The 115,343-nt window shown below is 68.2% G+C and carries 84 protein-coding genes and 3 tRNA genes (2 of these 87 cut by a window edge); 46 read left to right on the top strand and 41 right to left on the bottom strand.

What is annotated here, in order from left to right; all coding sequences use genetic code 11:
• On the bottom strand, positions 1-264 hold the 5' end (the start) of the coding sequence (locus tag AB0M22_RS14980) for a TM0106 family RecB-like putative nuclease (protein ID WP_364725850.1). Its footprint begins 1,473 nt before the window's first position; the window shows 264 of its 1,737 coding nt (coding positions 1-264); it begins with the start codon at positions 262-264; the stop codon falls past the left edge of the window.
• A 229-nt stretch (positions 265-493) separates the two neighbouring features.
• On the opposite strand from AB0M22_RS14980, the gene AB0M22_RS14975 reads away from it, so the two are divergent.
• From AB0M22_RS14975 to rraA, 9 genes are all read left to right on the top strand, one after another.
• Entirely contained in the window at positions 494-1,138 is a 645-nt protein-coding gene (locus AB0M22_RS14975; RefSeq protein ID WP_364725847.1) for a DUF6474 family protein, read from the top strand.
• A gap of 11 nt (positions 1,139-1,149) precedes the next feature.
• Positions 1,150-1,668, top strand: coding sequence for a hypothetical protein (locus AB0M22_RS14970; protein ID WP_364725844.1), 519 nt, complete (start codon positions 1,150-1,152; stop codon positions 1,666-1,668).
• A gap of 41 nt (positions 1,669-1,709) precedes the next feature.
• On the top strand, positions 1,710-2,363 hold the full coding sequence (locus AB0M22_RS14965; RefSeq protein ID WP_364725841.1) for a YcnI family protein: 654 nt from the start codon (positions 1,710-1,712) through the stop codon (positions 2,361-2,363).
• 32 nt (positions 2,364-2,395) lie between these two features.
• Complete coding sequence (locus tag AB0M22_RS14960; RefSeq protein ID WP_364726939.1) at positions 2,396-2,905, top strand: copper resistance CopC family protein; 510 nt, start codon at positions 2,396-2,398, stop codon at positions 2,903-2,905.
• Complete coding sequence (locus AB0M22_RS14955; protein WP_364725838.1) at positions 2,902-3,861, top strand: CopD family protein; 960 nt, start codon at positions 2,902-2,904, stop codon at positions 3,859-3,861. Before AB0M22_RS14960 ends, AB0M22_RS14955 begins: the two co-directional genes overlap by 4 nt.
• 51 nt (positions 3,862-3,912) lie before the next feature.
• Positions 3,913-4,392, top strand: a complete 480-nt coding sequence (locus AB0M22_RS14950; protein WP_364725835.1) for an SRPBCC family protein — start codon at positions 3,913-3,915, stop codon at positions 4,390-4,392.
• Positions 4,393-4,417: 25 nt separating this feature from the next.
• Positions 4,418-4,792 (top strand): DUF5313 family protein, encoded by a 375-nt coding sequence (locus AB0M22_RS14945; protein WP_364725832.1) that lies wholly within the window; start codon positions 4,418-4,420, stop codon positions 4,790-4,792.
• A 50-nt stretch (positions 4,793-4,842) separates the two neighbouring features.
• Positions 4,843-5,208 (top strand): DUF5313 family protein, encoded by a 366-nt coding sequence (locus tag AB0M22_RS14940; protein ID WP_364725829.1) that lies wholly within the window; start codon positions 4,843-4,845, stop codon positions 5,206-5,208.
• An 86-nt stretch (positions 5,209-5,294) separates the two neighbouring features.
• Complete coding sequence (rraA, locus tag AB0M22_RS14935; protein WP_364725826.1) at positions 5,295-5,786, top strand: ribonuclease E activity regulator RraA; 492 nt, start codon at positions 5,295-5,297, stop codon at positions 5,784-5,786.
• A gap of 10 nt (positions 5,787-5,796) precedes the next feature.
• On the opposite strand, the gene AB0M22_RS14930 is transcribed toward rraA, so the two are convergent.
• Positions 5,797-6,015: an RNA-binding S4 domain-containing protein gene (locus AB0M22_RS14930; protein ID WP_040729260.1), complete on the bottom strand. Its 219-nt coding sequence runs from the start codon at positions 6,013-6,015 to the stop codon at positions 5,797-5,799.
• A 143-nt stretch (positions 6,016-6,158) separates the two neighbouring features.
• On the opposite strand from AB0M22_RS14930, the gene lysX reads away from it, so the two are divergent.
• The 4 genes from lysX (at position 6,159) to AB0M22_RS14910 (ending at position 10,944) form a co-directional block, all read left to right on the top strand.
• A complete protein-coding gene (lysX, locus tag AB0M22_RS14925) occupies positions 6,159-9,479 on the top strand; it encodes a bifunctional lysylphosphatidylglycerol synthetase/lysine--tRNA ligase LysX (RefSeq protein ID WP_364725821.1) in 3,321 nt (1,106 codons plus the stop codon).
• Positions 9,480-9,636: 157 nt separating this feature from the next.
• Positions 9,637-9,810 carry a hypothetical protein gene (locus AB0M22_RS14920; RefSeq protein ID WP_364725818.1) on the top strand — a complete coding sequence of 58 codons (174 nt, stop codon included), beginning with the start codon at positions 9,637-9,639 and terminating at the stop codon, positions 9,808-9,810.
• 99 nt (positions 9,811-9,909) lie between these two features.
• Positions 9,910-10,521, top strand: coding sequence for a histidine phosphatase family protein (locus tag AB0M22_RS14915; RefSeq protein WP_364725815.1), 612 nt, complete (start codon positions 9,910-9,912; stop codon positions 10,519-10,521).
• A 147-nt stretch (positions 10,522-10,668) separates the two neighbouring features.
• Positions 10,669-10,944, top strand: coding sequence for a hypothetical protein (locus AB0M22_RS14910; protein WP_364725812.1), 276 nt, complete (start codon positions 10,669-10,671; stop codon positions 10,942-10,944).
• 74 nt (positions 10,945-11,018) lie between these two features.
• Here the strand turns inward: AB0M22_RS14910 and AB0M22_RS14905 are convergent, their stop codons facing one another.
• The 4 genes from AB0M22_RS14905 to aroQ all read right to left on the bottom strand — a co-directional run bounded on the left by AB0M22_RS14905 (position 11,019) and on the right by aroQ (position 20,258).
• Entirely contained in the window at positions 11,019-11,918 is a 900-nt protein-coding gene (locus AB0M22_RS14905; protein ID WP_364725809.1) for a cutinase family protein, read from the bottom strand.
• Between the two features lie 703 nt (positions 11,919-12,621).
• The gene (locus AB0M22_RS14900; RefSeq protein ID WP_364725806.1) at positions 12,622-14,091 is read right to left on the bottom strand and encodes a glutamate synthase subunit beta; all 1,470 of its coding nucleotides are present in this window, start codon (positions 14,089-14,091) and stop codon (positions 12,622-12,624) included.
• A gap of 59 nt (positions 14,092-14,150) precedes the next feature.
• The gene (gene gltB / locus AB0M22_RS14895; RefSeq protein WP_364725803.1) at positions 14,151-18,800 is read right to left on the bottom strand and encodes a glutamate synthase large subunit; all 4,650 of its coding nucleotides are present in this window, start codon (positions 18,798-18,800) and stop codon (positions 14,151-14,153) included.
• 873 nt (positions 18,801-19,673) lie between these two features.
• The gene (gene aroQ / locus AB0M22_RS14890; protein WP_364725800.1) at positions 19,674-20,258 is read right to left on the bottom strand and encodes a gamma subclass chorismate mutase AroQ; all 585 of its coding nucleotides are present in this window, start codon (positions 20,256-20,258) and stop codon (positions 19,674-19,676) included.
• A gap of 274 nt (positions 20,259-20,532) precedes the next feature.
• Here aroQ and AB0M22_RS14885 point away from each other — a divergent pair, with 274 nt between their 5' ends.
• Positions 20,533-22,245 carry a DUF4407 domain-containing protein gene (locus tag AB0M22_RS14885; protein WP_364725796.1) on the top strand — a complete coding sequence of 571 codons (1,713 nt, stop codon included), beginning with the start codon at positions 20,533-20,535 and terminating at the stop codon, positions 22,243-22,245.
• Positions 22,246-22,518: 273 nt separating this feature from the next.
• On the top strand, positions 22,519-24,129 hold the full coding sequence (locus tag AB0M22_RS14880; RefSeq protein ID WP_364726936.1) for an adenylate/guanylate cyclase domain-containing protein: 1,611 nt from the start codon (positions 22,519-22,521) through the stop codon (positions 24,127-24,129).
• Between the two features lie 51 nt (positions 24,130-24,180).
• Here the strand turns inward: AB0M22_RS14880 and AB0M22_RS14875 are convergent, their stop codons facing one another.
• Positions 24,181-25,728 (bottom strand): MFS transporter, encoded by a 1,548-nt coding sequence (locus tag AB0M22_RS14875; protein WP_364725793.1) that lies wholly within the window; start codon positions 25,726-25,728, stop codon positions 24,181-24,183.
• 89 nt (positions 25,729-25,817) lie between these two features.
• Between AB0M22_RS14875 and AB0M22_RS14870 the strand changes: the two genes are divergently transcribed.
• The 6 genes from AB0M22_RS14870 (at position 25,818) to add (ending at position 31,679) form a co-directional block, all read left to right on the top strand.
• The gene (locus AB0M22_RS14870; protein WP_364725790.1) at positions 25,818-26,360 is read left to right on the top strand and encodes a TetR/AcrR family transcriptional regulator; all 543 of its coding nucleotides are present in this window, start codon (positions 25,818-25,820) and stop codon (positions 26,358-26,360) included.
• Positions 26,361-26,444: 84 nt separating this feature from the next.
• The gene (locus tag AB0M22_RS14865; protein WP_364725787.1) at positions 26,445-27,242 is read left to right on the top strand and encodes a hypothetical protein; all 798 of its coding nucleotides are present in this window, start codon (positions 26,445-26,447) and stop codon (positions 27,240-27,242) included.
• Positions 27,239-28,288: a DUF4129 domain-containing protein gene (locus AB0M22_RS14860; RefSeq protein ID WP_364725784.1), complete on the top strand. Its 1,050-nt coding sequence runs from the start codon at positions 27,239-27,241 to the stop codon at positions 28,286-28,288. Before AB0M22_RS14865 ends, AB0M22_RS14860 begins: the two co-directional genes overlap by 4 nt.
• A gap of 67 nt (positions 28,289-28,355) precedes the next feature.
• Positions 28,356-29,345 (top strand): MoxR family ATPase, encoded by a 990-nt coding sequence (locus tag AB0M22_RS14855; protein ID WP_364725781.1) that lies wholly within the window; start codon positions 28,356-28,358, stop codon positions 29,343-29,345.
• A 3-nt stretch (positions 29,346-29,348) separates the two neighbouring features.
• A complete protein-coding gene (locus AB0M22_RS14850; protein WP_364725778.1) occupies positions 29,349-30,644 on the top strand; it encodes a DUF58 domain-containing protein in 1,296 nt (431 codons plus the stop codon).
• Between the two features lie 18 nt (positions 30,645-30,662).
• The gene (add, locus tag AB0M22_RS14845) at positions 30,663-31,679 is read left to right on the top strand and encodes an adenosine deaminase (protein ID WP_364725775.1); all 1,017 of its coding nucleotides are present in this window, start codon (positions 30,663-30,665) and stop codon (positions 31,677-31,679) included.
• Here the strand turns inward: add and AB0M22_RS14840 are convergent, their stop codons facing one another.
• The gene (locus AB0M22_RS14840; protein WP_364725772.1) at positions 31,680-32,474 is read right to left on the bottom strand and encodes an RDD family protein; all 795 of its coding nucleotides are present in this window, start codon (positions 32,472-32,474) and stop codon (positions 31,680-31,682) included.
• Between the two features lie 43 nt (positions 32,475-32,517).
• On the opposite strand from AB0M22_RS14840, the gene AB0M22_RS14835 reads away from it, so the two are divergent.
• Entirely contained in the window at positions 32,518-33,522 is a 1,005-nt protein-coding gene (locus tag AB0M22_RS14835; RefSeq protein WP_364725769.1) for a stage II sporulation protein M, read from the top strand.
• A gap of 1,285 nt (positions 33,523-34,807) precedes the next feature.
• Here the strand turns inward: AB0M22_RS14835 and AB0M22_RS14830 are convergent.
• Positions 34,808-36,220: a hypothetical protein gene (locus tag AB0M22_RS14830; protein ID WP_364725766.1), complete on the bottom strand. Its 1,413-nt coding sequence runs from the start codon at positions 36,218-36,220 to the stop codon at positions 34,808-34,810.
• Between the two features lie 44 nt (positions 36,221-36,264).
• Positions 36,265-37,032, bottom strand: coding sequence for an SDR family NAD(P)-dependent oxidoreductase (locus tag AB0M22_RS14825; RefSeq protein ID WP_150400503.1), 768 nt, complete (start codon positions 37,030-37,032; stop codon positions 36,265-36,267).
• Between the two features lie 94 nt (positions 37,033-37,126).
• Here AB0M22_RS14825 and AB0M22_RS14820 point away from each other — a divergent pair, with 94 nt between their 5' ends.
• Complete coding sequence (locus AB0M22_RS14820) at positions 37,127-38,296, top strand: NADH:flavin oxidoreductase (RefSeq protein ID WP_364725761.1); 1,170 nt, start codon at positions 37,127-37,129, stop codon at positions 38,294-38,296.
• 106 nt (positions 38,297-38,402) lie between these two features.
• Here AB0M22_RS14820 and AB0M22_RS14815 read toward each other — a convergent pair whose 3' ends face one another.
• From AB0M22_RS14815 to AB0M22_RS14780, 8 genes are all read right to left on the bottom strand, one after another.
• Positions 38,403-39,812: a lipase family protein gene (locus AB0M22_RS14815; RefSeq protein ID WP_364725758.1), complete on the bottom strand. Its 1,410-nt coding sequence runs from the start codon at positions 39,810-39,812 to the stop codon at positions 38,403-38,405.
• A 355-nt stretch (positions 39,813-40,167) separates the two neighbouring features.
• Complete coding sequence (locus AB0M22_RS14810; protein WP_364725755.1) at positions 40,168-42,369, bottom strand: MMPL family transporter; 2,202 nt, start codon at positions 42,367-42,369, stop codon at positions 40,168-40,170.
• 61 nt (positions 42,370-42,430) lie between these two features.
• Positions 42,431-43,327 carry a hypothetical protein gene (locus tag AB0M22_RS14805; RefSeq protein ID WP_364725752.1) on the bottom strand — a complete coding sequence of 299 codons (897 nt, stop codon included), beginning with the start codon at positions 43,325-43,327 and terminating at the stop codon, positions 42,431-42,433.
• A gap of 4 nt (positions 43,328-43,331) precedes the next feature.
• Positions 43,332-44,381, bottom strand: coding sequence for a 3-oxoacyl-[acyl-carrier-protein] synthase III C-terminal domain-containing protein (locus AB0M22_RS14800; protein ID WP_364725749.1), 1,050 nt, complete (start codon positions 44,379-44,381; stop codon positions 43,332-43,334).
• A 17-nt stretch (positions 44,382-44,398) separates the two neighbouring features.
• Positions 44,399-51,880, bottom strand: coding sequence for a beta-ketoacyl synthase N-terminal-like domain-containing protein (locus AB0M22_RS14795; RefSeq protein ID WP_364725746.1), 7,482 nt, complete (start codon positions 51,878-51,880; stop codon positions 44,399-44,401).
• Positions 51,881-51,893: 13 nt separating this feature from the next.
• Positions 51,894-57,809 carry an SDR family oxidoreductase gene (locus tag AB0M22_RS14790; RefSeq protein WP_364725743.1) on the bottom strand — a complete coding sequence of 1,972 codons (5,916 nt, stop codon included), beginning with the start codon at positions 57,807-57,809 and terminating at the stop codon, positions 51,894-51,896.
• Positions 57,810-57,831: 22 nt separating this feature from the next.
• The gene (locus AB0M22_RS14785) at positions 57,832-59,412 is read right to left on the bottom strand and encodes a PfaD family polyunsaturated fatty acid/polyketide biosynthesis protein (protein WP_364725740.1); all 1,581 of its coding nucleotides are present in this window, start codon (positions 59,410-59,412) and stop codon (positions 57,832-57,834) included.
• 626 nt (positions 59,413-60,038) lie between these two features.
• Positions 60,039-60,121, bottom strand: a tRNA-Leu gene (locus AB0M22_RS14780).
• A 227-nt stretch (positions 60,122-60,348) separates the two neighbouring features.
• Here AB0M22_RS14780 and AB0M22_RS14775 point away from each other — a divergent pair.
• From AB0M22_RS14775 to AB0M22_RS14740, 8 genes are all read left to right on the top strand, one after another.
• The gene (locus AB0M22_RS14775; protein ID WP_364725737.1) at positions 60,349-61,761 is read left to right on the top strand and encodes an FhaA domain-containing protein; all 1,413 of its coding nucleotides are present in this window, start codon (positions 60,349-60,351) and stop codon (positions 61,759-61,761) included.
• 204 nt (positions 61,762-61,965) lie between these two features.
• On the top strand, positions 61,966-62,433 hold the full coding sequence (locus tag AB0M22_RS14770; protein ID WP_014980860.1) for an FHA domain-containing protein: 468 nt from the start codon (positions 61,966-61,968) through the stop codon (positions 62,431-62,433).
• On the top strand, positions 62,430-63,941 hold the full coding sequence (locus tag AB0M22_RS14765) for a PP2C family serine/threonine-protein phosphatase (RefSeq protein WP_364725734.1): 1,512 nt from the start codon (positions 62,430-62,432) through the stop codon (positions 63,939-63,941). Before AB0M22_RS14770 ends, AB0M22_RS14765 begins: the two co-directional genes overlap by 4 nt.
• Positions 63,941-65,431, top strand: a complete 1,491-nt coding sequence (locus AB0M22_RS14760; protein ID WP_364725731.1) for an FtsW/RodA/SpoVE family cell cycle protein — start codon at positions 63,941-63,943, stop codon at positions 65,429-65,431. Before AB0M22_RS14765 ends, AB0M22_RS14760 begins: the two co-directional genes overlap by 1 nt.
• On the top strand, positions 65,428-66,897 hold the full coding sequence (locus AB0M22_RS14755) for a penicillin-binding protein 2 (protein WP_364725728.1): 1,470 nt from the start codon (positions 65,428-65,430) through the stop codon (positions 66,895-66,897). Before AB0M22_RS14760 ends, AB0M22_RS14755 begins: the two co-directional genes overlap by 4 nt.
• Before the next feature lie 31 nt (positions 66,898-66,928).
• The gene (locus tag AB0M22_RS14750; RefSeq protein WP_364725725.1) at positions 66,929-68,458 is read left to right on the top strand and encodes a serine/threonine-protein kinase; all 1,530 of its coding nucleotides are present in this window, start codon (positions 66,929-66,931) and stop codon (positions 68,456-68,458) included.
• A complete protein-coding gene (pknB, locus tag AB0M22_RS14745; RefSeq protein WP_364725722.1) occupies positions 68,455-70,359 on the top strand; it encodes a Stk1 family PASTA domain-containing Ser/Thr kinase in 1,905 nt (634 codons plus the stop codon). The genes AB0M22_RS14750 and pknB overlap by 4 nt, the downstream gene beginning before the upstream one ends.
• 169 nt (positions 70,360-70,528) lie before the next feature.
• A complete protein-coding gene (locus tag AB0M22_RS14740; RefSeq protein ID WP_364725719.1) occupies positions 70,529-70,948 on the top strand; it encodes a CBS domain-containing protein in 420 nt (139 codons plus the stop codon).
• Here the strand turns inward: AB0M22_RS14740 and AB0M22_RS14735 are convergent.
• Positions 70,945-72,057, bottom strand: a complete 1,113-nt coding sequence (locus tag AB0M22_RS14735) for a dihydrofolate reductase family protein (protein ID WP_364725716.1) — start codon at positions 72,055-72,057, stop codon at positions 70,945-70,947. The genes AB0M22_RS14740 and AB0M22_RS14735 overlap by 4 nt on opposite strands.
• 97 nt (positions 72,058-72,154) lie before the next feature.
• Complete coding sequence (locus AB0M22_RS14730; RefSeq protein WP_364725713.1) at positions 72,155-72,799, bottom strand: aminodeoxychorismate/anthranilate synthase component II; 645 nt, start codon at positions 72,797-72,799, stop codon at positions 72,155-72,157.
• A gap of 173 nt (positions 72,800-72,972) precedes the next feature.
• Here AB0M22_RS14730 and crgA point away from each other — a divergent pair, with 173 nt between their 5' ends.
• Both crgA and AB0M22_RS14720 read left to right on the top strand, forming a co-directional pair.
• Positions 72,973-73,236 carry a cell division protein CrgA gene (crgA, locus tag AB0M22_RS14725; RefSeq protein WP_150400480.1) on the top strand — a complete coding sequence of 88 codons (264 nt, stop codon included), beginning with the start codon at positions 72,973-72,975 and terminating at the stop codon, positions 73,234-73,236.
• A 120-nt stretch (positions 73,237-73,356) separates the two neighbouring features.
• Positions 73,357-73,854, top strand: coding sequence for a PH domain-containing protein (locus AB0M22_RS14720; protein WP_364725708.1), 498 nt, complete (start codon positions 73,357-73,359; stop codon positions 73,852-73,854).
• Positions 73,855-73,940: 86 nt separating this feature from the next.
• On the opposite strand, the gene AB0M22_RS14715 is transcribed toward AB0M22_RS14720, so the two are convergent.
• Positions 73,941-74,807, bottom strand: coding sequence for a rhomboid family intramembrane serine protease (locus AB0M22_RS14715; protein WP_364725705.1), 867 nt, complete (start codon positions 74,805-74,807; stop codon positions 73,941-73,943).
• A 4-nt stretch (positions 74,808-74,811) separates the two neighbouring features.
• Positions 74,812-75,339, bottom strand: coding sequence for a peptidylprolyl isomerase (locus AB0M22_RS14710; protein ID WP_364725702.1), 528 nt, complete (start codon positions 75,337-75,339; stop codon positions 74,812-74,814).
• A 153-nt stretch (positions 75,340-75,492) separates the two neighbouring features.
• Here AB0M22_RS14710 and AB0M22_RS14705 point away from each other — a divergent pair, with 153 nt between their 5' ends.
• On the top strand, positions 75,493-75,705 hold the full coding sequence (locus tag AB0M22_RS14705) for a hypothetical protein (RefSeq protein WP_364725698.1): 213 nt from the start codon (positions 75,493-75,495) through the stop codon (positions 75,703-75,705).
• 3 nt (positions 75,706-75,708) lie between these two features.
• Here the strand turns inward: AB0M22_RS14705 and AB0M22_RS14700 are convergent, their stop codons facing one another.
• The 4 genes from AB0M22_RS14700 to AB0M22_RS14685 form a co-directional block, all read right to left on the bottom strand.
• Positions 75,709-76,557: an ABC transporter permease gene (locus tag AB0M22_RS14700; protein WP_364725695.1), complete on the bottom strand. Its 849-nt coding sequence runs from the start codon at positions 76,555-76,557 to the stop codon at positions 75,709-75,711.
• Positions 76,554-77,558 carry an ATP-binding cassette domain-containing protein gene (locus AB0M22_RS14695; RefSeq protein WP_364725692.1) on the bottom strand — a complete coding sequence of 335 codons (1,005 nt, stop codon included), beginning with the start codon at positions 77,556-77,558 and terminating at the stop codon, positions 76,554-76,556. Before AB0M22_RS14695 ends, AB0M22_RS14700 begins: the two co-directional genes overlap by 4 nt.
• A gap of 953 nt (positions 77,559-78,511) precedes the next feature.
• Positions 78,512-79,441, bottom strand: coding sequence for an acyl-CoA dehydrogenase family protein (locus tag AB0M22_RS14690; protein ID WP_364725689.1), 930 nt, complete (start codon positions 79,439-79,441; stop codon positions 78,512-78,514).
• Positions 79,442-79,480: 39 nt separating this feature from the next.
• The gene (locus tag AB0M22_RS14685; protein WP_364725686.1) at positions 79,481-79,981 is read right to left on the bottom strand and encodes a pyridoxamine 5'-phosphate oxidase family protein; all 501 of its coding nucleotides are present in this window, start codon (positions 79,979-79,981) and stop codon (positions 79,481-79,483) included.
• A 327-nt stretch (positions 79,982-80,308) separates the two neighbouring features.
• Between AB0M22_RS14685 and AB0M22_RS14680 the strand changes: the two genes are divergently transcribed.
• Together AB0M22_RS14680 and AB0M22_RS14675 are read left to right on the top strand one after the other, a co-directional pair.
• Positions 80,309-81,019, top strand: a complete 711-nt coding sequence (locus AB0M22_RS14680; protein WP_364725683.1) for a YoaK family protein — start codon at positions 80,309-80,311, stop codon at positions 81,017-81,019.
• A 40-nt stretch (positions 81,020-81,059) separates the two neighbouring features.
• Positions 81,060-82,250: a hypothetical protein gene (locus AB0M22_RS14675; RefSeq protein WP_364725680.1), complete on the top strand. Its 1,191-nt coding sequence runs from the start codon at positions 81,060-81,062 to the stop codon at positions 82,248-82,250.
• Between the two features lie 367 nt (positions 82,251-82,617).
• Here the strand turns inward: AB0M22_RS14675 and AB0M22_RS14670 are convergent.
• From AB0M22_RS14670 to dnaA, 9 genes are all read right to left on the bottom strand, one after another.
• Positions 82,618-82,690 (bottom strand) — tRNA-Ala (locus tag AB0M22_RS14670).
• Positions 82,691-82,830: 140 nt separating this feature from the next.
• Positions 82,831-82,904 (bottom strand) — tRNA-Ile (locus tag AB0M22_RS14665).
• Between the two features lie 156 nt (positions 82,905-83,060).
• Positions 83,061-84,242, bottom strand: a complete 1,182-nt coding sequence (locus AB0M22_RS14660) for a DUF3566 domain-containing protein (RefSeq protein ID WP_364725677.1) — start codon at positions 84,240-84,242, stop codon at positions 83,061-83,063.
• Positions 84,243-84,282: 40 nt separating this feature from the next.
• On the bottom strand, positions 84,283-86,805 hold the full coding sequence (gene gyrA / locus AB0M22_RS14655; RefSeq protein ID WP_150400469.1) for a DNA gyrase subunit A: 2,523 nt from the start codon (positions 86,803-86,805) through the stop codon (positions 84,283-84,285).
• A 55-nt stretch (positions 86,806-86,860) separates the two neighbouring features.
• On the bottom strand, positions 86,861-88,915 hold the full coding sequence (gene gyrB / locus AB0M22_RS14650; RefSeq protein WP_150400468.1) for a DNA topoisomerase (ATP-hydrolyzing) subunit B: 2,055 nt from the start codon (positions 88,913-88,915) through the stop codon (positions 86,861-86,863).
• Positions 88,916-89,325: 410 nt separating this feature from the next.
• A complete protein-coding gene (locus AB0M22_RS14645) occupies positions 89,326-89,883 on the bottom strand; it encodes a DUF721 family protein (RefSeq protein ID WP_364725672.1) in 558 nt (185 codons plus the stop codon).
• 149 nt (positions 89,884-90,032) lie between these two features.
• Positions 90,033-91,214 carry a DNA replication/repair protein RecF gene (gene recF, locus AB0M22_RS14640; protein ID WP_364725669.1) on the bottom strand — a complete coding sequence of 394 codons (1,182 nt, stop codon included), beginning with the start codon at positions 91,212-91,214 and terminating at the stop codon, positions 90,033-90,035.
• 222 nt (positions 91,215-91,436) lie between these two features.
• Complete coding sequence (gene dnaN / locus AB0M22_RS14635) at positions 91,437-92,612, bottom strand: DNA polymerase III subunit beta (protein WP_364725666.1); 1,176 nt, start codon at positions 92,610-92,612, stop codon at positions 91,437-91,439.
• Positions 92,613-93,490: 878 nt separating this feature from the next.
• Positions 93,491-95,572, bottom strand: a complete 2,082-nt coding sequence (gene dnaA / locus AB0M22_RS14630) for a chromosomal replication initiator protein DnaA (RefSeq protein ID WP_364725663.1) — start codon at positions 95,570-95,572, stop codon at positions 93,491-93,493.
• A 665-nt stretch (positions 95,573-96,237) separates the two neighbouring features.
• On the opposite strand from dnaA, the gene rpmH reads away from it, so the two are divergent.
• The 10 genes from rpmH (at position 96,238) to AB0M22_RS14580 (ending at position 106,983) form a co-directional block, all read left to right on the top strand.
• A complete protein-coding gene (gene rpmH / locus AB0M22_RS14625) occupies positions 96,238-96,381 on the top strand; it encodes a 50S ribosomal protein L34 (RefSeq protein ID WP_005516618.1) in 144 nt (47 codons plus the stop codon).
• Positions 96,382-96,399: 18 nt separating this feature from the next.
• Positions 96,400-96,834 (top strand): ribonuclease P protein component, encoded by a 435-nt coding sequence (gene rnpA / locus AB0M22_RS14620; RefSeq protein WP_364725660.1) that lies wholly within the window; start codon positions 96,400-96,402, stop codon positions 96,832-96,834.
• On the top strand, positions 96,831-97,229 hold the full coding sequence (gene yidD, locus AB0M22_RS14615) for a membrane protein insertion efficiency factor YidD (RefSeq protein ID WP_150400462.1): 399 nt from the start codon (positions 96,831-96,833) through the stop codon (positions 97,227-97,229). The genes rnpA and yidD overlap by 4 nt, the downstream gene beginning before the upstream one ends.
• 4 nt (positions 97,230-97,233) lie before the next feature.
• Positions 97,234-98,337 carry a membrane protein insertase YidC gene (gene yidC / locus AB0M22_RS14610; RefSeq protein ID WP_364725655.1) on the top strand — a complete coding sequence of 368 codons (1,104 nt, stop codon included), beginning with the start codon at positions 97,234-97,236 and terminating at the stop codon, positions 98,335-98,337.
• Positions 98,338-98,488: 151 nt separating this feature from the next.
• The gene (locus AB0M22_RS14605; RefSeq protein ID WP_357380377.1) at positions 98,489-98,995 is read left to right on the top strand and encodes a protein jag; all 507 of its coding nucleotides are present in this window, start codon (positions 98,489-98,491) and stop codon (positions 98,993-98,995) included.
• 155 nt (positions 98,996-99,150) lie between these two features.
• Positions 99,151-99,939 (top strand): 16S rRNA (guanine(527)-N(7))-methyltransferase RsmG, encoded by a 789-nt coding sequence (rsmG, locus tag AB0M22_RS14600; RefSeq protein ID WP_364725652.1) that lies wholly within the window; start codon positions 99,151-99,153, stop codon positions 99,937-99,939.
• 2,590 nt (positions 99,940-102,529) lie between these two features.
• Positions 102,530-102,961 (top strand): hypothetical protein, encoded by a 432-nt coding sequence (locus AB0M22_RS14595; RefSeq protein ID WP_364725649.1) that lies wholly within the window; start codon positions 102,530-102,532, stop codon positions 102,959-102,961.
• Between the two features lie 863 nt (positions 102,962-103,824).
• Positions 103,825-104,838 carry a ParA family protein gene (locus AB0M22_RS14590; RefSeq protein WP_364725646.1) on the top strand — a complete coding sequence of 338 codons (1,014 nt, stop codon included), beginning with the start codon at positions 103,825-103,827 and terminating at the stop codon, positions 104,836-104,838.
• Between the two features lie 70 nt (positions 104,839-104,908).
• On the top strand, positions 104,909-105,928 hold the full coding sequence (locus tag AB0M22_RS14585) for a ParB/RepB/Spo0J family partition protein (protein ID WP_364725643.1): 1,020 nt from the start codon (positions 104,909-104,911) through the stop codon (positions 105,926-105,928).
• Between the two features lie 323 nt (positions 105,929-106,251).
• On the top strand, positions 106,252-106,983 hold the full coding sequence (locus tag AB0M22_RS14580; RefSeq protein WP_364726932.1) for a GNAT family N-acetyltransferase: 732 nt from the start codon (positions 106,252-106,254) through the stop codon (positions 106,981-106,983).
• Positions 106,984-107,047: 64 nt separating this feature from the next.
• Here the strand turns inward: AB0M22_RS14580 and AB0M22_RS14575 are convergent, their stop codons facing one another.
• The 6 genes from AB0M22_RS14575 to AB0M22_RS14550 form a co-directional block, all read right to left on the bottom strand.
• Positions 107,048-108,241: an N-acetylmuramoyl-L-alanine amidase gene (locus tag AB0M22_RS14575; protein ID WP_364725640.1), complete on the bottom strand. Its 1,194-nt coding sequence runs from the start codon at positions 108,239-108,241 to the stop codon at positions 107,048-107,050.
• A 189-nt stretch (positions 108,242-108,430) separates the two neighbouring features.
• Positions 108,431-108,769: a thioredoxin gene (gene trxA, locus AB0M22_RS14570; protein WP_364725637.1), complete on the bottom strand. Its 339-nt coding sequence runs from the start codon at positions 108,767-108,769 to the stop codon at positions 108,431-108,433.
• 74 nt (positions 108,770-108,843) lie between these two features.
• Positions 108,844-109,830: a thioredoxin-disulfide reductase gene (gene trxB, locus AB0M22_RS14565; protein ID WP_364725634.1), complete on the bottom strand. Its 987-nt coding sequence runs from the start codon at positions 109,828-109,830 to the stop codon at positions 108,844-108,846.
• Between the two features lie 153 nt (positions 109,831-109,983).
• Positions 109,984-111,030, bottom strand: coding sequence for a hypothetical protein (locus AB0M22_RS14560; protein ID WP_364725631.1), 1,047 nt, complete (start codon positions 111,028-111,030; stop codon positions 109,984-109,986).
• 102 nt (positions 111,031-111,132) lie between these two features.
• Positions 111,133-111,693 carry an RNA polymerase sigma factor SigM gene (sigM, locus tag AB0M22_RS14555; RefSeq protein ID WP_364725628.1) on the bottom strand — a complete coding sequence of 187 codons (561 nt, stop codon included), beginning with the start codon at positions 111,691-111,693 and terminating at the stop codon, positions 111,133-111,135.
• Between the two features lie 333 nt (positions 111,694-112,026).
• Positions 112,027-115,343, bottom strand: partial view of a lipid II flippase MurJ gene (locus AB0M22_RS14550; RefSeq protein ID WP_364725625.1) — the 3' portion only. The gene runs 1,126 nt beyond the window's last position; 3,317 of the gene's 4,443 nt are visible here — the last part of the coding sequence; its start codon lies beyond the right edge, outside the window — the gene reads right to left on this strand; its stop codon occupies positions 112,027-112,029.

The following is a 115,343-nucleotide window of genomic DNA, read 5'->3' as shown; positions in this document are numbered from 1 at the left end:
ATGCGCCGTCGCCGCCTCCCGGCGCTGCCGCACCCCGGGATCCTCGGTGACCCCTTGCAACGCTCCGGGATGTACCGCGTCCAGATGCAGCCGATGCCGGCAACCGATCAGCGCCCTGGCATCGATGAACGGGGTCGGCGCGCCCGCACCGCCGGTCGGCCCTTCGACGGCCGTGCCGTTGTGCTTGCGACCTTCTCGGTCACCGATGCCCGATTCCACGCTATGCAGTATGGTCCCTACCCCCGACAAACCCACGAACCCCATGGGCACAGCCGTGGTTCGAACCGACGGCACCACCCTCGTAACGACCACAGTGCGAGTTCGGCGAGCACGTTCGTGGCCCGTCTCGCGTCCGAGGGGCCACGAACACGCCGCGGCCACGCGGCCGAGGACAGGGACCCGTTAGGGTAAAAGGCAAACCGTGTGACATGGGCGGAGGGGCTTTCCCCGGCGTCGTACTGCCATGGCAAACCAGCATGACGGAGGGCCTTCGATGGGGTTGTTCACGAAGCGCAAGCGGCGCCCGAGCCGCAGGGCCGAGGCGAAAGCTCTCAAGCACAAGGCCGGTTTGGAAGCCAAGCTGGTCGCGAAGAACGACCGCAAGGCCCGCCGCGCGGAGGCCCGTACCCAGCGCAAGGTGGCCAAGGCGCAGATCTCGGCGTTGCAGGCGGAGGAGAAGGCCTCGCTCAAGCTGGCCGCCAAGGCCGAGCGCGAGCTGTTCAGCGCGAGTCAGATGAAGAAGTACCTCGGCGTCGCCCGGGTGCTGATTCCGGTGCTCGCGCCGCTGGCCTATCGCGCCGCGACGTTCGTGCGCGCGCAGCTGGATACCCGCAAGGCCCAGCAGCTCGGCATCGGCATCGAGCAGCTCGGCGACTTCGGCGGGCACGGCGCGAAGTTGCAGGCCCGGATCGTGAATACCGAAGCGGCGCTGAACAAGGTCGGTGCGCAGGGCGGCAAGGACAAGGGCGACACGCAGAAGTTCATCGCGGCCACCCAGGCCCGGCTGGACAGCCTGGCCGCCGCGGTGCAGACCGCCGAGCAGATGCCCGCGCCGCGCCGCCGGGCCGTGCACGCCTCGATCGCCGAGGAACTGTCCGGAGTCGAAGCGGACGTGCTCGCCCAGCTCGGCGTGCGCTGACCTTCCGCGCGATGCCCCCGTCACCGCATACCGGCTACCTGCGTGGTGGTCTGGTCGGCGTGCTGGTGGGGGTGCTCGCGGTCGCCGCGCACGGCAGCGCGGGCGGCGGTTTCCCCGGTTCGGCGGAGCTGACGCTGGTGCTGCTGGTCGCCGCGCTGGCCGGTTGCGCGGCGAATGTGCTTGCCGGTGGGCGTGGTTCGGTACTCGGGCTGCTGATGCTCGGGCAGGTGGCGAGTCACGTCGTGCTGTCCGGCCTGCTCGGGCACGAACATCCCGCTGCCGCAACGAATCCGCTGCCCACCGGCTGGATGCTGGTCGCGCACGCGCTCGCCACGCTCGGCTGCGCCGCGGTCATCGCGGTCACCGAGCGGCTCTACGCGGTGGTCTCCGGCGCGGTCCGCGCGGTGCTGGCCAAGCCGGATCTCCCGCGGATCGCCGGACCGGCGCACTGGTCCGATCCCGGTCTCCCGCACTACCGCTGCCCGCCGAAGGGTGCGATCGGCCCGCGCGCGCCGCCGGTGCCGGCCTGACCCGCCGCACCACTCCCCTTCGGACAGAAAGTCTTTCCTTCATGCACCGTTCGATTTCGCGCGCCACCGGCACGGCCGTGGCCGCCGCCACCCTCATGTTCCTCGCCGCGGGCACCGCCGCCGCGCACGTCACCGTCGACGCGCCAGGCGCCCAGCAGGGCAAGTACGGGGTGATCACCCTGCGGGTGCCCACCGAATCCGACACGGCGAGCACCACCGCGCTCACCGTCACCCTGCCCAACCTGAAAAGCGCACGCACCGAACCGATCCCCGGCTGGTCGGCCAAGATCGAGAAGAACGACAAGGCGGAGATCACCGCGATCACCTGGACCGCCGAGCCGGGCAACGCCGGCGTCGGCCCCGGCCAGTTCCAGCGCTTCGCCATCGCGCTCGGCCCGCTGCCCAGCCAGGAGTCGGTCAGCTTCCCGGCCAAGCAGACCTACAGCGACGGCAAGGTGGTCGACTGGAATCAGCCCGCGGGTAAGGACGGCGCGGAGCCCGAGCATCCGGCTCCGTCGCTGACCCTGGCCAAGGGCAAGGCCGGCGACGACCACGGGGCCACCGCCGCGGCCGCGAGTTCGTCCAGCGACGACACCGACAACACCGCCCGCTGGCTCGGCGGCATCGGCCTGGCCCTCGGCCTGCTCGGCGTCGCGCTGGGCCTCGGCAACGTGATCCGGGCGCGGCAGTCGTGATCCGGCGACTACTCACCGCGCTCGTCGCGGGGGTGTTCCTGCTCGGATTCGGTTTCGCCGCAACGGGAACCGCCGCCGCGCATTCCGCGCCGACGGCCAGCGTGCCGGACGACGGCGCGACGGTCGACGCGGGACCGGCCAGGGCCAGCATCACCTTCAACGAGGCGTTGCAGCCCAGCTTCCCGGCGCTCACCGTGGTCGGGCCGGACGGCAACCTGTGGTCGAAGGGCTCCCCGACGGTGGACGGCAACACGGTCAGCGTCGAGGTGGGCGAGCTCGGCCCGGTCGGCGAGTACACGGTGGCCTACCGGGTGACCTCGGCGGACGGCCATCCGGTCAGCGGCAAGCGGCATTTCACGCTCAGCAAGGCGGGCAACGGCGTGCCCGGCGAGAAGCCGAACGCCAACGGCGCCGGCTCGGACAAGGACGGCTCCGACGGAATTCCGCTGTGGGTCTTCATCGTCGGCGCCGTGGTGCTGTTCGGCGGCGGCCTGGCGTTCGCGCTGTTCGGCGGCAGGAACCGGAAACCGAAGCAGCAGTGACGGGTAGGACGATCGGCGGCCGGGGCGGTGCGCGGCGTGGTACCGCGCGCGCACCGTGGCCGGTGCTGCTGATCGTCCCGGCCGGGCTGCTCGGCGTCGTCATCGCTTGGGCGCTGACGCTTCCCGCGGGTTTCGCGGCCGAGGCGACCGTCCGGGTGCTGGCCGACGGGGTCGGTGCGACGGTGCTCGGGCTGGCCGCGCTGCCCCGGGTGCACGCGCGGTTGACGCCGCCGTGGCGGTTGCTCGCGGTGCTGGCCGGATTCTGGTGCGGCACCGAGTTCGCGGTGCTGGTGTTCGAGGCGGCCGAGGTGGTGGGCGTGCCGGTCGGCAAGCTCGCGGCCGGGGAGTTCGGCACCTTTCTGGTGAAGCTCAGCGGCGGGCAGATCGGCATCGCCATTCTGGTCGGCGTCGGCGCGGTCGCGGTCTATTCGGCGGTGGCCTTCCGGCGCGCGGAGATCGCGTCCGCCGATCTGGTGCTGGTGTTCGCGGCGGTGGCGCTGGCCTTGCGGCCGATCACCGGGCACATGTCCCAGCAGACGTTCGGGTCGGTGCTCGCCGCGGTGCACGCGCTGGCCGCGGCGGCCTGGTTCGGGCTGCTCGTCGCGCTCGCGCTGGTGGTGCGGACCCGCGGCGAGTGGGCGGTGGTGCTGCCGCGGTATTCGGCGATGGCGTTGCCGCTGGTCGCGGCGGTGGGGGTGACCGGACTGCTGAACGGGCTGGTGCGGGTCGGCGGGATCACGCCGTTCGTCACGACCGGGTACGGACGCGTCCTGCTCGCGAAAACCGTTGTGCTGCTCGGGCTGCTGGCGCTGGGCTGGTGGTGGCGGCGCAGCTGGGTGCATCGAGCCGCCGACCACCGGATGACCGCCGCGGCCTCGCTGCGCCGGGCGACCATCGAAGTCGTGGTGATGGCACTGGCCTTCGGCCTGGCCGCCACCCTCGCGGTCACCGCCTGACCCGGCGCACGGGCCCAGGCGACCCGGATCGAAACCAGTTACTGTTTTCCCATGACCGAAGTGAAGATCGTCGAGGACTGTGCCGCGTCGGCGGAGTCCGCGTTCGCCTACGTGAACGACTACCAGAACCTGCCGCGCTTCCTCTACGGCATCCAGTCCTTCACCCCGGTCGGCGCGCAGACGGTCGGCGTGGGCGCCGCGTTCGACGGGCACATCAAGCTGGGGCCCGCCTCGCTCAAGTCGCGGATCGAGGTCGTGCGCTGGGAGGAGAACGCCGTCATCGCGGTGAAGTCGATCAAGGGCTTCGAGGTCGAGTCGACCTTCCTGTTCCACCCCAAGGGCGACGCGCAGTGCACCGTCGACGCGATCGTCGACTTCCGGGTCGGCGGCGGGCTGGCCGGGCGCGCGCTCGGCAAGACCATCGAGCCGTTCGTGAAGATCGCGGTGCAGCACACCACGCACAACCTGATCACGCAGATCACGGCGTTCCACCGGAACCGGGCGACCGAGTCGGACGGGTCCGTGCACTGACCGGTCCATAGGGGATGCTTGACCGATGAGCGCCACACCGTCCTTCTTCCAGCGGATCGGGTACGCCGCCGGGCGCACCCTGCCCACGTCGATGACCGACTGGGTGCGCGCGGACCTGGTCGGCCCGGGCGCGACGCGGCGTTATCTGTTGCGCATCCTGGTGCCGCTGATCCCGGTGCTCATGCTGTTCCTGCTGCTGCCGGGCCCGCTGTGGATGGGCCTGGCGATGATGGCGCTGCTGTATCTGCCGCTGATCTATTTCACCGTGGCGTTGATGTACGTCTACCGACGGCACCGGCTGATCAAGCACGGTCTCGATCCCGCGCTGGCCGACGCGGACGCGCGCCGCCGGGCCGAGCCGGAACGCCTCGCCTACGAGCGCAGGCACGGGCGAGGGTGACCCGCCCAGCAACCTAGCGGTGACCGATACCACAGGCATAGCCTTCAGGTATGAACAATCCCACAATCAGGCAGCGGATCGCCTACGATCTGGGCCGCGAGCTCCCCGCGGAGCTGCACGAGTGGGTCATCCGCGACCTCGTCGGACACGGGGCCATGGAACGCTATCTCGTCCGGTTTCTCGGGCCCGTCATCCCGTTCTTCGCGCTGGTACTGCTCTTTCCGGGGCCGATGCCGCTCAAGATCGGCTTGATCGTGATGATGATCGTCCCGATGGTCATCTTCACCGTGGCGCTCAGCTATGTCTGGCGCCGCTACCGTCTCGTCCAGCACGGGTTGAATCCCGATCTGGTCGACCGCGCCAAGTTCTCCGAGCACGATCGGGAGATGTACGAACTGCACTACGGGCACCGTTAGCGGCCCTCGGCATACCTATAGCGATCGATGTCACAGCGGGAGCGGCCCTTCCGAAATTGCCGCTCGGCCACCCCTAAGCTGGGCTGGTGACCGAATCGCAGAATGAAGTTGTCGCCACTGCCGACCTGGCCGACGAGATCGGCCCCGAGATCCGCAGCTGCGACACGCAGTTCATCCAGTTCGGCGGCCGCGCGGCCTTTTCCGGCCGGATCACCACCATCCGCTGCTTCCAGGACAACCTGCTGGTCAAGCAGACGCTCGGCGAACCGGGCCAGGGCAAGGTGCTGGTCGTGGACGGCGACGCGAGCGTGCACACCGCGCTGGTCGGCGACATCATCGCCGGGCGCGGCGTGGACAACGGCTGGGCCGGCGTGATCATCAACGGCGCGGTGCGCGACTCGGCGATCCTGCGCACCCTCGACATCGGCATCAAGGCGCTGGGCACCAACCCGCGCAAGAGCACCCAGACCGGCAGCGGCGACCGCGACGTCCCGGTCGAGTTCGGCGGCGTCACCTTCGTGCCCGGCGACGTGCTCTACAGCGACCACGACGGTGTCGTGGTCCGCGCCGAAGACTAGAACAGGCAGGTCAGACCGACACCCTCGCCTGATGGCCGGCGAGGGTGACGACGTCGCCAATCTGCAACTGCCGCCCGCGCCGCAGTTCCACCTCGTCGTTCACCCGCACCAGACCGGAGGCGATCACCGTCTTCGCCTCCGAGCCGGATTCGATCAGATTGGCCAATTTCAGGAACTGACCGAGCCGAATGCCTTCGTCATCGATCGGTACGTCGACTGGTTCTGCCATGCGTTACATCCTTACCTGGCCTCGGGAATCGGTAAACGCCAGCCCCCGCGCGGGTCGCTGACACGCGTGTGCGACGCGCCGAGAACCGACATGCCCGGGAGGTCTTCGAGCACCGCGACGGCGGCACCGTACACACTGGTTCAGTGACCACCACGCAAGCCCGGCAACACCTGATCGAACCGCCCGCGGACAGACCGACCCCACCGGTCCCCCATCGGGGGCACGGACGGCTGGCAGAGGTCCCGCATATCGCGGGTCTGGTGCTCGGGGTTTTCGCGGTGGCGTGTTTCCTCTGGAGCCTCTCGCCCGGCTTACGTTTCCTGACCCAGGTACCACGCCGCTACATCGACAACTATTACTTCGACGCGCCCGACACCAACCTGATGTGGGCGCTGATCATCGGCCTGCTCGCGGGCGCGCTGGCCAGCCGCAAGCGCATCGCCTGGTGGCTGCTGCTGGGTTATGTGTCGCTGTACGCGCTGGCCGACGGCCTGGATTTCGCCGACACCGGCAATATCGACGCGCTGGTCGCGATGATCGTGCACCTCGCGGTGATGGGCGTGCTGATCGCGGCCTGGCGCGAGTTCTACACGAAGGTGCGCCGCGGGGCGGGCTGGAAGGCGCTCGGCGTGCTGATCGGCGGCCTGACGGTCGGCTGCATGCTCGGCTGGGGTCTGGTCGAGTTGTTCCCCGGATCGCTGCCGCGCGGCGCGCAGCGGCCCGGCTGGGCCATCTATCGGGTAACCGCAGCGGTGCTGGTGGACAACGAACACTTCGACGGGCACCCGCGCCCGTTCGTCAACTTCCTGCTCGGCCTGTTCGGCGCCATCGCGCTGCTCGCCGCGGTGATCATCCTGCTGCGCTCGCAGCGCGCGGCCAACGCGATGACCGGACGGGACGAATCCGCGATCCGCGGCCTGCTGGAGCGCTCCGATCTGGAGGACTCGCTCGGCTACTTCGCCACCCGCCGGGACAAGGCGGTGGTGTTCGCGCCGAGTGGTAAGGCGGCGGTCACCTATCGGGTGGAGCTGGGCGTCTGCCTGGCCAGCGGTGACCCGATCGGCATCCGCGAGGCGTGGCCGCAGGCGATCGACGCGTGGTTGCGGCTGGCCGACCAATTCGGCTGGGCCCCAGCGGTCATGGGCGCCAGCGAGCTGGGCGCGACGTCCTACCGGCGGGCCGGCCTGTCCGCGATCCGGCTCGGCGACGAGGCGATCCTGGACACCAGGACGTTCTCCCTGGCCGGCCCCGAGATGAAGCCGGTCCGTCAGGCCGCGAACCGGTTGCGCAAACACGGCATCACGGTCCGGATCCGCAGGCACCGCGACATTCCGGCCGACGAGTTCAAGCAGGTGATCGCCCGCGCGGACGCCTGGCGCGACACCGAGACCGAGCGCGGCTTCTCGATGGCGCTCGGCCGGCTCGGCGATCCGCTGGACGCGGACTGCCTGCTGGTCGAGGCGGTGAACGGGCAAGATCGGGTGCTCGGCATGCTGTCGCTGGTCCCGTGGGGCCGCACCGGCGTCTCGCTGGAGCTGATGCGGCGCGACCCGCACGGCCCGAACGGCGTGATGGAGCTGATGATCTCGCAGCTCGCGCTCAACTCCGAGCAGCAGGGAATCACCAAGGTCTCGCTGAACTTCGCGGTGTTCCGCTCGGTGTTCGAGGAGGGCGGGCGGATCGGCGCCGGTCCGGTGCTGCGGCTGTGGCGCGGTGTGCTGCTGTTCTTTTCCCGGTGGTGGCAGCTGGAGGCGCTGTACCGCTCCAACGTGAAGTACCAACCGCACTGGGTGCCAAGGTTTTTCCTGTTCGAGGAGCGCAGGCAGCTGCCTCGGGTCGCGGTGGCCAGCGCGCTCGCCGAGGGCTTCCTGCCGCGCTTCGGCAAGGAACCCGACACCATCACCCACACCGGCATGCACAGCGCGGTGCCCGCGACCATGACCGGGCTGCACGCCGACGGCAGCCCGCCGGAGCCCGGCCCGGTCGAGGGCACCGAGCAGCTGCCGCGCCGCCCCGAGCAGGTGCGGGTGCGGATGGACAAGCTGGACCGGCTCACCACGTCCGGCGTCGAGGCGTACCCGGTCGCCTACCCGCCGACGCACACCGTCGCCGGGGCCAGGCAGTCGCCGCGCGGCACCACGGTCCGGGTCTGCGGCAGGCTGCTGCGCATCCGCGACTACGGCGGCGTGATCTTCGCGGTGGTGCGGGACTGGACCGACGACATCCAGCTGGTGATCGACCGGGATCGGGTCGGCGCCGAGCGCAGCGCGGAGTTCACCGAGTTCTTCGACCTGGGCGACCTGATCGAGGTCAGCGGTCAGATCGGCAGCAGTCGCCGCGGCGAGCTGTCGCTGCTCGCGGCGGACTGGCGGATGCTCGGCAAGTGCCTGCATCCGTTGCCGGACAAGTGGAAAGGCCTGTCCGACCCCGAGGCGAAGGTGCGCCAGCGCTACGTCGACATGGCGATCAACCCGGAGACCAGGGAGGTGCTCGCCAAGCGCAGCGCGGTGGTGCGCTCGCTGCGCGACTCGTTGAACGCCTGGGGTTATCTGGAGGTGGAGACGCCGATCCTGCAGCAGGTGCACGGCGGCGCCAACGCCACCCCGTTCCTCACCCACATCAACGCCTACGACCTGGATCTGTATCTGCGGATCGCGCCCGAGCTGTACCTGAAGCGGCTCTGCGTCGGCGGCATGGAGAAGGTGTTCGAGATCGGCCGGACCTTCCGCAACGAGGGCGTCGACTTCAGCCACAACCCCGAGTTCACCATTCTCGAGGCGTACGAGGCGCACAGCGACTACGAGCGGATGATGCACGTCTGCCGCCAGCTCATCCAGGACGCCGCGCTCGCGGCGAACGGGGCGATGGTCGCGTTGCGGCCGCAGAGCGACGGAACCTATGCGCCGGTGGACATCTCCGGCGAGTGGGCGGTGAAGACGGTGCACGGCGCGGTGTCCGAGGCGATCGGCGCGGAGGTCACCCCGCAGACCGGCCTGGAGCAGCTGCGCGAACTGTGCGACAAGGCCGAGGTGCCCTATCAGCACGGCTGGGACGCCGGGCAGGTGGTGCTGGAGATGTACGAGCATCTGGTCGAATCCCACACGGAGGAACCGACTTTCTACATCGACTTCCCCACCTCGGTGTCCCCGCTGACCCGCGCCCATCGCAGCATCGAGGGCGTCACCGAACGCTGGGACCTGGTCGCCTGGGGCGTCGAGCTCGGCACCGCCTACAGCGAACTCACCGATCCGGTCGAGCAGCGGCGCAGGCTCACCGAGCAGTCGCTGCTCGCGGCCAACGGCGACCCGGAGGCGATGGAGCTCGACGAGGACTTCCTGCAGGCGCTCGAGCACGCGATGCCGCCCACCGGCGGGCTCGGCATGGGCGTGGACCGAGTGGTCATGTTGATCACCGGACGCAGCATCCGCGAGACCTTGCCGTTCCCGTTGGTGAAGCCGCGCTGAACGAAGCATTGCCGGCGAAGGGTGCACAGGCGACGAATCGGACAGCTACGCTTGGGAATCGGGCCGGGGCGGCCGAGAAATCTTCGGCCCCGGGAGGAGACCGATAACCGAGATGGGGTTCGAAAATGTATCTTGACCTGCTGACCAATTGAGCCTGGTGGACCACAGCGCTTGGGCGAGCCCGGACACCTGGAACTCGGCAATGGAACTGGCGGCCAAGAAAAAGAAGCGCGGCAGCGGTGGGCTGATCATCGGCGGGCTCTGCTGCCTGCTCGTGGTCGCGGCCATCATCGGCGGCGTCTACCTGCTGATGCGGCGCCGCAAGCAGTAACCCCGACAGCCGAAACGGCCCGGTTCGCAACACGCGAGCCGGGCCGTTCGCGTCCCGCCCGGATCGAGGGTTCGCCATCGATGCGGCAGAGTGGGGCGGGTGCAGTTGATCCTCGTTCGCCATGCCCAGCCGCGCCGGATCGTGAACTCGGCCGGTCCCGCCGATCCCGAGCTCGCGCCCGTCGGCGTCGAGCAGGCCGACCGGGTGCCTGCCGCGTTGAGTCAGCATCGGATCACCCGGGTGGTGAGCAGCCCGCAGCGCCGGGCGCGCGAGACCGCCGCGCCGACCGCGGCGAAGCTCGGGCTCGGCGTCGACATCATCGACGACCTGGCCGAATACGATCGCAACCTGCCCGCCTACATTCCGATCGAGGACGCCAAGGTCGAGTTCCGCGAGGTCTACGAGCGGATCAAGGCCGGATACATCCCCGACCAGATCGACGGCAAGGCGTTCAAATCCCGGGTACTGGACGCGGTCACCGAGATCGCCGCGGGCACCGATCCGGCCGACACGGTCATCGCGTTCACCCACGGCGGCGTGGTCAACGTGCTGCTCCAGGAGATTCTCGGGCTGGAACGGCCGCTGACCTTCCCGATCGACTACTGCTCGATCACCCGAATCCTGTTCTCCCGCACCGGGCGGCGGACCGCGGCGACGATCAACGAGAACGGGCACGTCTGGGACCTGTTGCCGCGCAATATCAAAGCCTGAGCGGTTCATTCACAGACGATTGGCAGGGACGTCGCACCGGCGTCCCAGGCGCGGAACCTTCTATGGACCCGGTGAGCCACTACCCCCGAAGTGGCCCACAGTTCGAGAGAAAGGAATTCCGTGTTGCTCTCCAGAACATCGACGTCCATGCGGCGCCTCGTCGGCATCGCCGCGGCGGGCGCGCTCATCGCCGTCCCGGTCGGCGCGCTCGCGGCCACCGCCTCGGCCGAGGCCCCGGCGCCGGACGCCACGATCCAGGTCCAGGCGGCCGGTGACGTGGACCAGCAGGGTGCCGACATCAGCCGGCCGCATCACAAGCACCGCCCGGACGGCCCCCGCCGGCACCACCGCCCGGATCCGGGCGCCGCGCCGCAACAGCTCCAGCAGTTCCAGCAGCTGCTCCCGCCGACCGGCTCCGGATAGATCCGGCTCGAACCCAAAAGCGAAGGCCCACCGCCTGTGGTCGGAGGTGGGCCTTCGCTTTTGTGCTGGGTGGATCAGGCCATGCCGGCGATCCAGTTGTGCATCCAGGAGACGGCGGTCTGGCCGCCGCCGACCGGGTAGCTGCCGTACAGGGTGTGCGCCTGCGACTTGTAGAACCGCTCCAGGTCCTTGGCCCGCTGCTCGTTGGCCGAGTCGGTGAGCTGCGCCTGCAACGTCGGCACGCCACCGTGCGCGAACAGGTCGTTCATGATGTTTCCGGCTTCGATCTGGTAGCGCCACATGTTGGCCGGGTTCGCGTCCGAGGCCTGCGCCATGAAGCCGGCGAACCGGGTGACGAAGTCGTCCGGCGCGGTCGCGCAGTACAGGTCCTCCACCGCGCAGATGGTGCGCGAGCGGTCGGCGATCCAGCCGAAGCCGCCGACCCGTGGGCCGCCGGCGCCCGCGCCGGGCGCGGGCGGGCCGACCTGGACGTCGGTCGGCGAGCGGCGCGGGTCGGAGATCAGGCCGACGCCGGAGATCCGCTCCGGCGCAACCACACTGAGCCCGGTGCCGATCTCGGCCGCGAGATCACCCGCGGCGTCGGCGCCCTGGCTGTAGCCGACCAGCGCGATCTTGGTCGCGCCGCACGAGTGCGCCATGTCCGAGATCAGGCCGCGCGCCCGGTCGACGGCTTCCTTCTTCGAGTTGCCGTAGACCTCGCCCTCCCACGGGAAGGCGGTCGCGGCGTAAGTCACGTAGTCGACCTCGGTCGAGCGAGGCAGATTGTTGGTGACGCCGGCCAGCATGCCGGGCTGCGGCTTCTTGTCTTTGCCGGTCTCCCAGGTACCCGGGATCGCCACCACGTAGAGGTTAGGGCAGCCCGGATCCGCGGTCGCGGAACCGGCGCCGAACACCATGCCGGACAACACCGTCGCGGATGCACCAAGAGCCGCGACAACCTTCTTCAACTGCATACCGCTCCAGTCCAAACCAATGCCCCTCGTGGGCATATCCCCGACAAGTTGCGCACCAACTCTGAACCCGACGAGTGACCGTCCAGTGCACGCTGGGTTAACTCCAGCCACCCACCGATATGACGGCTACGACCCTCAACCCACATCCCAAGATCAGCAGCGCGACGGGATCACAATAAAGGTCCGCGGCCGCCGACGCCATCCGAAACCCCGGTCCACGTCCGTTTTCCGTCGAATGCCCAAACCTCAACGTCCCCAGCACAACCCGGCACCCAACCAGGCCGCGACCGGCGCCGGACCACCACTCGCCGACGAGCAATCAGAGAGCAATCATGAACTCTCGGCGATATTCACTCCATAAGACCAGCTAAAACAGCTTTTAAGGCATCGAGGTTCTGCGCACTGCCTCGAGCATTGGCAAACATCGAGAGCGCTGCCGCAATATCGGCCGCTCACCGAAATTCCCGCGTCCGGAATCCGTTGACGGCCAGAAACATCCCCGGGAGTGTCGCGCGCCACCCGCCCGCGGCAAATACGGAGAAACCCTGTCCGCTATGTCCCGCGCGGCAGGTATGTCCGGTGCGGCGGGGTCCGATTGCCGTCGGCGCCTTGTCAATTGAACGTGGCCGCCGAAGAACAAAGGCGCCCGCGGACATCATTGTCCACAGGCGCCTTTTCCGCTCCGGTAAGAGAGGGGTTCAGCTCATCGCTGCGCGACCATGGTGGGGGTGATCGGCGCGGGCAGCGCCGTCTCACCTTCCAGGAAGCGGTCCACCGCGGCGGCCGCGGCGCGGCCTTCGGCGATGGCCCAGACGATGAGGGATTGGCCGCGGCCCATGTCGCCGGCGACGAAGACGCCGGGGATGTTGGTCGCCCAGTTCTTGTCCCGCTGGACGTTGCCGCGCTGGTCGTAGCCGACGCCGAGATCCTCGAGCAGGCCGGGCTTCTCCGGGCCGGTGAAGCCCATGGCGAGCAGGACCAGGTCGGCGTCGAGGGTGAAGTCGGTGCCGTCGACCTTTTCGAAGCGGCCGTTGGCCATCTTGACCTCGTGCGCCTGCAGGCCGGTGACCTTGCCGTCGGCGCCGGTGAAGCGCTCGGTGTTCACGGAGAACACCCGCTCGCCGCCCTCTTCATGGGCCGAGGACACCCGGAACATGAGCGGGTAGGTCGGCCACGGCGTCGAGGTGGCACGCTCCTCCGGCGGACGCGGCATGATCTCGAACTGGTGGACGCTGGCGGCGCCCTGCCGGTGCGAGGTGCCCAGGCAGTCGGCGCCGGTGTCACCGCCGCCGATGATGATGACGTGCTTGCCCTTCGCGTGGATGGGCGGCAGGCCGTCCTCGTCGGTGACGTCGTCGCCGAGCTGCACCTTGTTGGCCCACGGCAGGAACTCCATGGCCTGGTGGATGCCGTCGAGTTCGCGGCCGGGGATCGGCAGGTCACGCGCGACGGTGGCGCCGCCGGACAGCACGATCGAGTCGTACTGCTCGCGCAGCTGCTCGGCGGTGATGTCCACGCCGACGTTCACGCCGGTCTTGAAGATGGTGCCCTCGGCCTCCATCTGCGCCATCCGGCGGTCGATGAAGCGCTTCTCCATCTTGAATTCCGGGATGCCGTAGCGCAGCAGCCCGCCGATGCGGTCGGCCCGCTCGAACACGGTCACGGTGTGACCGGCGCGGGTGAGCTGTTGCGCGGCCGCGAGACCGGCCGGGCCGGAGCCGACGACGGCGATCTTCTTGCCGGTCAACCGGGTCGGGTAGACCGGGGTCACCCAGCCCTCGTCGAAGGCGTTCTCGATCAGGTCGATCTCGACCTGCTTGATCGTCACCGGGTCCTGGTTGATGCCGAGCACGCAGGACGCCTCGCACGGCGCCGGGCACAACCGCCCGGTGAACTCCGGGAAGTTGTTGGTCGCGTGCAGCCGGTCGATGCCCTCGCGCCACTGGCCCTTGTAGACCAGGTCGTTCCACTCGGGGATCAGGTTCCCGAGCGGGCAGCCGTTGTGGCAGAACGGAATACCGCAGTCCATGCAGCGGCTGGCCTGCCGTTGCAGGGTCTCCTTCGGATATCCCTGCTCGTAGACCTCTTTCCAGTCCATCAACCGCAGTTCGACCGGCCGGCGGGTGGGGAGCTCCCGCGAGGTGTGCTTCAAAAATCCTTGTGCGTCAGCCACGTTCGGCCTCCGTAATCTTGCCTGTGGACGTCGGACTCAGCGGTGGGGTGCGGTGCAGGCTAGCCACGGGCCGCCTCCATGATCGCTTCGTCCACGTCCTTGCCCGCCTTCTCCGCCTCGGAGATGGCCAGCAGGACCTTCTTGTATTCGCGCGGCATGAGCTTGACGAAGTGGTTCACCTGCTGCGACCAGTCGCCCAGAATGCGTTCGGCGACAGCCGAACCCGTCTGGTCGCGGTGCTGGGTGATGATGTCGCGCAGCCAGGTGAAGTCGTCACCGGAGAGCTGCTCGACCGCGTCGGCCTGCTCGGGGTTGAGCCGAGACTCGAAGGTGTCGTTCGGGTTGTAGACGAACGCGACGCCGCCGGACATGCCTGCGCCGAAGTTGCGTCCGGTCTCGCCGAGGATGACCACCCGGCCACCGGTCATGTACTCCAGACCGTGGTCGCCGACGCCCTCGACCACCGCGAGGGCGCCCGAGTTGCGCACGGCGAACCGCTCGCCGACCACGCCGCGGATGAACGCCTTGCCGTTGGTGGCGCCGAACAGGATCACGTTGCCCGCGATGATGTTCTCCTCCGCCACGAACTCGGCCGGTGCGTTGAGCGACGGGCGCACCACCAGGTGGCCACCCGAAAGTCCCTTGCCGACATAGTCGTTCGCGTCACCCTGCACGCGCAGCGTGATGCCGGCCGGCACGAAGGCGCCGAAGCTGTTGCCCGCGGAACCGGTGAAGGTGATGTCGATGGTGTCGTCGGGCAGGCCCGCGCCACCGTAGAGCTTGGTCACCTCGTGGCCGAGCATGGTGCCGACGGTGCGGTTCACATTGGTGATCTTGGTTTCGAACTTCACCGCCTGGCCGCGCTCGAGCGCGTCCCGGCTCTGCGAGATCAGCTGCTGATCCAGGGCCTTGTCCAGGCCGTGGTCCTGCGTCTTGGTGCAGCGCCGGTCCTGGTACATGAACGCGGTCTCGACGTTGTCGAGGATCGGCGACAGGTCCAGCTTGCTGGCCTTCCAGTGCTGCTTGGCCTTGGCGGTGTCGAGCAGGTCGACCCGGCCGATGGCCTCGTCCAGCGTGCGGAAGCCCAACAGCGCCAGGTGTTCCCGGACTTCCTCGGCGATGAACAGCATGAAGTTCTCGACGAATTCCGGCTTGCCGGTGAAGCGTTCGCGCAGCACCGGGTTCTGCGTCGCGACACCGACGGGGCAGGTGTCGAGGTGGCAGACCCGCATCATGATGCAGCCGGAGACCACCAAAGGCGCAGTGGCGAAACCGAATTCCTCGGCGCCGAGCAGCGCGGCGACCATCACGTCGCGGCCGGTCTTCATCTGACCGTCCACCTGCACGACGATCCGATCGCGAAGTCCGTTGAGCAGCAACGTCTGCTGGGTCTCGGCCAGGCCGAGTTCCCACGGGCCGCCCGCGTGCTTGAGCGAGGTGAGCGGCGAGGCGCCGGTGCCGCCGTCATGGCCGGAGATCAGCACCACGTCCGCGTGCGCCTTGGACACACCCGCCGCGACGGTGCCGACGCCGGGCTCCGCAACAAGTTTCACGTGAATCCGCGCCTGCGGGTTCGCGTTCTTCAGGTCGTGGATCAGCTGCGCCAGATCCTCGATCGAGTAGATGTCGTGGTGCGGCGGCGGCGAGATCAGGCCGACGCCCGGCGTCGAGTGCCGCACCTCGGCGACCCACGGGTACACCTTGTGCGCCGGAAGCTGGCCGCCCTCACCGGGCTTCGCGCCCTGCGCCATCTTGATCTGGATGTCGGTGCAGTTGGTCAGGTAGTGCGCGGTCACGCCGAAGCGGCCCGACGCCACCTGCTTGATCGCGCTGCGCCGCCAGTCGCCGTTCTCCTCCGGCTCGAAGCGGGCCGGCGATTCGCCGCCCTCACCCGAGTTCGACCGGCCGCCGAGGCGGTTCATCGCGATCGCCAGGGTCTCGTGCGCCTCCGCCGAGATGGAGCCGTAGCTCATCGCGCCGGTGGAGAACCGCTTCACGATCTCCGAAGCCGGCTCGACCTCGTCGATCGAGATCGACGCGCGCTCCTTCTTGAACTTGAACAGGCCGCGCAGCGAGGCCAGCCGCTCGGTCTGGTCGTCGACCAGCTTGGTGTACTCCTTGAAGATGGAGTACTGACCCGAGCGGGTCGCGTGCTGCAGCTTGAACACGGTGTCCGGGTTGAACAGGTGGTACTCACCCTCGCGCCGCCACTGATATTCGCCGCCCACCTCGAGCTCGCGGTGCGCGCGCTCGTTGCGGTTCTCCAGGAACGCGATCCGGTGCCGCTCGGCGACGTCGGCGGCGATGTCCTCGAGGCCGATGCCGTCCAGGTGCGAGCGCAGGCCGGTGAAGTACTCGTCGGCCAGGTCCTGGGACAGGCCGATCACCTGGAACAGCTGCGCGCCGGTGTAGGACGCCAGGGTGGAGATGCCCATCTTGGACATCACCTTGAGCACGCCCTTGCTCGCGGCCTTGTTGTAGTTGTAGACCGCCGTGCGGAAGTCCGCGGCGTGATCGCCGGTGCTGCCGGGCATGTCGAGCGCGCCGCGCTCCAGCATGTCCTCGATGGTCTCGAAGGCCATGTACGGGTTGATCGCGGCCGCGCCGAAGCCGACCAGCATGGCCATGTGGTGCACCTCGCGGGCGTCACCGGCCTCCACGACCAGGCCGACCATGGTGCGGGTGCGCTCGCGCACCAGGTGGTGATGCACCGACGAGGTCAGCAGCAGCGACGGGATCGGCGCCAGCTTCTCGTTGGACTCGCGGTCGGACAGCACGATGATCCGCGCGCCGCCGTCGATGGCGGCCGAGACCTGGGTGTTGATCGCCTTGAGCGCCTTGCGCAGTCCCTTGCCGCCCTTGGCCACCGGGTACAGGCCGCGCACGATCACCGAACGCAGCTCGGGCTGCGAGCCGTCGTCGTTGATGTGCACCAGCTTGGCCAGCTGATCGTTGTCCAGGATCGGCTGTTCGATGGCGATCTGCTTGCACGACTCCGGGCCGGGGTGCATCAGGTCGGCCTCCGGGCCGAGCGCCCGGCGCAGGCTGGTCACGACCTCTTCCCGGATCGCGTCCAGCGGCGGGTTGGTGACCTGCGCGAACAGCTGGGAGAAGTAGTCGAACAGCAGCCGGGGCCGCGACGACAGCACCGCGATCGGGGTGTCGGTGCCCATCGAGCCGAGCGCCTCGCCGCCGGTCTTGGCCATCGGCGAGATCAGCAGGTTCAGTTCTTCGTTGGTGTATCCGAAAATCTGCTGCCGGATCAGCACCCGGTCGTGCGACATGTGCACGTGCGGGCGGTCGGGCAGGTCCTCGAGCTTGGTCACACCCGAGTCCAGCCATTCCTGGTACGGGTGCTCGGCCGCAAGGTCGGTCTTCAGCTCGTCGTCGCCGACGATGCGGCCCAGCGAGGTGTCGACCAGGAACATGCGGCCGGGTTGTAGTCGGACCTTGCGGACCACCTTGGACGGATCGATGTCGAGCACGCCGACCTCGGACGCCATCACGACCAGGCCGTCGTCGGTGATCCAGATGCGGCTGGGGCGCAGGCCGTTGCGGTCGAGCACGGCGCCGACCACAGTGCCGTCGGAGAAGCACACCGACGCCGGGCCGTCCCACGGCTCCATCAGCATCGAGTGGTACTCGTAGAAGGCGCGACGCTGCTGATCCATCGTCTCGTTGCGTTCCCACGCCTCGGGGATCATCATCAGCACCGCGTGGGGCAAGCTGCGGCCGCCGAGGTGCAGCAGTTCCAGCACCTCGTCGAAGCGCGCGGTATCGCTCGCCCCCGGGGTACAGACCGGGAAGATCTTCTCCAGCCGGTTGTTGCCGGCCGAGTCGATGCCGAAGATGTCCGAACGCAGCAGCGCCTCGCGCGCCCGCATCCAGTTCTCGTTGCCGGTGACGGTGTTGATCTCGCCGTTGTGCGCGACCCGGCGGAACGGGTGCGCCAGCGGCCAGGACGGGAAGGTGTTGGTGGAGAAGCGCGAGTGCACGATGCCGAGGGCGGACTCCACCCGGCTGTCCTGCAGATCGAGGTAGAAGGCGCGCAGCTGCGGCGTGGTGAACATGCCCTTGTAGACGAAGGTCTGCCCGGACAGGCTCGGGAAGTACACCGACTCCTTGCCGACCGTGCCCTCGCCCGGACCCGCCTTGCCGAGCTCGTGCTCGACCCGCTTGCGGATCACGTACGCGCGGCGTTCCAGGTCCATTCCGGACAGTTGCTCGGCCGCACCCCGCGGGGAGCCGAGGAAGACCTGCCGGAACGTCGGCATCGCGTCGCGGGCCAGCGCACCGAGCGACGACTCGTCGATCGGCACCTCGCGCCAGCCGAGCACGGCGAGGCCCTCTTCCTGCACGATCCGCTCCACGCCGTAGGCGGCGCGGGCGGCCTCGCGACGGGCCTGCGGCAGGAAGGCGATACCGGAGGCGTAGGAGCCCTCCGGCGGCAACTCGAAGTCCACGATGGCGCGGAAGAACCGGTCCGGAATCTGGATCAGGATGCCGGCGCCGTCACCACTGTTGGGCTCGGCGCCTGCGGCACCACGGTGCTCCAGGTTCAACAGAGCCGTAATAGCCTTGTCGACGATGTCGCGGCTGCGGCGGCCGTGCATGTCGACGACGAACGCGACACCGCAGGAGTCGTGTTCGTTCGCCGGGTCGTAGAGCCCGACGGGTCCAGGTGACCTGTGGCCAGGAAGTTGCATCATGCCTCTGCCTTCAAGAAGGGCGTTCGACGAAAAAGAAATAGGCAATTCCGTCTGAATGCCTCCGTACAAGACTGCGCCCGTACGTTCCGAAACCAGCCGCGCTGATGGTCTTCGGCGTGCAGTCACGTCTCCAGTTGTTCACCCGCTTCAGTGACGTAGTGGGTGCTCGTCGGTAACAGATCCCTAACGAGATCCTTACCTCCAAGCGGGTTCCGGCCCGCTACGCTGAGCACCGGTTAGGAGCTGCCCGAGCGGGCGAGGGTGCCGAGCATTCTGTGTTCGGCGTAAGAGCAAACGATAAGTCAGGTCCGGGGCCCAACCAACTTAGGTTGCACTAATAACCGGGTCTAGCTGGGCTTCTTCATTCGGTCCTCCACGTGTGCGCGTCGTCCAGTGTAAAGCAGCGAGTACCCCATGATCGATCCTGCGGCACTCGAGGCCAGCCGCCTGCCGCCGGCGCGCGAGAGCGGCCCCAAACCTCGCAAAAAGGTCAGGAAACCGCTCTCACCTGCATCGAAGATGATTTCCCTCGCTCAGCACCCGGCAAACCACTCTGCGGCGGCTAACTCGAAAGCGGGGTGGATGAGAGATTTCCGACAGGGTCCTGACGAGCCTGCGCCGGGATCCGACCGTCCGGATTCTTTTGCTCGCTGTGGCTTTCAGCACACATGCAGCAAACACGGCGGAGTGGTATTCGACACATTTTGGTCACCGAAACCTATACGCCGTCAGGCGGTAATAGACGCGACTTATTGCGGGCGGGCGGGCTTTTCACCGAATATTCGCCGACCAGGTGAACTCACGGCCTGAAGCCGGCGCTTAAAAAGGGGTTTAGGGCGTCCTCAGAACCGTTCTGCGCGCGCCGCGCAGCGTTCAACGCGGCGCACACAGTGCCGCTGCGGCACGCACCAGCGCGGCCTGATGCAGCGCGTCGGTATTACCCGCGCCGAATACATCGAAGACGCTGTAAGCCAATCTTTCCGCACAATCCGGGGCGGTCAGTTCGGCGCGCCGCGCGGCCAGCTGGTCGACGATCTCGACGTTCACCCGGTCGATCACCGGACGCACCGAGGCCAGATCGGGGGCCGTAGCGGGCGCGGCGGCCGGGTCGAACCGCCAGCGGGTGATCAGGCCGCGCTGCACGATCTTGTTGGACTCGATCTGCGCGGCGAACACCTGCCGCACCCAGCGTTCCGGCAGGTCGAGGTCCGCACCCAGCCTGGCCATCGCGTCGTAGACCACGGCCTCCCTGGCCGGATCGTCGATGGTGGGCTCGGCGCCGGTCGGCGCGGCGCTCGCCCACTTCGCCGCGGCCACCGCGTCACCGGTGTCCAGGCGCTCGAGCACCAGCGCGACCAGGCGGTCCAGCGATCCGCGATCGCTGCCCGGATCCGCGTTCGCGCTAACCGGCGACACGATCAGTGCCGCCGACATGATCATCAGCGTGACGAACCGCATGGGCTGACCTCCCGAGATGGTGCGCGCGGAAACGGATCATCGAGTCAGAGTAAGGGAACCCGGCCGCGCGTTCCGGCCGCCGACGGCCGGGAAACACCCTGCGCCGGACCGCTTCCACCGCCACGTAGCCGCACCACATCGGCGGTTTTGTGAGCCTGCCCACATACGTCCGATGCCACTCGGTGTGTCGGGGGCAGTCCTGTCACGCTGTGACAACGAAACCGTGACGGTTGAGCCCGCGAAATCCCCTGGGACCAAGAGGATGTGAGTTCCCATGACCCTCACCGGCTTGTTCACCTGGCTCGGCGGGGGTCAGCACAGCGAAGTCGCCTACCGCCACGAACACACCAGCTACGCCGTCACCGGCGTGGCCGTGCTGGTGTTCGCGGCCGTGTCCGGCCTGATCACCGGGTTCGCGCTGGCCTCGACCGGCACCTGGGCGGTGCTCGCGATTCTCTTGGTGGCACTGCTCGTCGCGGCGCTCGCGGGCGCGATCGCGCGGGCGCTGGCCACCGCGCGCCCCGGCGGCGGACCCGACCGGCTCGGCCTGCTCGGCCGCCTCGCCCTCGCGGTACTGGCCGGCGGCCTGATCGCCGAGCTGGCCGCGATCGTCGTCTTCGGCGGCAGCGTCGACCAGACCCTGGACGAAAGGGCCCAGCGCTCAGTCGCTTCCGCACCCCAGGTGGTCACCGCGCGCGCCGCGCTGGACCAGGCCCGGGCCGACCGGAGCACGCTGGATCAGTCGATCGCCAAGGCGCAGGCCGAGGTCGACCGTTCGCTGACCATCGCCCGCTGCGAACTCAGCCCGAGCCCGGAGTGCGCGCAGCTGCCGATCACCAGGGTGCCCGGGCGCGGACCGGAAGCCCAGATCGCCAACGACATGCTCGACGACGCCCGCAAGCAGCTGGCCACGGCGCAGGGCCGGGTCGAGCCGCTGGATCAGCGCATCGCCGACGACGAAAAGGCGGTCACCGCAGCCGAATCGGCCGCGTTCAGCACCGCCGACCGCGGCCTCGGCGCGCGCTGGCAGGCGATGAACGACTACACCACCCAGCACGGCGGCGCCATGCCGCTGCGCATCCTGACCATCGTCGCGTTGATCGCGCTGGCCCTGCTGCCGCTGCTGCTGCGCTGGTGGCGCGGCCAGACCTCGTTCGACCGGCGCACCGCGTTCCTGGATGTGCAGGACCGGGCCGAGCACGAGGCCGACGCCGCGATCGCGATCAAGCGGGCCGAGACGCGCGCCGAGGCCGAGGCGCTGCGCGCCGAACAGCAACTCACCGCCGCCCGCCTCGCGGTCGAGGCGGACACCGCCATCGACCGGGAGCGGCAGCGCACCCGCATCGTCGCGGCCATCGGCGGGCTGGAGATCGGCATCAGCGAACCGCCGCGCCGCCCCGAACTACCAGCCGCACCGGCTGACGACCGAAAGGACAGCTCCGTGTCTGCCGAAGGATTCTCGAACCTACCCGTGCCGGTCACCGCGCGCGCCCTCGCGCCGAACACCGGCGTGCCCGCCCGACTGCCCAAGACCGGTGGCGGCCTGGAACTCCCGCTGATCGGCACGGTGCCGTTCACCGACACCGCGGCCCGGCTGATCCGCCCGCTGGTCCCGTCCTTCGTGGCCAACGCGATCGACAACGCCACGCACCCGCTGCGCACCGCCAGGCAGGCGTTCGAAGAGGTCGAGGAGATCACCTTCACGCTCAAGCGCACCCGCAAGGTCACCATCGACACCCAGGACTCGCACGCGCCGGGCGGATATCAGCTCGCACCCGGCTCGCCGGAGGCCCTGCGCGCCCAGCACCTCGCGGCCACCGTGGTCGACGCGGACTACGGGCAGCAGGACCCGCGCTACTCGGCGCTGCCGGAGGGTTCCGGCGACCAGTCCTACGGCCTGCCCGGTGCCCGGCGCGACGAGCTCGGCGGCCGCCGGCAGTCCGGGCTTCCCGGCCGCGACCAGCGGGAACTGCCACGCGGGCGCTGATTGCCTACCGTGGGGGCCATGCGACGCGTTCGAGCGAACCGGGCCCGCACGATGTCGGCGACGCCCAGCGGCGGCGTCGCCTTACCGCGCTGCCCGATCCGCCACGAACTCGCCCAGCGCCACCGGCCCGCCGAACGTGTGCGACCGGCCGCGCCCGCGGGCCGGTTCTGCGCCCGCGCCGAACTGCGCACCCGCCCGATCGTGGAGGCGCTCGGCCGATCTTGGACGTCTGGTCCGGCCCTTCGCGGGTGGTCCGGCCTAGGCTTTCCTCCCATGGCCCACAGTGACGTTTCGACAGCCGCCTTCGGGTCGCGGCTGCTCGGACCGGTGGACGAGTCGTCCGGGATGCGCAGGCTGCGGGTGCAGCTGCTGCTCACCGTGCCGCTGGTGGCCGCGAACCTGGCCGGGATGGCGGTCACCTTCGCGCTGATCGGGTTCGTGCTGCCCGGTCCCTCGGTGTTCACCAGGGAACTGCTGCTGCTCAATGTCATCGCGACGCCCGGGTACTCGGCGCTGGCGCTGCTGATCGGCATGTGGTGGGGCACGGTCAGCGGGCTGCGCGCGTTGCGCTGGGCGACCGATCCGAACCAGGTGCCGAACGAGGCCGAGCAGATCGCCGCCGCCGCGGTGCCGCGCCGGCTGGTCATGCGCCAGGCCGTGCTGTGGTTCGCCGGCGCGGCCGTGCTGACGCCGCTCTACGGCGTGGTCGAGCCCGCGCTCATCCCGAAGATCCTGCTCGGCATCGGGTTCAGCTCGATCGTGGTGTGCGCCAACAGCTATCTGATCGCCGAATTCGCGCTGCGGGCGGTGACCGCGCGGGTGCTCGATGCCGCGCCGTCGCGGCGCAGGCGCGGGATGGGCGTGTTCATCCGTTCGCTGATCGCGTGGATGCTCGGCGCGGGCGTGCCGGTGGCGCTGTCGATGATCGTCGCGGTGTGGGCGCTGGTCGACTCGTCGGTGAGCACGGCCCGGCTCGCGGTGTGCGTGCTCTCGCTGGGCGGCGCCACGCTGGTGTTCGGTCTGCTGCTGATGATGCAGACGGTGGCCGCGACCATCGCGCCGATCCGTGGCGTGCGCCGCGCGCTGCGGCAGGTGGAGGACGGCGACCTGCGGGTGAACATCACCGTGTACGACGGCACCGAACTGGGCGAGCTGCAAAGCGGTTTCAACCACATGGTGGAGGGGCTGCGCGAGCGCGAACAGATCCGGGACCTGTTCGGCAAGCACGTCGGCCGCGATGTCGCGGACGCGGCGCTGGCCGGCAACCCGTCGCTCGGCGGCGTGGAGACCGAGGCCGCGGCGCTGTTCATCGACATCGTCGGCTCGACCACGATGGCCGCGACCGTGCCCGCGTCCGAGATGGTCGCCATCCTCAACCGGTTCTTCGACATCGTGGTCGACGAGGTCGAGGCGCACGGCGGGCTGCTGAACAAGTTCGAGGGCGATGCCGCGCTGGCCGTATTCGGCACGCCCGCCGCCCTTTCCGACGCGTCCGGCGCGGCGCTGGCCTGCGCCAGGGCGATCCGGCGGCGGCTGGACACGACCGCCAACGACTTCATCGCCGCGATCGGCGTCGCCGCGGGCCGGGTGGTCGCGGGCAATGTCGGAGCCCGGCAGCGCTACGAGTTCACCGTCATCGGCGACGCGGTCAACGAGGCCGCCCGCCTGTGCGAACTCGCCAAGCAGGACGACCTGCTACTCGCCTCCGCCAACACCATCGCCGGCGCGGACCCGGCCGAAACCGAGCACTGGCAGCTCGGCGAGTCCGTCACCCTGCGCGGCCGCCTCACCCCCACCCAGCTCGCCCGCCCGCGCAGCGCCGGACCGCGGGCCGATCGCGACCGCCGCCCGGGCGGGCAGCACAGCGACGGTCTTCCCACATAAACGGACGTACCCCACCCCGGCGATGCGGAGCGGGGTACGAATCACCCGGTATTACGGACGCGCCGTGCGCAACCGGAACGCCACCACCGCGGCGATCAGCAGGATCGAGGCCGTGCCGATCGAGGCGAAGTGAATCCCGGAGACGAACGCCTCGTGCACCGAGCCGAGGAATTCACCCGAGACCGATTCCGGTAGCTGCCGGGCGAACCCGGTTGCCGCGCCGAGGGATTCGGACGCGACGCCCACCTGGTCGCCGGGCACGTGGGTCAGGTCGAGCCCGTTGCGGAAGATCGCCATGACCACGCTGCCGAGGATGGCCACGCCCAGCGCGATGCCGGTCTCGTAGGCGGTCTCCGAGACCGCCGCGGCCGCGCCGGCCCGCTCGACCGGCGCCGAGCTGACCACCAGATCCGACGAAACCGTCAGCGCCACACCGACACCCGCGCCGATGAAGAGGAACCCGAGGATGAACGGCGTGGTGCTGCCCGCGGCATCCGGTCCGAGCCAGAAGAACAGCGCGGAACCGAACGCGGCGACGGTCAGCGCGCTGCCGAGCACCGCACCCGGCCGGATCCGCTGCACCAGCCACGCCGCGGCGAGCGACGCGATGACGCTGGCGGCCAGACCCGGCAGCAACAGCAGCCCGGCTTCCATCGGCGAGTGGCCGAGCACCAGCTGTAGGTACTGCGAGCCGAAGAACAGCACACCGGCCAGCGCGAACACCGCGAGCAGGTTGGTGATCACCGCGGTGCGGAACCTGGGCAGTGCGAACAACTTCAGGTCCAGCATCGGGTTGTCCAGGACGCGCTGCCTGCGCACGAACACCACGCCGGCCACCACACCGATCGCGCCGATCACGGCCAACTGGAGGCTGAGCCCATGGGCCGCCGACTCCTTGATCGCGTACACGATCGGCACCAGCGCGAGCATCGACAAACCGGCGCTCGGCAGGTCGAAGCGACCCGGGTTCGGGTCCCGTGATTCCGGCACCAGGAACGGGCCGAGGGCGAGCAGCACCAGCATGACCGGCAGGTTCACCAGGAACACCGAGCCCCACCAGTAGTGCTCGAGCAGCCAGCCGCCGAGCAGCGGTCCGGCCGCCGCGCCGCCGCCCGCCATCGCGCTCCACACCGCGATGGCGACGGTGCGCTGGCGCGGATCGAGGAACATCGAACGGATCAGGCCGAGCGTGGCGGGCATCAGCGTCGCACCGGCGATACCTTGCAGCACGCGCGCGCCGATCAACATCTCCGGCGAGACGGCCCAGGCCGCGATCACCGACGCGACACCGAACCCGGCCGCGCCGATCAGCAGCAGCCTGCGCCGGCCGATCCGGTCGCCCAGGTTGCCCATCATCACCAGCAGCCCGGCCAGCACGAACGAGTACACGTCGATGATCCACAGCAGCTGCGGCGTGGTCGGCGCCAGATCCGCGCTGATCGCGGGTACGGCCAGGTCGAGCACCGTGGCGTCGACGGCCAGCAGCAGTAGCGCGAGCGCGAGCACGGCCAGACCCGCCCAGTCGCGCGCGGTGGCGCGGGGTGGGGTCTCGACGTTCGGCCCGGTCAGCCGGGTGTTCTTCGCGGTGTGTGTGGTCATTGGCTTTCTCGACTTCCGTCGCACATCTCTTCTTACCGTCCGGACGGTACAGTATCAGACATTACCGTCCAGCCGGTATAGTTCCGCTGGTGACGGCCAACACCCGCGACCGAATCCTGGACGCCCTCGAATCCCTGCTCCTGGAAAAAGGCATGTCGCACGTGACGCTGGAGAGCGTCGCGGCGCAGGCCGGCGTCTCCAAGGGCGGGCTGCTCTATCACTTCAAGAGCAAGGACGCGCTGCTCGCCGGGCTGGTCCGCAGACTCACCGACCGCGCAGGCCAGCAGCTGGACGAACACCTCGAACGCGGCCAGTCCGTCGCGGGCTGGTACCTCCAGACGCCGAACACGGACAACGCCGCCGACGCGGTGGAACTCGAGATCTACCGTTCGATGCTGGCCACCATGCGCACCATCGACGCCGCGGCCGACACCGAGGTCGACGAGGTGCAGCAGGCGCTGATGGAGATGATGGACTCCTGGTCGGACGGCCTGGACCAGGAGATCGAGGACCCGGTGCGGGCCGACATCATCCGGCTGGTCGGCGACGGCGTGTACCTGCGCGCCCTGCTCGGTCTGCCGCAGATCGACCCGGCACGCTACCGCCAGGTCGTGGCACGACTGCTGGACTAGACTCGGCCCGTGCTACCAGCCGCCGACCCGGCCGGTGCCGTCGGGGCGGGGAACGATCCGGTACCAGGGTCCCCTGGAACGACGGTGCCGATCCGTCCGATGACCTTCCGCGAACTGCTGGACGTGCCGTTCGCGCTGATCCAGGCGAACCTGCTCGCGCTGGCCTGGTCGAGCGTGTCCGCGCTGGTCGCCGCCGAGCTGGTGGTCGTCGGAATCACCGCGGGTATCTCCCAGTTGACCGACGGTTCGGACCGCGCCACCGCGTGGGCGGCGATCCTGTCGACGATGGCCTGCGTGTGGCTGCTGCGGTTCGTGCTGCGCGGCACCACCGTCGCGATCGGGCTGGCGAGCGTGTCGGGCGCGCCGATCGGCGCGCGCACAGCGGTGCGCCGGGCCGGCGGCGCTGCGGGGCCGATGCTGATCTTCCAGCTCCTCTACACCCTGATCGGGTTCGGCGTGCTCGTGCTGTCCAGTCCGCTGATCATCAGCGTGCCGTTCGGGGTGGCCTGGCTCGGCTGGCTGCGGGCCAAGCGGTTCGTCGCGGTCCCGGTCATGCTGGTCGAGCGGGCTCCGCACCAGACGGCCGTCGCCCGGTCGAAACTGCTGGCCGACGGCGCGGAATGGCAGACGGTCGGCCTCTGGTTCGTGCAGCGCTGCCTGCTCGTGCTGCTGGCCGTGCCGCTGCTCGGGATTCCCTGGTATCTCTCGGATTTCTCCGGCACCCACCGCTGGCCGGTGATCGTGCTGCTCACCAGCGGCGTGCTGCTGGTGGTCGCGTTCGGCGAGATCGTCGAGGCCTCGACCCGGGTGGTGTCCTACGTCGACCGCCGCTGCCGCCGTGAGGGTTTGGACATTCACGTCCCGGGTCAGGCGGTGCGATGAGCGAGTACGACCAAGCGCCCCGGGACAATCCGGCCCCGCCGCCGGGCCCACCGCGCCTCGGCGCCGCCGCCGACCACCGCGCGGCCGCCGAAAACGCCGCCCAACATCGCGATTTCGACAGCGCGCTGCGCGAACGCTTCCGCGCCGTGCTGCGCGGACTGGAACAGCGCGGCGTGCTCGAGGTGCGCCGGTCCCGCACCGCCCGCGAAACCGCCGACGATGTGACCACCGCCCTGCCGCTGGACACCGTCGCCGAATTCCAACCCGCGGCAAACAGTTTCGACGAGGTCGTCTACGGCGGCCGCCGCGCCACCGAGGACGAATACCGCAGGCTCGAATACGCCGACCGGTTCTCCGCGGCCGCGCCACCCCCGGTCGTCGAACCGACCGAAGTCACCGCCACCGAGAAGGCGCCGCGCACCCGCCGGAAACTGCCGCCGCTGCCGGATCTGTTGCGCAACCCCAAGTTCTGGGCCGCGGTGGCCGGCGTGGCCGTGCTGCTGCTCCTGCTCTACGCCTCGCTCCAATCCTGCGGCGCGCCGAACGCGCCGACCCCGCAGCAGCCACCGGACATCCCGCGCACCAGACCGCCCCGCGACTCCGGCGGTTCCGGCTTCGGCACCGGCGACGACGCCATCTGGGACCGGCTACCCGCCCCGATCTTCTACGGCGGCCTGCAATTCCTGATCGCCGCCGCCCTGGTGGTGTGGTGGCGGGCGCGCCGGCGCGGCGCACTGGTGCGCGAGCCACGGCCGGTCGAGGTCGCGGCGAACGAACTGCTCGCCGGGCAGGCCGCGCTGTATCGCCGCTCGAAGGACCACGAGCACGTCGCGAACAAGCTGCGCGCGGCGACCCTGCGCCGGATCCGCCCGCCGCTCGGGATGACCGCGGACACCCCGCCGGACCGGCTGGTCGCCGCCGTGGCGGCGCGCACCGGCCAGGATCCGAACCAGCTCGGCCGCGCCCTGTTCGGTCCGGTGCCGGACGCGGAAACGCTGGAACTCGTGGCCACCCAGCTCGACTGGATCGAGGCGGAGGTCGGATGAGAAACCAACGCGCAGCACGCAGCCCATCGACGGGGCGCGGGAACCCCCGCATGACACTGGAGGTCGGATGACCATCCCCACCAAGGACACCAACCACACCCCCACCGCCGAGGAGGCGGCGGCGGCCTTCGCGGCGTTGCGCGCCGAGATCGGCAAGGCGGTGGTCGGCAACGACGGCGCGATCATGTACCTGGTGCTCGCGCTGCTGTGCCGCGGGCACGTGCTGCTCGAAGGCGTTCCCGGCGTGGCGAAGACGCTGCTGGTGCGGGCCTTGGCGACGGCGCTGGACCTGGACCACGCCCGGGTGCAGTTCACCCCGGACCTGATGCCCGGCGACGTCACCGGCTCGCAGATCTACGACCCGCACTCGGCCGAGTTCACCTTCCGGCACGGCCCGGTGTTCACCAATCTGCTGCTGGCCGACGAAATCAACCGCACACCACCGAAGACTCAGTCGGCACTGCTGGAATCCATGGAGGAGCGCCAGGTTTCGGTGGACGGCCAGCCGCGGCCGCTGCCCGACCCGTTCGTGGTGATCGCCACCCAGAACCCGATCGAGCAGGAGGGCACCTATCCGCTGCCGGAGGCGCAGCTGGACCGGTTCCTGTTCAAGGTCGACGTCCAATTGCCCGGCCGCGACGACGAATTCCGCATCCTGCAACGGCACGCCGCCGGCTTCGATCCGCGCGACCTGGCCGCGGCCGGGCTGCGCCCGGTGGCCGGGCCCGCGCACATCCTGGCCGGGCGGGCCGCGATCGCCAAGGTGACGATCAGTCCCGAGGTGCTCGCCTACATGGTCGACGTGTGCCGCGCCACCCGCATGTCCCCCGCCGTGCAGCACGGCGCGTCCACCCGCGGCGCCACCGCGCTGATGGCCGCCGCGCGCGCGTTCGCCTGGCTGAACGGGCGCGCGTTCGTCACCCCGGACGACGTCAAAGCCCTTGCCGTCACGGTGCTTCGGCATCGGCTGCAACTGCGGCCGGAGGCGGAGCTGGACGGCGTGACCACCGAGGGTGTCATGTCGTCGCTGCTGCTCTCGGTCCCGGTTCCGGTGTAGCCCGTGGTCGTCACCGGTCGGCTGGCCGCCGCGGCGGGCGTGCTCGCGCTGCTCGTCACCTTCGTCGTTCCGTCGCTGCTCGGCGTGCTGCTCGCGACGAGCGTGCTGGCCGCCGCGCTGCTCGTCGACCTCGTCTCGGTCGGCCGGGCCGGCGATCTCACGCTGTCCAGGGTGCCGCTGACCACGGTCCGGCTCGGCCGGTCCACCGAGGTGGAACTGGTCGCGGTGAACAACGGCGCCCGCCCGCTGCGCGGCACCATGTGGGACGACTGGCCGGACAGCGCCCGCACCGAGAACCGCACGCACGCACTGGATCTGGCCCCGGCCACGCTGGTCCGCTTCCACACCACGCTGGCCCCGACCTATCGCGGCGACCGGGTGGCCGGTCCGGTGACCGTGCGCCTGATCGGCCCGCTCGGCCTGGCCGGCCGGCAGACCCGCCGCAGCGTGCCGGCCCGGGTGCGCGCGCTGCCCGCGTTCCGCAGCGAGCGTCTGTTGCGCTCGAAAGTCAAACGGCTGCAACAGCTCGAGGGCCGCAACGTGGCCAACCTGCGCGGGCAGGGCGACGAATTCGACTCGTTCCGGGAGTATGTCGCGGGCGACGACGTGCGCGGCATCGACTGGCGCGCCACCGCCCGCGCCACCGACGTGCTGGTGCGCACCTGGCGTCCGGAACGGCACCGGCACATGCTGATGCTGCTGGACACCGGCCGGATCAGCGCGGGCCGGGTCGGCGACGGCACCCGCCTGGACGCGAGCATCGAGGCCGCGCTGCTGCTCGGCGGGCTGGCCGCCGCGGCCGGCGACTCGGTCGACCTGCTCGCCTACGACCGGGAGCCGCGCGCCGAGGTGCGCGGGATCAGCGGAAAAGGCTTGCAGCTCAAGCTGATGCATGCGATGGCGGGCATCACCCCGGCGTTGGTCGACACCGACAGCGCGGGCCTGGTGCGCGCGGCCATCCAGCGCACCCGCCGGCGCAGCCTGGTCGTCTGGTTCACCAGCCTCGACGGCGCCGCGGTGCAGGAGAACCTGCTCCCGGTGCTGCCGACCCTGGCCCAACGCCATCGCGTCCTCATCGTCTCGGTCACCGACCCCGACATCGCCGCGGCCGCCACCACGCGCGAGACCCGCGCCGACCTCTACCCCGCGGCCGCCGCCGAATCCATCCTCGCCGAGCGCGCTCTGGTCCAGGAGTCGCTGCGACGCAGGGGAATCGCGGTGGTCGCCGCCTCCCCCGAGCATCTCCCCGAGGCCCTCGCCGACGAGTATCTCGAACTCAAACAGTCCGGCACGATGTAGCGGAGCATCATGGATGCCATGTCTGATCTCGCCGCGTTTGTCCGTGGGCTGCCCAAGGCCGAGTTGCACCTGCACCTGGAGGGGACGCTGGAGCCGGAGCTGAAGTTCACGCTGGCCCAGCGCAACGGGATAGACCTGCCGGAGAAGACGGTCGACGAGGTCAAGCAGACCTACCAGTTCCACGACCTGACCTCGTTCCTCCAGGTCTACTACCCCGCCATGCGGGTGCTGCTGGAGCCCGCGGACTTCCACGACCTCGCCTTCGACTACCTGACCAGGGCGCACGCCCAGGGCATCCGGCACGTCGAGATGTTCTTCGACCCGCAGGCGCACACCGGCCGCGGCGTCCCGTTCGCCACCGTGATCGACGGATATCGCTCGGCGATCGTGCGGGCGCGGCGCGAGTTCGGCATCTCCGCCGAGCTGATCCTGTGCTTCCTGCGCGACTACTCCCAGGAGTTCGCGATGGCGACCCTGCTGGAGGCGCTGCCCTACCGCGACTGGATCGTCGGCGTCGGGCTCGACTCGGACGAGCGCGGCAACCCGCCGAGCAAGTTCGCCGCGGTATTCGCCCGGGCCCGCCGTGAGGGCTTCCTCTTGACCATGCACTGCGACATCGATCAGCAGGACTCGATCGAGCACATCCGGCAGGCCCTGGAAGATATCGCCGTCGACCGGCTCGATCACGGCACCAACATCGTCGAGGACGACCGGCTGGTCGAGCTGGCCAAGGACAGGGGCATCGGGCTGACCTGCTGTCCGGTCTCGAATTCGTTCGTCACCAGCCGGATGAAATCCGACGAGATCGTCGCGCTGCTGAACCGCGGGCTCACCGTGACGGTCAACAGCGACGACCCCGCCTACTTCGGCGCGTATGCGGCGGACAACTATGTAGCGCTCGCTGAACACGCCGGCCTCGACCGTGAGCAGCTGGTGGCCTTGGCGAAGAACTCGTTCCGCGCCTCGTGGATCACCCCGGCCCGGCTGGACGCGTTCCTGCGCGAGATCGACGACTACGTCGCGGCCAACCGGTAACTACGGCCCGACCCGCAGCGGGACCGGCCCGAAGACCGGGAACATCGGCGGCGGCAGCGCCCGGCGCTGCCGCTCGGCGATCACCGCGCCGAGCACCTGCAACGGCGGATACCCGCCGGGCACCGGCACCTGGAGTCGCGCACACACCGCGCCGACCAGCGCGCTGCCCAGCTCGTGCTGCACCACCGGCGTGAGCGTCCGGAACCGGCTCAGATACTGCCGCACCGCGAGCGCCAGCTCGTCCGGCAGCATGGCCAGCGGCAACGGCTCGGCCCAGCCCGCGAGCCACGGCGGCGCGACCGCCAGCAGCGGCACCGGCAGCGACCGCTGCGCGTGCACCACCACCGTGCCGGCCAGCACGTCGCCGACCCGGCGCGCGTTCGGCGAGCACATCGAGGTCAGCACCGCGACCGCGCCGAACGCGCCGAGCATCCAGAAGTCGACGATCGCGCCGGCCAGCCCGCGGGTGAGCGCGTGCCGGAAGTCGATCGGGCCGCCGTCCGCCCGCACCACCCGCAGCCCGAGCATCAATTTGCCCAACGTGCGTCCGCGCGAAGCGGTTTCGCAGATCACCGGGTAGCCGACCAGCACCCCGACGATGGTGACCAGCACGGCCACGTTCAGCCAGGCCGTATCCGCCCCGCTGGGCAGCAGCACGCTGACGGTCAGCACGAACAGCGCCGTGGCCAGCATGATCTGCACCACCACGTCGACGAGGAACGCGGTGGCCCTGGTGGGGATCCGGGCGATCGGCAGCTCTAGCGCGACCGCTTCGCCGGTGGTGAATTCAGCCATGTCGATAGCATTCTTCCGACCGGCGGTAGTGGGAGGCAAGCCTGTGGATGTCGACGCGTACAGCTATGCACATCGGAGGGCCTGGGAACGGCTGGATTATCTGGCCAGACGGAGCAGGCTCACCGGTGCCGAGGCGGACGAGCTCGTCACGCTGTACCGGCGCACGTCCCAGCAGCTGGCCCGGTTGCAGTCGCACAGCCCGGACCCGGAGCTGATCGCCGGGTTGAGCGCGCTGCTGGCCAGGGCGCGCGGGCGGGTGCTCGGCGGCCGGAGCGACACCTGGTCGGAGATCGGCCGGTTCTTCACCCATCGCTTCCCGGCCGCGCTGTACCGGAGCTGGCCGTGGTGGGCCGGCGTGGCCGCGGCGTTCCTGCTGGTGTCCGCCGGGCTGGCCGTCTGGGTGGCCCGATTCGATTCCGCGCGTACGGTTCTCGGCATTCCGCGGGACACCGGCGGGCTGACCGAGCGGGGCGGCGCCTTCGAGTCCTACTACTCCGAGCATCCGCAGGGCGCGTTCGCCGCGCAGGTGTGGACGAACAATGCCTGGGTGACCGCGATCGCGCTGTTCACCGGGGTGCTGATCCTGCCAGCGGTGTATCTGCTGTTCATGAACGCGCTCAACCTCGGCGTCTCGGCCGGGTTGATGGCCGACGCGGGGCGGCTGGATTCGTTCTTCGGCTTCATCCTGCCGCACGGGACGCTGGAGCTGACCGCGATCTTCGTCGCGGGCGGGGCCGGGCTGAAACTCGGCTGGACTCTAATCGATCCGGGCCGGCTGAGTCGCCTGGAAGCGGTGGCGCGGCAGGGCCGGGCGACCGCGACCATCGCGCTCGGGTTGGTCGGGGTGCTGCTGGTGTGTGGCTGCATCGAGGGTTTCGTGACGCCGAGCGGTCTGCCCGCGCCGGTGCGCATCGCGATCGGGTTCACCGCCGAGGCGTTGTTCCTGCTCTATGTGTTCGGCGTGGGTCGCCGGGTGGTGCTGGCGCGGGCCGCGGACGCGCCGGACGGGTCGGACGACGGCCGGCAGACAACGTCGAGCACACACTGAGCGAAGCGGGTTCGGGTACTGGACAGCAACGCCGTGTCACGGATCGGTTGCGATGTCCCCCATTTGAGTTCCGCTGGCCGCAGCGAGTCATGCTCAGCTGCGGCCAGCGTTACCGTCGACTCTACACAATCGTTATCCCTATGCAACCCTCCTCGCTGGTGTCAAGCGTATAAAGCAGCACGCCAGCAAACCCTGGTGGGAGCATGGTTTTTCAGACTTCCAGCTAACTTGCAGCTGTCTGTTTCGGCGCCTTTCGAACAGCCGAGAAGTACTCGATCGTACGAATCCGCAGGTCCGTCTGTATCCGCTTAGTGGCGGTACAAACATTGTTCGAACGATTAGCTGCGCCCTCGGCATAGACACCTCCATGGCACGTTCGCGAGGGCAACGACCTGCTGATTCGGCCCAGAAAACCGAGTTAGCTGGACACTGGATGAACAGAAAGCGACCACAGGTTTGTTTACAGCGTAATTAACACGACACATACCTGGTTGGACTGCCCGTGGACATGCATACATCTGGTCAAGATCAGGAATAACCAGACGCGAAAAGGCGCCTGATCGAGCGCCTCGACCGCGCCGGTTCAGCACCACGGCCGCAACCTCGAGCGGGGGTGTGATCTTCGCCTCACCTCCCCTGCGGAACCGGCGAATGCGGCGAAATAGGCACTGCGGCAAGCTTTCCCCAATCGGGACACACCGGTACAACACGCCGAAAGGCGCACGACTGGGGATGCTTGTCCGCCGGCCGCCCGCGATCGCCCCCGTCCACAGCCTGGTAGCCGACCACGCTCCACCGCTGTGGACAGGATGCGCACCGTCCACAGGCGCCCGCACCGCCGACGACCGACCCGATCGATGTCCACACCTGGGTACCGCCGCGCCATCCCCAAAGGCGGCACTCACCCAACAGCTTTCGCGCACCGCTGTCCCCACCCATGGGGACGGTCATACACAGGCCGCAGCCAGGCGGTTCCGCGTCGATTGCGGCGCAACGCTCGAGCTCAGGCAGGCAACGCGAAGGTGAACGGCATTCGGCCATCCCGAAACAACACACAGCATCATCCACAGCCACGAGCCGCCGTCACCAAACCCCGTGCGGCGCAATATCGCGCCCAGAAAGCACTAGAACACCGATGGGTCCCGATCGATGATCCTCGAGCAGCACACAGCTTTATCCACAGGTGTCGTCACTCGCTCCGGGGATGTGCACAAACCGTGAACTCGGCTGTGCAGCACGGGTATCCACAGGCGGTTACCCGAGCAGGCGGCGACGCCGTCCGCACTCAACCGACGCGCAGAATCCCGGTGACCGTGCCCTGCAACACCTGACGCCCGTGCGTAATCAACGGCGACGTCTGCAACGGATCGTCGACGATGGTGCCGGGCAACGGACTGCTCGCCGTCACCGCACCGGTATCCGGATCGACCGTGGTGAACGCGTATCCGTCCAACGGCGTGGTGTTCTCCGCACCGAGCCGGGTCACTGTGTACACCGCACCATCGGCTGTGGATAGATGGGGAACGGCCGCGCTGCGCACCGTGTTCTCCCAGACCGTGTGACATCCGTTGTCGTCCACATCAACCCGGGTCATCCCGCCGGTGAACGGCGCGGTCGGCGGCACCGCCGGACCCGCGCCCTCCGGCACCGCGGGATACGGATAGCCGTAGGTACTCGCGACGAACAGCGAGCGGCCGATGCCGATCGGTGAATTCTCGCTCCCCGCACCGCCCTTCGTCAGCACCGGCTGCGAGCACACCAATTGTCCGGTTCCGGAACGGAATACCAGCGCGTTGACCTGCCCGTCGGCGTTGTCGACGATGGTCAGGTAGTCCGCGCCGGTCGTCGGGCCGAAGTAGGTGGGCGTCGACCCGGTACCCCAACTGAGCTGTCCTGGTTTACGCGCCGAGCCGCGTTCGTACGGTGCGCGCCACAGCACTTCGGGGCGACCCGCCGAATCGGCGCGCAGTTCGTACAGGGCGTGTGTGGTCGCGACCGCGATCCGTCCGCTCGGCGCGGCCGAAATGCTGTTCGCCACTTGCTCATCGGCGGGCAATGTCACTGTGACCGCAGCGCCGGACGGCGCGACCAGACCGACGACGCCCTTCCCGGTGGCGAACCAGATATTGCCCGCCCAATCCGGCACCAGTCCGGTCACGTTGTCCCCCACCGGAATCACCGCCGACAGGTCGGTCACCTGGTCGCTCGTCAACCGCCACTTGCCCGCCGCGTCTCGGGTATGTCCGACGCGCAGCAATCGATTGCCGCCGTCCACGACGACCAGCTTGTCGTTGTTGTCCAGATACGCGTAGACGCCACCGAGCAGACTGCCCTTGGTCAGCGGCAGCGCCGCCAACGACGACCCGACCGGCCCTGGCGACGCGGGATCGATCAGCTGCACGACCGGCGCCTGCCCGACGATCGCCGTGCACAACGCGACCACCAGATTGTCCGACCCCGCCAGCAACGTCGGGCAGGCCGAGGCCAGCGGATAGGCCGAGACCGGCGCACCCGCACCTGGGCCGGCCAGCGGCGTCGCATCCGACGAGCCCGCGTCCCCATGCATCGTCGAGGTGCCGAGCGGCCCGAGGTACGGATTCGGCGATGCCAGCGGCCCCCACGATCCGGTCGCCGCAGCGGGACCCGCGGTCAGCAACGCGGTCGAACAGGCGGCAAGCAGGATCAGCGGAACACGCATAACGGTCTCTCGGGTCGGCGGCACAGCATCCGATCGAACCGTAACTACATCAACGCGCCGCCGTCGATCCGGATCTCGGTGCCGGTCATGTAGCGGCCGTCGTCCGAGGCGACCATCGCGACCACACCCGCGATGTCCTCGGGGCTGCCGAGCGCGCCGCCGTTGAGCCAGCCGGTCATCCGGGCGAACAGCTTCGGATCGAAGCCTTCCGGCTGGTCCCGGATCGATTTCGTGGTGATCCCGCTGGTGATGCCCGCGGGCACGATGTTCACCGCGCGCAGCCCCTGCTTGGCGTATTCCAGCGCGATCGCGTGGGTGAACGCGTTGACCCCGCCCTTGGACGCCGCGTAGGCCGCGAGGTAGGGCGCGGCGCTGAACGCCGCGGTCGAGGAGATGTTCACGACGACGCCGTGCCCGGATTCCACCAGCGCGGGCAGCGCGGCCTGGGTCACTAGGAAGGTGCCGGTCAGGTTCACCCCGATCACCTGGTTCCAGGCGTCCAGGGGCATCTCGTGGGTGCGGGCCGGGCGCAGGATGCCCGCGCCGTTCACCAGCACGTCGAGGCCGCCGAGGAAGCCGAGCGCGGTCTCGGTCGCCGCACGCACCGACTCCGGATCGGCGACGTTCACCGCGACCGTCCGCAGCCGTTCGGCGGCGTCGCCTGCCTTTTCGGCCGTGGCCGCCAGCCCCGGCTCGTCGATGTCGGCGGCGACCAGCTGGGCCCCCTCGTCCAGCAGCCGCAGGGCGATGCCCTGTCCGATGCCGGAGCCTGCTCCCGTCACCACCACCCGGCGGCCGTCATATCTGCGCATGCCATGAATTAGAACAGGTTCTCATTGTGAGTCAAGACACTTCCGTCATCTCAATTCCCGAACACCGAACTGGAACACGTTCTAGTCTGGGCAGATGTCGAACGACGCGTTCCAACCGGCCAGGCTCGGGCCGGTTCAGCTGCGCAACCGGATCATCAAGGCCGCGACGTTCGAGGGCCGCACGCCGGACGCCCTGGTCACCGACGAGCTGATCGAGTTCCATCGCGCGGTCGCCGCGGGCGGCGCCGGACTGACCACGGTCGCCTACTGCGCGGTCGCGCCCGAGGGCCGGACCGACCGGCATCAGATCTGGATGCGGCCCGAGGCGGTGCCGGGGTTGCGCAGACTCACCGACGCCGTGCACAGCGAGGGCGGCGCGGTGTCAGCGCAATTGGGTCATGCCGGGCCGGTGGCGAACGCGGCCTCCAATCGCGCGCCCGCGCTCGCGCCGAGCAGGCAGTTCAGTCCGATCAGCCTGCGGCTCACCCAGGCGGCGACGGCGGACGACATCCGGCGGATCATCACCGCGCACGCGCGCGCCGCCCGGCTGGCGGTGGAAGCCGGATTCGACGCCGTCGAACTGCATTTCGGGCACAACTATCTGATCAGCTCGTTCCTCAGTCCGGCATTGAACAAACGCTCGGACGAGTACGGCGGCACCCTGATGCAGCGCGCCGAACTGGCCCGGCGGACCGCGGACGCGGTGCGCCAGGAGGTCGGCGGCGAGATCGCCGTGCTGGCGAAATTCAACATGGACGACGGGGTGCGCGGCGGGTTCGGCGGCGCCGAAAGCCTCACCGTCGCACGGTGGCTGGCCCAGGACGGCAACCTCGACGCGCTCGAACTCACCGTCGGCAGCTCGCTGCGCAATCCGATGTACCTGTTCCGCGGCGACGTGCCGCTGCGCGAGTTCGCCGATTCGTTCCCGCAGCCGCAGCGCGCCGGTATTCGCCTGGCGGGCAGGCGATTCCTGCGCAGCTACCCGTACCACGAGACCTACCTGCTCGAGCAGGCGTTGCGCTTCCGCGCCGAACTCGCGCTCCCGCTGGTGCTGCTCGGCGGCATCGCCTCGCGCGCGGCCGTCGACACGGCGATGGCGCACGGGTTCGAGTTCGTCGCGATGGCCCGCGCGCTGCTGCACGATCCGGATCTGGTCAACCGGATGCGCGCCGATGCCGCGAGCGAGTCGCTGTGTACCCATTGCAACCGCTGCATGCCGACGATTTATCGAGGCACACATTGTGTATTGACTTCCCCCGGATAGCGAGAAGGCCCGATCCTGGTGGACCGGGCCTTCTTTCGGTGACTACGACGCCTGGCCGGGCTTCGTCAGCCGGGCGCCGATTACGCCACCCTCACCTGTCGAGCAATTAGGCGGGTTTGGCGGCGGCCGCGGTCAGCTCCGGACCGACGATCGACACCCACTCGTTCATCTCCGGCGAATCATCCTTCGAGATCGCCATGAGGTCCTGCCTATTGCAGCCGCCGCCGGCCGGGACGCCGTCGAACCGCTCTTGCAGCCACTGATATGTCCCCGGCACCGACAGGAACGCCTGCGAATAGGATTCGCCGATCTGGATGCGCCGGTATGTGATCTGGGCACCGTTCTGGCAGTAGGTATCCACCAGTCGGTCGGTCGCGTACGCGGGCATAACCCAGTCACCCATCGACTGGAAGATATACGTCGGCCGGTCGGGCGTCGTATTTCCCATCTTGACCATGTCCAGGTACTTGCTCGGCACCGGCTCACGCGTCATGTCCGGTGTATCGAACAATCCCTTTATGTTCAGATTGGGGAAGCTCATTACCGACCAGCCCTGACACACATTGCTGTGCACGGAACGCAGTCCCTGACCCAGCGGGTTGATGTGCTGGTCGACATATTGCTGCAGTTCCGGGTATTCGCGAGTCAGGCCGATGATGCCGGCGAACACGGTGCCGGCGGCCGGCCCGTTGTTCTGGTAGTCGACCAGGTCGCGCAGGTCCGAGGCGGTGGAGCCGGAGACGGTGCCGACCAGGTTCACGTCCGGCGCGTAGGAGGCGCGCTGTTCGGCGGCGTGCATGGTCGGGATCGAGCCGCCCGAGTCGCCCCACAGGCCGACCTTCGTGTCGCGACCCTGGTGCAGTTCCATCGGCTTGAAGTTCTCCGCCGCACGGATGCCGTCGAGGGTGATCCGGCCGGCCAGCGGGCCTGCGGCGAAGGCGGAGAGCAGGCCTTCGTGGTCCGGGATGGAGACGCCCCAGCCCTTGGTGACCGCGTAGAGGGCCATCGGGAGCATGAAGTTCGGGCCCATCGTGCCCGCGTAGTTCGGCGGCTGCGCCAGCATCTGGCTGGTGTAGGACGGTGCGCAGTGTGCCGCGACGGCGTCCTCCGGGATCTGCACCGAGACCAGGTTCGTCGGGGCCTTACCGCGCGGCTTCATCACCGTGGTCACCGCGGCGATCGGCTCGTCCCGGCTGTTGTTCGAGCGGTAGGACAGCTGCCAGGCGTCGACGTCCGGCTGAATGATCGACTGGAACGCGGGATGCACTTCACGCGCGGCAATGATTTCGCCCGGCTGCTTCGCCGCGACCACTTCGCGCGGCGGATTGAGGAATACCTGATCCTCGGCGGGCATGGCCGGCGGAGTCAGGGCGGGCTGAATCGGGACATAGTCGTCGGAGGCGCACGGGCACGCCGTGGCGAAACCGACGGCGGCCACTTGAATCACGGCCGCGACACCCGCGGCCAACATCGTTGCCCGCCCATATCGGCGGTGCCGTGTTTTGAACATGTTCATACCTGATCCTTCAGCTGAGGGAGAGGTGCATGACAAGCCGTAACCGGGAGCAGCGGCACCAAATCCCCGACGAATGCAGGTATTAGCGAAGTGACCACTCCGGTGTGAGCCGCCGCAATCGTAGATGAACATTTGAATAATCCAGCGCGAAACGCGAGGAAGATCCCATTTAAATCCCGTGACCACCAACAACGCTCATCAGAACCGCTCCCAATTAACTTCCGCCCGAGACCTTTCCAACTCGAGCCCGGCCCGAAATGTCCGATGCGATAACGCGCCGTAGTTCTCCGGACAACCACGATTCGCGAATTGAGAACACCCGTGTACACAAATCGGAAGTAGCCGAAAATAGCGCCTATTGGGCGGATTTCACGGTTGTGCACACCTTGTGGATATCGTCCGTTGTACACAGCTTGGGGATATCGCGACGGCCGGGAAACCACCAGTTCCACCGCCCCAGGATTTGCATCAGCGCGGGCACCAGCACGAGCCGGATCAGCGTCGCGTCGATGAGCAGGCCGACCGCGATGGCGAACCCGAGCTGCCGCAATCCGTTGAGGCTGGACACCAGCAGGCTGCCGTAGCCGACGGCCAGGATGATCGCGGCCAGCGAGATCGGGCGCGCGGTGCTCTGCAATCCGACCACCACGGACCGGCGATTGTCGCCGGTCCGCAGGTACTCCTCTTGAATCCGGCGCACCAGGAACAGCTCGTAATCCGTGGAGAGACCGAACAACAGCACGAAGGCGATCAACGGCACCTGCGGCCAGATGGGATGGCCGGCGCGCTGGAAGACCAAGACCGTGAGCCCGTAGGCGGCACCCGTCGCCAATAGCGACATGACGATCGCCTTCACCGGGAGCACCAGGCTGCGCAGCACGGCGACCAGCAGCCCGAACAACACCATCAGCACGCACCCGATCACCCAACGCTGCTTCGCCGAGGTCTCCGCGACGATGTCCGCGACGTGTCCGCCCGGCCCGCCGACGAGCACCGAGACGCCCGGTGGGGCCGCGGCCGGAACTATCTGGTTTCGAATGCGCCACACCAGATCTGGAAGATCCGGCGAATCGATCGGGTATTTCGACAAGACGAGCAGCGCCGTGAGATTCACCCCGTCATCGATCGTCGCGACCGCGCCGACCTCCGGATCCGCGCGCAGGGCCGCGACGAGGGCCCGTGGATCAGGCAAGGGCGCGTCCTCGGGCTGGCGCAGCGTGAGATAGACCGACCCGGTAGCGCCCGGCGCGTCCTGCTCACTGAGCTGGAATCCGGTGAGATACGCGGTGCCATCCAGCGCGCCGCGTTCGAGGTCGATTCCGGTTCGCATCGCACCGACCGGAATCGCGGCACAGATCAGCACCGCGATCACCGCCGTCGCATACGGCCACGGGTGTCGCATCAGATGCTCCGCCCAGCGCGAAAGCCGGTCCCGCGCGCCGGTTTCGGTCCGGCGCGGCCATTCCCGATCGAGGACCGGCGTCACCGTGACGAGTACCGCGGGCAACAACGTGACCACCGCGACCGACACGACGAGCACCACCGCGATGATCCCGATCGCCATCTGCAAGAAGACATGCCAGCGCACCAGGAACAGCGCCATACACGCCGACAACAGAATCAACGCCGAATACAGCACAGTGCGCCCCGTGGTGGCGCTCGCCGTCGCGATCGCCCGCATCGGCTCCGCCCCCGCGGCCAGTTCCTCGCGATACCGATTCTGCACGAACAACGCGTAATCGATGCCGATGCCGAGACCGAGGGCGCTCACCCCGACCATCAGCATGCCGTCGATGGCGAAAACCCTGGTCAGCAAGGCGAAAAGGCCGAGGGTGGTGACCACCGAGACGCCCGCGATGCCGATCGGCACCAGCGCGGCCGCCGGCCTGCGCAGCCCCCACCACAGCACCACGATCGCCAGCGGCAGCGCGACCAATTCGATGTGCATCAGGTCGGTGATCTCGACGCCCTGAATGATCTCCCCGAACACCGAGATACCGACGAGATATCCACGCACTTCATCATTCGATGCGTTGCGCACCGCATCGGCGACGAGCTTCTGCAACTCCGGGGCCCGCTGCTGACGCTGCCGATCGTCGCCGGTCACGCCGACATAGACGTATGCCGTGTGCTCGTCGCGGAAACTCGACCGCCACGCCTCGAACGTCTCGGGCAGCGCGAACTCCCGGGTGGGATCCCCGGCGACCGGCAGCAACAGCACGCCGGAGACATCCTTTTCGTGCGCGACCGCGCGCATGCCCGCCGTGATCGCCTTGCGGAACAACGGATCCGAGGCCCGCAGCCGCTCCGAATGCAACACCGCGATCACCGGCTCGTCACCGAACGTCGGCAGCGCCTCGGACAGAATCCGGCTCGCCCGTTGCGATTCCGAGCCGGTCACCTCGGTCGGCGGGGCCAGCAGCGAACCGAGCAGATGCGGGAGTCCGATCAACCCGATGGCCACCGCGACGAACCAGCCCGCGAACACTCGCCGCCGGTGCCGCGCCATGATGACGGCAACCCTCGCCAGCAGTCCTCGGCTATCCGGATGCGACATCCTCGATCCCTCTCAGTTGCATGCTGTTTCGCCGAGCGGATGGGTGAGCGAGGACGCCCGACTACCTCGATCGGGCCTGCGGGTGATAGGCCAGGCAGGCGGACGAGGCGTCGAAGGCGGCCAGGAACAGCACGGCGCGCGCGGCGTCGAGCCGGCCACCGCGCTGGGCGTGCAGGTAGGCGTGAATCGGTGCGGCCGAATAGGGGTCGCCGATCTCGGGAGCGACACCGACCACGGATTCCGGCGTCAGCCCGAGCGCGATCGCCAGCCGGGCCGGGAATTCCGGGTCCGGAGCCGGGGCGAGCAGCACCGCGCGGCCCGCGGTGAAATCGGCGCATTCGAGGCCCGCCTCGGCCATGCACTCGCGCACCGTCCCGACCGCCGGATCCAGTGGATCGCGGCCCGCCCGGACTTCGATGCTCGAGCGGCTGTTCGCTCCGGCCGCGTTGGCGTCGACCCAGATGGTGGGCTCGACCGCCTCGGTGGGATCAATGGTATGCAGACGACCGAATCCCCCTGCGGCGGGCGAGGTTCCGAGGATCATCGCCGCGGCGCCGGTGGTGTACGGGAAGCCGGCGACCGCACGTTCGGTCGACGGGTGCGCCTCACCGGCCAGCAGCAACGCATACTCGACTTCGCCGGTGGCCAGGAAACATTCGGCGACGCTGATCGCGTGCAGCAGACCTGCCGCGCCGTGCAAGAGGTCGAAGGAGAACGTAGGCGTCCGACCGGGGTAGTACTCGAGGCCCATGCCGATTCGCTTCTGGATCAGCGCGGCGACCGCAGGCTCGGCCAGGTTGCCGTCCCGGACGACGCCCGTGTTGACCAGCATGCCGACCTCGTCGGCATAGACATCGGCGCGGACGAGGCAGGTGCGGGCGGCCCGGGCGGCCGATTCGACGTAACTACCGGTGTCCGGATCGACGCACATCGCGGCGGCGCGAATCATGGTGGCCATCGGTTCAGGCCGCCAGGCGAGAGACAGTCGCGGACAGGTACCCGGTGACCCGGCCGGAGGCCTGCGGGATCAGCAGGATCTTCGATCCTCGGGGGATATTTCGTTGTACGAGATGTTCGGACAACGCGACGAAGTGCGATGTCGATGCGGTGTTGCCGAATTCGCGCAGTACATCGAGGCTCGGCGGCGCCTGGGCACCGAAATACTGTTCGACCATCTGCTGGCCGTACTCGATCACCTTGTCGCTGGCCTGGTGATAGATGACATAGTCGAATTCCTCCGCCGCGAAATCGCGACCGGTCTCCTCGAGGAACGTGCCGAACCGGTGCAGGGCCTGGAAGAGTACGGCCGGGTCCTGCATTGCCTGGCTGTCGGTGTAGAGCGCGGCTTCGCCGGTGCGGTCGCTCGGCATCCCGAGGCAGTGCTCGGCGCCCTCCGCGAGGGTCATGAGTTCGACGTAATGAATCTCGTCGCCGTCGTCGCCGCGACCGTCGACCACGACCGCGGCCCCCGCGTCACCAATGGACAGCGACGCGAACTGGTTCGACGACATCGACCTGATCTCGCGCACCGCGGTCTCGGCGACCGGCGTGATCTGCTCACCGCTGACCACGAGACCGTTGCGCACCACGCCGGCCTTGATCATGCGATCCAGCAGCAGGATTCCGGTCATCATGCCGGCGCACGCGTTCGCGACGTCGAAACATCTGGCCCGGGTCGCACCGATCGCGGTGCCCAGTCGCAGGGCCAACGACGGTGCCAGGTAATGAATTCCGGGTCCGACACTGCGGGAGATCGAGGCCGAGATGACCACGTCCAGCTCGTCGGCCGCGTAGTCGGACTTCGTCAAACAGTCGGCGGTCGCGCGCGAAGCCAGCTCGAACGAGGACTCGTACCGATCCGGATGCGCGTCGTAGACCCGGCGACGTTCGACCCCGCTGAACTCGCGCAACCGGGGCAGACCCTCGACTTTGAGCCTGCTGAACAACTCCTCGGTGGAAAGGACGGTCTCGGGTGTGTATCGCCCGATCGACTCGAAACGGGTACGCGGCACGGCCTTTCCTTCCACGATCATCGGTCCTCGGCCAGGTGCGCGCGGTCCGACACCCGGACGCTCTCGGCGTCCTGCACAACGTCCAGCGAATAGCGCCTACCGGCCGCCACACCTGTCCGGGTGCGCGGATCGCAGACGATCACGGCGGGGTGCAGGCCCGCCTGCCGCGCGATGTGCTCTTTCATGGCGATGAGCGCCACCAGATCGACGCGCCGCGTATCGGCGGGCAGTTGGTATATCTGCTCCAACATGCCGGGAAGGGCGCCCCATGGCAGCACTGTCACGGGGCGCAGGACGGTCGTGCCGTCTGCCTGCGTGCGCGACAATCCCGCGCCACCCGCCGGATCGCGGTCGCGGAGGAACGAAAGTCGTCGCTCGGCAGTCAAGGTTGCGAGGCCACCGAGCGGAAAAAGCCGATCGACCAATCGCAGCGCGAGCAGCACGCGGTCGGCGAGCAGCAGCTGAAGATCGAACAGCGGATCGCTGCCGTCCATTCCGGCGAATCGCGCCTCCACGCGCAGCACCCCGTGCTCCGGAATCGGCTCGTAGATCCCGAGATCGCGGACGCCGTGCGGAAACCCGACACAACCGGCCGGAATGTCGGGACTCCAGCGCTCGAGCGCATCGTGCGGGATGACGTGAATCATGGCGTCGAGCAACCCCTGCGGCAGCACGCCGGTCGGCACACTGCCGCGGGCGCAGTCCACGATTCCGGTTGCGCCGCAACGACCGACGCGCAGCTCGGTCAAATACTGAAACGCCGGACCGTGAAACAGCGACCCGGTCCCGTACGGCGGCGCGGTCACGACCGCGTCCGGCAGCGCGGTAAACGGCTCCGGCCGCTGACCGGCCTCGGTACGGATCTCGGCTGAGGTGACGTCCTCGAAGCGGGACAGCTCGGGTCGCGCCGCGGCCCGCCACGCGGCCAGCGTCACCATCGGCCCGCGCGAAGTCTCACGCACCCGGGTGCGCAGCAGTGCCGTCGGTGCGACCGGAATCCACCGGGAGAGGGTGACTTCGGCGATTCCCGCCGCCGGGACCCCGGTGTATCGCTCGGCGGCCGCGCACAATCGCTCGATCGTGGACATCATCGGCAGGGTCGGCACGCTGAACGTCGGTCGGTGATCGTTCAACCAGGTGTCGACCGCCACGTCGAGGCGCTCGAAGGCTTCGGTGGGCGGCGGTCCGGACGTCAGAGTCGTCGCGAACCTCGGCACCTGATATATCCGACGACCGTCGACCCACAGCCAGGCGTCGGCGAGAACAGTGCACGATGCCGGACGGTGGTCCGCGATCTCCAGGATGTCGACCTCGATGGTCACCGTGCGATCGGTGGGCACGACCTGGCCGCGGTATTTCCAGCGCAACGGCCGATCCGCTGCCACGGCGTCGAATCGAGGATTGGTCAGCCCGGCGCCGAGCCCACGTTCCAGCATGAACCACTGCACCACTTGGGCAACGCCTTCGACGCCGAGCGAACCCGGCATCACCGGGTCTTGGAAGAAGTGCGCCTTGAAGAACCAGTCACGAGTGTCGACCGTCTTCTCCGCGCGCACCCGGCCGAGGCCGGCCGGACCACCCTCGGGCCAGTAACCGGTGATCGCATCGATCATCAGCAGCATCGGCCCCGGCATGCCCCGGCGGCGCGGCGTGCCGCGATAGTCGCACGGCAGCTCGAGTTCGGCCCGGTCCGCTTCGGCGGGCGGGATACCCACCTGATCGGCGAGCGCGGCGGTGCTGAAGTAGCCGAACACGGTGGTGCCGGTCGCCAAAGGCGCGCCGTCTACTCGGGATTCGATACGGAACGTCTCGATGATCATCCCGTGCAGTTCGGCGATCGACAGCAGTTCGACGCGGGTACTGATCCGTTCGGCTGCCGGCCCCACCTGGGTGTGGACGGCGATGTCCCCGTCCAGATTTCGGATGAACACCTCGGTGTCGGAGCGCAGGAAGCTGCCGACGTAGGCGCCCAACCAGCCACAGGGTTGCAAAACCACTTCCATCAGTACCGACAACGGCATGGTCCCGGCCGGATTCTCGGTGAAATACCAGACGTCCGTTGGCACGTCGTATTCGACTACCGCGCTGCTACCGGTCTCGAAACCGGCATAGGGGCCGGTGACCGCCACGACGCGCGTCATGAAATGGTAGGGCGGACCAGGTAAGCGCGCGCTCCGCAGTATCCCGTCGTCGAAGCGGCGGTAGGCCGGGCCGAGCGCCTCGCTGGGCATACCCCACGCGCAGGCGAGCAGGGATCGATGGTCGAGGGGGAATCCGTCGATATCGGCCGCCCGCTCGTCGTTCGGCCGACCTCGCAGACCGCCGAGTGCGGCCAACGGAACCAGGTCGCCCGTGCGCTGGGTAATGGCCGGACCTGAGTTCTCCCAATCGGTCAGCGGCCAGCTCGGTGCCAACCGCACGGCGAAGTTCTTGGCGTACAGCGCCTTGATTCCGTCCACGGTGACCAAGACATCGGCGTGCAGGGTGGGGAGCGGCCCGCCGACCAGGCTCGACACGAAAATCTCGTAGACCATGCCGCGGCTTTGCGGAGTGACCTGCCCGCGGCAGCGGATCGAGTACGGCTGCTCCGGCACCGGTTCGAATACCCACGCGTCGCGTTGCACGGTGAATCCGGCCGCCGCGAGGTAGAACGACATCGCCTGCCCGCATGCGTCGACCATCACCGTCCCCGGCATACACGGGTCGTTGTGGAAATGGCCCTCGAAGAACCAGTCCTCGGGATGTACGGCACGGACAGCGCGCAGATATCCACGACCCCACGGCCCCCCGGCTGGGTCGAATTCCGTGACCTCGTCGAGTAACAGCATGTGTCCCTTGGCAATTCGGGGCGTGCGCACATGCGTGTTCGCCATCCGCCAGCCGGGGCCGAAGCAGTCGACCGGACGGCCCGCCGCGAAGGCGTGCAGTTGTTCGCGGGTGAACGAGGTCCGGTCACCGCGAATCGCCACCGGGTCGGCCGCCCCCTCCGGGATTCGATCGGACGGGTCCCACAGCACGCCGCCGGACGCGGCGAGTTCTTCGTCGGTGAAGAATCCCGCCTGCCCGTTCCGGACGCTGAGTTGCCGCTTACCGTCGGCCCGGCAGTCGAATTCGAAGAAGAACAGCCGCCGTGCTCCATCGGCCGTGTGATCGATGATCCGGATCTCGTAGTCGAGCAGCGTTCCGGCCGAGGGCATCCCGGCGTGGAAGGTCACCTCGCATCCGAGCAGCCGGTACACCCGCCGCCCGCGGTTTTCCAGGTCCGCCCCCAACCAGCTGATCAGCAGCAGGTCCGCCTGACCCGCCTCGACCAGCAGTCCGGGTGGCATACGCCCTGCGTGGTCGAGATACCAACTGCCGGAACGGATATCGGTCTCGGTCCAGATGGTGCCGGTGCCCAGCGTGGCGGGCTCCGCATCGATGCCGGTGACCCGGTCGGCGAGCAGCATCGGCGGTCCCGGCATCCGGGTCTGCCGTGCGTCGTCGTCTTGCGCCGCGAAGGTCGATCCGAAGAATTCCGAAATTCGGCCGGTGGCCAGGCGCTCCAGGTCGGCACGATCGAAGGTCGGGCCTGGTCGATCCGGCCGCGAACCCGCCTGCTGTGCGGGGGATTCGACGAGAGTCGTGGTCGGTCGCGCCGGTTCTGATGGGGCGGTGCCGGTTCGGGTACTCGCGCACAGCAGGCGCGCGGAATGCGCGAGGTATCGCTGGTGTGCCTCGGCCGCGAGAGCGACATGTCGTGCGTGTGCGACGGTGATCAACCGATACTGCGCGCTCGCCAGCGCGCCGATCCGGGGCGGGCTGGTTCGGATCTCGGCGTCGTCACCGGGATAGGTCAGGATCGGGGCGATTGCCATATCGGCCGCCGAGGGGGTGCCGGCAAGGTGCACCGGGCCAGTGCGCGCGGCGATCGGCACCTTGCGGACAACGGGCGACGTGCCCGATTCCGGCGCGCTGCCCAGCATGCGTTCCAGCGCGGGCAGATTCATGGCGACACCGGCCACGGCGAGGTCGGCCAGGGCGGTGTACAAACCGGCCACCGCATCGTCGGGCCGCGCGTCCAACGCGACGGCGAGATGCTCGCGCTTGCCGAGAATCCGCGTGATCCACCCGGTGCACATGCTGCCTGGACCGTGCTCGACGAAGATCCGGACACCGTCCGCATAGGCTCGCTCGATGAGCCGGACGTAATCGACGGTGCCCAGCCCCTGATCGGTGATCGCCTGTGCCACCCGCGCGGAGCTGAGCGGGTACGGCTCTCCCGTTGCGCCGCTGTAGAAACGAGTCCCGGCGACCTCGGCGACCGGGTGCAGATGCACGCGGTACCACTCGTCGCGGACCGCGGCGAGTTCCGGTGCGTGAGCGGCCATCTCGTAGTCGACGGGGAGGGCCGGCACATCGATGAGGCGGGTCAGGACGGCGGCGACCGCCCGTTCCTCGCCCCCGATCACGCAGGTATCCGGGGAATTGATGGTCATGAGGTGTACGGCGGGCTGGTCCTCGATCGCCGCGCGGATCCGTTCGGCGCCGGCTCCGACCAGGTAGGTGCGCCAATGTTCGCCGGGGACACCCGCTTCGGCCCAGGCGCGGCGCACCGCGCGCAGGTCACCGGCCAGGTCCCGGCTGAACAACTCGCTCCGGCGGATCACCCGCAGGATCCGTTGCGGATCGGTCCACGCGCCGAGGGCCAGCAGCGCGGTCGACTCCCCGGAGGAGTATCCGATGGCGGCGGACGGCTCGATGCCGAGCACGTCCCGGGTGACCGCCGCGTGGATCGCCGCGAGCCCGGTGACGGCCTGTATCCGATCGATCGCGCTCGGTGCCGGCGCGGTATCGGCGTAGACCCAATCGGCGGAGGCCGAAAGACCACCGAACCGCCGGCTGACCGCATCGACCAGGTTCGGCAGTGCCAGCAGCAGACTCCGGCCCATCCCTGCGGTGGCGGCCGAGCCGTTCGGGAAGACGAAGGCGGTCTCGCCGACCAGCGGAGCGGACCGGAACGCCATCCCCGGCGGCCGTAATCCGCGGTGCAGCAACCACTGTCGAGCAGCTCCGGACCGGAGCGCGGCCGCGGCCACCGATTCGGCCACGACCGCGAGTCGAGCCGGGCCGCGGTTCGACGGCTGTCCGGCTTCGAGTGCCGCGATCGCCTGCTCGGCATCCGCGCCGGAGAACACCCGCACGCCGGTCCGCGTCGCCAGGGCACCGGCTCGGTCGCCGGCGCGCAACCGAAGATGCATCGGCGACCCGTCCGGCAAGGCGACGATCGCCGCCGCGGTGTCGGCGGCGAGCGCGGGATTCGCCGCGCGACCGACCCGGAATCGCGCCCGATGCCGGAGTGCGAAAACGGCCGTCGCGACAGTGACCAATCCGGTCGCGGCGTGTGCGCTGCCGAATAGGTCGCGCACGTCGAACTCGGTTCCCGGCCCGACGGACAGGTCGGCCGGGCCAGCCTCGGTATCCAGGATCGCCAGCACGTCGTTCCCGTCGCGGCGGGCGTCGGTGAGCCGTTTCAACGCCAGGACCACGGCGGCGTCGCCCGGTTGGGCTTCGGGGTCGAGAGCCGTGAGGGCCGCGCTGTGCGCCGGCTCGCCGGACAGCTCCACCGCGCCGACCAGCGCGGCGTCCACCGCTCCGGCGAGCAGCGCGCGAGCGGCTTCCTGGAGGCCGATCGGCCCGGACGATTCCTCTGCGGCGATGGCGAAAGCCGGTCCGGTGAAATCGAACTGGGCGCCGATCCGGTTGGCGTAGATGTTCGCCATCGACCCGGTGACATACGCGGGTGAGAAGTCCCCGCCGAAATCGACCGCGGTCTCCGGGCCGTCGCCGTAGTGCGCCGCCCAGCAGGCGTGGCGGGCGCCCGCTTGGCTGCGCGCCCCGTGGGGATCGCAGCCCATGCCGACCAGCACCATGGTGTTGCGCGGCAAAGCGGTCCCGGCCGCCGCCTCGCGCGCCGCCTCCAGCACCAGGGCTTGGGCCGGGCCCTGCCGAAGATCGTTGGGCGGGAACCGCAAACCCTCGACGGCGAGGTCGATCCGCTCGCGGCGGCGGGTACCGACTCCGGCGAGCAGAGCCTCGCTCAGATCGGCGGCCGATTCACCCGCACCCACTCGCGCACCGATGGCCACGACGGCAACCTGTTCCGCGTGCGCCGCGGTTTCCGCATGCGCCGCAGGCACCCGGTACGGCCGGATGGCGACGGGCTCCGACGGACCGTCGACGATCAGGTGCGCGTTGTTGCCGCCGAAACCGAAAGCGCTGATCGCGGCCCGGTGCGGTCCCGCCCACGGTTCATTGGTGTGCAGCAACCGCAAGGACGACCCGGTCGGCACATCGGTGATCTCGTTGCCGCCCAGCGATATCGGCCGGATACCTGATTGCAGCGCGCCGAGCACCTTCAGCAGACCGGCGGCTCCGGCGGCGGTCAGCGCGTGGCCCAGGTTGCCCTTCATCGAGCCGAACGGCAGGTCCGCGCAGCCGCGGAACACTGATGCGGCACTGGCCAATTCGGTGACGTCACCGAGCGGCGTGCCGGTCGCGTGGCATTCCAGCAGGGTGACCGTCGCAGGATCGAGCCCAGCGTCGCGATAGGCCGCGCGCATCGCTCGTTCCTGACCCGCCCGCGCCGGAGCCAGGAACCCGCCCGCGGCACCGTCATTGGACAGACCGATCCCGCGAATCACGCCGAGAACCCGGTGATTGCCCCGCACCGCGTCCGCATACCGCATGAGTGCGACGAGCGCGGCGCCCTCGGCCGGGACGAGGCCGTCCGCGTCCGGATGGAACGGCCGGGAACTCCCGGTCGGGCTGAGCGCGCCAAGCCCGGCGAAACCTAGATGGATCATCAGACCGTCGGCGCCGCTCACGCCGCCGGCCAACATCAGGTCGGCACGCCGATCGTGCAGCCGATCGCAGGCGAGTTTGATCGCATACAGCGAGGACGCGCAGGCCGCGTCCAAGACCAGCGCTGTGCCACCGAGACCGAGGGCCGCGCTCGCCGAATGCACGGGCAGCCCCGGCCAGAACCGCATGTGCGGGTCGAGGGGACCATACTCGGGAATCACCCTGGCCCGCAGCGGAAGCCGGGACTGCCACGCCTGCTCCACGAGCGCCGACTGGGTCCGCGAGGGATAGCCGAGACTGCCGAGCACCAGACCGGCGCGCGGCAGTAGTTCCGTGCCGCCTGCCTCGTCGAGCGCGGCCCGGCCGGCGTGCAGCAGCCAGCGCACGGCGGGATCCCACCCCCGGATCTCCTCGGCGGGCAGCCGGAAACCCGCCGGATCGAAGACCTCATCGAAGCCGCGGACGAAACCACCGATCGCGGGTATCGGGCCGACCAGGCCATGTTCGAGCCAGTCCGGCGGCAGGCGCCAGTCGTGCGGGCACGCCGGGGACAGCGCGACGTGTCCGTCGCGGACGTTCTCCCAGAGGGTCGAGGCGTCCAGGACGTCGGGCAAGGCACAGCCTCGCCCGACGATGGCGATGGGCTCGAAAGTCACGGTGTGGTCGCCCTTACCCGAGGTCTGGTCGGCGGACCAGGGAGATGCCCAGCAGTTCAGCGCGCACCTCGCCGTCCGGATCGAGCAGGATGGCGTCACAGGTCGCCTGGCTGTCGGTCGCCTCGACCCGTCGCAGCCGGCACTCCAGTGGGCCGTCGGCCGTTCCGCTTCGGTGGAGCCGGAACTCGGTGAGTGACATCGGCAGCATCGCGACGCCGAGTACCTGGTGTGCCCATACCAGAGCGAGTTGCAGTGCTCCGTCGAGCGCGGCGGGGTCGGTGCACCAGGAGTCCGTGGCGGGCCAGCCCAACCCACGCACGCCGACGATCTGCGCTGTCGCGCCGTCGGGACCGACATCGACGGTTTCCAGCGCGTGCAGCAGCGGGCCGTGGAAAAGCACACTGCCGTCGTAGATTTCGGCCTGGTCCAGTCGGGTCCGGTCGCTGGATGCCGGCCAGGCCGCCGGGACCGGCCGTGGCTGGTCGTCGGTGATCGCGTGCGCCCGATAGTGCCGTTGTCCTCGCGCGCCGATCAGGTCCACAACCCGGCCTGCGGCGGATGCGGATGCTTCGACGAGCAACGCCGAGTGCTCGTCGAGCGTCGCGGGGCGCAATACCTGGAGATCACGCAGCACCGTGGTGGCGGCGCTCGATCGACCGGCCGAGGTGAGGGCGGTGAACCATTCCAGCACCATGGCGATCGGGACCACCGGTGTGCCGCCGATGACGTGGTCCCCCAGCGGAGCGTGCCGAACCGGATCGAAGACGATCTTCGCGCGAATCGGCGATTCCGCCGACGCCAACCGGCCACTGCCTGCGGTGCATATCGTCCGGATGTCTGTCTTGCCGCAGCGCAATTCGGCGGTGAAGGCGGCCGCGCCGACGGCGCTGGGGAGCAGCGGGATCGAGCGCTGGGCAAAAGCCGAGGCCAGCGCGGGCGTGACCATGCCGCCGTCCCACGGACCCCACGCGATCGACCGGACGGTACAGCCGGGCCGGGTCGGGCCGTAGGCGACCGCGACGTGTTCGAGCACCTCGTTGGCCATGGCGTAGTCGCACTGACCCGGATTGCCGAAACGGGCTGCGACCGAGGAGAACACGCACAGCAGCCCGACCGGATCATCGGAAGTGGCGTCGAGCAACACCCGCAAACCGTCGACCTTGGTGGCCACGACAGCCTCGAACTGCTCGTCGGTCTTCTCGGCAATTCGCTTGTCCGCCAGCACCCCCGCGGCATGCACGATCCCGGTGATCGGACCCCAGTCGCGCCGCACCTCGGCGAGCGCCTTCTGCACGCCCTTCGAGTCGGTGACATCGACGCAGAGATAGCGGACGGTCGCGCCGATCTCTCGCAGTTGCGTCAGGTTGCGGCGGACCTCGCGTCCCGCGAGCACTGCCTTCGCCGTCGCGGCCAGCCGAGCCGGTGTGAGTTGTTCGCTGCCCGCCTGTTCGGCGAGGGCGCGCACCAGGCTCGGTTCATCGGTCGCCGCGGTGAGCCCGGCGGGCTCGTCGGCCAGTGGCGTACGCCCGAGAATCGCCAGCCGCGGCCGCGCCAGTGCGGCCAGTTCACGCAAGGCGGCGGCGGTGACGCCGCGCGCTCCACCGGTGACGACCAGCACGGCCTCGGCAGCCAGCGGCAGCTCACCGAAAGCCGGTGCGGCCGTTTCGATCAGCGCCATGGTCGTCCGGGTGCCGTCCGCGGCCAGGCCGACATCGACCGTCGGACCGCCGGTGCACAGCTCCGTGACGATCGCGGCGGCGATGCTCGCCGGGTCGCGATCGGCGCGGGCGATATCGATCGCCTTGACCGAGACGGCGGGCCACTCGAGCGCCGCGGTGCGGGTCAAGGCCGCGAGTCCGCCGAACCACGCTCGGGCGCCGTCGGTTCCGGCATGGCCGTGGCCGCCGCCGGTGTCCTGCACCGTGACGAACACCCCGCCGTCGCGTTCCATCGTCGGCGCCACGGCGCGGGCCCAGCGGAACGCCTCCCGCAGCGCGTGCCGGGCCGCGTCCGGTCCCGCATCGAGGGCCGCTCCGGACAGCAGGATCACCGCGCCCGCGGCGGTAGGGCCGGAAGTGCCCGCGGTCGCGACCATCCCGCGCTTCGTCAACTCCGCCACGACCGCGTCGGCGAGGCCGCTGCCACCGTCGACGACGATGATCGGCGTGTCACCGAGACCCGCGAGCATCAGGCCACCGGCGGGAGCGGCGACCGCGCGGACCGCGAACCGGGTGGCCGCGGCGGTCGGCTCGGCAGCGGTAGCCGTTGCGGCACTGATGGTCTCGGTCGGCGAGCCGTCTCGATCGGCGGCGGGCACGCCCGCCAGGGACAGCTTGGCGACGATCGAGTTGAGGGTGCGGAGCTTGAACAGCTCCGCCATCTCAGGCGAATCCGCGGCAGGCAACCAATCCGCCCGCTTGCGCACGGCCGCGAGGATCTCCACCTTCTTGATCGAGTCGACCCCGAGCTCACCTTCCAGATCCATCTCGCCGTCGAGCAATTCGACCGGATAGCCGGTCTTTTCGGCCAGAATCTCCAGCAGCACGTCCACACTCGGCGCGGCGGCGGCGGCCGTAGGCGTAGGAGCGGGGGCAGGCTGCGCCTCTACGAGGGTGGCCTGGGCCGTTGCGAGTGCGGGCTGGGCTGCGATGTCTGTGACGGGCGGAGGTAGGGGCGCGTTGCCGACCGCAGATGCGGGCACAGACGCGTTGCTCGGAGGAGTTGCCGACCGAATCTCGTTAGGCGGCAGCGGAGTTGTCTCGTGCACCGCCAGGTCCGGCAGCGGTGCGGGTTGCCAGAGCGGATCGGTCAGGCTCGGCACGCCTTCACCGGATCCGCCGAGCGCGGCCAATCGGATCAGCGAGTTCTCCGCCATCTGGAGAAAGGCCTGATGACTCGTCAACAGCGCCTGCTGAAACGCCGCGTGCGCCTCGGCGGTGTGCTGCTGGGCCTCCGCGACGACATCGAACCACTGCCGAGTGGCCGCCGGGAGCGCGTGGGTTTCGTTGGGCTGCTGCTGATCCGAGGTCATGGTCGCTCTCTGCTCGAGGACGAGATCCGGCTGGGGTTCCGGGCGCACGGCGGGTGGCTCCGGATTGGGCGGCGGCAAGGTGGTGAGGTTTTGCGGCGGGTAACGATGGCCGTAGGCGGCGCCGTTCACCGCCACCGACATCGCGCCCGCCCGCACCGGGCAGGAGTCCTCGGTGTCCTGGATCCACGCGGTATCGAAGTCCAACGGCACGCCGTGCACCGCGAGCCGGCCGAGCGCACCGAGCAGTGCCGAGACGCCGTCTTGCCCCTTGCGGTCCACACTGACCGCCACATGCGGCCGGTCACGCAGGATTTCGTCCAGCATCCCGGTCACCGCAGCGCCGGTGCCGACCTCGACGAAGGTCCGGACGCCGTCCCGGTACATCGCCTCGATCTCGTCGGCGAAACGGACCGGTGCGACGACATGGCCTGCGACGCGGTCCGCGATGGCCGCGGGCTCGCTGGGATAGCACTGCGCGTCGGCGTTCGCGTACACGTGCGCCTGCGGTGCCGCGATGGTCAGCGTGTCCAGGAACTCCCGCAGCGGTTCGACGGCGGAGGACACCAGCGGACTGTGGAACCCGGTCGAGACAGCGAGCCTGCGGCAGGTCACTCCGGCGGTCGCGAAGGCCCTCTCCAGGGTCGCGATGGCGGATTCGGTACCAGAGACGACGGTTTGCCGTCGATGATTCAGATTGGCCGGCCAAGCGTCGACCAGACCCGCCCGCGTGATCGCGTCGACGACCCGGTCTCGACCGGCGGTGACCGCCAGCATGGCACCACCGGGCTCCGTGGCGGCGATGAGTTCGCCACGGCGTCGAGCGAGCCGGAGCAGATCTGCCTCGTCGAGGACGCCTGCGGCATGCAGCGCGACCAACTCGCCGACGCTGTGTCCGGCCAGGTGATGTGCCGACACACCGAATTGCGCGAGCACGGCCAGCAGCGACAAGCTGTGCGCGGCCAGTGCGGGTTGTGCCCAACGGGTATCGGTGAGGGTTTCCGCGTATCGCGTCAGCGTCTGTGCGTCGGTGCTCGGTCGCGGAAAGACGATGTCGTGCAACGGCGTATCGCCGAGGTCCAGTCCCGCGATCCGATCCCACACCGCGCGCGCAACCGGGAAAGCCATCGCGACATCGGCGCCCATGCCGGGGTACTGCGCGCCTTGTCCAGGGAAAACGAACGCGATCGGACCAGGGTCGGCCGCGCCGAATTCATAGCTGACGCCACCCGTCGCGAACGACCGCTGCGGATTGCGGGTCACCGCCGCGAGGGTCTGCCGGAGGTGACGGCGCAGGTCCGAAACCTCCGCGGCGACAACGGCAAGCCGAATCTGCTGAGCAGGATCGAACTGCCGCCTGCTCATGCGGGCGATCTCCGGCAACCGGGTGCCCGCTGACAGCAGTTCCTCGGTTTGCACGGCGAGCTCGTCCGTCGTGTCCGCGCTGCACAAGACCAGCTCCGCGGAACTCACGGCACGGGTCTGCGCCGCGCGCCCGTTTCCGGACGGTCGATATTCTTCCAGCGTGGCGTGAAAGTTGCTGCCGCCGAAGCCGAAACTCGACAGCGACGCGCGGCGCGGCTGATCCGCGGACCGCACCCAGGGCCGGACCTCGGTGCTGAGGTAGAACGGGCTGGTCTCGATGTCCAGCGCCGGGTTCGGCCGATCCACTTTGATCGACGGTGGAAAAACATTGTGCTGCAAGGCAAGCGTCGTTTTTATGATCGAGGCTGCCCCCGCGGCGGCCTTGGTGTGGCCGATCTGGGATTTGATCGAGCCGAGGGCGCACCAGTTGCGCGCATCGGGTTCGGCCGCGGCGAACACCTCTCGGAGCGCGGCGAATTCGGCGACGTCACCCGCCTTGGTTCCGGTTCCGTGCGCCTCGACCAGTTCCACCGTGTCCGGCTGATAGCCCGCCGCCGCGTAGGCCCGCCGCAGGGCGCGCATCTGCCCGTCCGGCGCCGGAGCGTAGATCGCCTTCCCGCGGCCGTCCGAGGAACTGCCGATGCCGCGGATCACCGCGTAGATCCGATCACCGGCGGCCTCGGCGTCGGCCAGTCGCTTGAGCGCGACCATGCCGACCCCCTCGCCGAGCAGCGTGCCGTCGGCATCGGCGGAGAACGGGCGGCAGTCACCGGTCCGCGACAGTGCCGGCGTTTTGCTGAAACACAGATACATGAAGGGCGTATTCAGTGCGTCGACGCCGCCGGAGAACATCAGATCGGCCTGCCCGAGCGACAGCGCGTTCACCGAGGCGGAGATCGCGGCCAACGAACTCGCACAGGCCGCATCCACCGTGCAGTTCGGACCGTGCAGATCGAACCGATTGGCGACCCGACCGGCAATCACATTGGACAACAATCCCGGGAAACTGGCTTCCTGCCATTCGACGAACTGCGCGGCGATCCCCGCACAGATGTCCTGCGCCTGCCCCTCCGGCACACCGGCTTCACGTAACGCGGTGAGCCACACCGGCTTCTGCAGCCTGGCGTCCATGGTCCCCATGAGGCCCGTCCCGCCGGCACCGAGCACGATGCCGGTCCGTTCCCGATCCATCGGACCGGCCAGGTTCCGTTGCACGTCGGCAATGAGCTGTTCGGCCACCAGCATGGCGAGCAGCTGGCTCGGGTCGGTGGCTTCCAGTGTGTTGGGCGGCATGCCGTGCGCAATAGGATCGAAGGGCAGCTCCGGCATGAACGCCCCACGCTTGCAGTACGTCTTGTCCGCCGCGGCAGGATCCGGGTCGTAATAGTCGTCGATCAACCAGCGCGAGGTCGGCACGTCGGTCACCAGATCGCGCCCGGCCATGATGTTGCGCCAGAACTCGCCCAGATCGCGGGAGCCCGGCATCAGCGCCGCCATCCCGACGATCGCCACGGGCACCGTCTCGACAGTGGTCATGAAACTCCCTTCCTCGCGCGGGTCAGGACAGCAGCCGGGGGACATACACGTCGCTGCGCGGCACCGGAACGCCGAAACTGCGCAACTGCTGTGCGCGGGCCACTACTGCGGCGCCCGCCAGCAGGTTCCGGCCGATCTGCACGACCGTGCACTGCGCAGGCTCGGCCAGCGGGGTATCGGCGATCCACCGATTGAATGCGCCGATCGCCGGGCCACACCAGATCTGATAGTCGGCCCGCCGGTCCGGGTCTCCGGTGATCGCCCATTTGCTGGAGCGACCGAGATAGGACCGGAACACCAGTGCCATCAGATGTTTCGGGTCCGTCTCCGCCCGCGTGACCTGGTCGGGATCCCGGTGCGCCCAGAACGTGCGCGTCTGTGCCCAGGCCTCGTCGAAGCCCGCCCGGAGAATGTCGCGCTCGATCCGGGCGCGCAGCGGCCCCGGAATACGGTCGAGCCCCGCATATGTGGAATATGCCTCGTAGAGGATGGCCGCCCGCGCGCCGAACATCGTGCCGCGCCGCAGGACCTGCACCTTGACGCCGTATTCGAACATGTCCGCCGCCGGCGCCATGCCGACATCGGCCAGATCCGCCTGGGCCAGGAGTTCCTTTGCCGCATCGGACAATCCGGCCTCCACCGCCCGCTGATTCACCGTGCCGGTCAGCACATAGTCCGCGCCGCAGGCGAAGGCCGCGGCCACTCCCGACGGATCGCCCAGCCCGCCCGCCGCCCCCACCCGGACCCGCTCGCGATACCCGTACCGCCGCGTCAGCTCGTCCCGCAACGCCAGCACCGCGGGCAATACCACCGTCATCGGCCGGTTGTCTGTGTGCCCGCCGCTGTCCGCCTCCACCGTCACATCCGTGGCCAGCGGAATCCCCGTCGCCAACCGCGCCTGCGTCTCGGTGATCTGCCCCCGCCCCACCAACAGCCGCAGCATCTCCACCGGCGCCGGCGCCATGAACTTCGCGGCCACCTCGACCCGAGACACCTTGGCGAACAAATGCACCCCCCGCCGAACCCGCCCGTCCGCCCCCGCCGACAACCCCGCTACAACACATCGCACCACCGCAGGCGTCAGATCCATGAACGCCGAAGCCGAAACCTTCCCCACCCCGAACCGCCGCAACAGATCCACCACCCGATCCTCGGCACCCGGCTCAGCCGGATTGTGAATCAGATTCACCCCCCAACTACCCGTCGCCCCCAGCTCCCCCACCAGCTCCGCCACCGCCCCCTCGACCTCGCCCACCCCCAACCCCGCCGCCCCGAAGAACCCCAACATCCGCCCCCGCGCCATCGCCGAAACCATCCGCGTAGTCGAAATCCCATTGGCCATCTCTCCCGCCACATACGGAAACCGCACCCCATGCGTAGCCCCGAACGTCGGATCCCCCAGCCGCTCGGGATAAAGGGCAGGCAGCACCCCCAAAACCTCCACCCCACCGCCTGGATCCCCGCCCGCGACAACCCCCGGCGCACAACCCACCTCGGTCCGCACCACGGTCAAAGCAACCTCGGGCCGCCGAACCAGCTCCACGATCTCGCGCGCCCGAACCGCAACCCGCCCGCCCGTAACAACCGAACCCCCTGTGACCACAAGCACCTCTCCTCCGGCCGAGCGATCGATACCAGCGCCGAGGCCCCCGATATCGGCAATGTCCGCCGGCAAGCTCACAGCGGAAGAAGACCCATTGCACGTTCGTTACCGAACAGCGAACGGATGGGTTTGCCAGCAAACTCGGCCCCCGCAACCGAACAACCGCCCGCTCGTCCCTTTTTTCCAACCCCACCCAGTGCTGTTACTACATAGCCCACGCCCCCACCCGAACAACCCCCACCGACAAGCCCCCACCCCAACCCGACACGCCTGACCGTCCCCCTGTGCTGCGACACACACCCCACCCCAGCCGAAACCCCTTCAGCTACTTCGAAATGGCAGCGTCTACTTCAGAACAGAAAGATCAGCCCCCGAACCAGACACCCCAAAAGCCTCCGACGCGACCCGACCTCAAACGATGCGCCACACAAGGAATCCGTCCCACCCAGACCCTCCGCACTCGAGCACCGACGCAGAAGAGCCATCGAAATGTATGCGACTCAGGAATGGGGGGGTTCGGGGGGCAAAGCCCCTCCGAGGCGGGGTGTGGGGGCCCGCCCCCACAAGAAATGACGAAACGAGAAAGGCCCACGCTCTGTGTGAGCATGGGCCTTCCACGAGTGAAGTGGGCGAAGGGGGACTTGAACCCCCACGTCCCGAAGGACACTGGCACCTGAAGCCAGCGCGTCTGCCATTCCGCCACTCGCCCGAGCGACTCGGAGACAGTATCACGCACCTCGCGTCAGCACGAAATCGCGTGTGGGGGGCCGTGACGCGGGGGCTGGACAAGCGCGGGAACCTGCTGATCTTTCCAAGAGTTACAGGTGTGGACGATCGTGGATATCATGCAATGAACGTGCTCGATACGCGACACGCCATACACGTGTGTCGTTGTTACGAATCAGCAGAAGAGACGCTCACCGAAGGGAGGCCGAGATGGGCATCGTTTCACGGTTCGAGCGTCGTCTGCAGGGCGCCGTCGGTGATGTGTTCGCCAGAGTGTTCGGCGGCAACGTCGTGCCCCAGGAGGTGGAGGCGGCGCTGCAACGCGAGGCTGCCGATCATGTCCAAGAGCTCGACGGCGGACATCTGTTGGCGCCCAACAGTTATGTGATCACGATCAATTCTTCCGATCACCAGCAGTTGGACGCCGATCACGACCTCACCACCCGCGCGTTCGCCAAACACCTGCAGGATTACATCCGCGAGCAAGGCTGGCAGACCTACGGCGAAGTACACGTGGCGTTCGAGGCATCCCCTACGCTGCACACCGGACAGTTCAGGGCTAGCGGCCGGGTCGACCCGGACGTCGGTCGCGGAGCTACAGCAGCTCGGGGCCCTGAACCCACGCCACAACGACCTGCAAACCCGCAACCAGGAGCTGGCCCCATGACGCAGAACTCAGGCTATGACCCGAGCCGTGAGCCCGCGGAGTCCGATCCACGCAACCGCGGGTACGCCCCTCCGCCTGCCGGTCGCGGCGGAGCGCAGAACGGCGCGTACCGCGAGGATTACGCGCGTGGCGCGGCGCCGGACGGCCAGCAGGGTTACGGCGATTACCAGAACGGCTACGACTACCAGCAGGGTGGCCAGGCCTACGGCCAGCCGGGCTATCAGGAGCCGGGCTACGGCCAGCAGCAGGGCTACGCCGATCGTGGCTACGGCCAGCAGGGCTACCAGGAGCCCGCGTACGGCCAGCCGGGTTACCAAGAGCCTGCGTACGGACAGCCGGGCTACCAAGAGCCCGCCGCGTATGGCCAGCCGGGCTACCAGGAGCCGGGGTACGGCCAGCAGCAGGGCTACGGCCAGCAAGGTTATGGCGATCAGGCGTACGCGGATCCGGCCTACGGCCAGCAAGGCCAGGGCTACGCCCAGCCGGGCTACGGCCAGCAGGGTTACCAGGAGCCCGGTTACGGCGACCAGACGTACTCCGAGCCGGGCGCCTACGGCCAGGACGACCAGGGCGGTTACGGCCAGGCCTACTCGCAGCAGCCCGGTTACGGCGCGCAGCCCGGCTATGGCGCCGCGCCCGCGTATCCGGCTGCCCCGCAGGCGGGATCGGGCTACTCGGCGACTCTTCAGCTCGACGACGGCAGCGGCCGCACGTACCAGTTGCGTGAGGGCAGCAACATCATCGGCCGCGGCCAGGACGCGCACTTCCGGCTGCCCGATACCGGCGTCTCGCGCAGGCACATCGAGGTCCGCTGGGACGGGCAGACCGCGATGCTCTCGGATCTGGGTTCCACCAACGGCACGCTGGTCAACGGTTCTCCCGTGCAAGACTGGCAGCTCGCCGACGGGGATGTGATCCGCGCCGGGCACTCCGAGATCCTGATCCGTATCGTCTGATCCCGTAAGCTCGCGATGCAGGTCACGACTTGGCCATCAAGGATTCGTCGGTCGTATCGTGATCGAATTCGACCTACGGCCCTATGATGCTGCCAACACACGCACGTCTCCGGTACCGGGGTCGGCAAGACCAGCATGCTGGTGGGGGTGGTCGAACCGCACCTACGGCACCGACATACACGGTCGAACAGGAGGTGGAACGCCGTGCAGGGACTGATCCTGCAACTGACCCGTGCGGGGTTCCTGCTGCTGTTGTGGTTGTTCGTGTGGGCGGTGCTGCGCACCTTGCGCAGCGACATCTACGCGGCATCCGGCATACGGATACAGCCCAGGGCCGCACGCGGTTCCGCGGTGCTGCCCTCCTTCAGCCGGGGCCAGAAGGGCGCCAAATTTCTTGTGGTGACTCAAGGTTCACTCGCCGGCACCCGCATCTCGCTAGGCACCCAACCGGTGCTGATCGGGCGTGCGGACGACTCCACGCTGGTGCTCACCGATGATTACGCCTCGACCAGACATGCGCGACTGTCCCCGCGTGGCGATGATTGGTACGTCGAAGACCTCGGCTCGACGAACGGCACCTACCTCGATCGCGCGAAAGTCACCACTGCCGTGCGGGTTCCGCTCGGCACTCCTGTCCGTGTCGGCAAAACAGTGATCGAGCTGCGATCGTGACACTCGTTCTCCGCTACGCAGCGCGTAGCGACCGCGGACTCGTCCGGGGCAACAACGAAGATTCCGTCTACGCGGGTGCGCGCTTGCTCGCACTCGCCGACGGCATGGGTGGCCATGCCGCGGGCGAGGTGGCGTCGCAGTTGATGATCGCCGCCCTGGCCCATCTGGACGACGACGAACCGGGCGACGATCTGCTCGGCAAGCTCGATTCGGCGACCCGCGAGGGCAACGCCGCGATCGCCGATCAGGTCGAGGAGGAGCCCGAACTCGACGGGATGGGCACCACGCTCACCGCGATCCTGTTCGCCGGCAAGAAACTCGGCCTGGTGCACATCGGCGATTCCCGCGCGTACATGCTGCGCGGCGGCGAGCTGGCCCAGATCACCAGGGACGACACGTTCGTCCAGTCCCTGGTGGACGAGGGCCGGATCACCCCGGAGCAGGCGCACACGCACCCGCAGCGCTCGCTGATCATGCGCGCGCTCACCGGCAACGAGATCGAGCCGACGCTGATCATGCGCGAGGCGCGCGCCGGGGACCGCTATCTGCTGTGCTCGGACGGCCTCTCGGACGTGGTGAGCGATGAGACCATCGCGAACACCATGCGCGAGGGCAGCACCGACGAATGCGCGGACCGGCTCATCGAACTCGCGTTGCGCAGCGGCGGACCGGACAACGTCACGGTCGTGGTCGCCGATGTGATCGATCTCGACTACGGGCAGAGCCATCCGATCGTGGCCGGCGCCGCGTCCGGGGTGGACGAGGACACGCCGCCGCCGAACACCGCGGCCGGACGCGCGGCAGCCATGCGGCCGCCGCGGGCCGCGCCCCGCCGGGCCGCCGCGACACCCGAGCCGGAGCCGAAGGGCAAGGCGCGCAAGCTGCGCTGGATCGTCCTGGCGTTCGCGCTGGTGGTCGCGGTCGGCGTCGGATTGCTGGTCGGCTACAAGATGATTCGCAGCAACTACTACGTCGGCGCCGACAACGGCTCGGTGGTGATCCTGCGCGGCCTACCCGGTTCGGTGCTCGGTTACTCGATCCACGACGTGAATCTGGTCGGCTGCGTCACCAAGACCGGGGAGCTGTCCCTGGTCGATCCCGGCGCCGACCTGCCGTCCTCGTGCAAGCAGCTGAAGGTCACCGACCTGAAGCAGACCGGTCGCGAACAGGTCGGCAAGGGCTTGCCGCCCGGTTCGCTGGATCGGGCCAAGGAGCAGATGCGGTCCATCTCGCAGGGCGAGCTGCTGCCCGCCTGCCCGGCGAAGACCTCGGTGCCGCAGCCCGGTGTGCTGCCGACGCCGGAGTCCTCGCCGCCGGCCGCTCCGCCCGCGCCCACCCCCGGCGCGCCGAGCACCGCTGCCGCCCCGACCGCCGACCCCGCACCGCCCGCGGTGCCCGGCAACGGTGAGGCGAAGGGCCCCGAGATCAAGACGCCGACCCCGGTTCCGTCGGCGTCCGCGTCGCCGAACCCCCAGATCGCGGGGGAGAACTGCCGGGTGACGGACTGATGTCCGCGCCGGCACCGCCGTCCGCTGGGGCTTTTCCCAGTCCTCCCGGCGGCTTCGCTCCCGCGCCGCCGCCGAGCACGAGACGCAACATCGAACTGTTGCTGCTCGCGGGCGCGACGGTGATCACGACGGTCTCGCTGTTCCTGGTCGAGGCCAGTCAGGAGCAATCGGTCACCTGGGACATCGCCAAGTACGGCCTGGCCTTTCTCGGGTTGTTCGGGGTCGCCCATCTCGCGGTGCGCCGGTTCGCGCCGTTCGCCGATCCGCTGTTGCTGCCGATCGTCGCGCTGCTCAACGGACTCGGACTGGTGCTGATCCACCGGCTCGACCTGGCCGATCAGCAAGAGGCCGCCTACAACTCGTGGTCGATGCCCTCGCCCGACGCCAATCAGCAGATCCTGTGGACCGCGCTCGGCATGGTGGTGTTCGTCGTGCTGCTGATCGTGTTGCGCGACTACCGCACGCTGGCCCGCTACGGCTACACCCTCGGCCTGGTCGGACTGATCGCGCTGGCCCTGCCCGCGGTGCTGCCTGCTCGATTCTCCGAGATCAACGGCTCGAAGAACTGGATCAAGATCACCGGATTCAGCATCCAGCCCGCCGAATTCGCGAAGATCCTGCTGATCATCTTCTTCGCCTCGGTGCTGGTGGCCAAGCGCGACCTGTTCACCGCGGCCGGGCGGCACCTGCTCGGCATGGAGTTCCCGCGCGGGCGCGATCTCGGCCCGATCGTGGTGGTCTGGATCGTCTGCGTCGGCGTGCTCGTCTTCGAAAAGGACCTGGGCACTTCGCTGCTGATCTTCAGCACGGTGCTGGTGATGCTCTACATCGCCACCGAGCGGGTCGGCTGGCTGATCATCGGCGGCGCGCTGCTCACCCTCGGCTTCTTCTTCGCCTACCAGACGTTCAGCCACGTCAAGGTGCGCACCCAGACCTGGCTGCACCCGTTCGACGACTACAACAACACCGGCTACCAGATCTCCCAGTCGCTGTTCGGGCTGGCCACCGGCGGCCTGGCCGGTACCGGCCTGGGCAGCGGACGCCCCAATCAGGTGCCCTTCGCCAAGACCGACTTCATCATCACCACCATCGGTGAGGAGCTCGGCCTGATCGGGCTCACCGCGGTGCTCGTGCTGTTCCTGGTGCTCATCGTGCGCGGCCTGCGCACCGCGCTCGCCGTGCGGGACAGCTTCGGCAAGCTGCTCGCGGCGGGCCTGGCGTTCACCGTCGCGATCCAGCTGTTCGTCGTGGTCGGCGGTGTCACCAAGCTGATTCCGCTGACCGGTCTGACCACACCGTTCATGTCCTACGGCGGCTCGTCGCTGCTGGCCAACTACGCGCTGCTGGCGTTGCTCATCAAGGTCTCGGACGCGGCGCGCGCGCCGGCGCCGGCCCGCAAGGCCGTGCCCGCGGCCCCGATCGCGGAGATGACCACCGAACTGTTGCGCAAGCCCGACGCGGGCCGATCGGAAGCGGGGCCTGCGACGTGAACACTCCCCTACGCCGGGTCGCCATCGCGGTGATGCTGATGATCGTCGCGTTGCTGCTCAACGCCACCTACGTACAGGTGATCAAGGCCGACGACTACCGCGCCGATCCGCGCAACTCCCGGGTGCTGCTCGACGAGTACTCCCGCCAGCGCGGGCAGATCTCCGCGGGCGGCACCGTGCTCGCCAACTCGGTCGCCACCGAGGACCGCTACAAGTACCTGCGCACCTACCCCAGCTCCCCCGAGGCGTACGCGCCGGTCACCGGCTTCTACTCGATGCAGTACCGCACCACCGGGCTGGAGCGGGCCGAGGATTCGGTGCTCAACGGCTCCGACAGCCACCTGTTCGGACAGCGGCTGGTCGACATGGTCTCCGGCCGGGATCCGCGCGGCGGCAACGTGCTCACCAGCCTCGACCCGGCCATGCAGCAGGTCGCCTACGACCAGCTGACCAGCAAGAACTTCACCGGATCGGTGGTGGCGATCGAGCCGAGCACCGGCCGGATCCTGACCATGGTGTCCACCCCGAGCTACGACCCGAACCAGCTGTCCAGCCACGACGGCGCGCGCGGCACCCAGTCCTGGGAGCAGCTCAGCGCCGACGAGCGCCAGCCGATGCTGAATCGCGCTGTCTCGCAGACCTATCCGCCCGGCTCCACGTTCAAGGTGGTGACCACCGCGGCCGCACTGGCCAACAACATCGCGACACCGGAGGATCAATTCACCGCCGCGCCGAACATCACCCTGCCGGGCACCAGCACCACGCTGGAGAACTACGGCGGCTCGACCTGTGGCTCGGGCCCGACCGCCTCGCTCTACGACGCGTTCCGGCTCTCCTGCAACACGGCGTTCGCCGAACTCGGCGTCAAGGTCGGTGCGGCGAAGCTCAAGGACCAGGCCGCGGCCTTCGGCATCGGCGAGAACCGGGGCATCCCGATTCCGGTGGCGGAGAGCACGGTCGGCACCATCGCCGACAACGCCGCGCTGGCCCAGAGCAGCATCGGACAGCGCGACGTGGCGCTGACCCCGCTGGACAACGCGGTGATCGCGGCGACCGTGGCCAACGGCGGCGTCCGGATGGAGCCGCACCTGGTCGACCAGCTGCAAGGGCCCGACCTCAGTGAATTGTCCAAGACCAAGCCGGTCTCGCTCGGCCAAGCGTTCAACGCCCAGGTAGCGTCACAGCTGACGAATCTGATGATCGCGTCGGAGACCAACACCACCGGTGGCCAGTCCTCTGCCCGCTATCAGATCGCGTCCAAGACCGGCACCGCCGAACACGGCAGCGATCCCCGCAATACCCCACCGCACGCCTGGTACATCGCCTTCGCACCCGCGCAGAACCCGAAGATCGCCATCGCGGTCATCGTGGAGAACGGCGGGGACCGGGCGCTCGGCGCTACCGGCGGCAAGGTGGCCGCGCCGATCGCGCGTGCGGTCTTGGACGCCGGTCTGCGGGGGAGCTGAACGATATGGATGTGCGAGTGAAGGTACGGGGATGCTGAACAACGGTGCGATGATCGCCGACCGCTACCGCCTGCAACGCCTGATCGCGACCGGCGGCATGGGTCAGGTCTGGGAGGCGCTGGACACCCGGCTGGACCGCCGGGTGGCCGTCAAGGTGCTCAAATCCGAGTTCTCCGCCGACCCGACGTTCCGGCACCGGTTCCGCACCGAGGCCAGGACTACCGCCCAGCTGAACCACCCTGGGATCGCCGGGATCTACGACTACGGCGAGACCACCGACCCGCAGGGCAGCGAAACCGCCTACCTGGTCATGGAACTGGTGCAGGGCGAGCCGCTGAACACGGTGCTGAACCGGCTCGGCCGGCTCTCCGTCGGCCAGGGTCTGGACATGCTCGAGCAGACCGGCCGTGCGCTCGACGTCGCGCACCGCGCGGGCGTGGTGCACCGCGACGTGAAGCCGGGCAACATCCTGGTGACGCCGACCGGTCAGGTGAAGATCACCGACTTCGGCATCGCCAAGGCGGTGGACGCCTCCCCGGTGACCAAGACCGGCATGGTGATGGGTACCGCGCAGTACATCGCGCCGGAGCAGGCGGTCGGCGAGGACGCCACCGCGGCCAGCGACGTGTACTCACTCGGCGTGGTCGGCTACGAGGCATTGGCCGGCACCCGTCCGTTCAGCGGCGACGGCGCGATCACCGTCGCGATGAAGCACGTGCGCGAGACGCCGCCGCCGATGCCCGGCGACCTGCCCGCCAACGTGCGCGAGCTGATCGAGATCACCATGGGCAAGGACCCGAAGGGCCGCTACTCGCGCGGCGGCGAGTTCGCCGACGCGGTGGCCGCGGTCCGCGCGGGACGTCGGCCGCCGACCCCGACCGGGGCCAACCCGTCGATGTCGATGACCGGTGCGACCCGGGTGCTCCCGCCCGGGCCGACCGTCGCGATTCCTTCCACGCCAACGGATTTCGACGGCGCGACGGTGCACTACTCCGCGCCGGCCGGCGCGGCCCTCGGCAACGCGGGCTACGGCAACGGCACCGGTGCGCCCGCGACGATGCTCAATACCGGCACCGGCGGCAACCAGGTCGCCCAGGGTGACGGCAAGCGCTTCACCCCCACGCAGAAGTGGATGGCCGCGCTCGGCGGCGGTGCGGTGCTGTTGCTCGCGGTCGTGCTGTACCTGATGTTCGGCGGCAACACGAACCCCGATTCGAAGGTGCCGCCGGTCACCACGTCCACCACGGCGCCCAAACCGCCACCGCCGCCGGTGACCAGCTCGACGACGCCGAAACCCGTTCCGCCGCCGCCGGTCACCACCACCGAAGCGCCAACCACCACCACCGAACCGCCGACGACGACGCCCGAGCCGACGACGACCACACCGCCGCCGAGCACGACCACGCCGCCGAAGACCACGAAGCCGTCGACGACGACTCCGGCCACGACTCTGCCCCGGATTCCCACCATCGACATACCATTTCCGGGGAACAACAACAACGGCCGGAGCCCCGCGGCCACCCCGAGCGCGCCCAATAACTCTTCGCAAGGACAACAATGACGACCCCGAAGAATCTCTCCTCCCGCTATGAGCTGGGCGAGATCATCGGGTTCGGTGGCATGTCCGAGGTGCACAAGGCCCGCGACCTGCGACTCAGCCGGGACGTTGCGATCAAGGTGCTGCGCGCCGACCTGGCCCGCGACCCCACCTTCTACCTGCGGTTCAAGCGGGAGGCGCAGAACGCCGCCGCGCTGAATCATCCGGCCATCGTCGCGGTGTACGACACCGGCGAGGCCAAGGTCGACGACGGCCCGCTGCCCTACATCGTGATGGAGTACGTCGAGGGCGACACGCTGCGCGATATCGTGCGCGGCCAGGGTCCGCTGCCGCCGCGCCGGGCCATGGAGGTCGTCGCGGACGTCTGTGCCGCACTGGATTTCAGCCACAAGGCCGGCATCGTGCACCGCGACATGAAGCCGGCCAACATCATGATCAACCGGGCCGGCGCGGTGAAGGTGATGGACTTCGGCATCGCGAGAGCGATCGCCGACAGCGCCAACCCGATGACCCAGACCGCCGCGGTAATCGGTACCGCGCAATACCTTTCGCCCGAACAGGCGCGCGGCGAGACCGTCGACGCGCGCTCGGACGTGTACTCCGTCGGCTGTGTGCTGTTCGAAATCCTCACCGGGGAGCCGCCTTTCACCGGTGACTCGCCGGTGGCCGTGGCGTACCAGCACGTCCGGGAAGACCCGCGGCTGCCGTCGCACGTGCATCCCGGCGTGCCGCGCGAGCTCGACTCGGTGATCCTCAAGGCGATGAGCAAGAACCCGGCCAACCGCTACCAGAGCGCGGCCGAGATGCGCGCCGACCTGATCCGGGTGCTCGGCGGGCAGAAGCCGATCGCCCCGATGGTGATGACCGACGAGGACCGCACCACCGTCTTCGGCTCGGACGAGCCCGCGCCGCGCAGCTACCGCACGGTCGAGCGCAACGACGACACCGCCGAGCAGGGGCCACCGGAGCAGGGCGGCCCGCGCCGCACGCTCTACATCGGGATCGCCGCGGCCGCCGGTGTCGCCGTGCTGCTCGCGCTGTTCTGGGTGCTGATCGGACCCGGGAGCAAGCCGGATCAGATTGCGGTGCCCGATCTTTCGGGCAAGACCTCGCAGCAGGCGACGGATGTGTTGCAGCAGGCGGGGTTCAAGGTCGCCATCCAGCAGAAGCCGGACAGCAAGGTCGCGACCGGCAATGTCATCGCCACCGCGCCGCTCGGCGGATCCCGGCAGGACAAGGGCAGCACCGTCACCGTGCAGGTCTCCACCGGCCCGGCCCAGGTTCAGGTGCCCAAGCTGGACGGGATGAGCCAGGCCGAGGCCGAGGTGGCGCTGCGCAACGGCAACCTGAAGATGGACCCGCAGGTGCAGAAGAAGCCGTCCAGCGCGCAGGACGTCGACAAGGTCATCGGGCAGGACCCGTCCGCGGGCTCCCGGGTCGACGTCGACAAGGCCATCGTCATCACCATCGGCAGCGGCCCGGAATCGGTCCGGGTGCCGAACGTGGTCGGCCAGGACATCGACGTTGCCAAGCCGAACCTGGTGGACAGCGCCGGATTCAAGATCACCATCCAGGAGGTGCCGTCCTCCCGGCCCAAGGGCGAGGTGCTCTCGACCAGCCCCGCGGGCGGCGCGAGCGCGGAGAAGGGGTCGACGGTCACCGTTCAGGTGTCCAGCGATCAGATCAAGATGCCGTCGCTGGTCGGGCTGACCGTCGCGCAGGCGGTGGACAAGCTGCGCGCGGAGGGTTGGACCGGCACGCAGAGCCAGATCAGCCAGTCGCCGCAGGGCACGTTCGATACCAGCAGCGTCGGCCGGATCCTGAGTCAGCAGCCGTCCGCGAGCGGGTCGATCCCGAAGAACGGGACCGTGGTTGTCGGCGTGGGTGTCCTCGGACCGCCCTGATACTCCGTATATCCGAGCCAGATCCAGGTGCCACGACAGTGAATGTCGTGGCACCTGGCTTTTCAGGCGGGATCAGTTAGGTCAAAACACCGACTGGTCGGTGTGCTTGGCGGCAGAATCGGACTTGCTCCATCCGATCAGCACTGCTGACTAGCGAGGAGGAAGGCCAATGACCACTGCCAGAGACATCATGAAACCCGGTGCCCAGTGGATCTCGAAAGACGAGACCGTCGGGAAGGCCGCCAGGGTGATGGCCGAACTCGGCGTGGGGTCACTCGTCATCGCCGACGACAACGACCGGATGTGCGGGATCATCACCGACCGCGACATCGTGGTGAAATGCATTGCCCAGGGCCGTTCCCCGGCCACCACGCGCGCCGCGGAACTCTGCGAGTCGACGCCGCGCTGGGTGGATGCCGATGCCGACGTCGAGGACGTGCTGGACGAGATGGAGAGCCACCGGGTCAAGCGGATGCCGGTGATCGACCACAAGCGCCTCGTCGGCATGATCAGCGAGGCCGACCTGGCCCGGCACCTGGACGACAATCAGCTCGGCGAGTTCGTCACGGCGATCTACGGCCGGCCCTAGCCTCCGGACAGATCGAGGTGGCGGTTCATCGCCATCGCCGCGTCGGCCAGCTCCGGAAGTTCGACCACCTCGACGCCTTGCTGGCGGAGCTTCTCCACGCCGACGCAGTTGGTCACGAAGGTCGCGGGTTCGCGCCAGGCCAGGACCACCCGGGGAATCCCCGCGCGCAGGATCCGGTCGGTGCACGGCAGGCGGGTCGCGGTGCCGCGCTGGGAACAGGGTTCGAGGGTGGTGTAGATCGTCGCGCGGGCCAGCCGGGGATCGTCCGCGTCGAGTTTGTCCAGCGCGGATTCCTCGGCGTGCACCTTCGCATCGGTCTCGCGTGAATATCCGGTAGCTATCTCGGTGTCGTCGGCCACGATGACCGCGCCGACGGAGAACGCAGTGTCGCTCGGTGGGCACAGTCGCGCGAGTTCGATCGCCCGCCGCATGTATCGAATGTCCTGGTCTACCTGGTTTTCCGACTTGGGCAGGTAGCGCAGGACGGCGACGTCACCGACCTGCGTGACGCCGGCCAGGCACATCCGGCGGTGCGGGGCGCCGGGATAGCTTGCGGCACCGAGGAATCGGGGCGCTCTGGGATCCCCGACCAGGAGCGGCGCGACGGCCAGGTGTAGTTCGTCCGCGAGGTCGGCGGCGAGGAACTCGGTGTGGATGCGGGTGCCGCCCTCGACCATGAGGCGCGCGACGCCGCGGCGGCCGAGGTCGTCCAGCAGCACAGCGAAGTCGAGTTCGGTGCCGAGGGAAACGACTTCGGCCAGGCCGGACAACCTGTCGGCTAGCCGCGCCGCACCCGCCTCGGTCGTGTAGACGAGTTTGTCGCCACCGTGATGCCAGAACCTCAGGTCCGGATCCAAGTCCCCGGTTGCCGTCACAGTGATCTTGAGTGGGAACTCCGGCTTGCCCGCGGCGGTCCGAGTCACCCGGCGCTCCGCACTGTCCACCAGCAACCGGGGATTGTCGCGCCGCAATGTCTCGGCGCCGATCAGGATCGCGTCGGAGTCCGCCCGCACCTGATCGACCCGATCGAAATCCGCCGCGCCCGACAACCGCAATCGCTCGGCGCTGGCGTCATCGATGTACCCGTCGACGCTTATCGCGACGGACAAAAGGACATAGGGGCGAGTCACTTCGAAGCCCGCCCTCGCTGAGCTTCACCGCGCGGGCACACTGCCGCGCCTCGTCCGCGCCGCCGCAGGCAATCCGTCACTGCAGCACCAGCGCGGCGACCTCCGCCTCCAGCATCTCCACCAGGCTCTCCGCCGGGCGTTCGCCGCAGACGCCGAGCCAGTTGGCCAGCATTCGGTGCCCGCCCTGGGTGAGCACCGATTCGGGATGGAACTGCACGCCGTGGATCGGCAGGGTGCGGTGCCGCATGGCCATCACGATGCCGGTCTCGGTGCGGCCGAGCACCTCGATCTCTTCGGGCAGCGTGTCTTCGAGCACGGTGAGCGAGTGGTATCGGGTCGCGGTGAACGGGTCGGGCAGGCCGGCCAGCACGCCGGCGCCGACGTGGAACACCGAGCTGGTCTTGCCGTGCAGCAGTTCGGGCGCGCGGGTCACCGTGGCGCCGAACGCCTCGCCGATCGCCTGATGGCCCAGGCACACGCCGAGCAGCGGGACATTGTGCGCGGCGCAGGCCCGCACCAGGTCGATGCTGGCGCCCGCGCGATCAGGGGTACCGGGGCCGGGACTGATCAGGATGCCGTCGAATTCGGTGACGACGGCGTCCACCTCAGCCAGGTTCGGGTCGTCGTTGCGCCAGACCACGGCCTCGACACCCAACTGCCCGAGGTACTGGACCAGGTTGAACACGAAGCTGTCGTAATTGTCGACGACCAGAACACGCATGGTCCGAGATTACGTCCCCGCACGCCGCCGCGTCGCATCCATTACCAGTTGGGATAGCCTAGACACACACCGGAGGGTGCCAGAGCCTCGTCCACTGCGGCGAGCGAGCTCCGCACGACCCACCCGCGCCTGCCCCGCCGGTACCGACCTGCACGCCGAAATACGAGGACGTCATGCCCAAGTCGAAGGTCCGGAAGAAGACCGACTACACGATCAACCCTGCCAGCCGGACTCCGGTGAAGGTGAAGGTCGGGCCGTCGCCGGTCTGGTACGTCACCATCATGCTCGGGTTCATGCTCGCCGGCCTGGCCTGGCTGCTCGTGTACTACCTCGCCGCCGACCACATCGGCTGGATGAACGATCTGAACGCGTGGAACTTCCTGATCGGATTCGGCCTCATGGTGGTCGGTCTGATCATGACGATGCGGTGGCGCTGACACCACATCTGGGTTGTTTCCGGTGAACCGGACACCACATCTGGGTTACAGACGTGTCATTCATACACACCTGTGGATGAACCTGTGGACAACTCGAGGACCGATTGGGGAAAGTGACGCGTGACACCGGATTCTCCTGATCCCCAGTCGGCAGATTCCGAGCCGCGCGACGCCACGCCGCCACTCGCCTGGACCACGCCGACTCCCGCGCTCGTCGCGGTCACCGGCGGCGGCCTCGTCCTGGCGGTCGCCGCGATCCTGGCCGGCGAAGCTGCCAGCCGGTTGCTCGTCGGGTTGGCCGCGGCCGGACTGTTGGTGCTCGCCGGACTGGGTTTCCGGCAGCGACCTCGGCTTTCCGTGGTCCCCGGTGCCGACCCGCGCATGGTTGTCCGCACTCTGCTCGGCGCCGACGAATACGCGCGCGATCAGATCATCCGGGCGCGGGTGGTGGACTATCGCCGCCTCGGCCGCAAGATGCCGATGCTGGAGATCGACGTCGACCACGACGGCGCCGAACGGCTGCTGATCTTCGGCCGCTGGGATCTCGGCACCCGGCCCGATGACGTCTACGACACCCTGGTCCACACCCTCCGGTTGTCGGGTGAGAGCACTCGCTGAGCCGTTTCGGCCAGAGTTATCCACAGGCTGGGCAGAACTTCGGCGCGGCTCCGCGTGTTTCACGTGAAGCCGCGCCGACGCTCGAATCAGGTCAGTGACATCGCGGTAGCGCCGATCACGCCGACCACCACCAAGGCGACTACCGCAACCGCGACCCAGCCGATGAGCCGGGCCGTATCTTGCGATTTCGCGCGCAGCCAGGTGGGCAGGAACAGGATGCCCAGCGTCGCGAGCGTGCCCGCGGCCAGGCCGCCGAGGTGCCCCCACAGCGAGATGCCCGGCAGCGAGAAGCTGATGAACACGTTGATGCCGATCAGGATCAGCATCTGATTCGGGTTCTGCCGCAGCCGGATCAGGATGACGGTGATCGCGCCGAACAGGCCGTACACCGCGCCCGAGGCGCCGGCGGTCGCGCTGTCCTGGGAGAACACCATGACCGCGGCCGAGCCGCCGAGCATCGACACCAGGTAGACCGCGAGATAACGCAGCCGGCCGAGCACCAGCTCGCCGTCCCGGCCGATCACATACAGCGCGAACATGTTGAGCAGCAGGTGGATCGGACCGTAGTGCAGGAAGCCGGAACCGATCACCCGGAACCACTGGCCGTCGGCGACCAACGGCGGGAACAGCACCCAGTCCGTGAACAGCGCCGAGGCCCGGTTGTTCACCAGGCTTCCGGCCTGCGCGGCGGTCACGGCGAAGACCGCGACGTTGATCGCGATCAGCGCGTAGGTCACGTACGGCAGCGACGCCCTGGCCACCGGCGCGCCGGCGACGGTACGCACCGGCGGCACGTCACGCTGCTCCTGTCGCAGGCAATCGACACAGTGCTGGCCGACCGCCGCGGGACGCAGGCATTCGGGACAGGCGGGCCGTCCGCAGCGCGTGCACGCCAGGCCGGTCGGACGTTGGGGATGGCGAACGCACGTCGGCGCAGGCGGCTGGGCGGTCATAAGCTCATTCGATCGTGATCTTGGTGATTTCGACGGATTCCAGGGGGCGGTCGTTGCGGTCGGTGGCCGTGGTGGCGATCGCGTCGACCACCTTGCGCGACTCGGGATCGACGACCTCGCCGAAGATGGTGTGCTTACGGTTGAGGTGCGGCTGGGCGCCGACGGTGATGAAGAACTGCGACCCGTTGGTCGCCGGCCCCGCGTTGGCCATGGCCAGCAGGTAGCCGCGGTCGAAGCGCAGTTCCGGGTGGAATTCGTCGCCGAACTCGTAGCCCGGTCCGCCGCGTCCGGTGCCGGTGGGATCCCCGCCCTGAATCATGAACCCGGCCATCACCCGGTGGAACACCGCGCCGTCGTAGAACGGGCCGGTGCTGCCGCCGCTCGCGTTCGCGGTGGTGTACGGCGCGGAACCGTCGGCCAGGCCGACGAAGTTGCGGACCGTCTTGGGCGCGTGGTTACCGAAGAGCGAGATCTTGATGTCGCCGCGATTCGTGTGCAGCGTCGCCACAGCGGTCTGATTCGGTGAGGTCACGCCGCAATGCTACGGTCCCGCCGCCAAGGAACCTCGGCGCACCGGCCGGTGCCGCCCGTGTCGGGTCGGTCGGATAGCCGAGTTCGGCAACCGATTCCGCGCCGCTGAGCTGGCGCTACTGCATGAACGGCCCGGTTGTGCCAGCATGGGCCAATGACCTTGGGGCCCCTACATGTATCCGCACGTACTCGTAACCGGCTCATCGTCGCGGCCGCCGTCGCGCTGGCGGGTGGCGTCGCGTGGCTGATACGCAGTAAGCGGCCGCAGCCGCCCGCGCCCGCCCCGGCGCCGCCGCGGATCGGCTACTCGCGCAACGGCTCCGCACCGGCCCCGGTCGCCGGGGCCGGCCTGGAGAACGGGCGCTGAACCTCAGCGACTGACGGTGTTCTTGTACTGACGGACCGCCAGCGGCACGAACACCACCATGATCACCACCACCCAGATCAGCGTGGTCACCTCGGGATGCCGCAGTGACCACGCGGTGGGTTCGGGCGCCAACGGACTGGTGTTGCCGAACAGATCGCGGGTCGCCTGGGTGAGCGCCGAGACCGGGTTCCATTCGGCGATCACCCGTAGTGCCGTCGGCAGCTTCTCACTCGGCACGAAGGTGTTGCCGATGAACGTCAGCGGGAAGACCACGATGAAGCTCGCGTTGTTGAACACCTCCGGCGCGCGGACCAGCAGGCCGACATAGGCCATGATCCAGGACACCGCGTAGGCGAACAGCAGCAGCAACACATAGGCCAGCACCGCGTCCAGGAACGAGCCGCGGATCCGCCAGCCGACCACCAGGCCGGTCAGCGACATCACGGTCAGGCTGACCACGTTGATCACCACGTCGCTGAGCGTCCGGCCGATCAACACGGCGGACGGTGCCATCGGGAGCGAGCGGAATCGGTCGATGATGCCCTTCTGCATGTCCTCGGCCAGCGCCGCACCGGTGAACGACGCACCGAACACCACGGTCTGCGCGAAGATGCCCGCGATCAAGAACTCGCGGTACCCGCCGGAGACGCCGGGCACGTCGATTGCCGCGCCGAAGATGTAGGCGAACAGCAGCACGAACATGATCGGCGAGAGCGTCGAGAAGATCAGCACGTCCGGCACCCGCCGGATCTTGATCACGCCGCGCTTGGCAATGGTCAGGCTGTCGCTGACCACCATCGACAGCCGATCGACGAGCGAAGGCCGGTCCTGTACCGAAGCCATCGTGGTCATCGGGTCTTTCCTTCCGCTGCTTCGAGCTTTCCGGCCGCACGACCGTTGTCGTTGACCAGTTCCTCCGCCTCGTGCCCGGTGAGGGTGAGGAAGACATCGTCGAGCGAGGGTCGGCGCAGGCCGACGTCGTGGATCTTGACGTCGTGCTCGGCCAGCTTGCCGATCGCCGCGACCAGCGCCTGCGAGCCGTCCGACACCGGGACGGTGATCCGGCGCAGCCCGGGTTCGACGTGAATCTCGCCGTCCGCCAGGCCTTTCAGCGCCTGCATCGCGATGCCGAGGTTGTCCGCGTGGTCCACGGTCAGCTCGATCCGATCGCCGCCGACCAAGGTCTTGAGCTCATCAGCGGTGCCGCGGGCGATCACCTTGCCGTGGTCGATCACCGCGATCGCGTCGGCCAGCCGATCGGCCTCGTCCATGTACTGCGTGGTGAGCAACAGCGTGGTGCCGCCCGCCACCAGCTCCTCGATGACATCCCACAGGTCGAGCCGGGCCCGGGGGTCCAGGCCGGTGGTGGGCTCGTCCAGGAACAGCACCGGCGGGTTCGCCACCAGCGCGCCGGCCAGGTCGAGTCGCCTGCGCATGCCGCCGGAATACGTTTTCACCGGACGGTCCGCGGCGTCACTGAGCCGGAACCGATCGAGTAGTTCGCGGGCGCGGGCTTTACTGCGTGGCACGCCCATGTGATAGAGCCGCCCGACCATTTCCAAATTCTCGAAACCGGTCAGATATTCGTCCACCGCGGCGTACTGACCGGACGCGCCGATCCGGGAGCGCAGTGTCCGTGGATCACGCAGCACGTCGATGCCCGCGACCGTCGCCCGGCCTTCGTCGGGCACCAGCAGCGTGCTGAGCACCCGGACCGTGGTGGTCTTACCTGCGCCGTTGGGTCCGAGCAGCGCGGTAACGGTCCCCTCCGGGACCGAGAGGTCGAGTCCGTCGAGGGCGACCAGATCGCCGTATCGTTTGACCAGTCCCTCGGCGACTATTGCGTCGGGCATGATTCTCCTGAGTTCGTGAGTTTCGTAGGATGTATTTTCCCGACGCCAGTGTTCTGAGGCCGGCCGAATTCGCTGGATCGGGACCGATTGCCGATACTCGAGTCAGTATTGCGCCACCCACCGACAATTTCATCCGATTTGTTCGGTTTCTCGATCATGAAAAAGGAACCACCCGGCATCGGCCACCTGACCACCCGGTGCGGAATCTCTCTACAATGTATAGAGTTTGCGAACCGCTGCCCACCCCCAAAATCTGCCGCGCCACCGGTCTGTGGACAGACAAAGGTCGCACCTCGATCCAGGCGGTGCTCGGGGGTGCCGGATCGAAGTGCGACCGGTTCGATACTCCCGCGCCGCACCCGGTCCGGTCGCGGGTAGCTGACTACTCGATTCGCCGCCGCACAATACTCATGCCCGGACGCGCCGACGCGAAATCGACCGAGCGCCTTGACCGCTCGATCGATGCGACTGCTCGCGACCCCGAGGAACACGAACACATGTTCGCACCGAGGTATGACAGATTTACCGGCCGTGAATCCGTCCGCCGAAACGACACGCGACGCCGCCCGTGCCCGACAAGCGCGAATCACCCATATCCGACAGCGATCCTCGCCACACAGCGACCGGTCGGCATGTTTTCTACCGCTGTCGCGGCCCCAGGTCCGACCCGGCACAAACTAGGTATCGACCTGCGCAACAGTGGTTTTGGCAAACAGCAGGCCACCCCCGAACAGTGCCCCGGCGGGGTGCCCCGAGTACCCGAATTGCCCCCGAACTAGCAGAAAGTAAGCCCACCCAAAAAATCTTGGAAAAGTGGCCCTCCCCACGCGCACACAATCGCGGATCATCGCGTAGGATCATTCAAGTCGGCCCCTCCCCCCCGGGCCGACCTTACGCGGGCCTCGGCTAACTCCCCCCCTTCGCCGAGGCCCGCTCCCCATTTCCGGACCAGGTCAGACGGCCTGATCCGGCTCGGGTCGCACTGATCGCCAGGCCGTTGCCAGCCGCAGATCGCGCACCCGGCCGGCGATCGCGAGCAACGGACGATCCCGCTCCCACCGCTCCCGCGTGACCGAATCCACCGACGCCCACAGGGAATCCAGCTCCGCCAGCAATCGGCCGACATACTCGAACACGCCACCCAGCGCGACGTGCACGCCCGGCGAACTCGGCGCATCGATGTCCAGCCCGCGCACCGCCGACACCGCGGTCAGCAGTTGTTGCAGCGCGGACTGCGGCCAGTCCGCCGCGCGCGCCACCCGGACCAGCCAGCCCAGCGCCGCCGCGAGCACGTGCACGTCCTCGATCGTGCGGAACGGCTTCAGGTAATCCAGGTAGCCGTCACCCGGCAACACCACTGCCGCAACATCAGTCAGCGTGACCATCGCATGCGGGATCTCCGGGGCAAACGCGGTCGCGGGCAGATTCATCACGCGCACCCCGGCCGCCTGCACGTCGACCATGGTGGCGCGCAACCGATTCCGGCCCGCCTCGTCCGCGCCGACGCTCGCGATCACCACCAGCCGGTGCGCCATAAGGCCAAGCGTGGCAAAGGTTTTCGTCCCGTTGAGCCGGACCGCGCCCTGGTCTTCGGTCAACGTCGTCTGAATCGCCGACGGATGCCCGCCACCCGCCTCGGTCGCACACAACGCGACCAGCTCGTCCGCGGGCAGATCCGGAATCAGCGTGCGCACCGCCTCCTGATAGCCGGACAGGAACGCGTAACCGAGCCGGTCCGCGCCGAAGCCGCCGGCCAGGGCGACGTCGACCGGTTTACCGAATCGGTTCGCGGCCACCCGATGTCGGGTCCAGGCCGCGGCGACATCGTCGAGCGGGGCCGCGGCGAGCGGTTCGGTCAGCAGGAAATCGAGCACGGAGTCCACTCGTGCACGGTAACCGGCGCCGGCCTGCCCGGCCCGCCGTCAGACCGCGACGCGTTCGGCGCCCACCGGTGACCGCCAGATCCGGCTGCGCAGATCCAGCCCGCGAATCACCTGGATCCGCCACGGATCCAACCGCAGGATCTGCAGCTTCGGGTCCTCCGGCGAACGCCAGAACTGGCCGAGGTCGTATCCCGCGCCGGGCGGGCTGGTCTGCCCGTACAGCCGCCAAACCTGCTGCCGGACCTCGGGCGAGTCGACCCACTCCGCGGTCGCGTCCACCGCCACCGAATTGTTGCCCGGCGCCCAATAGGAGAAGTTCACCTGTGGATTGGCGGCGATGTGCGCCGCCTTGATCGGCGTCTTGTAGGTGGCCAGCCAGCCGAGCGGGCTGCCGTCGACGTTCTCCCAGATGGGGATCAGCACCCGGGTCCGCGGCCGGTGCTGCCGATCCACCGTCACCATGGTGGCGTAGCCGATCTGCCCGACGTAGCGGTCGAACTCCGGCTCGAGGTCCGCGAACGACGCGACCTTGCTCGTCATGGTCCTGCTCCTTCCGTGCGACCGGTCACAACGGACTGCCTGCCGGTCGGCGCGCTCAGCATCGCGCGCCCCGTTCCGCAGCCGCTTCGGTCGGTTACTAATTGTTACTGACAGCATCATGCGTCACCGATGCTGACCACGGAAGACGGCACTTTCGAGTCCCTCGGTTACCGCGCGGATACCGGCGCACCGAGCGCACCGCCAGCCGAACGGTCGGTCGATGTCGCATTGGTGACCGTCCGGCAAACCACGGCGCTGCGCATGCGCGTTCCGCCGGCGAGCGGTAACACTGAAGAGTCACATTCACCTTCGAAAGGAGCCTGACCTGTGCCAAAACCGGACGAAGCACGCAAAAAGGCACTTTTCGACAACGAGGCCAGATTGTCCTGGGTGCTGGCCGCACTGGCCGGTTTGATCGGTGCCGCGGCGTTCATGCACACCGCCGGCTACTTCGTCACCTTCATGACCGGCAACACCGAGCGCGCCATCCTCGGCCACTTCCATCAGCAGAACGACACCGCGGTCGCGGCCGCCGGGCTGCTCGCCTCGTTCGTGGCCGGCGTCGTCGTCGCCTCCTGGTGCCGCAGGCGCTACTGGTCCGGCCATCCGCACGGCCCGACCCTGCTGACCACGCTCAGCCTGGCCACCGCCTCGATCATCGACATCGTGCGGTTCCAGAACCCGGACACCGCGTCCATCGATTTCGTGCCGATCCTGTTCGTCGCCTTCGGCGTCGGCGCGCTGAACACCTCCTTCGTCAAAGACGGCGAGGTGTCCGTGCCCCTGAGCTACGTCACCGGCACCCTGGTCAAGCTGGCCCAGGGCATCGAACGGCACATGAGCGGCGGCGATTACGCCGACTGGCTCGGCTACTTCCTGCTCTACCTCAGTTTCGCGCTGGGCGCCCTGCTCGGTGGTCTGCTGAGCATGCTCGTCGCCGGTTGGGCCATGCTCATCACCGCCACCGTCGTCTGCCTGATCGTCACCGGCTACACCTACCTGCACCTCGATCGGCACGGACCGCTGTCGGAACAATGACTCCTGTGCACTCGTCGGTCCTGCCGGTTACGGTGACCGCGTGGAGGAGAACATCGGGACCGACGCCGACCAGTTCGCGGCGCTCGTCCTGCACCAACTGACCGCCGCAGGCCAGCACGACGCGGAGTACGACCCCGACGACTTCAAGATCACCGTCGGCAGTCTCCAGCTGTACCTCGGCAATATCTATCGCGAGACCACAGGTCTCGACGCGGAAGACCGAGACCGCCGAATCGCGAACTTCGTCGCCGCCATGACCGACGACGACGCGCCCGACACCTGGCCCGAGGTCCGGGCGCTGCTGCGACCCATTCTGCGCCCCAACACCTTCGGGATCAGCTCCCCGACCGACGGCATGCGGCCGATTTCCCGCCCCGCGTTCCCGTTCCTCGACGAACTCGTCGCCATCGACCGCCCCCACTCCCGCTCCATCGTCTCCGCGACAACCCTGCGGGACTGGAACGTCGACGCCGACGAAGTCTTCGCCGCGGCGCGCGAAAACCTCACCGCCCTGGTCGGTTCCGGCGGCTTCAAGAGCGAAGGCCTGATCCACTTCGCCGACAACGGCGACGGCTACTGCACCTCCTGGCCCCTGGTCCCCGGCTGGCTGGCCGGCTCCGGCGACGGCACCCACCGCCCGATCGCCTTTCTCCCCGACGTGGACACCCTCATCATCGCCCCCGACCAGGACGACCTAGCACCCCTCTTCGAACACGTCGAACAGCGCTACCGCGAAGCCGTCCGCCCCATCTCCCCCCAGGCCTACACGGTCGACGACCACGGCACCGTAATCCCCCTCGACCAATCCCCCGACCACCGCCACCGCGCCCTCGCCCTGCGCGCCCGATGTGGTTTGGCCGTAACCGAATACGGGGCCCAGGCCACGGCCCTGGAGCAAGCCGTCGACGACCACCTCGCCTACCCCGACCACGAAGACCTGGCCCCCGCCTTCGCCGGCTCGGTCATGTACGTAGCCGACGACACCGGCCCCTACACCGCCACCATCTGGGGCAAAGACGTCGAATACCTACTCCCCGAAGCCGACCGAATCATCTTCTGCACCGAAGAAAACGGCGAAATGCACACCCTCTTCGAAGTCCCCTTCCCCGCCGCAGCCGAAATCACCGGCCTGACTCCCATCCCCGACATGACCCCCACCCGCTACGAAGTCCGCCACTGGCCGACCCCCGAAACCCTGGCCCGCCTGGAAGCAGCCGCAATCCCCCGCTGAACACCAAAGCACCCCAGCCCCTCTCGCATCCGAGAAGTGCTGGGGTGCTGCTTATTCCATGTCGTCCCCGATAGCCCCCAGCCGTTCCACGTGGAACACGCTGAGGCGCCTCACGTTTCACACGGTAGTCAAACAGTCCTGCAGCATGGCTTCAGAATTCACACATGCCAGCAAGGAAGTCGATGCGCAAGCGGATACGTCAAAGTTGGTGGCAGCCATCAGAACCACTCCACTACCCAGGACTGCCGACCAGGAAGGGGGGTCCGGGGGGCAAAGCCCCTCCGGGCGGGGCGTGGGGGCTGCGCCCCCACAAAACACGCGGAACGAGCCCGGCTCATGCTCTCCATGAGCATGAGCAACCTACGAGTGGAGCCTAGGGGAATCGAACCCCTAACCCCTGCCTTGCAAAGGCAGTGCTCTGCCAATTGAGCTAAGGCCCCGAGTCAGCGGGTGGTGACCTCGTGCCACATGTCCGCGTCGTTGCGCTGGCGCAGCTTGGAGATGCCGATGAGAACCGCGATCACGGCACCGACCGTGACAAGAAACTTCATGGTTCCCACCCTACTGTCATGTTCGGGAGTGGGCCTAGGAGGACTTGAACCTCCGACCTCTTCGTTATCAGCGAAGCGCTCTAACCGCCTGAGCTATAGGCCCGTATGGCTCCTGTGTTCTTCCACCTGAGCCGAGGCTAGAGATTACCCGACTTGCACATGAACGACCAAAACGGCTGGTAGAAGGGGCGTAATCGAACGAAAACGGCCGGTGCCCTCCCCTGGATGGGGACGGCACCGGCCGGTGGTTTTTCGGGTTCTAGTCGGGGTCGGCCAGGGTTACCTGGATGCCGCCGACCAGATCGCAGCACTGGTTGTAGATGAACGTGCCGACGGTGCCGAGCGCGGTGAACAGCACCACGTTGATCAGCCCGATGACGCCCGCGTAGCCGAAGACGGTGCCGGCGTCGATGAGGCCGACCGATCCGCTGTCCTGCGAGACCATGTCGGTGAAGGTGTTGTTCAACCGTTCCCACACGCCCATGCCCTCGAGCACGATGTAGAGCAGGCCGACGGCGAGCATCCAGACGAAGAACATGGCCACGCTGATCACCAGGGAGATCTTCAGGGTCGACCAGGGGTCGATCCGGCGGATCTGCACGGTGGCCCGCAGCGGCTCGCCGGTGGCGACGGCCGCGGCGACCGCGACCGGCACGGCGGGCGAGATGGGCGTCTGCGGGCCCGTGTGCTCGGCCGACGGCGGCAGCGGGTGCCGGATCTCGGAGAGGTCCGGCATGTCCTTGATCAGTTCGGGCCGGGCGATGCTGCGGGTCGGTCCGTCGATGCCGACGGACTTCACCATGGCGGCTTCCTTGCGCGCCGCCTTGGCCGCGAGGTCGGCGGTGGTGCGCGCGTTGGTCACGCCACCGCCGAGACCGCCGCCGCCACCACCGGGACCACCGCCCGGGCCGCCGGAGCCGCTCGGGCGTCCGGTGACCGGCGCTTGGCCGGGCCGGTACAGGTTGGACTGTGGTTCCCGCTGCGGCAGTTGTGCCCAGCCGTCCTGGAACGGCGATTGGCCACCACCGTTGCCACCGGACTGATCCCCCGACTCGGGTGCGCCGGGCTCTGAGTTGTTCATGCGGACAGTCTGATCGAACGGATCTTGACCGCTTTGACCGGGAGCCTGCTCCGGCCCCTTCGGCTTGCCCGCGAAATCGCCTTGCTGGTCTTGCATTTCGCGCTGCTGTCCGCCTTGCTGGCCGGACGGGCCGCCACCGGGTTGATTACCGTGCTGCTGCCCGCCCGGCTGGCCTGCGGCGGATTGCCCACCACCACCGTTCGGCTGGCCGCCACCTGGCTGCCCGCCGCCCGGCTGGCCGTTATCGGCCGACGAATTCGGCCGGGGGATCGGCCGCGGCGGAATCGGGGACGGTGCGATCCGCTCGGTCACACCGTTCGTCTGGTGCCGCTCGTCATTCGGCTGATTCGGAGTGGTCAATGGGAATCCTTAGATCCGTTCGTTGCCGCCGCTGGTGGGTTTACTCGGAGGAACCGGTGTCGCTGTCGTCGCCGGCGAGCAGGTCGGGATCGGGCTCGTCGGCGTTGCGCGCGATAGCAAGCAACGTATCGCCCTCGCCGAGGTTCATCAATCGCACGCCCTTGGTCTGTCGTCCAGCCTTACGCACCTGCTTGGCCACGGTCCGGATGACACCACCACCGGACGTGATCGCGTACAACTCATCCTCGTCTTCGACGATGAGCGCACCGACAAGGGTGCCACGCTTGGGGTCGTATTGGACGGTCAATACGCCTTTACCGCCCCGGCCCTGCGCCGTGTACTCCTCGATCGCCGTCCGCTTAGCGTAACCGCCGGCGGTCGCCACCAGCAGATATGTATCCGGGCGCACAACATTGAGCGACAACAGTTCATCGGAGGCGTTGAACCGCATGCCCTGCACGCCGGAGGTGGCCCGGCCCATCGGACGCAGCGCCTCGTCGGTCGCGGAGAACCGGATCGACTGACCCAGCGCCGAGACCAGCAGCAGGTCGTCGTCGGCCGAGCACAGCACGGCGCCGACCAATTCGTCCTCGTCGCGCAGGTTCACCGCGACGATGCCGCCGGTGCGGTTGGAGTCGAAATCGGTCAGCTTCGACTTCTTCACCAAGCCATTCTTGGTGGCGAGCACCAGGTATGGCGAGTCTTCGTAGGATTTCAGCTGGATGATCTGGGCGATCTTCTCGTCCGGCTGGAAGGCGAGCAGGTTGGCCACGTGCTGACCGCGCGCGGTCCGGCTGGCCTCGGGCAGCTCGTAGGCCTTGGCCCGGTACACCCGGCCCTTGTTCGTGAAGAACAGCAGCCAGTCGTGCGTTGACGAGATGAAGAAGTGCTTGACCAGGTCGTCCTGCTTGAGCCCGGCGCCCTGCACGCCCTTGCCGCCGCGCTTCTGGCTGCGGTAGAGGTCGGTCTTGGTGCGCTTGGCGTAGCCGGTCTCGGTGATGGTGACGACCACGTCCTCGCGGGCGATCAGATCCTCGTCGGCGACGTCACCGTCGGCCGCGATGATCCGGGTGCGCCGGTCGTCGCCGTACTTCTCGACGATCTCGGCCAGCTCGTCGCGCACGATGGCGCGCTGGCGCTCCGGCTTTTCGAGAATGTCCTTCAGGTCGGCGATTTCGAGTTCGATCTTGGCCAACTCGTCGACGATCTTCTGCCGCTCCAACGCCGAGAGGCGACGCAGCTGCATGTCGAGGATGGCGGTGGCCTGGATCTCGTCGATGTCGAGCATCTGCATCAGGCCGGTGCGCGCGGTGTCGGTGTTGGCCGAACGCCGGATCAACGCGATGACCTCGTCGAGCGCGTCCAGCGCCTTGACCAGGCCGCGCAGGATGTGGGCCCGCTCCTCGGCCTTGCGCAGCAAGTACTTGGTGCGCCGGACGATGACGTCCAACTGGTGCTTGACGTAGTGCCGGATCATCTGGTCGAGCCGCAGGGTGCGCGGCACGCCGTCGACGATGGAAAGCATGTTGCAGCCGAAACTGGTCTGCAGCTGGGTGTGCTTGTAGAGATTGTTCAGCACGACCTTGGCCACGGCGTCGCGCTTGACCGTGACCACGATCCGCATGCCCGCGCGGTCGGAGGACTCGTCGTGGATGTCGGAGATGCCGGCGATCTTGCCGTCGCGCACCTGCTCGGCGATCGCGTTGATGAAGTTGTCCGTGTTGACCTGGTACGGCAGCTCGGTGATGACCAGGGTCGTGCGGCCCTTGTTGTCTTCCTCGATCTCGACCACGCCGCGCATCCGGACCGAGCCGCGGCCGGTGGAGTAGGCATCGTGGATGCCCTGCCCGCCGACGATCAGGCCGTAGGTCGGGAAGTCCGGACCCTTGACCCGCTCGATACAGGCGGCCAGCGTGGATTCCTCGTCGGCGTCGAAGTTGTCCAGCGCCCAGTAGATCGCGTCGGCCAGTTCGCGCAGGTTGTGCGGCGGAATGTTGGTCGCCATGCCGACCGCGATGCCGTTGCTGCCGTTCATCAGCAGCGCGGGCACCCGGCTGGGCAGCACGGTCGGCTCCTGCGAGCGACCGTCGTAGTTCGGCACGAAATCGACCGTCTCGTGGTCGATCTCGCGCAGCATCTCCATCGCGAGCGGGGTCAGCCTGCACTCGGTGTAACGCATGGCGGCCGCGCCGTCGTTGCCGCGCGAGCCGAAGTTGCCCTGGCCGTCGACCAGCGGGTAGCGCAGCGACCACGGCTGCGCCATACGCACGAGGGTGTCGTAGATCGAGCTGTCGCCGTGCGGGTGGTAGTTACCCATGGTCTCGGCGACCGGGCGCGCGGACTTCACATAGCCGCGGTCGGGCCGATACCCGTTGTCGTACATGGCATACAGCACGCGCCGGTGCACCGGCTTGAGGCCGTCGCGCACCTCGGGCAGCGCGCGGCCGACGATCACGCTCATCGCGTAATCGATGTAGCTGTTCTGCATTTCCTGCTGGATGTCGACCGGGTCGATCCGGTCGCCGCCGGCGCCTCCGTACGGAGGCAGCGTCGTGTCGGTCATGAAGTCTCCTTAGCGGGCCTGGTGCGGTTGCGGTGACGTGGCAACGCGCACCGGCTTATACGTCGAGGAAGCGAACGTCCTTGGCATTACGGGTGATAAAGCTGCGGCGGGCCTCTACGTCCTCGCCCATCAGCACGCTGAACAGCTCGTCGGCCGCGGCCGCGTCGTCCAGGGTGACCAGCTTGAGCACGCGCACCGAGGGGTCCATCGTGGTCTCCCACAGTTCCTTGGCGTTCATCTCGCCGAGACCCTTGTAGCGCTGGACGCCGTCTTCCTTGTTGATCTTCTTGCCCGACGCCAGACCCGCCTCGAGCAGGCCGTCGCGCTCGCGGTCGGAGTAGGCGAACTCCGGGTCGCTGCGCTGCCACTTGAGCTTGTACAGCGGCGGCTGCGCGAGGTACACGTGGCCCTGTTCGACCAGCGGGCGCATGAACCGGAACAGCAGCGTGAGCAGCAGGGTGGCGATGTGCTGGCCGTCCACGTCGGCGTCGGCCATCAGCACGATCTTGTGATAGCGCAGCTTGGCGATATCGAACTCGTCGTGGATGCCGGTGCCGAACGCGGTGATGATCGACTGGACTTCGTTGTTCTTCAGCACCCGGTCGATCCGGGCCTTCTCGACGTTGATGATCTTTCCGCGCAGCGGCAGGATCGCCTGGTACATCGAGTCGCGCCCGGACTTCGCCGAGCCACCGGCGGAGTCGCCCTCCACGATGTAAATTTCGGACTTGCTGGGGTCCTTGGACCGGCAGTCGGCCAGCTTGCCCGGCAGGCCGCCGAGGTCGGTCGCGCTCTTGCGGCGCACCAGCTCCCTGGCCTTACGGGCCGCGACGCGCGCCTGCGCCGAGGAGACCGCCTTGTTCACGATGGTCTTCGCGTCGGCCGGGTTGGCCTCGAACCAATGCGAGAGGTGCTCGTTGCACGCCTTCTGCACGAACGACTTGACCTCGGTGTTGCCGAGCTTGGTCTTGGTCTGACCCTCGAACTGCGGCTCGGAGACCTTCACGCTGACGATCGCGGCCAGGCCCTCGCGGATGTCGTCACCGGTGAGGTTGCCGTCTTTTTCCTTGAGCAGCTTCTTGTCTTTGGCGTACTTGTTCACCACCGTGGTCAGCGCCGCGCGGAAGCCCTCTTCGTGGGTGCCGCCCTCGTGCGTGTTGATGGTGTTGGCGAAGGTGTGCACGCTCTCGGAGTAGCCCGAGTTCCACTGCATGGCGACCTCGAGCTCGTGGCCGGTGCCCTTACCGGTGAACCCGACGACCGAGTTGTGGATCGGCTGCTTGGTCCGGTTGATGTGGCGGACGAAGTCCTCCAGACCACCCGGGTAGTGGTAGGTGCGCTTCTTCACCTTGTGCTCGACCGGCGCGGCGACGTCTTCGGCCTCGGCGTGCTTCGGCGCGTCCGCGGTCTCGCTGACCACATCGTCGGTGATCTCGGCGTCGGTGACCCGCTCGTCGGTCAGGGTGATGGTGAGTCCCTTGTTGAGGAACGCCATCTCCTGCAGCCGGCGGGCGACCGTCTCGAAGTTGTAAGTGGTGGTCTCGAAGATGTTCGGATCGGCCCAGAACCGGATCGTGGTGCCGGTCTTCTTGGACGGATCGCCCTGCAGCAGCTTGCCGGGGACCGAGTCCTTGTAGGTCTGGGTCCAGTGGAAACCGTCGCGGTCGATCTCCGCCTCCAGCTGGGAGGACAGCGCGTTGACCACGGAGATACCGACACCGTGCAGACCACCGGACACCGCGTAGGAGTCGGAGTCGAACTTGCCGCCGGCATGCAGCTGGGTCATGACCACCTCGATGGTCGGGACGCCCTGCGCGTGCATCGCCACCGGGATGCCACGGCCGTCGTCGACCACCTCGACGCCGCCGTCGGCGAGCAGGGTGACCTCGACCTTGGACGCGTACCCGGCCATCGCCTCGTCGACGGAGTTGTCGACGACCTCCCAGATCAGGTGGTGCAGACCACGCTCACCGGTGGAACCGATGTACATGCCTGGACGCTTGCGGACCGCCTCGAGTCCTTCGAGGACCGTGATGGACGAGGCGCCGTAATCCGCCTTGCCCGAGGAAGCGTTGGTCGAGCCCGATGCGTTGGAGTCGTTGGCAGCCACTGGTCGGTAGCTCTCCTTACTTGCTGATCCTCCTGGCGAGGCACTGCACAGCACGCGTTGATCCCTGGCCATGACTGCTCGAGAAATACAGGGCCACGCGGGCTGTACGGGACGCACCGAAGGTGATCGCCGCTAGTTACGTCACCATCCTACTGGTACACCCAACCTACAGTGCACCTACGACACCCCTGACGGCTCCGTGAATGCGAGAAATCGGATTGTCGCGAGTCTGTTCCGCCCTTCGGGGCTTTAGCCCGCCTCTGGGAGGATTCGGGCGGTGCGCGTCCCGGGACCGTCCGGGCGGCACGAGATCACCGAGCGGTATGCCCGGATTTCCGACCGCGCGGCGTTGCCTGCGGTTGGCGGATCGAGCGCTACCGATGCCCGGTTTCACGTGGAACGCGGCCGTTTTATCCGTAGGTATCGCGAGGTCCGCGGCCGCGGACGTGCCGTTCGCCCTTGCGCCAGCTGGGCGCCGCGGGGCCGCTGATCTTCAGCGAAGTCACCACGCCGGGTCCGACCGCGGCGTTGATCTTCGCCAGGATCTGGCTCTGCAACATGCGCAATTGGGTTGCCCAGGCGGTGGATTCGGCCGCGATGCTCAGCACGTTGTCCTTCAAGGTCAACGGGGTGGCATGGGCGGCGATGTCCTCGCCGACGACGCCGGCCCAGCGGCCGAACACCGTGCCCTCGGCGACCTTGGCGGACCAGCCGCGGTTCTTGGCCAGCGAGCCGGTCAACGCGCCGAACAGCTGGGGATCGCGCGGATCCGGGCCCGCGCCCGACCAGCCGCTGCGGCGACGGGCCCCGGTCCGCAGCTTGCGCTGCGGCGAGGATCGCCCCTGCCCGACGGACTTTCCACTCGCCTTGGCCGCCGCCCGAGCCTCTTCGAGCGCTCGCCTGGCCAGATCCACACCGCGCAACTCCGGCTCTTTACCTGCCGGTTCGGCGCCATTTCGATCGGTCACCAGGCTCCTCTCGTGTCGCGCGGCCAGAGGGTCACTCTACGACAGAGGGCCGACAGAACAGCCGCCTCAGATGCGGCAATACACGCGCTGGTTATCCACAGGACCTGTTGATAACCATGCTTTTCTGTGCATACGCCACAGTGCGTTCGTCAGGGTGCCGGGATGACGGGCTCGGCGATCCGGGAGGTACGGCCGTCGCCGCCACCGCTGGTTTCCACCCGCAGCGGGACGGCGGCGAGTTCGGCGGGGACGTCCTCCGGGACCGCGGCGGTGATCAGCACCTGTTCCGCGCCCGCGGCCACGGCGGCCAGGGCGGTGCGACGACGGCGGTCGAGTTCGGCGAACACGTCGTCGAGCAGCAGCACCGGTTCGGATCCGTTGGCGCGCAACAGCTCGAACGCGGCGAGGCGCAGGGCGAGGGCGAAGGACCAGGATTCGCCGTGACTGGCGAAGCCCTTGGCCGGCGCCTCGCCGAGGTTCAGTTCCAGTTCGTCGCGGTGCGGGCCGACCAGGCAGACGCCGCGTTCGAGTTCCTTCGTCCGGGCCGCGGCCAGTTCACGCAGCATGATCGCTTCGAGCGCATCGGTGTCGTCCGGCGCGGGTTCCCTTGCCGGGTCCAGGAATTCGGGCGGCAGGGTGGCGCTGCGGTAAGCGATTGCGGCAGCCCGGGATTCGGGCGCGATCGACGCGTAGGCCTGGGCGAGGTACGGGTACAGGTCGTGCACCAGGCGCAGCCGGTAGGTCAGCAGCACCGAGGCATGGGTGGCCAGGTGTCCGTCCCACACGTCGAGGGTGCTCAGATCCGACTTCGATCGGGCTTGCCGCCCAGCGGATTTCAGCAAGGCCGAGCGCTGGCGCAGCACCCGGTCGTAGTCGCTGCGCACGGCGGCGAGCCTGGGCAGCCGAGCTGTGCACAACTCGTCCATGAACCGTCGGCGTTCGCCCGGATCGCCGCGCACCAGCGCGAGATCCTCGGGCGCGAACAGCACCGTTTGCAGGATGCCGAGGATCTCCCGCGGTCGCCGGGCGGGCGAGCGATTGATCTGTGCGCGATTGGCGGTGCCCTGGTTCAGCTCGATATCGATGCGCAACTCGCGACCGGTGTTGACCACGGATGCGCCGATCCTGGCCTTGTCCGCGCCCAGCCGGATCAGCGGGGCATCGGCGGCGACCCGATGCGAGCCGAGGGTGGCCAGGTAGCCGATCGCCTCCAGCAGGTTGGTCTTGCCGTTGCCGTTCGAGCCGAGGAAAACCGTTCGGCCTGGGGATAATTCGAGTTCCGCGTGGTCCCAGGAGCGGAAGTCACGCAGCGACAGTGTTCTGATGAACATCCGCTACCTGGCCCCTACCTGCGCGAGTTCCGTCACTTGATGTTGTGCACAACGCTGCCACGCGACCGCCGAAACCGTTGCCGCCCATGCACAGTCTGTGCGTGACCTGTGCATGAATGCCGCCGGGCTCGGCCGCCTGGTCGCCGAATCCCGCAGCGTGGCTATCGGTTTCGCGGCGACCGAGGCAATGACCGAACTCGGGTCACGGTCGTGCACAGGTGCTCAGCCCGGCAGCCGGACCGGCATCAGCAGGTAGGTGTACGGGCTGTCCAGGGCGGCGAACGCGCCCGACTCGAGCACCTTCGGCTCGTCCTCGACGGCAGGCAGCAGCACCGCGGGCCGGCTCGGCGTGGTGAATCCGAAGGTGACCCGCTCGGCGTGCAGCGCGGACAGGCCGTCGATCAGGTAGCCGGGGTTGAACGCGATGGTCAGCGATTCGCCGCGGAAGTCGGCCTCCAGCCATTCCTCGGCGCGACCGGCGTCGTCGCCACCGGCGGACAGTTGCAGGCCCTCGGTGGAGAACTCCAGCCGCACCTGGGCGCCGCGCTCGGCGACCAGGGCGACGCGCTTGATCGCCTCGGTCAGCACGGACACCTGGAGGGTGGCGATCGAGGTGTGTTCCTTCGGCAGCAGCTGACGGAACTTGGGGAATTCGGCGTCGAGCAGCCGGGTGGTGGTCCGGCGGCCCGCGTTCACGATGCCGAGCAGGCCGTCCGAACCGGCGCCGGTGCCGAGCGAAAGCTGCACGGGCGCATCGGAGGAGCCGAGCGTCTTGGCGGCCTCGGACAGCGTCCTGGCCGGGATGAGCACCGAGGTCTCGATGGCGGCATCGGCCGGCGACCACTCGATGTGGCGCACCGCGAGGCGGAATCGGTCGGTGGCCGCGAGCACCACCTTCGAGCCCTCGATCTCGACCCGGATGCCGGTGAGCATCGGGAGCGTGTCGTCCCGGCCCGCCGCCACGGCGACCTGGCCGACCGCATTGGCGAACACGTCGACGCTCAGCTCACCGGTCTGCTGCGGTACCTCGGGCAGCTGGGGATAGTCCTCGACCGGCATGGTCGGCAGGGAGAACTTCGCACTGCCGCAGGCGATCAGCACGCGAGTGCCGTCCACCGACACGTCGACCGGCTTGTTCGACAGCGACTTGGTGATGTCGGCGAGCAGCCGGCCGGAGACCAGGACCTCGCCCGGACCGGCGACCTCGGCGGCGACCCGCATCTGCGCGGAGACCTCGTAGTCGAAGCCGGAGACGGTGAGCCCGCCTTCGTCGGCGACGAGCAGCACGCCACCGAGCACCGGGACGGGAGGCCGGGACGGGAGGCTACGTGCCACCCAGGCAACCGATTCGGCGAAGTCCTCTCGGGCGACCCGAAACTTCATGCTTGCAAGCTCCATCGCCCGATCTGTCCTCTCCCAGTTCCGTGAGCTGTTATGCGGTGGCCGGACATTCGTCCTCCAAGCCTGTCGGCTCGTTCAACGTTGATTCGCGCAGGATGTGGATCAGCCGCCATGGAAAGTGTGGCACAGGCGACCGACACCAAACCGTACCCGCGACTGTGGCTGTGGCCTAGCCCGACCCTCCGGCGGTTCTTGTCGGTCCGATGTCGGTCAGCCGGTGAGTGCGCGGCGGGTGTGTACGGATCTGCCGACCGAACTCTCGATCGCGGATCTGCTCCCGGCTCTTCTCCTTGCCTGGGGACGAGAGCGGTTCGCGTCGTGACTCTCCTCAACCCGACTTTCCACACACCTGTTTTAAAGAAGGTTCTTCTAGGAGAAGAACTGAAGTAGTAGTAGGCACTGTGGAATCTGTGCACTGACGCCGAATCCGCAGGTCAGCGGGCGTGGTGCCGTGGGGATGACCGCGGGGTGTCTCGAGGATGAACGAGGGGCGTCTGTGGAGTTCCGAAGTTGTCCCACATTCATCCTCGAGTGCTCCTCGAGTTGTTCCACCGAATTCACCCGGTTGTTCACACGTGTGTACCGATGCGTGGACAACTCGAGGAATCCTCGAGGACTCCACATGGACTCCTCGAGGATTCCCCAACCCCGTGACCGACTGCCGTGCTGGTCACTGCCTGTGCGCAAGTCCGCCTGGGGAAGCTGGGGATAAGTCCCTGTTAGCGAACGCCCGGCAGTCCATCCCCACACCTGTTAGCCAACCGGTGCACAACTAGGAGTTTCCTCGAGGACTCCACAAGGATTCCTCGAGGAATCCACAGGCCACAAAAAAGCACCGCCCCAGGTCAGGGGCGGTGCGGGGGTGTTAGTGAAACTCAGCGCGAGCGTTGCTTGATTCGGGCTGTTAGTTCTTGCACCTGGTCATAGACCCGGCGCCGCTCGGTCATCTCCTTGCGGATCTTTTTCTCCGCGTACATCACCGTGGTGTGGTCGCGGCCGAACGCCTGGCCGATCTTCGGCAGCGACAGATCGGTCAGCTCACGGCACAGGTACATGGCGATCTGCCGCGCCTGGGCCAGCGGCCGCGCCTTGCCCGGCCCGGTCAGCTCCTCGAGCGTGGTGTTGAAGTACTCCGCGGTGACGGCCATGATCGTCGCCGCGTTGATCTCCAGCGCCGCGGTGTCCGGCATGAGGTCCCGCAGTACCACCTCGGCCAGCGGCAGGTCCAGCGGCTGACCGTTCAGCGACGCGAACGCGGTCACCCGGATCAGCGCGCCCTCCAGCTCGCGGATATTGCGTTCCACCCGGGTGGCGATCAGTTCCATCACGTCGTGCGGCACGTCGAGCCGGTCCATCCGCGCCTTCTTGCGCAGGATGGCGATGCGGGTCTCCAGCTCGGGCGGTTGCACGTCGGTGATCAGGCCCCACTCGAACCGGGTGCGCAGCCGTTCCTCCAGCGTGGCGAGCTGTTTGGGCGGGCGGTCGGAGGAGACGACGATCTGTTTGTTGGCGTTGTGCAGGGTGTTGAAGGTGTGGAAGAACTCCTCCTGGATGCCTTCCTTGCCCTCGATGAACTGGATGTCGTCGACCAGCAGGATGTCGGTCTCGCGGTAGCGGCGCTTGAACGCCACCTTGCGGTCGTCACGCAGGCTGTTGATGAAGTCGTTGGTGAATTCCTCGGTCGAGACGTACTTCACCCGCATGCCTGGGAACAGCCGCTGGGCGTAGTGGCCGGCCGCGTGTAGTAGGTGCGTCTTGCCCAAACCCGAAGCGCCCCAGACGAATAGGGGGTTGTAGGCGCGGGCAGGCGCCTCCGCGATGGCGACCGCCGCGGCGTGTGCGAACCGGTTGGACGCGCCGATGACGAACGTCTCGAACGTGTATTTCGCGTTCAGGCTGGCCGAGGAGCTCGACGGCGCGGAACTCTCCTGCGACTTGGTGAAGTAGGTCGGCCAGGAATTACGGGCGTTGACCACGGGCTCGTCGTCCCGGTCGGCGCGCGGGCTCTCGGATTCGCGCACCGACTCGTGCGCGGCCGTCATGCCCTGATCGTCGGACTCCGCGGCCTCGCGCACGGGGGCGCGGACCGGACCGCGCATGGCGGCGGGGCCGGGCTCGGGGGTGAACAAGGACTCCTGGCCGGGCGGGATGGACTCGCGGCGCGGAGGAAGGCCCTGGTCACGGCGTTGCGCGGGCGAGGGGTCGTGCCGCGGTGCGGGCTGCAGCTCGGCCGGGGCTTGGTATTCGCCGCGGTCCTGGTACTCGTCGCGGGCGTAGTCCTGGCGGTCGTATTCGCCGGTGGCTGGGTATTCCGGGGCGTACTCGTTGTCGGAGTAGTCGGATCCGCCGTTGTAGCTGGGGGCCGGGGCGTAGTCGTTGGACTGGGCGTAGCGCGGTTGCTGGTAGTCGTCGCGGCCCTGGTACTCGCCGCCGGGGTAGCCGGCCTGGCCACGTCCGTTGTCCCGGGGGCCGTTGTCGCGGTGACCATTGTCTCCGGGGCCGCCATCGCGAGGTCCGTTGTCGCGGGGACCGTTGTCGCGGGGACCGTTGTCCCGAGGTCCATTGTCGCGGGGACCGTTATCGCGAGGTCCGTTGTCCCTCGGGCGCGAGGGCATGCTCGTCATTCGGGCGTGCCGGGGGTTGTTGCTGTTCCGGTCGCTGGTCGGGGCGGTCGGCGCGGCGATGCGCACGCCGAGTCCTTCCACCTGTGGACCGAGCCGCCGGGCCAGCGACCGCAGGATCGGCTCGCGCAGATCGCGTTCTATGGCCTCCTGAGCCAACGAGGAAGGCACCGAGAGCAGGGCGAATCCCTGCGCCACCGTCAGCGGCTTGACCAGTTTCAGCCAGGCCTGCTGTGCTCTGGTGACCGGCGGAATGGCACCGTCGGTCGAGCCGGTGGTCAGCTCGGCAACTACCTCGGGCCACACCGTGGCCAACACGTTCTGCTCGTCGTCCATGCAGTTTCCTCCCCGGAAGTAGGTCGATAGGAGCAGACGGCCGGGGCACGCGGGGAGGCAGTGGTGACGACCGTGCTCGGGTCGGTACCGTGATCCTGCGTACGTCCGTAACCGGTTCGAGCGCTGCCCGGATCCCCATTCCGAGCGGCGACGGGGCACCGTCGGCCCTACGAATATGCCACTCCACGGGTCTTTCCACACAATTATCCACAGATGTGGAGAACCCTGGGGAGTTGTGAAATACGGCTTTTCGGCCCGACGGCAAGGCTCTGACCTGCGGTTCTGTAGCAACCCCCTGGCAAAGCAGGTTGGCGACGCGTTCGGGCGTGGCTAGGGGTGTGGACGAACTCACGGTGATACTCACAGGGTCTGACCGTGATATGCACAGCTTTGGGATCGACCGTTCGGGTTCGTGCTGGTCGGGCGTTCGGGGCCGCTCGGGTGGGGCGAGTTTGACCCGCTCCGAGGCGATCAGTACCCTCGTACAGTCACCCTTTGGTGCGGTGGCGGTCTTGTGCTGACCGCGTGTAGGTCGTGATCGACCGACTGTGCGCCAAGACCGACGCGCCGATGATGACCAGACCTTGCGATTCATCGCGAATACCTGTTTCACCGAAATAGCTTCGGGCACTAACCGGTGCCCACTGACTCGAGGAGTGTTGACCGTGGCCAAGGGCAAGCGGACGTTCCAGCCGAACAACCGTCGTCGGGCTCGCGTCCACGGCTTCCGTCTCCGGATGCGCACCCGTGCGGGTCGCGCCATCGTTTCGGCGCGCCGCCGCAAGGGCCGCGCCGAACTCACTGCCTGATCTTCCGCGGACGCTCGGGTGTTGCCTGAGCCGTATCGGTTGCATCATCGTGCCGACTTCTCCCGGACGGTGCGCCGCGGCCAGCGAGTCGGGAGGCGAGATCTGGTCGTACACGTGCTCACGCACGGGTATGACGGAGTCGTGGACGTGAATGGACGACATGGTGATCCAGCCGGTGCGCTGGTCCGCGTAGGCGGGCCACGCTTCGGGCTGATCGTCAGCAAGGCGGTGGGCAACGCGGTGATTCGACACCGTGTGGCCCGCCGCCTGCGTCATATGTGCCTCCAGATAGTTCCGGAGTTGCCCGCCGACGCCGACATCGTGATCCGCGCCCTGCCGGGTGCGGCGGCCGCCTCCTCGGAGGAGCTGCTGCGCCAATTGCGCGGGGCGGTACGCAAACTCGGTGTCGGATCGACCGGCGCGGCAGCCGTCGGATCGGCCGGTCCGGCATGAGCCGCACCGCGAAGATCGGCCGGCTACCGGCGAACGCACTGATCTTTCTGATCGAGTTGTATCGGACCTACGTCTCCCCCACCCGCATGCCGGTGTGCCGATTCACCCCGACCTGCAGCGAGTACGCGGTCACCGCATTGCGGACGCGCGGGCTGTTCGTCGGCCTCGGATTGGCAGCCGTGCGACTGGCCAAATGTGCGCCCTGGCACCCTGGTGGGTGGGACCCCGTTCCGGAGCGGAAGCGAAGCACCGTTCGCACCGTGCCCGGGACCGTGGCAGCCACCGATCCGGCGCCGCAGGAAGCCAACCTGCAGGCCGACCCGGTGTCGGAGCCGAACGCTTGGAAAGGATCACCGCGTGCGGTGATCGGCGATACGAACGACGGGAGTGCATAGAGCCGTGCTCGACTTCATTTATTATCCGGTGTCCTGGATCTTGTGGTTCTGGCACCGGGCGTTCTCGATGGTGCCCGGTCTCGGAAAAGACAGCGGCATCGCCTGGGCACTCGCCGTCGTCTTCCTGGTCTTCACGTTGCGTGTGCTGCTCTACAAGCCGTTCGTGAAGCAGGTGCGCACCACCAAGCAGATGCAGGAACTGCAGCCCCAGATCAAGGAGCTGCAGAAGAAATACAAGAACGACCGCCAGAAGATGGCGACCGAGATGCAGAAGCTGCAGAAGGATCACGGCTTCAACCCGCTGATGGGCTGCCTGCCGATCCTGGCCCAGGTTCCGGTGTTCCTCGGTCTGTTCCATGTGCTGCGCTCGTTCAACCGGACCGGCCACGGCTTCGGCCAGCTCGGCATGTCCATCGAGCAGAACGCGAACACGCCGAACTACGTGTTCAACGCGGCCGACGTGCAGTCCTTCCTGAGCGCCCGTCTCTTCGGCGCGCCGATCTCGTCCTTCATCACCATCCCCGACACCGAACTGCGCGCCTTCGCCATCGACGGCCTCGGGCTGCCGAACAAGGTCAGCATCGCCGTCGTCGCGATCCCGTTGATGATCATCGCCGGCCTGGCGACCCACTTCAACGCCCGCGCCTCGGTGGCAAGGCAGACGCCGGAGGCGGCGGCCAACCCGCAGGCCGCGATGATGAACAAGCTCGCGCTGTGGGTCTTCCCGCTCGGTGTGCTCGTCGGTGGTCCGTTCCTGCCGATCGCCATCCTCCTGTACTGGGTCTCCAATAACATCTGGACCTACGGGCAGCAGCATCTCGTCTTCGGTCGGATGGAACGCGAAGCGGAAGAGAAGAAGCAGGCCAAGCTGGAACAGCGCGCGCAGAACGCGCCGAAGCCCGGGGCCAAGCCGGTCAATACGCGGAAGAAGTCGCCGGCCGACGCGCTCGAAGACGCCGTCGATGCGGTGGACGCGGTCGACGCTCCCGCCTCGACCAACGGCACCGCCAAGACCACCAGCAAGCCCGCGGGACAGCAGCGCAGGCCGGGCGGCCAGAAGCGACCGGGCGGCAACCGGGGCCGGGCGAACCAGAAGCGCCGCCGCTGATCGCAATTCGGTGGTCGGCCGGCCACCAACGCTGAGCAACCCCTTGATCGCGCACCGTCCGGCGGCGAGCGCACGGCGAGCGTGATGAGCAGATGAAGGAAATCAAATGACAGTTGAGACCGACGGAGGGGACGCCACAGTGGCGACGACGATGGTGAACGCCGGAACGGACGCCGACGATGTCGTGAACGATGCCGAGGAAGCCCTGATCGAAGAGGGCGAAATCGCGGGCGACTACCTGGAGCAGTTGCTCGACGTGCTCGACTTCGACGGTGACATCGACCTCGACGTCGAGGGTGACCGCGCCATCGTCAGCATCGATGGTGGCCGGGATCTGTCAAAGCTGGTGGGCCGCAACGGCGAAACGCTGGACGCGCTACAGGAGCTCACCCGGCTGGCCGTGCAGCAGGCGACCGGCGTGCGCAGCCGGCTGATGCTGGACGTGGCCGGCTGGCGGGCCAAGCGCCGGGAAGACCTGAGTGCGCTCGGCACCGCCGCCGCGCAGCGGGTGCTGGAATCCGGTGCGCCGGAGTCGCTCTCCCCGATGACGCCGTTCGAGCGCAAGATCGTGCACGACGCGGTGTCGGTGATCGACGGCGTCGCCAGCGAGAGCGAAGGCGTCGAGCCGAATCGGCATGTTGTGGTTGTTCCGTCCTGAGCGAAAGCGGGACACGTTAGGGCCCGGCGTATTTCGTCACCCTGACGGGTAATGGTTGGATAGGGCCTCTGGTCTTCGGATCGGGGGCCTTGTTCATGTCCGGCACCTGATTGTCCGCGCGTCGCCGGTCCCCTGATCGACTCGAGTTCGGAAGGATGTTTCACGTGGAACGAGATCTCGGTGAAGCCACCGCATTGCCCGCCGAGCTGGAACCGCCAGCCTCGGCTGCGGCGGTGTTCGGCGACCGACTCGATCTCGCCCGCCGGTACTGCGCGGCGCTCGCCACCGCCGGCGTCGAGCGCGGGCTGATCGGTCCGCGTGAGGTCCCCCGGCTCTGGGATCGCCACATTCTCAACTGCGCGGTGATCGGCGAGCTGATCGCCGAGGGCTCCTCGGTCGTCGACATCGGCAGCGGCGCCGGACTCCCCGGCATCCCGCTCGCCATCGCCCGCCCCGATCTGCGCATCACCCTGGTCGAGCCGCTGCTGCGCCGCACCATCTTCCTGAGCGAGTTCATCGAGGCGGCCGGCCTGGACGTCACCGTGGTGCGCGGCCGGGCCGAGCAGTCCGGCGTACTGAAAGAAGCCGGCGGCGCCGACGTCGTCACCTCCCGCGCAGTGGCGCCCCTGGGCAAACTCGCCCAATGGTCCCTCCCCCTATTGCGCGACCACGGCCGAATGCTCGCCCTCAAAGGAGTGAGCGCAGTCGAGGAACTCGCCCGCGATGGCGAGGCACTGGAGCGAGCCGGCGCAGGCAACACGATGGTCGTCGAATGCGGAGCCGGCCTCGTCTCCACCCCCACTTTGATCATCAGCGCCGAGCGCCTCCCCCGCGCCGAGCGCGCGCCCCGACGGCGCAGCGAGAATGCGACTGCGCGTCGCGAGGCGAAGGCGGCGAAGCGCGCCGGGGAGCCCGGAGTCGGTCGGGCGCGGAAGGCGAAGTAGCGCACTGGTGCGGCGTTGGGTTTCGCGTGAAAACCTGTCGGTGCGATCGGAGCCGCAGTGCGGTCGGATCGATGGGTGAGGACGTCGCCGCGGGCGTGGATTCATGCGGCGTTCGGACGCTCGAGAGTCAGCACACGCGTCACCGATCGATCAGAATCGAGTGGAGCACGTGGAACATCCGGCTCTCCGGTGGAACGGGAGAGGCGAAGTAGCCACCGGTCCGGTGCGGGTTTCGCGTGAAACTTTCGGTGCGACCGGAGCCGCAGTGCGGTCGGACCGGTGGGTGAGGACATCGCCGCAGGTACGGATTCATGCGGCGTCCGGCCGATCGAGCGTCGACATACGCGTTACTGATTGATCGGAATCGGGTGGAGCACATGGAAATGCCTGGCTATCCGGTGGCGTGTGGGAGGCCAAGTAGCCCACCCGTTAGGTGTGAGGTTTCGCGTGAAACCATCGGTCCGATCGGAGTCGCAGTGCTGTCCGACGGGTGGGTGAGGACGTCGCCGCAGACACGGATTCATGCGGGGCGTCCGGCCGATCGAGCTTCGGCATACGCGGCACCGATTGATCGGAATCGGGTCCCGGTGCGGTGCGGTCCCCGAAACTTCTTGCTCAGGTGGAGTGTTGCTTCGACTAGCCAGGCGTGGGCCACAAGATATTCGCCAATTTGCTCCTCGGCTCCTCGGCTCCTCGGTTCGGTGGCTCGCCGACTCGCGAACTTCGCGACGCGACTCCGCGGCGACTCCGCGGCCTGGCGGCCCGGTGATCGCTACCGGACGGCCGGGGCAGCCGGACAATCCCTCGGTCCGGGGGCCGGTGATCCGATGATCTGGCGGTTGAGTGATCCGGCAACTGGGCGATCTCACGACCGGCAACCTGGCGATCCGACAGCTCGGGCAATCCACGACCCAGGCGACCCCGCGACTGGGCGATCCGGCGCCCCGCGACCCCGCGACCCCGCGACCCCGCGACCCCGCGACCCCGCGACCCCGCGACCCCGCGTGACTGGCTGACCAGGCGACCGGCGGTTCGGCGACTGGGCGGCTCGGCGACCCGCGACCGTGCGACCCCAAGATTCATCGGCTCCGCGACCGTGTGACCGGGTGACCCCGCGACCGGGTGACCCCGCGACCGGGTGACCGGGCGACTGGGCGGTTCGGTGACTCGCGACCGTGCGGCCCGGAGATTCGGCGCCCCCGAGATTTCCACGACCTAACGACTAGCGACCGCGCAACCGGCGAGCCCGCGACCTCAAGATCCGGCATCCTCGCGACCCGGTGATATCGCGACTTCGTGAACCTCGCGACGCGGCGGCGCGGTGTACTCCGCGACCCGGCAATCCGGCGATTTCGCGACCTTACGATCCCGCGATCGTGTGTCCTTCGTGACCGGCGGCCCTGCGACTGGACGCCCGTGATCCCGCGGCCGGGTGACCGGCTGCCCCCGTGGCTCCGCAGCCGGGTGACCGGCTGCCCGGTGTCCCCGCCGACCAGCGGCCCGAGATCCAGTGACCCCGTGACCCCGTGACCCCGCGGTCCGGCGGCCCGGCGGTCCTGTGACCCGGCGGCTCTGCGACCTGGCGGCTCTGCGACCTGGCGGCTCGGCGGCTCCGCGACCGGACGGCCCGGTGATCCCGCGGCCGGGCGACCGACGGCCCGTGACCCCGGCGGCCGGACGGCCCGGTGACCCTGCGACTGGCGGCCCCGCGATCAGTGATCCGCAGCCGGGCGACCGGCGACCCGGTGATCCCGTGAGTCGGCAGCCCCGCGCCCAGAGAACCAAGCAACCTCGCGGCCGCTCATCTTTCGGAGCAAAGGGATGCGCCGTCGATCCTCTGGTGGATAGCCCTGGCGGTTCGTTGTTGAGAGTGCGAGTCGCAATCGGCGGAGACAACCTTCTCCCGGCGTCCACCAGCCCGCCTCGACTTGTCCCGACGCAACTGACTCATTGCGTCACGTGACTCTTGTGTCGGAGGGTGCTGGGTCGGCCTTTACTGGGGCGTGGAAGTTCGATGTTTCATGTGAAACCGGCCGGGGCGACTTCATTCATTGATCTCGTGGATGTGCGGGCCGCTGCGGGCTCGTTTCGTTCCGATCGCACGGCTGGCGGATCGGCCGTGCTCGCCCGATCCATCACGAGGTCGGACTTGCACGGGGGATCCATCCAGCCCGGGCACGCTGATCGACCTGCTGCCCATCGCGACCGCCGCCGCCTCCGTTCCACCGGGAGGTTCGCGGGCAGCGTCACCGCGCTTCCTTCCGCCCGTCCCATAGCTCCGCTGGCGCACTCAGTCGGTGGATCGCGCGGTCGATGTTTCATGTGAAACCTCCGAGATGACTGTTGGTCCCGTCGTCGCCTTCGACCAATCGGGCACCTGCTCGATCCAGCGACCGTCACCCGACAGACCCCGCGGTGCTCCGGTCCTGACCCTGGCGCCGCGCTCCTATCTTCGCGAAACCAAATGCGCGCGACCTCGATTCCCTTGCCTTGAGTGAACTGCGCCTGACACCGCAGCCCGACTGGTTCGATGGGAAGCCGACTAGCTGACGAGAGCTGGCGGGGCTGGATGGGTTGTCGGTGCGACGAGGTGACAAGACGCAACGCGGGCGATACAGACTCGGCCGATCAGGATGATGCGGGAGACGCGGACCCGACGGTCCCGACGGTCCCGACGGACCTGGCCGGCTCGACGGACCTGGCCGGCTCGACGGACCTGGCCGGCTCGACGGACCTGGCCGGCTCGACGGACCTGGTCGACCCGACGGACCTGGTCGACCCGACCGACGCGGGCGATCCAGCAGACCTGGCCGATCCTGCGGATCCGACTAGCGCGCTGACGCACTCAACCGACTCGGCGACTCGGGCGATCCGGCGGACGATCCGGCCGTTCCGGTCGACTCGACGGAGGACCCAGCCGACCCGACGGACCCGACCGCCGCGACCCGACTTGGCGGGCGTCGACAAACCGACCGACGCGGCCGGTGCGGCCGGTCCGGCGGAACCTGGTGGACCCGGCTGATCCGACCGATGCGGCCGACTCATGTGACGGGCGACGCGAGGCGGCGGACGACGAGAGCCTGGGCGACGACGTGTGGCGGAGCGAGAGGTCGCGCGGCGAGGAGCGATCGGGCGACGCGGCGACCAGGACCGAGCGGCCGAGGACGGGAGCGGTCGCAGGGGATTCGTCGCCTGTAGCGATCCGGGATCTGCGGGATGGTGCTCCCCGCGGGTTCGGGTGGATGTGGATGGCGGTCGGTCGAGCATCGGACGGGAGCTGCCGGCTCGAATGTTTCACGGGAAACGTGGGCTAGTTAGAATGCGGCGGGAGAGGGGATGGATCGGTGCGGCGACGTCGGTTCCTGGTCACCGCGAAGCAGATCGGACAGGCGTCGCAGCCGATGCGGGGGTCGATGGGAGGAAGCGTGCCCGACGATCAGCCGCTCGGTTTCACATGAAACATCGCGAGTCGAGAGTCGCCCCTCCCCCGCCAACGATGCCGGCCAGCAGCCCGCCGTCGCCGGTCGACACCAGCACAGTGCCGACGTCGGAGATCTGCCGGCACCCCGCAACCCCCTTGGCGGAACCCGTGTTTCATGTGAAACATCGGGGATCGGTGGCTGAATGCGGACAACTTCGCGTGTCCTCTGCATATTGCCGCGATTCAGCTTTCTTATCGCGCTCGGTGCTGGCAAGCTAGTGAGCGTCGGGCGTGAGCGTAGGTGCCACGGAGGAATTGGTGTCGCGACGAGAGCTCCGCTCGGTCGATCGGGCGCCGCGAACCCGGTTGCGCATCATGTTCGTACCGACACCAGCTGTTTGATGACACGGCGCCGACGCTCGTCGGAAGCACGTGATCTGAAGTTCTCGGGTTAGGAGCTGTCTATGTCGAGCGGTCCGGCGAATGTTTCACGGGAAACTACGTCGCGCGTGCCGGGAATGCTGGACTCCAGCAATTTCGACACGGAGACATTCGGAAGCACACCGTTTGGGAACATCTCCCCCAGCGAGACCCCGATCGCGGCCGAAGCACAACGCGCCAGCCAGATTCTCCATCCAGGAAAGGTGACAGTGCAGAAACCGCACGAGCAACGCATCATCACCATCGCCAATCAGAAGGGCGGCGTCGGGAAGACGACCACCGCGGTCAATCTCGCGGCCGCCCTGGCGCATCAGGGGATGACGGTCCTCGTGATCGATCTGGACCCGCAGGGCAACGCGAGCACCGCCCTCGGGATCGAGCACCACTCGGGCGTTCCGTCCAGCTACGAGCTGCTCATCGGCGAGGTGTCGGTCCGGGACGCGATCCAGGTGAGCCCGCACAACGAGCGCCTGCTGTGCATCCCGGCGACGATCGATCTGGCCGGTGCCGAGATCGAGCTGGTGTCGATGGTGGCCCGGGAGGGCCGGCTCAAGGCCGCCATCCAGGAGGCCAACATTGCGGGCTACGACATCGACTACGTGATGATCGACTGCCCGCCTTCGCTCGGCCTGCTGACCGTCAACGCGATGGTCGCGGCCAAGGAGGTGCTGATCCCGATCCAGTGCGAGTACTACGCGCTGGAGGGTGTCGGGCAGCTGCTCCGCAATATCGGTCTGGTGCAGGCGCACCTGAATCCGGACCTGCACGTGTCGACGGTGATCCTCACGATGTACGACGGCCGGACCAAGCTGGCCGACCAGGTCGCCGAGGAGGTCCGCGGGCACTTCGGCGACGCGGTGCTGCGCTCGGTGATTCCGCGCAGTGTGAAGGTGTCCGAGGCGCCGGGCTACGGAATGACGGTGCTCGATTATGATCCAGGCTCCCGAGGCGCGATGAGCTACCTCGATGCCGGACGTGAAATGGCGGCCAAGGCAACGGCGCTGGCACATGCCGCGGCCGAAGCCGCGGCGGAGTGATCTGGCTGAATAACGACCGGGTCGGCGAGACTTGGTTTGGTGGCGGAACGAGGAAGGGGTCTGTAGACCGATGAGTCAGGCGAAGAAGGGTGGGCTAGGACGCGGTCTCGCCGCGTTGATCCCGACGGGACCGGCGACTGCGCCGGGGCTCAGCAGTCAAGCGGCCAGCGTCATCGGTCTGGATCCGATCGGGCCGCAGCCCGCTTCGGCCTACCTGCATCGGGTCCCGGACCCGACCGAGGACGACCTCTCCTCCGGCGGCGCGGTTTACCGCGAGATCCCGCCGGAGCAGATCGAGCCGAACCCGAAGCAGCCGCGTCAGGTGTTCGAGGCCGAGGCGCTCGACGAGTTGGTGCACTCGATCAAGGAATTCGGTCTGATGCAGCCGATCGTGGTGCGTCGGGTCGAGCCGGGAGTGGACAAGTTTCAGCTCGTCATGGGCGAACGCCGGTGGCGCGCATCGCAGGTCGCCGGTCTTGCCGCGATCCCCGCGATCGTCCGGGAGACCGCCGACGAGTCGATGCTGCGCGACGCGCTGCTGGAGAACATCCACCGGGTGCAACTGAACCCGTTGGAAGAGGCGGCCGCGTATCAGCAGTTGCTCGAAGAGTTCGGCGTCACCCATGAGGTGCTCGCCGATCGCATCGGCCGGTCCCGCTCCGCCGTGACCAACATGATCCGGCTGCTGAAGCTGCCGATCTCGGTGCAGCGCCGGGTGGCGGCGGGCGTGCTCTCGGCCGGCCACGCGCGGGCACTGCTCGGACTGACCGCCGGCGCGGACGCGCAGGAGGAACTGGCCAAGCGCGTTGTCGCCGAGGGGCTATCCGTGCGCAGCACCGAGGAGGCGGTGATCCTGGCGAATCAGGAGACCGCACCGGCGCCGGATCCGGCGGCCCCGCCTACCCCGCAGCGCAAGCCGATCCACATGCCGGGTTTGCAGGATGTGGCCGATCGGTTGTCCGGGTCGTTCGACACCCGGGTGATCGTGAGCATGGGCAAGCGAAAAGGCCGGATCGTCGTCGAGTTCGGCTCGGTGGACGACCTCGAGCGGATCGTCAGCCTCATGGAACAGGCCAAGCACGATATGTGACAGAAGTGACAGAAATAGACTTGTGAACGCGACAGGTACGCCCTCGGAGCCGAAACGTCACTGTGACGGACGCGCGATTTCCGCGAATCAGCGGAGCGCATCGACTCCCGGACGGACCAACACAAGTTCTTAACCAACAGCACAGCGACGTGGAATGAGGCGGGTTCTGTTGATCGCTTATTCTTGCTGGCAAGAACATAGTGATGCGGTGTGACTAAAACGCGAACCATGGGCCAGGATGCCGCACGCGGGCCGGCGTCGAGCACAGGCGAGGCGCGGACATGAGTGTGGACGAATCGGACAGCTGGAGGCTGAGCAGAGCAGTGTCGACCAGCGTCACAGCACTTACCCTCGGCGGGCTCGACAAGCTCCCCGCGCACTCCCGGCGCTGCGTGTTCTGGGAGATGGATCCGGCCGTCGCGGAGGACTCGCGCGGCTTCAGCGACCCGGTCTTCGAAAAGGAGGCCTGGCTGTCCACCGTGCTGCTGGAGTGGGGTTCCTGCGGGCAGGTGGCGAACGTCGACGGCAATGTCGCGGGCTGCGCCCTCTATTCGCCGCCGAGCGCGGTGCCGCGAGCGTCCCTCTTCCCCACCTCACCGGTAAGCCCGGACGCGGTCCTGCTGACCACGCTGCAGGCCGAATTCCCGTACCAGGACAACGAGGTTGCCCACCAGCTCATGCAGGCCGTGGTGGCCGATCTGGTGCGTCGCGGCGTGCGTGCGCTGGAGTCGTTCGGCATCCGGTCCGATCCGCCGTCGCAGGCGCTCTCGGAGCGGTTCGGCTCGATGACGCTGATGGAGCGGATCATCTCGCCGATCAAGAGTTCCGGCTCGAACTCCGGCTCGATGACCGAGTGCTCGCCGGAGACCTGCATGATCGAGGCCGACTTCCTGGAGGAGGTCGGTTTCAAGGTGATCGCGCCGCATCACCGATTCCCGCGGCTGCGCCTGGAGCTCGATTCCGATCACGGGTGGAAGGAAGACGTGGAGCGCGCGCTCGATCAGCTGCTGGCTGCCGCGGCGATGACTCCCCCGGCACGCGTCGGAGTTCGCTGAAACATTGGACGTAGAAACGCCCCCTGCCGATCTAATTGGCAGGGGGCGTCTGTTCTAGCTTCGGTTACATCCGGTCGGCTGCGGCCAGTTCCTCCGCCAGCAGTTCCGCGAAAGTGTAAGTGCCCGTTGGCTGATCGTCCTGCCCGAGCAGGTACAGACGCTTCACCGAGATCAGGATCGCCTCGGCGATCACGTCCCGCATGCGGGGATTGGTGAGCACGGTGGCGTCGTAATCGTTTGTCAGATAACCGATATCGATCTGCACCGTCGGCATCTTGGTGAGCCGCAACAGATCCCAGGTCCGGGCGTGCGTGCGGCAGTCCTGCAGCGAGGTGCGCGCGACGACCTCACGCTGGATGAACCCGGCCAGCACCTGACCGATCATCGACGCGGAGCCGTGCGAGTTGCCGAAGTAGAAGCCGGCGACACCGTTGGCCAGCGGGCTCGGATTGGTCGCGCAGCGCAGCGAGATCATCAGATCGGCGTCGAAGGCGTTCGAGGTGTCGGCACGCTCGGCATCGGTCGGGTTGGCGCCCCACGGGCGGGACAGGAAGGTCTCCATGCCGGTGGCGGCCATCCGGCCTTCGAGCCGACTTGCCAAGTCCCACAGGATTTCCGACTCGTACACGTCGCCGTATTCGGTCGGCACCGGGTGGCCCTTGTCGGGTCCGCCGAGACCGGGGTCGATGACGATGCGCTTGCCGGTCAGCTGCGGTCCGGCCCGGTGCACCACTTCCTCCTCGGCGATCCGGTGCGGGTTGCCGCCGGTGACGCGGGCGCCGAGCAGGTCGAGCGAACGCAGGGTGTCCGGCCCGCAGATGCCGTCGGCGGCCAGGCCGATCTCGCGCTGGAAGGAGGTGAGGCCCTCGTGCGTGTGCGGGCCGAAGTAGCCGTCCACCCGGTGCACGTAGAAGCCCAGGTCTTGCAGCTTGCGCTGCAGCGTCGCGACGTCGTCGCCGTACAGCGGCGCGGAGAGCTGATAGATCAGCGTGCGCGCGCCGAGGCGGTAGGAGGCCTCTTTCAGCGCTCGATAGGTGGCCGGGCCGACCACGCCGTCGACGAGCAGTCCGCGGTGCTGCTGGAAGGCGCGGACCGCGGAATCGAGGCGGTGGTCGAAGGAGGCCTCGGTGTCTTTCCAGTACTCGCGGGCGTCGGCGTGATCGGTGTCGACGTGTGCGTGTAAGAACCCGAGACTTGCCAGGGTGCTCCGAACCTCTGCTACGGCTGGACCGCTATCGCCGTGACGAAGTCGGTGCATGCGTGAGAGCCCTTTCCTTCCGTCAATCCGGGTACCCACTCATGCGATGGGATACACCCTGCGCACGACCGGCGTCGGTCGATTGTCTCAGACCCGGACGGGAATTCGGCATTCCCGGGTCCAGGCATCCTACGGCGCGTCGATGGATCTCGACGGCCTTTGGCGCCTATGGCATTTGCGCGACGGGTGTCAGATCTCGCCGTCGAGTTCGCGCAAAAGGGCGGCTTTGCCCTTCGCGCCGACGATCTGCTTCACCGGCTTACCGCCGCGGAACAGCATCATAGTGGGCAGCGAGAGGATTTTGTAATCGCGGGCGGTGCCGGGATTCGCGTCGACGTCCACTTTCGCGACGGTGAGCTTGTCCGCGTGGGTGCCGGCGATCTCCTCCAGCACCGGGGCGACCATCTTGCACGGGCCGCACCAGGTGGCCCAGAAGTCGACCAGGACGGGCTTCTCGCTGAGCAGCACGTCGTCGGCGAAAGTCGCGTCGGTGACGGTGATCGTGTTCTTGGTGGCACTGTCGGACATGGGTTCTCCTTGCTGAATTACCAACCGCCCCCGGCCCCGTCACCCGCGGTGCGAGCGACGGGATGGAGACGACGTCAGTTGGCGGGCACGGCGACCGTGTGGCCCGCGTGGTCCAGGGTGTTCGAGCTGATATCGCCCTGCTCGGAAAGCCAGCGCTCGGCGTCGATGGCCGCGCGGCAACCGGTGCCCGCGGCGGTGATCGCCTGGCGGTAGGTGTGGTCGACCAGGTCGCCCGCGGCGAACACGCCGGCCACCTTGGTCGCGGTCGACGGGTGCACCACCTGCACGTAGCCCTCGTCGTCCAGTTCGACCTGGTCCCGGACCAGCTCGCTGCGCGGATCGTGGCCGATCGCGACGAACAGGCCGGTCGCGGCCAGCTCCGAGGTCTCCCCGGTGCGGGTGTCGCGCAGCACCAGGCTGGTCACGCTGCCGTCGCCCTTGACCTCGGCGACCTCGGCATTGAGCCGGAACTTGATCTTCTCGTTGGCCTTGGCCCGCTCCAGCATGATGCGCGAGGCCCGGAACTCCTCGCGGCGGTGCACGATGGTGACGCTGGCCGCGAACTTGGTCAGGAAGGTGGCTTCCTCCATGGCGGAGTCGCCGCCGCCGACCACGACGATGTCCTGGTTCTTGAAGAAGAATCCGTCGCAGGTGGCACAGGCGCTCACGCCGCGCCCGAGCAGCTCCTGCTCACCGGGCACGTTGAGGTAGCGGGCGGCCGAACCCATGGCCAGGATCACCGCGTAGGCCTGGTAGGTCTCGTCGCCGACGGTGACCGTCTTGATCGGGCCGCTGAGGTCGAGCGCGTCCACGTCTTCGGTGCGGATGTCGGCGCCGAAGCGCTTGGCCTGCTCGCGCATCTCTTCCATCAGGTCCGGGCCCATGATGCCCTCGCGGAAGCCGGGGAAGTTCTCCACCTCCGTGGTGGTCATCAGGGCGCCACCGAACTGGGTGCCTTCGAACACCAGCGGCTGGAGCTCGGCCCTGGCCGCGTACACGGCGGCCGTGTAGCCGGCAGGTCCGGAGCCGACGATGATCAGGTCGCGAACTGGCGCACTCATGAGGCCCTTCCGGGGGAGAAATCAATGGACGTCTCGGTCAACAACAGGGTAATGGCTATTGTTCCTGGGCCGGCCGGGTCCCACGTGAGGTTCGGCTCAGTGCCGCGACGGTGGCGTTCGGATACCCGCGCGGGCGGTTGTCGCGTGGGTCACTCAACCGATGTCCTGCACCGTGAGGTGCTGCGGATCGTCTGTGGTGCAACCGGTTCCGACGACCAGCGCGGTGATCTTCGGCGTGCGCGGGCCGGTGAGCAGGATCAGCACCGCGTCCTTGCCCTGATAGCGGATGTTGTTCGAGCCCAGGACGGTGCGTTCGAGTCCGTTGGCGCGCATGCAGCGTTCCCTGGCGGCCGGGTTGCCCAGCAGGCCGGTGGCATCGTTGCGCCCGAGCGCGCTGAGCATCGCGGGTGCGCTGAGGTCCTCGCCGAGTTGGGTGCTGTCCGAGGTCGGTTGGGCCGATGGGGTGGCGTCGTTGCCGCGCACCACGGTCAGCGCGATGGAGGCGCAGGCGACGACCGCTACGGCGGCGGCCGCGGCGGTGAACCAGCGCAGCCGGTTGCGCCGGTGGTCGTCGAGCGAGATCGGCGCGGCCGGCCGGGACGCACGCACTGTGTCCACGTCGGCTTCCGGGCCCGCGGCGACCGGCGTCCGGAGAACACGTTCGGTCTCGTCGTCGGCTTCGGGGGTGGCAGTGACCGGGGTGCGGGCGACCCGGACCGTCTCATCGTCTGCCGCGACCGGAGTGCCGATGACCCGCACGGTCTCATCGTCGGGCGTGGGCTCGCCCGTGACCGGAGTCCGGGTGACCCGCACGGTCTCGTCATCGGTAACTGGCTGGGCGGCAACCGGAGTGCGGGCCCGCACTGTTTCCTCGTCGGAATCGGGTGTGGCCGCGACCGGCAGCCGATAGATGGTCGCGCCCGTCTCGGTGGGCTCCTCGTCCAGGTCGAAGCCGTCGACGAACTCGGCCAGCCGGGCGGCGATGTCGTCGGGCATCGTGTGGATGATCTGGTCGCTGCGGCCGAGCGCGCGTAAGTCGGCGCTGACGTCGTCCAACGCGTGCACGAAGCGCAACGCGTCCCCGTCTTGCCGGACCACGGGCCACAGTTGCTCGCGCAGCTCGGGCGCCACATTGTCGGCGTGCAGGTCGGCGAGCAGTTCCGCCGAGAACGGAGGCTGCGGCATGGACCTGGTTGCCATGGCACCTCCAGTGTTCTCGTCTGACATCGCGGGGATTCCCTCGGGCTGGGGAACTACATGGACATCGTCTACGGGTTCGTCACTATTAATGACGCATCTCAACTACCTCCGGTTCCCCGGATCGCGCAGAAATTCCAATCGTTCTTGTAGACGCTGCCGCCCGCGGGCACAGCGGCTCTTGATCGTCCCCTCCGGAACACCGAGCATAGCGGCGGCTTCGGCCACGCTGTACCCCTCGAGATCGATGGCAACGAGGGCGGTGCGCTGATCCGGCGGCAGCGCGAACAGCGCCTGATCCACCACCAGCGACATCTCGAATTCGGCGACCTTGTCCCGGTCGTCGCGGGGTTCCGGCATGGTCTCCGGCGTGAGTGAGACAGCCTTGCGGATCTTGTTGCGCCGGATCCGGTCCAGGCAGGCGTTCACCACGATCGCGTGCAGCCAGCTGCGCACCTCGGCCTCGGCCCGGAACGAGTGGGCCGTGCGGTGCGCGGACAGCAGCGCGTCCTGGAGGCAATCCGCGGCGTCCTCGCGGGTGTAGGAGGTGCGCAGCGCGGTCTGCCACAGATGATCGTTGTGTCGGCGCAGCAGCTCGGCGAAGGCGTGCCGCTGGCCGCGCACGTGCGCTTGCAACAGCTCGACATCGGTGTAGTCAGCGCCCACGAACGAGCGTTCGCGGTACGCGGCAGCAGGCCGCGATGTCCCCCCGCGGAAATTCTCGTTCAGTTCCGACGACAATGCCAACCCCTTGGACAGCGCTCACGGTGGTGACGGACACGGTCGACCATCACCGAAATTTCGCAGCATCCAGGATCGAAAAAACCAGAACCCGGGAAGCTCCCCTGTGCTGAGAGCGCGAGGAGATCATATCGTTACTCGCGATTGCACAGCAACCAAACCGGGGCGATCAGGATTCGCGGGGCGACGCAGCGGAAGGGCGTCGGAGAATGGCCTGCACGGTTCACCTCACGTGCGGCGGGCAGCGCAGCGGTGGTGCTAGGGAGCGGCGTCGAAACGTATATCAGCGATCGAGGTTTGGAACTGTCCACCCGAGTTGCCCAGTCCGGTGATCCAGACGAGCACGTAGCGGGCGGCCTGATCGGCCCGTACCGGGATGTCGGTGACCCCGTCGTTGAGCTTTGCCGTGCCGATCAGCTGGGTCTGATCCAGGGTCGGTGACGTGGTCGGCGAGGTGCGGATCTCCACCGAGGTGCCAGCACTCGGCGAGTTGATCGAGATGTTCGTCAGCTTGGCCGGGCTGGGTAGCGTGGCCAGCAGCCCGACGCCCTTCTTGAGCGCGGGGAACTGCTGGTAGTACTGATCCGTCCGCCACAGCGTGCCCGGATTCTGATCGAGCACCGCGTTCACGTTGCCGACCCCGTCCGGGGTGCCCTCCGGGGAGAACACCGTCACGCCGGTCACCGGGACCGGCACGCCACCCGACGGGGCGACCGGCCCGGCGGCGGCCGGGGTGGCCGGCGCGCTGTTGTTCGTGGTGAGGCCGATATTGCGCTGTTCGTTGAGCGGCGCGTCCGAGGCGCCCGGCGCGAACACGCTGACCATCCACCAGATCACGATGCCGACCACCAGCGCGGCCAGGATGCCGAGGCCGACCATGATCCACATCATCCGCTGGGATCTCTCCCGTTCCGCGGCAAGCAGTTCCGGGTCGGCGAGCGACTCGTCGGGGGCCGACGGCGGCCGCTGACCGAGCCGCAGCACCGGGATGAAATCGGTCTTCTGATCCACCACCGACGCCTGCTCGAGCACGTGCTGCACGGTCGCGGCGGTGCGCACGCCCTTGTTCGATTCCAGCGACCGCACCGCGACCGCCGAGATCTCGAAGGGCACCTCGGGTCTTATGGTGCGCGGTTCCACCGGGGTGCCGTCCGGGCCGAAATCGGCGAGCCGCAACCCTCCGACGGTTGCGGCGGTGCCGGTGACGCCGCCGGAGCGGATCGGCCAGCGGGCGGTGATCAACGCGTAGAGCATGGCGCCGAGGCCGCGGACGTCGGACTGCGCGTCCGAATCGCCCAGGGTGCCGGGGAACGCCAGTACGGCATCACCGGTCGCGCTGATCCGGATCCGGTCCGGGTGATCGATGGACAGCGAGCCGCCGCCGCGATGGGCCAGCTCGGCCGCCGAGGCCAAGGCTCGGATGGCCCGTGCGGCACCGATCGGTGAGGGCACGGTCTCCGCCATCTCGCGCAGCGAGCGACCAGGGGTCCACTCGGCCACCACGATGCCGCCGGAGCTGCCGCGGACCACGTCGAGCACCCGGGCCAGGCCGGGTGAGTTGATCCGGCCCAGGCGCAGCGTGCGGGACAGAATGGCCTGCGGACCGTCGTGCCCGGAGTTCTCGCCTGCCGTCTGATCGGCGTCGACGAAGGTCAGCGCGACCTCGCGGTCGAGCTTGATGTCGAGCGCCTGCCAGAACTTGAGGCCGCGCGCTCCGCCGTGCCCGGCGAGCAGCCGGTATCGGCCACCGGCCACCGACGCGCCGGGAATCAGCTTCGGGCCGCGCGGCGTGCGCCGCGAACCCAGGTTCTCGCCACCGAGTGGTGGCATCTCCGGCGATCCGATCGGGATCATCCCGGTGTCGTACATCGGATCGCGTGCCGGTACCGGACTCTGGCGCTCGTGCGGACCCTGCGGGGCCGGCTCGTGATCCGGCGCATCCGCGTCGTGATCCGGTGGACCGGTGCCGGTCTCGCGGTTCGCGTACGCGGGATCCGACGGCTCTCCCCCGGGGGGCGGAGCGTCCGTAGACAATCCGCCTGCCGCGGTCGCAGAAGAATCAGCGGCTGGGACGCCGCCCACCGCGTCGTCGCTCACCCTCGGTCCTCCTTCGCCCTGGTAATTCGAGGTTCCGGCGATTTCGCCACTTGTGCTTCTCTGCCGAACAGGGTACGGGAACTCGCCCATGCCGGTGATGTCAACGGCATCGGCTCGGATCACGGGCAAGACCATGGTCTGAGCATCCATGTGCGGGTCGTACCCAGCGTATGCCAGATACGGGTCTGGCCTGCGCAGTACCTGAGTCGCGTACTGATCGTCGACCGGACCGTCGAGATCGAGATCGGGGGCAGGCGGCGTCCAGCCGAGCCGCCGGGAGATGGCCACGGTGATCGCGACGATCTCCGGGACCCCCGCCAGGCGCATCAGGCCGAAGGCGACCGAGAACATGACGATGGCGGTGATCGCCACCCGGATGAGCGAGCCGGGACCGCCGAACGACGCGGTCAGGCGCTCGAGTCCGAGTACCCGGTCCACGATCCACATGACCGCGCCACCGGCCACCGACGCGAACAGCACCCGGGTGATGGTCCGGCTGACGTTCGACATGCGCAGGTCGCCGAGACTGCGGTGCAGCAGGAACCCGCCGACCACCGCGCCGACCGCGAAGCCGAGACCGTTGGCCACGCCGAGCGCGATCACCACATGCTCGGCGTCGGTGACCATCGGCGCGATCGCCGAGAAGGTGATCTTGGCGGCGGTGATCCCGAGGATGATCCAGGTCGGGATCCAGGCTTGTTCCCTGGCGTAGAACACGCGTAGGTGGATCAGCACCAGCGCGTAGGGAATCAGCGAGAAGGCCGACCAGCTGACCGCGAGGCCGAGGCGGGCGGCGTCGCCGCTGCCGAAGTTGCCGTATCCGTAGAGCGCCTGCCCGACCTGTGGGCCGGCCAAGGTCAGGAAGGTGACCACCGGCAGCAGGGCGATCATCGTCAGCCGGGTGGCGGCGGAAAGGTCATCGACCACCGCGGGGGTGTCATCGGCGGCGGCGTTGCGGCTCAGCCGCGGCATGATCGCGGTCAGCACTGTGACGCCCAGGACGCCGTACGGCAGCTGCAACAACAGCCACGCGTTGTTGTAGATCGCCGGACCCGCGGCATCGGCATGCGAGGAAATACGGGTCGCGAAGACGAACCCGGCCTGACTGATCAGGACGTACAGGATGATGGCCGCGCCCATCCCGCCGAACTGCTTGAGCCGCGCGTCGACTCCCCAGAGCGGCCGCAGATCGATGTGCTCGCGGCGAATCGCGGGCACCAGGCTCAGCGCCTGCACCACCACGCCGAGCGTGACGCCGACGCCGAGGACCAGCAGTTTCGGCTCGCCCATTCGCACCGGGTTCAGGCTGATCTCACCGGGCATCAGCACATACAGACCGAGCACGGTCAGCACGACGAGGTTGTTCAGCACGGGTGCCCAGACACCGGGCTTGAACTGCTGTCGGGTATTGAGGATGGCCGTCAGCAGGGCGGACATGCCGTAGAAGAGGATGGCGGGCAACAGCAGGAAGGCCAGCG

This window comes from Nocardia sp. NPDC051756, assembly GCF_040681495.1.
Taxonomy (GTDB): Bacteria; Actinomycetota; Actinomycetes; order Mycobacteriales; family Mycobacteriaceae; genus Nocardia.
Note: the sequence above shows the minus strand (reverse complement) of the source record. Positions and strands in the feature narration are given on the sequence as shown.

Coding starts and splice junctions, on each gene's coding strand:
- gltB (WP_364725803.1), bottom strand. CDS start 18,800: ATGATGCAACTTCCTGGCCACAGGTCACCTGGACCCGTCGGGCTCTAC.
- dnaN (WP_364725666.1), bottom strand. CDS start 92,612: ATGGAGCTTGCAAGCATGAAGTTTCGGGTCGCCCGAGAGGACTTCGCC.
- AB0M22_RS14700 (WP_364725695.1), bottom strand. CDS start 76,557: ATGACCACGATGGCTTCGGTACAGGACCGGCCTTCGCTCGTCGATCGG.
- AB0M22_RS14880 (WP_364726936.1), top strand. CDS start 22,519: ATGGCCCACAGTGACGTTTCGACAGCCGCCTTCGGGTCGCGGCTGCTC.
- AB0M22_RS14685 (WP_364725686.1), bottom strand. CDS start 79,981: ATGACGAGCAAGGTCGCGTCGTTCGCGGACCTCGAGCCGGAGTTCGAC.
- AB0M22_RS14945 (WP_364725832.1), top strand. CDS start 4,418: ATGAGCGCCACACCGTCCTTCTTCCAGCGGATCGGGTACGCCGCCGGG.
- dnaA (WP_364725663.1), bottom strand. CDS start 95,572: ATGGACGACGAGCAGAACGTGTTGGCCACGGTGTGGCCCGAGGTAGTT.
- AB0M22_RS14910 (WP_364725812.1), top strand. CDS start 10,669: ATGCGGCGCCTCGTCGGCATCGCCGCGGCGGGCGCGCTCATCGCCGTC.
- AB0M22_RS14590 (WP_364725646.1), top strand. CDS start 103,825: ATGTCGAGCGGTCCGGCGAATGTTTCACGGGAAACTACGTCGCGCGTG.
- AB0M22_RS14820 (WP_364725761.1), top strand. CDS start 37,127: ATGTCGAACGACGCGTTCCAACCGGCCAGGCTCGGGCCGGTTCAGCTG.
- AB0M22_RS14840 (WP_364725772.1), bottom strand. CDS start 32,474: ATGGCTGAATTCACCACCGGCGAAGCGGTCGCGCTAGAGCTGCCGATC.
- crgA (WP_150400480.1), top strand. CDS start 72,973: ATGCCCAAGTCGAAGGTCCGGAAGAAGACCGACTACACGATCAACCCT.
- AB0M22_RS14970 (WP_364725844.1), top strand. CDS start 1,150: ATGCCCCCGTCACCGCATACCGGCTACCTGCGTGGTGGTCTGGTCGGC.
- AB0M22_RS14750 (WP_364725725.1), top strand. CDS start 66,929: ATGCTGAACAACGGTGCGATGATCGCCGACCGCTACCGCCTGCAACGC.
- AB0M22_RS14825 (WP_150400503.1), bottom strand. CDS start 37,032: ATGCGCAGATATGACGGCCGCCGGGTGGTGGTGACGGGAGCAGGCTCC.
- AB0M22_RS14760 (WP_364725731.1), top strand. CDS start 63,941: ATGTCCGCGCCGGCACCGCCGTCCGCTGGGGCTTTTCCCAGTCCTCCC.
- AB0M22_RS14605 (WP_357380377.1), top strand. CDS start 98,489: ATGGTGAACGCCGGAACGGACGCCGACGATGTCGTGAACGATGCCGAG.
- AB0M22_RS14905 (WP_364725809.1), bottom strand. CDS start 11,918: ATGCAGTTGAAGAAGGTTGTCGCGGCTCTTGGTGCATCCGCGACGGTG.
- AB0M22_RS14775 (WP_364725737.1), top strand. CDS start 60,349: ATGGGCATCGTTTCACGGTTCGAGCGTCGTCTGCAGGGCGCCGTCGGT.
- AB0M22_RS14740 (WP_364725719.1), top strand. CDS start 70,529: ATGACCACTGCCAGAGACATCATGAAACCCGGTGCCCAGTGGATCTCG.
- add (WP_364725775.1), top strand. CDS start 30,663: ATGTCTGATCTCGCCGCGTTTGTCCGTGGGCTGCCCAAGGCCGAGTTG.
- AB0M22_RS14860 (WP_364725784.1), top strand. CDS start 27,239: ATGAGCGAGTACGACCAAGCGCCCCGGGACAATCCGGCCCCGCCGCCG.
- AB0M22_RS14705 (WP_364725698.1), top strand. CDS start 75,493: ATGACCTTGGGGCCCCTACATGTATCCGCACGTACTCGTAACCGGCTC.
- AB0M22_RS14815 (WP_364725758.1), bottom strand. CDS start 39,812: ATGAACATGTTCAAAACACGGCACCGCCGATATGGGCGGGCAACGATG.
- gyrA (WP_150400469.1), bottom strand. CDS start 86,805: ATGACCGACACGACGCTGCCTCCGTACGGAGGCGCCGGCGGCGACCGG.
- AB0M22_RS14715 (WP_364725705.1), bottom strand. CDS start 74,807: ATGACCGCCCAGCCGCCTGCGCCGACGTGCGTTCGCCATCCCCAACGT.
- AB0M22_RS14940 (WP_364725829.1), top strand. CDS start 4,843: ATGAACAATCCCACAATCAGGCAGCGGATCGCCTACGATCTGGGCCGC.
- rsmG (WP_364725652.1), top strand. CDS start 99,151: ATGTTTCACGTGGAACGAGATCTCGGTGAAGCCACCGCATTGCCCGCC.
- AB0M22_RS14790 (WP_364725743.1), bottom strand. CDS start 57,809: ATGACCACTGTCGAGACGGTGCCCGTGGCGATCGTCGGGATGGCGGCG.
- recF (WP_364725669.1), bottom strand. CDS start 91,214: ATGTTCATCAGAACACTGTCGCTGCGTGACTTCCGCTCCTGGGACCAC.
- AB0M22_RS14575 (WP_364725640.1), bottom strand. CDS start 108,241: ATGCACCGACTTCGTCACGGCGATAGCGGTCCAGCCGTAGCAGAGGTT.
- aroQ (WP_364725800.1), bottom strand. CDS start 20,258: ATGCGGTTCGTCACGCTGATGATCATGTCGGCGGCACTGATCGTGTCG.
- AB0M22_RS14805 (WP_364725752.1), bottom strand. CDS start 43,327: ATGGCCACCATGATTCGCGCCGCCGCGATGTGCGTCGATCCGGACACC.
- AB0M22_RS14930 (WP_040729260.1), bottom strand. CDS start 6,015: ATGGCAGAACCAGTCGACGTACCGATCGATGACGAAGGCATTCGGCTC.
- AB0M22_RS14965 (WP_364725841.1), top strand. CDS start 1,710: ATGCACCGTTCGATTTCGCGCGCCACCGGCACGGCCGTGGCCGCCGCC.
- yidD (WP_150400462.1), top strand. CDS start 96,831: ATGAGCCGCACCGCGAAGATCGGCCGGCTACCGGCGAACGCACTGATC.
- AB0M22_RS14885 (WP_364725796.1), top strand. CDS start 20,533: ATGACCCTCACCGGCTTGTTCACCTGGCTCGGCGGGGGTCAGCACAGC.
- AB0M22_RS14875 (WP_364725793.1), bottom strand. CDS start 25,728: ATGACCACACACACCGCGAAGAACACCCGGCTGACCGGGCCGAACGTC.
- AB0M22_RS14730 (WP_364725713.1), bottom strand. CDS start 72,799: ATGCGTGTTCTGGTCGTCGACAATTACGACAGCTTCGTGTTCAACCTG.
- AB0M22_RS14975 (WP_364725847.1), top strand. CDS start 494: ATGGGGTTGTTCACGAAGCGCAAGCGGCGCCCGAGCCGCAGGGCCGAG.
- AB0M22_RS14695 (WP_364725692.1), bottom strand. CDS start 77,558: ATGCCCGACGCAATAGTCGCCGAGGGACTGGTCAAACGATACGGCGAT.
- AB0M22_RS14585 (WP_364725643.1), top strand. CDS start 104,909: ATGAGTCAGGCGAAGAAGGGTGGGCTAGGACGCGGTCTCGCCGCGTTG.
- trxA (WP_364725637.1), bottom strand. CDS start 108,769: ATGTCCGACAGTGCCACCAAGAACACGATCACCGTCACCGACGCGACT.
- trxB (WP_364725634.1), bottom strand. CDS start 109,830: ATGAGTGCGCCAGTTCGCGACCTGATCATCGTCGGCTCCGGACCTGCC.
- AB0M22_RS14560 (WP_364725631.1), bottom strand. CDS start 111,030: ATGGCAACCAGGTCCATGCCGCAGCCTCCGTTCTCGGCGGAACTGCTC.
- AB0M22_RS14855 (WP_364725781.1), top strand. CDS start 28,356: ATGACCATCCCCACCAAGGACACCAACCACACCCCCACCGCCGAGGAG.
- AB0M22_RS14810 (WP_364725755.1), bottom strand. CDS start 42,369: ATGTCGCATCCGGATAGCCGAGGACTGCTGGCGAGGGTTGCCGTCATC.
- AB0M22_RS14950 (WP_364725835.1), top strand. CDS start 3,913: ATGACCGAAGTGAAGATCGTCGAGGACTGTGCCGCGTCGGCGGAGTCC.
- AB0M22_RS14830 (WP_364725766.1), bottom strand. CDS start 36,220: ATGCGTGTTCCGCTGATCCTGCTTGCCGCCTGTTCGACCGCGTTGCTG.
- pknB (WP_364725722.1), top strand. CDS start 68,455: ATGACGACCCCGAAGAATCTCTCCTCCCGCTATGAGCTGGGCGAGATC.